The sequence below is a fragment of the Saccharothrix sabaoui genome, from assembly GCF_051756985.1.
GTDB lineage: Bacteria > Actinomycetota > Actinomycetes > Mycobacteriales > Pseudonocardiaceae > Actinosynnema.
The window spans coordinates 1-99,361 of record NZ_JBPKJK010000010.1 but is presented as its reverse complement, the minus strand read 5'-3'; the positions used below and the strand labels follow the sequence as shown (position 1 = coordinate 99,361).

At 75.2% G+C, this 99,361-nt stretch carries 76 protein-coding genes and 1 pseudogene; 32 read left to right on the top strand and 45 right to left on the bottom strand.

The features are described 5' to 3' along the window. The 8 genes from ACR807_RS05300 to ACR807_RS05265 all read right to left on the bottom strand — a co-directional run. Window positions 1–427: glycosyltransferase (locus ACR807_RS05300; protein WP_438920062.1), on the bottom strand; the 427-nt coding region annotated here is incomplete at its 3' end. Between the two features lie 11 nt (window positions 428–438). Next, window positions 439–1,836, bottom strand: coding sequence for an oligosaccharide flippase family protein (locus ACR807_RS05295; RefSeq protein WP_438920061.1), 1,398 nt, complete (start codon window positions 1,834–1,836; stop codon window positions 439–441). Next, window positions 1,833–3,080 carry a glycosyltransferase 87 family protein gene (locus ACR807_RS05290; protein WP_438920060.1) on the bottom strand — a complete coding sequence of 416 codons (1,248 nt, stop codon included), beginning with the start codon at window positions 3,078–3,080 and terminating at the stop codon, window positions 1,833–1,835. Before ACR807_RS05290 ends, ACR807_RS05295 begins: the two co-directional genes overlap by 4 nt. After that, window positions 3,077–3,937, bottom strand: a complete 861-nt coding sequence (locus ACR807_RS05285) for a hypothetical protein (protein WP_438920059.1) — start codon at window positions 3,935–3,937, stop codon at window positions 3,077–3,079. The genes ACR807_RS05290 and ACR807_RS05285 overlap by 4 nt, the downstream gene beginning before the upstream one ends. After that, entirely contained in the window at window positions 3,934–4,983 is a 1,050-nt protein-coding gene (locus ACR807_RS05280) for a glycosyltransferase (protein WP_438920058.1), read from the bottom strand. The genes ACR807_RS05285 and ACR807_RS05280 overlap by 4 nt, the downstream gene beginning before the upstream one ends. Before the next feature lies 1 nt (window position 4,984). Continuing rightward, window positions 4,985–6,232 (bottom strand): O-antigen ligase family protein, encoded by a 1,248-nt coding sequence (locus ACR807_RS05275; RefSeq protein WP_438920057.1) that lies wholly within the window; start codon window positions 6,230–6,232, stop codon window positions 4,985–4,987. After that, on the bottom strand, window positions 6,229–7,176 hold the full coding sequence (locus tag ACR807_RS05270; RefSeq protein WP_438920056.1) for a polysaccharide deacetylase family protein: 948 nt from the start codon (window positions 7,174–7,176) through the stop codon (window positions 6,229–6,231). The genes ACR807_RS05275 and ACR807_RS05270 overlap by 4 nt, the downstream gene beginning before the upstream one ends. Beyond that, window positions 7,173–7,997: a hypothetical protein gene (locus ACR807_RS05265; protein WP_438920055.1), complete on the bottom strand. Its 825-nt coding sequence runs from the start codon at window positions 7,995–7,997 to the stop codon at window positions 7,173–7,175. The genes ACR807_RS05270 and ACR807_RS05265 overlap by 4 nt, the downstream gene beginning before the upstream one ends. Window positions 7,998–8,197: 200 nt before the next feature. Here ACR807_RS05265 and ACR807_RS05260 point away from each other — a divergent pair, with 200 nt between their 5' ends. Beyond that, window positions 8,198–8,857 (top strand): SAM-dependent methyltransferase, encoded by a 660-nt coding sequence (locus ACR807_RS05260; protein WP_438920054.1) that lies wholly within the window; start codon window positions 8,198–8,200, stop codon window positions 8,855–8,857. Here the strand turns inward: ACR807_RS05260 and ACR807_RS05255 are convergent. Then, complete coding sequence (locus ACR807_RS05255; protein ID WP_438920053.1) at window positions 8,854–9,729, bottom strand: NAD-dependent protein deacetylase; 876 nt, start codon at window positions 9,727–9,729, stop codon at window positions 8,854–8,856. The genes ACR807_RS05260 and ACR807_RS05255 overlap by 4 nt on opposite strands. Before the next feature lie 73 nt (window positions 9,730–9,802). Beyond that, window positions 9,803–12,001: a M20/M25/M40 family metallo-hydrolase gene (locus tag ACR807_RS05250; RefSeq protein WP_438920052.1), complete on the bottom strand. Its 2,199-nt coding sequence runs from the start codon at window positions 11,999–12,001 to the stop codon at window positions 9,803–9,805. A 128-nt stretch (window positions 12,002–12,129) separates the two neighbouring features. Between ACR807_RS05250 and ACR807_RS05245 the strand changes: the two genes are divergently transcribed. Together ACR807_RS05245 and ACR807_RS05240 are read left to right on the top strand one after the other, a co-directional pair. Continuing rightward, window positions 12,130–13,056 carry a helix-turn-helix domain-containing protein gene (locus ACR807_RS05245; RefSeq protein WP_438920051.1) on the top strand — a complete coding sequence of 309 codons (927 nt, stop codon included), beginning with the start codon at window positions 12,130–12,132 and terminating at the stop codon, window positions 13,054–13,056. 7 nt (window positions 13,057–13,063) lie between these two features. Continuing rightward, complete coding sequence (locus ACR807_RS05240; RefSeq protein ID WP_438920050.1) at window positions 13,064–13,855, top strand: GNAT family N-acetyltransferase; 792 nt, start codon at window positions 13,064–13,066, stop codon at window positions 13,853–13,855. Here the strand turns inward: ACR807_RS05240 and ACR807_RS05235 are convergent. Next, the gene (locus ACR807_RS05235) at window positions 13,758–15,368 is read right to left on the bottom strand and encodes a serine/threonine-protein kinase (protein ID WP_438920049.1); all 1,611 of its coding nucleotides are present in this window, start codon (window positions 15,366–15,368) and stop codon (window positions 13,758–13,760) included. The two genes, ACR807_RS05240 and ACR807_RS05235, sit on opposite strands and share 98 nt — an antisense overlap. Window positions 15,369–15,583: 215 nt before the next feature. Further along, window positions 15,584–16,903 carry a CoA transferase gene (locus ACR807_RS05230; RefSeq protein ID WP_438920048.1) on the bottom strand — a complete coding sequence of 440 codons (1,320 nt, stop codon included), beginning with the start codon at window positions 16,901–16,903 and terminating at the stop codon, window positions 15,584–15,586. A gap of 85 nt (window positions 16,904–16,988) precedes the next feature. Between ACR807_RS05230 and ACR807_RS05225 the strand changes: the two genes are divergently transcribed. The 5 genes from ACR807_RS05225 to ACR807_RS05205 are packed head-to-tail and all read left to right on the top strand — an operon-like array spanning window position 16,989 to window position 26,848. Further along, window positions 16,989–20,531: a DUF4132 domain-containing protein gene (locus ACR807_RS05225; RefSeq protein WP_438920047.1), complete on the top strand. Its 3,543-nt coding sequence runs from the start codon at window positions 16,989–16,991 to the stop codon at window positions 20,529–20,531. Between the two features lie 20 nt (window positions 20,532–20,551). Then, window positions 20,552–21,628, top strand: coding sequence for an ATP-binding protein (locus ACR807_RS05220; RefSeq protein WP_438920046.1), 1,077 nt, complete (start codon window positions 20,552–20,554; stop codon window positions 21,626–21,628). Next, window positions 21,628–23,877, top strand: a complete 2,250-nt coding sequence (locus ACR807_RS05215; protein WP_438920045.1) for a DUF5682 family protein — start codon at window positions 21,628–21,630, stop codon at window positions 23,875–23,877. Before ACR807_RS05220 ends, ACR807_RS05215 begins: the two co-directional genes overlap by 1 nt. After that, entirely contained in the window at window positions 23,874–24,977 is a 1,104-nt protein-coding gene (locus ACR807_RS05210) for a VWA domain-containing protein (RefSeq protein WP_438920044.1), read from the top strand. The genes ACR807_RS05215 and ACR807_RS05210 overlap by 4 nt, the downstream gene beginning before the upstream one ends. Beyond that, the gene (locus tag ACR807_RS05205) at window positions 24,977–26,848 is read left to right on the top strand and encodes a YehQ family protein (RefSeq protein WP_438920043.1); all 1,872 of its coding nucleotides are present in this window, start codon (window positions 24,977–24,979) and stop codon (window positions 26,846–26,848) included. The genes ACR807_RS05210 and ACR807_RS05205 overlap by 1 nt, the downstream gene beginning before the upstream one ends. Window positions 26,849–26,903: 55 nt before the next feature. On the opposite strand, the gene ACR807_RS05200 is transcribed toward ACR807_RS05205, so the two are convergent. Next, complete coding sequence (locus tag ACR807_RS05200) at window positions 26,904–27,359, bottom strand: YybH family protein (protein ID WP_438920042.1); 456 nt, start codon at window positions 27,357–27,359, stop codon at window positions 26,904–26,906. A 119-nt stretch (window positions 27,360–27,478) separates the two neighbouring features. Between ACR807_RS05200 and ACR807_RS05195 the strand changes: the two genes are divergently transcribed. Together ACR807_RS05195 and ACR807_RS05190 are read left to right on the top strand one after the other, a co-directional pair. Further along, window positions 27,479–28,129 (top strand): TetR/AcrR family transcriptional regulator, encoded by a 651-nt coding sequence (locus ACR807_RS05195; RefSeq protein WP_438920041.1) that lies wholly within the window; start codon window positions 27,479–27,481, stop codon window positions 28,127–28,129. Window positions 28,130–28,203: 74 nt separating this feature from the next. Further along, on the top strand, window positions 28,204–29,376 hold the full coding sequence (locus tag ACR807_RS05190; protein WP_438920040.1) for a cytochrome P450: 1,173 nt from the start codon (window positions 28,204–28,206) through the stop codon (window positions 29,374–29,376). Here ACR807_RS05190 and ACR807_RS05185 read toward each other — a convergent pair. Next, window positions 29,366–30,883, bottom strand: coding sequence for a glycoside hydrolase family 43 protein (locus ACR807_RS05185; RefSeq protein WP_438920039.1), 1,518 nt, complete (start codon window positions 30,881–30,883; stop codon window positions 29,366–29,368). The genes ACR807_RS05190 and ACR807_RS05185 overlap by 11 nt on opposite strands. 101 nt (window positions 30,884–30,984) lie before the next feature. Between ACR807_RS05185 and ACR807_RS05180 the strand changes: the two genes are divergently transcribed. Then, on the top strand, window positions 30,985–31,986 hold the full coding sequence (locus ACR807_RS05180; protein WP_438920038.1) for a protein kinase family protein: 1,002 nt from the start codon (window positions 30,985–30,987) through the stop codon (window positions 31,984–31,986). Between the two features lie 53 nt (window positions 31,987–32,039). Here ACR807_RS05180 and ACR807_RS05175 read toward each other — a convergent pair whose 3' ends face one another. The 7 genes from ACR807_RS05175 to ACR807_RS05145 all read right to left on the bottom strand — a co-directional run bounded on the left by ACR807_RS05175 (window position 32,040) and on the right by ACR807_RS05145 (window position 40,530). Further along, complete coding sequence (locus ACR807_RS05175; RefSeq protein WP_438920037.1) at window positions 32,040–33,044, bottom strand: sugar phosphate isomerase/epimerase family protein; 1,005 nt, start codon at window positions 33,042–33,044, stop codon at window positions 32,040–32,042. Then, entirely contained in the window at window positions 33,041–34,183 is a 1,143-nt protein-coding gene (locus ACR807_RS05170; RefSeq protein ID WP_438920036.1) for a Gfo/Idh/MocA family protein, read from the bottom strand. The genes ACR807_RS05175 and ACR807_RS05170 overlap by 4 nt, the downstream gene beginning before the upstream one ends. A 34-nt stretch (window positions 34,184–34,217) precedes the next feature. Continuing rightward, a complete protein-coding gene (locus tag ACR807_RS05165) occupies window positions 34,218–35,264 on the bottom strand; it encodes a substrate-binding domain-containing protein (RefSeq protein WP_438920035.1) in 1,047 nt (348 codons plus the stop codon). A 121-nt stretch (window positions 35,265–35,385) separates the two neighbouring features. Then, window positions 35,386–36,393: an ABC transporter permease gene (locus ACR807_RS05160; RefSeq protein WP_438920034.1), complete on the bottom strand. Its 1,008-nt coding sequence runs from the start codon at window positions 36,391–36,393 to the stop codon at window positions 35,386–35,388. Continuing rightward, window positions 36,390–37,934, bottom strand: coding sequence for a sugar ABC transporter ATP-binding protein (locus tag ACR807_RS05155; RefSeq protein WP_438920033.1), 1,545 nt, complete (start codon window positions 37,932–37,934; stop codon window positions 36,390–36,392). Before ACR807_RS05155 ends, ACR807_RS05160 begins: the two co-directional genes overlap by 4 nt. After that, window positions 37,931–39,142, bottom strand: a complete 1,212-nt coding sequence (locus ACR807_RS05150) for an ROK family protein (protein WP_438920032.1) — start codon at window positions 39,140–39,142, stop codon at window positions 37,931–37,933. Before ACR807_RS05150 ends, ACR807_RS05155 begins: the two co-directional genes overlap by 4 nt. 272 nt (window positions 39,143–39,414) lie before the next feature. Further along, window positions 39,415–40,530, bottom strand: coding sequence for an ROK family protein (locus ACR807_RS05145; protein ID WP_438920065.1), 1,116 nt, complete (start codon window positions 40,528–40,530; stop codon window positions 39,415–39,417). Window positions 40,531–40,697: 167 nt separating this feature from the next. Here ACR807_RS05145 and ACR807_RS05140 point away from each other — a divergent pair, with 167 nt between their 5' ends. Then, window positions 40,698–41,582: a phosphotransferase family protein gene (locus ACR807_RS05140; RefSeq protein WP_438920031.1), complete on the top strand. Its 885-nt coding sequence runs from the start codon at window positions 40,698–40,700 to the stop codon at window positions 41,580–41,582. A 23-nt stretch (window positions 41,583–41,605) separates the two neighbouring features. On the opposite strand, the gene ACR807_RS05135 is transcribed toward ACR807_RS05140, so the two are convergent. Next, a complete protein-coding gene (locus tag ACR807_RS05135; RefSeq protein ID WP_438920030.1) occupies window positions 41,606–44,350 on the bottom strand; it encodes an ABC transporter substrate-binding protein in 2,745 nt (914 codons plus the stop codon). 537 nt (window positions 44,351–44,887) lie between these two features. Here ACR807_RS05135 and ACR807_RS05130 point away from each other — a divergent pair. Beyond that, window positions 44,888–45,658 carry a transglycosylase SLT domain-containing protein gene (locus ACR807_RS05130; protein WP_438920029.1) on the top strand — a complete coding sequence of 257 codons (771 nt, stop codon included), beginning with the start codon at window positions 44,888–44,890 and terminating at the stop codon, window positions 45,656–45,658. Between the two features lie 36 nt (window positions 45,659–45,694). Here ACR807_RS05130 and ACR807_RS05125 read toward each other — a convergent pair whose 3' ends face one another. After that, window positions 45,695–47,098 (bottom strand): BNR repeat-containing protein, encoded by a 1,404-nt coding sequence (locus ACR807_RS05125; protein ID WP_438920028.1) that lies wholly within the window; start codon window positions 47,096–47,098, stop codon window positions 45,695–45,697. Further along, window positions 47,095–48,585, bottom strand: a complete 1,491-nt coding sequence (locus ACR807_RS05120) for a glycoside hydrolase (RefSeq protein ID WP_438920027.1) — start codon at window positions 48,583–48,585, stop codon at window positions 47,095–47,097. The genes ACR807_RS05125 and ACR807_RS05120 overlap by 4 nt, the downstream gene beginning before the upstream one ends. A gap of 116 nt (window positions 48,586–48,701) precedes the next feature. On the opposite strand from ACR807_RS05120, the gene ACR807_RS05115 reads away from it, so the two are divergent. The 3 genes from ACR807_RS05115 (at window position 48,702) to ACR807_RS05105 (ending at window position 52,384) form a co-directional block, all read left to right on the top strand. Then, complete coding sequence (locus ACR807_RS05115) at window positions 48,702–49,784, top strand: substrate-binding domain-containing protein (protein WP_438920026.1); 1,083 nt, start codon at window positions 48,702–48,704, stop codon at window positions 49,782–49,784. Window positions 49,785–49,868: 84 nt separating this feature from the next. Then, the gene (locus ACR807_RS05110; protein WP_438920025.1) at window positions 49,869–50,339 is read left to right on the top strand and encodes a (2Fe-2S)-binding protein; all 471 of its coding nucleotides are present in this window, start codon (window positions 49,869–49,871) and stop codon (window positions 50,337–50,339) included. After that, a complete protein-coding gene (locus ACR807_RS05105; RefSeq protein WP_438920024.1) occupies window positions 50,336–52,384 on the top strand; it encodes a xanthine dehydrogenase family protein molybdopterin-binding subunit in 2,049 nt (682 codons plus the stop codon). The genes ACR807_RS05110 and ACR807_RS05105 overlap by 4 nt, the downstream gene beginning before the upstream one ends. Window positions 52,385–52,541: 157 nt before the next feature. On the opposite strand, the gene ACR807_RS05100 is transcribed toward ACR807_RS05105, so the two are convergent. After that, window positions 52,542–53,054, bottom strand: a complete 513-nt coding sequence (locus ACR807_RS05100) for an SMI1/KNR4 family protein (protein ID WP_438920023.1) — start codon at window positions 53,052–53,054, stop codon at window positions 52,542–52,544. Between the two features lie 46 nt (window positions 53,055–53,100). On the opposite strand from ACR807_RS05100, the gene ACR807_RS05095 reads away from it, so the two are divergent. Further along, window positions 53,101–54,018 carry an ankyrin repeat domain-containing protein gene (locus ACR807_RS05095; RefSeq protein WP_438920022.1) on the top strand — a complete coding sequence of 306 codons (918 nt, stop codon included), beginning with the start codon at window positions 53,101–53,103 and terminating at the stop codon, window positions 54,016–54,018. On the opposite strand, the gene ACR807_RS05090 is transcribed toward ACR807_RS05095, so the two are convergent. Genes ACR807_RS05090 through ACR807_RS05075 form a run of 4 tightly spaced genes read right to left on the bottom strand, consistent with a single transcriptional unit; the run spans window position 53,963 to window position 58,632 of the window. Then, on the bottom strand, window positions 53,963–55,216 hold the full coding sequence (locus ACR807_RS05090; protein ID WP_438920021.1) for an NAD(P)/FAD-dependent oxidoreductase: 1,254 nt from the start codon (window positions 55,214–55,216) through the stop codon (window positions 53,963–53,965). The two genes, ACR807_RS05095 and ACR807_RS05090, sit on opposite strands and share 56 nt — an antisense overlap. Before the next feature lie 44 nt (window positions 55,217–55,260). Beyond that, window positions 55,261–56,868, bottom strand: coding sequence for a RecQ family ATP-dependent DNA helicase (locus tag ACR807_RS05085; RefSeq protein WP_438920020.1), 1,608 nt, complete (start codon window positions 56,866–56,868; stop codon window positions 55,261–55,263). Beyond that, window positions 56,861–58,213, bottom strand: a complete 1,353-nt coding sequence (locus ACR807_RS05080) for a M20/M25/M40 family metallo-hydrolase (RefSeq protein WP_438920019.1) — start codon at window positions 58,211–58,213, stop codon at window positions 56,861–56,863. The genes ACR807_RS05085 and ACR807_RS05080 overlap by 8 nt, the downstream gene beginning before the upstream one ends. Next, entirely contained in the window at window positions 58,210–58,632 is a 423-nt protein-coding gene (locus tag ACR807_RS05075; RefSeq protein ID WP_438920018.1) for a DUF2243 domain-containing protein, read from the bottom strand. The genes ACR807_RS05080 and ACR807_RS05075 overlap by 4 nt, the downstream gene beginning before the upstream one ends. A 241-nt stretch (window positions 58,633–58,873) precedes the next feature. Here ACR807_RS05075 and ACR807_RS05070 point away from each other — a divergent pair, with 241 nt between their 5' ends. From ACR807_RS05070 to ACR807_RS05060, 3 genes are all read left to right on the top strand, one after another. Further along, the gene (locus ACR807_RS05070; protein WP_438920064.1) at window positions 58,874–59,707 is read left to right on the top strand and encodes an alpha/beta hydrolase; all 834 of its coding nucleotides are present in this window, start codon (window positions 58,874–58,876) and stop codon (window positions 59,705–59,707) included. 87 nt (window positions 59,708–59,794) lie between these two features. Next, the gene (locus ACR807_RS05065) at window positions 59,795–61,465 is read left to right on the top strand and encodes a glycoside hydrolase family 99 protein (protein WP_438920017.1); all 1,671 of its coding nucleotides are present in this window, start codon (window positions 59,795–59,797) and stop codon (window positions 61,463–61,465) included. 49 nt (window positions 61,466–61,514) lie between these two features. Next, the gene (locus ACR807_RS05060; protein ID WP_438920016.1) at window positions 61,515–62,270 is read left to right on the top strand and encodes an SDR family NAD(P)-dependent oxidoreductase; all 756 of its coding nucleotides are present in this window, start codon (window positions 61,515–61,517) and stop codon (window positions 62,268–62,270) included. 75 nt (window positions 62,271–62,345) lie between these two features. Here ACR807_RS05060 and ACR807_RS05055 read toward each other — a convergent pair whose 3' ends face one another. Continuing rightward, window positions 62,346–63,851 (bottom strand): flavin-containing monooxygenase, encoded by a 1,506-nt coding sequence (locus ACR807_RS05055; RefSeq protein WP_438920015.1) that lies wholly within the window; start codon window positions 63,849–63,851, stop codon window positions 62,346–62,348. A gap of 9 nt (window positions 63,852–63,860) precedes the next feature. Here ACR807_RS05055 and ACR807_RS05050 point away from each other — a divergent pair, with 9 nt between their 5' ends. Next, a complete protein-coding gene (locus ACR807_RS05050) occupies window positions 63,861–64,919 on the top strand; it encodes an AraC family transcriptional regulator (protein WP_438920014.1) in 1,059 nt (352 codons plus the stop codon). A 112-nt stretch (window positions 64,920–65,031) separates the two neighbouring features. Continuing rightward, a complete protein-coding gene (locus ACR807_RS05045) occupies window positions 65,032–65,895 on the top strand; it encodes an SDR family NAD(P)-dependent oxidoreductase (protein WP_438920013.1) in 864 nt (287 codons plus the stop codon). 302 nt (window positions 65,896–66,197) lie between these two features. On the opposite strand, the pseudogene ACR807_RS05040 reads toward ACR807_RS05045, so the two are convergent. Continuing rightward, window positions 66,198–66,797: pseudogene (locus ACR807_RS05040) on the bottom strand (class I SAM-dependent methyltransferase); the annotation flags it as partial. A gap of 80 nt (window positions 66,798–66,877) precedes the next feature. Here ACR807_RS05040 and ACR807_RS05035 point away from each other — a divergent pair. Both ACR807_RS05035 and ACR807_RS05030 read left to right on the top strand, forming a co-directional pair. After that, on the top strand, window positions 66,878–68,536 hold the full coding sequence (locus ACR807_RS05035; protein ID WP_438920012.1) for a peroxidase family protein: 1,659 nt from the start codon (window positions 66,878–66,880) through the stop codon (window positions 68,534–68,536). Window positions 68,537–68,568: 32 nt separating this feature from the next. Next, on the top strand, window positions 68,569–68,979 hold the full coding sequence (locus ACR807_RS05030; protein WP_438920011.1) for a DoxX family membrane protein: 411 nt from the start codon (window positions 68,569–68,571) through the stop codon (window positions 68,977–68,979). A 48-nt stretch (window positions 68,980–69,027) separates the two neighbouring features. Here the strand turns inward: ACR807_RS05030 and ACR807_RS05025 are convergent, their stop codons facing one another. Beyond that, window positions 69,028–69,726 carry a FadR/GntR family transcriptional regulator gene (locus ACR807_RS05025; RefSeq protein WP_438920010.1) on the bottom strand — a complete coding sequence of 233 codons (699 nt, stop codon included), beginning with the start codon at window positions 69,724–69,726 and terminating at the stop codon, window positions 69,028–69,030. Window positions 69,727–69,792: 66 nt separating this feature from the next. On the opposite strand from ACR807_RS05025, the gene ACR807_RS05020 reads away from it, so the two are divergent. The 4 genes from ACR807_RS05020 (at window position 69,793) to metH (ending at window position 76,232) form a co-directional block, all read left to right on the top strand. Next, window positions 69,793–70,521, top strand: coding sequence for a (Fe-S)-binding protein (locus ACR807_RS05020; RefSeq protein ID WP_438920009.1), 729 nt, complete (start codon window positions 69,793–69,795; stop codon window positions 70,519–70,521). Further along, window positions 70,518–71,912 (top strand): lactate utilization protein B, encoded by a 1,395-nt coding sequence (locus ACR807_RS05015; protein WP_438920008.1) that lies wholly within the window; start codon window positions 70,518–70,520, stop codon window positions 71,910–71,912. Before ACR807_RS05020 ends, ACR807_RS05015 begins: the two co-directional genes overlap by 4 nt. Further along, window positions 71,909–72,544, top strand: a complete 636-nt coding sequence (locus ACR807_RS05010) for a LutC/YkgG family protein (protein WP_438920007.1) — start codon at window positions 71,909–71,911, stop codon at window positions 72,542–72,544. Before ACR807_RS05015 ends, ACR807_RS05010 begins: the two co-directional genes overlap by 4 nt. A 100-nt stretch (window positions 72,545–72,644) precedes the next feature. Next, on the top strand, window positions 72,645–76,232 hold the full coding sequence (gene metH, locus ACR807_RS05005; protein WP_438920006.1) for a methionine synthase: 3,588 nt from the start codon (window positions 72,645–72,647) through the stop codon (window positions 76,230–76,232). A gap of 574 nt (window positions 76,233–76,806) precedes the next feature. Here metH and ACR807_RS05000 read toward each other — a convergent pair. The 5 genes from ACR807_RS05000 to ACR807_RS04980 all read right to left on the bottom strand — a co-directional run bounded on the left by ACR807_RS05000 (window position 76,807) and on the right by ACR807_RS04980 (window position 84,040). Then, entirely contained in the window at window positions 76,807–79,884 is a 3,078-nt protein-coding gene (locus ACR807_RS05000; protein WP_438920005.1) for an efflux RND transporter permease subunit, read from the bottom strand. Between the two features lie 356 nt (window positions 79,885–80,240). Beyond that, the gene (locus tag ACR807_RS04995) at window positions 80,241–80,657 is read right to left on the bottom strand and encodes a hypothetical protein (RefSeq protein WP_438920004.1); all 417 of its coding nucleotides are present in this window, start codon (window positions 80,655–80,657) and stop codon (window positions 80,241–80,243) included. Then, complete coding sequence (locus tag ACR807_RS04990) at window positions 80,657–81,031, bottom strand: hypothetical protein (protein WP_438920003.1); 375 nt, start codon at window positions 81,029–81,031, stop codon at window positions 80,657–80,659. Before ACR807_RS04990 ends, ACR807_RS04995 begins: the two co-directional genes overlap by 1 nt. Before the next feature lie 46 nt (window positions 81,032–81,077). Then, the gene (locus ACR807_RS04985) at window positions 81,078–81,530 is read right to left on the bottom strand and encodes a GNAT family N-acetyltransferase (protein ID WP_438920002.1); all 453 of its coding nucleotides are present in this window, start codon (window positions 81,528–81,530) and stop codon (window positions 81,078–81,080) included. 23 nt (window positions 81,531–81,553) lie between these two features. After that, window positions 81,554–84,040, bottom strand: coding sequence for a hypothetical protein (locus tag ACR807_RS04980; RefSeq protein ID WP_438920001.1), 2,487 nt, complete (start codon window positions 84,038–84,040; stop codon window positions 81,554–81,556). A 181-nt stretch (window positions 84,041–84,221) separates the two neighbouring features. Between ACR807_RS04980 and ACR807_RS04975 the strand changes: the two genes are divergently transcribed. Further along, window positions 84,222–85,637 (top strand): aminopeptidase P family protein, encoded by a 1,416-nt coding sequence (locus ACR807_RS04975; RefSeq protein WP_438920000.1) that lies wholly within the window; start codon window positions 84,222–84,224, stop codon window positions 85,635–85,637. Between the two features lie 42 nt (window positions 85,638–85,679). Here the strand turns inward: ACR807_RS04975 and ACR807_RS04970 are convergent, their stop codons facing one another. Beyond that, complete coding sequence (locus tag ACR807_RS04970) at window positions 85,680–86,948, bottom strand: hemolysin family protein (protein ID WP_438919999.1); 1,269 nt, start codon at window positions 86,946–86,948, stop codon at window positions 85,680–85,682. A 127-nt stretch (window positions 86,949–87,075) separates the two neighbouring features. On the opposite strand from ACR807_RS04970, the gene ACR807_RS04965 reads away from it, so the two are divergent. Further along, window positions 87,076–88,026 (top strand): effector-associated domain 2-containing protein, encoded by a 951-nt coding sequence (locus tag ACR807_RS04965; RefSeq protein WP_438919998.1) that lies wholly within the window; start codon window positions 87,076–87,078, stop codon window positions 88,024–88,026. Window positions 88,027–88,061: 35 nt separating this feature from the next. On the opposite strand, the gene ACR807_RS04960 is transcribed toward ACR807_RS04965, so the two are convergent. The 5 genes from ACR807_RS04960 to ACR807_RS04940 form a co-directional block, all read right to left on the bottom strand. Continuing rightward, window positions 88,062–89,999, bottom strand: a complete 1,938-nt coding sequence (locus ACR807_RS04960) for an MDR family MFS transporter (protein WP_438920063.1) — start codon at window positions 89,997–89,999, stop codon at window positions 88,062–88,064. 141 nt (window positions 90,000–90,140) lie between these two features. Then, the gene (gene glmS, locus ACR807_RS04955; protein WP_438919997.1) at window positions 90,141–91,958 is read right to left on the bottom strand and encodes a glutamine--fructose-6-phosphate transaminase (isomerizing); all 1,818 of its coding nucleotides are present in this window, start codon (window positions 91,956–91,958) and stop codon (window positions 90,141–90,143) included. Between the two features lie 14 nt (window positions 91,959–91,972). After that, window positions 91,973–92,254 carry a hypothetical protein gene (locus ACR807_RS04950; protein ID WP_438919996.1) on the bottom strand — a complete coding sequence of 94 codons (282 nt, stop codon included), beginning with the start codon at window positions 92,252–92,254 and terminating at the stop codon, window positions 91,973–91,975. 86 nt (window positions 92,255–92,340) lie between these two features. Next, on the bottom strand, window positions 92,341–93,600 hold the full coding sequence (locus ACR807_RS04945) for a multidrug effflux MFS transporter (protein ID WP_438919995.1): 1,260 nt from the start codon (window positions 93,598–93,600) through the stop codon (window positions 92,341–92,343). A gap of 121 nt (window positions 93,601–93,721) precedes the next feature. Beyond that, window positions 93,722–95,536, bottom strand: a complete 1,815-nt coding sequence (locus ACR807_RS04940; RefSeq protein WP_438919994.1) for a DNA/RNA non-specific endonuclease — start codon at window positions 95,534–95,536, stop codon at window positions 93,722–93,724. Window positions 95,537–95,800: 264 nt separating this feature from the next. On the opposite strand from ACR807_RS04940, the gene ACR807_RS04935 reads away from it, so the two are divergent. After that, entirely contained in the window at window positions 95,801–97,021 is a 1,221-nt protein-coding gene (locus tag ACR807_RS04935) for a S8 family peptidase (protein ID WP_438919993.1), read from the top strand. 21 nt (window positions 97,022–97,042) lie between these two features. Here ACR807_RS04935 and ACR807_RS04930 read toward each other — a convergent pair whose 3' ends face one another. Both ACR807_RS04930 and ACR807_RS04925 read right to left on the bottom strand, forming a co-directional pair. After that, on the bottom strand, window positions 97,043–97,678 hold the full coding sequence (locus ACR807_RS04930) for a response regulator (protein ID WP_438919992.1): 636 nt from the start codon (window positions 97,676–97,678) through the stop codon (window positions 97,043–97,045). Beyond that, window positions 97,675–98,673: a sensor histidine kinase gene (locus ACR807_RS04925; RefSeq protein WP_438919991.1), complete on the bottom strand. Its 999-nt coding sequence runs from the start codon at window positions 98,671–98,673 to the stop codon at window positions 97,675–97,677. Before ACR807_RS04925 ends, ACR807_RS04930 begins: the two co-directional genes overlap by 4 nt. 148 nt (window positions 98,674–98,821) lie before the next feature. Between ACR807_RS04925 and ACR807_RS04920 the strand changes: the two genes are divergently transcribed. Next, window positions 98,822–99,361 (top strand): hypothetical protein (locus ACR807_RS04920; RefSeq protein ID WP_438919990.1); only part of this gene is annotated, 540 nt, incomplete at its 3' end.

The following is a 99,361-nucleotide window of genomic DNA, read 5'->3' as shown; positions in this document are numbered from 1 at the left end:
CCAGCTCGTCGTCGCTCACGCACACGAGCTGGTGCGTCCAGCGCGCCGCCCACCGCTCCCAGGCCAGCGACAGCCGCCCCACCACGCCGGTGGCGGTCTGGAACGACCACAGGTGCGGCTGGAACAGCGTCGGCCGACGCCCCCGCAGCACGAGCCGCCCGACCAGCCCGGCCTTGGAGCTGTGCAGGTGCACGACGTCGGGCCCCAGGCGGCGCAGCACCGCCCGCAGCCGCAGCCACTCGCCGGGCACGGACGGCCCGGGGTGGCGGCCCGCGCGCCACTCGTGCACCTCGACCCCGGCGGCGCGGGCGCGGTCGGCGAGCGGCCCCGGCGGGCACACCACCGCGACCGCCCAGCCCGAGCGCCGCTGCGCCACCGCCAGCTCCAGCACGACCCCGGCCACGCCCGCCGTCACGGGCTGGCTCACGTGCACGACCCTCACCGGCGCAGCACCTCCCTGTTCGCGGCCACCACGACCGCACCGCACACCACCACCAGCACCACCCCTTCGACGAGCGCGCCGGGCACCGACCCGGGCGGTCCGAACACGTCCCCCGCGGCGTGCGCGACGAGCGCGCAGCACCCGAACGCGGCCAGCACCCCGGCCGCGCCGCGCAGCACCGACCGGGTCGGCGGGGCCAGCCCGCGCCGGGCCAGGGCGCGCCACGTCACCGGCACCAGCGCCCACGCGGCCCCGGCCTGCACGGCGGCCACCGCGACCACCCCGTACCGGGTGGCCACCGCGAGGCCGGCGACGAGCACGACGAGGTGCGCCACCTCCAGCGCCAGGTAGCGGCGGGCGTGGCCGGCGGCCTTGAGCACCTGGTACCAGACGTGCAGCAGGCTGATCCCCAGGCCGTACAGGCACAGCAGGGCCAGCGGGACGGCCGCGCCCGCCCAGCGCTCGCCGAACACCACGACCCGGTCGGCGAGCACGGCGGTCACCGCGTACAGCCCGCCGGTGAGCAGGAGCACGGCGAGCGTGAACCGACCGACCACCCCGGACAGCCCGCGCCCCTCGCGCAGGTACCGCGCGCACAGCGGCAGCACGACGCCGCCGAGCACCACGGCGACCAGGACGTAGGGCACCCAGGCGATCCGGTACGCCAGCGAGTACACGCCGACCGCCTCGGCGCCCAGCACGCGGGCGACGGCCAGGTAGTCCAGGTTGATCAGCAGCACCGCCACCAGCGCGCCGGGTCCGACGACCGCGATCCACGCCAGTGCCTCCCGCGCGGCGGCGGCGTCCCACACCGGTCGCACCCGCACGCCGACGACCACGCCCAGCACGGGTTGCGCCACCGCCGTGCACAGCAGGCCGACCACGAGCGAGCACGGGCCGTTGCCGGACGCGGCGAGCACGATCGTGACGGCCGCGCCGAGCACGGCGGAGCCCGCGTCGGGCAGCAGCCGGCGGCGGAAGTCGAGGTCGCGGTGCAGCAGGCCCATCTGCACGCCCGCCACCGCCGAGAACGGCAGGCTCGGCGCGGCCAGGCGCACCAGCGGCGCGACCGGCGCGTCCAGCGCGAGGGCGATCGCGTCGGCCGCGAGCACCAGGCCCGCGGCGAGCACCAGGCCGGTGCCCGCGCTGAGCACGAGCAGCGTGCCCGCCACCCGCCGCGGGTCGCGCCCGGTGCGGCTGACCACGTCGTAGACGCCCATGGACTGCACGACCTGGCCGATGTTCACCAGCGCCACCGCGAGCGCCACCAGCCCGAGCCCCTCGGAGGTGAGGAACGCGGCGAGCACCAGCGTCACGGCCATCTGGCTGCCCTTGCCGACCAGGTTGACCAGGAACAGCCACAGCGAGCCGCGCACGGCGACGTGCCCGGTCACGTCCGCGCGGACCTCAGCGCGACCGCCACCAGCAGCGCCCAGGCCACGACCAGCGCCACGCCGTCCGCGGTCACGTCGACGCGCGCGCCGAACAGGTCGCGGACCGCCGTGCCGACGAAGTGCAGGTGCGCGAACGGCACCGCGACGGCGAGCAGCGCGAGCCCGAGCCGCCCGTCCCGCCCCCCGCCGTCCTGCTTCCGGCCGCGCCACCACACCGCGGCGACCGCCGCCGCGGCCGGCACGGCGATCAGCACGTCACCGGGCTGGTGCACCGCGCAGACCACCACGGCCAGGCAGGTGAGCAGGTCCGCGACCTCGGCCGACCCCGCGCGGTCGAGCCGCCGCACCAGCACCGCGCTCACCGCGAGCACGCCGACCAGCGCCAGGCCCTCCGCGCCCGGCGGCAGCCAGCCGGTCACCCGGTGGAGCACCGCGGCCACGTCGACGCGCTGGGCGGTCATCGAGTCCACCGCGCCGTACGAGGTGGCGCTCGCGTGGGCCAGGTTCGCCGCGAGGGCGTCCACGAAGGACGCGACGCCCTGGCGCAGGACCAGCGGCACCAGCACCACCAGCGACGCCACCGCCGCGACGGCCGTGCCGGTCACCGCCACCCGTCGCGAGCCGCGCGCGAACAGCAGCAGCGCCAGCGGCAGGCCGAACTGGGGCTTGAGCCACGCCAGGGCCAGCGCCACCGCCGCCCAGCGCGGGTGCCGGTCGCGGGCCAGCAGCGCGCCCGCCGCGCCGACCGCGATCAGCGGGTTCACCTGGCCCACGTACAGCTGCGCCTTGCCGACCTGGCTGAGCAGCAGCAGGGCCGCGACGACGGCGGTGCCCAGCGCGAGCGGCACGTGCGGGCGCAGCCGGCCCGCCGCGAGGACGGCCAGCACCAGCAGCAGCACCAGGGACGCCAGCGCGAACGCCACCGCGCCCACCCGGTAGCCGGGCAGCGCGAACGGGGCGTGCAGCAGCAGGTGGTAGGGCTGGTAGAGGTTGAAGTTCTGCCGCACCGGCCAGTGCGCGAACATCACCGCCGGGTGGTACGGGTTGCCGCCGTCGAGGAACTCGCGGACCGGGAAGTAGAGCGCGTCGCGGAAGTCCTGCATCCGCTCCTCGGGCAGGTTCGCCCGGGTCGGCACCGGCACCCGCCACGCGGGCAGCAGCGCCCGCCACGCCGCCGCCGCGCCGACGAGCGCGACGGCGGCCACGACGAGCCGGGTCCGCCGCGCGGGCGCCACCGTCGTCACGACAGCACCACCGCGACGACCGCGGCGGACGCGGGCAGCGAGCCGACCACGGCCGCCAGCTCCTCCTGCCGCCCGTCCTTCGGCGCGACCGCGACGACCGCGTCCCCGTCCGCGGGCTCGGCGGTCTTGTCGGGCAGCGCGGCGGCCAGCTCCTCGGCGCGCCCGGTCAGCCCCGGCACGACCGGCACGACGCGCGCGGGCCGGGCGGATGCGTCGCACAGCACGGTCAGCCGCTCGACCAGGTCGGGGTCGTCGTCGTCCAGGACGGTCACCGGGTGCCGCGCGCCGCCGGCGACCAGCGCGGCCCGCACCCGGTCGCGGGGCCGCGTGCGGCGCAGGTGCCCGGCGGCCCACGTGCCGAGGCCCGCGACCACGGCGGCGGCCAGGGCGAGGCCGAACGCCAGCGGCCGGTCCGGCGCGACGCGGGTGGTCTCCGGCCGGTCGAGCAGCCGCAGCCGCGCGGCCGGGGCGAGCAGGTCGGCGTCCACCACGGCCCGCGCGATCTGCGCGGCGGCCTGCGCGGCCTGCTCGGCGGTCGGCGCGCGCACGGACAGCCGGGCCAGGCCCGAGGCGGGCACCAGCTCGACCGACACGCGGCCGGCCAGCTCACCGGCCGTCGTGCCCAGGGTCTCGGCGGGGGCGCGCAGCACGGACGGGCTGCGCGCCAGCTCCACCAGCGCGGGCAGCGACAGCGCCACCACCTCGCCGAACCCGGCGGTGCCCGGTTCGGCGGCCACGGGGCCCGCGAGCAGCCCGACGCGGCTCTCGTGCTCCTCGCCGCGCACCTCGACGGCGAGCACCACGACGACGGCGACCAGCAGCGCCGCCGCGAGGCTCGTGACCAGCTGCCGCCTCACGTGCGCCCGCCCGTGACCGCGGTGCGCAGCAGCTCGTCGTAGGACCGCATGAGCAGGACCGGGTCGTGCGCCTTCCGCACGGACACGCGCCCCGCCTCGCCCAGCGCGGACCGGGCCCGCTCGTCGAACAGCAGCGAGCGCAACGCCTCCGCGGTGGCGCCCGGGTCGCGGCGCGGCACGACGACACCGCCGCCGCCGGCCAGCGCCTGGCGCACGCCGTCCACGTCGGTCGCGACCACCGGGCGGCCCGCCTCCAGCGACTCCAGCACCGCGACCGGCATCCCCTCCCAGTCGCTGGTGAGGACGGTCAGGTCGGCGGCGGCCAGCAGGTCGGGCACGTCGCAGCGGTTGCCCAGGAACACCACCCGGTCGGCGACGCCCAGGTCGGCGGCGAGCTTCTCCAGGTCGTCGCGCAGCGGGCCGTCGCCGGCCAACCACAGCACGGCGTCGCCGCCCAGCTCCGCCCACGCCTCCAGCAGCACGTCGTGCCGCTTCTGCGGGGCCAGCCGGGCCGGGCACAGCGCGACCGGCACGTCGGGGCCGACGCCGTGCACGGCGCGGACCGCGTTCCGGTCGACCCGCTCGCGCTGCGGGAACACCGCGTTCGGGATGACGACCGGGTCGGCGACGCCGGCGGCGCGCAGCCGTTCGGCGGTGGCGTCGGCGACCGCGACGACCGTGCGCGAGGTGCGGCGCAGTATGCGGGCCGCGCCCCCGTAGTCGGCCTCGGCGACGCCGTGGAACACGGTCAGCAGCGGCACCCGGCGAGGCAGCACGGCGAGCCGGGCGACGAGGCTGGCCGACACGTTGTGCGCCAGCACCACCTCGGGCCGGAAGCTGCGGACCGCGGCCTTGGCGGCCGTGGTGGCGCGCAGCACGCCGGTCGCCTTCCGCTGCGCCACCGGCACGGTGAACGTGGGCACGCCGAGCGCGCGCAACGCCTCCGCCCGGTGCCCGCCGCCGCTGGCGACGGCGGACTGCCAGCCGAACTGCCCGCCCGCGCGGGCCATCCCGGCGACCAGGGCTTCGGCGCCCCCGGTCCCCATCTCACTGATCACGTGGAGCACACGCAACGTCGCTCGTTCTCCTCAGACGCAGGTCGGCCGCGGCGACGACCGCCACCAGCGACCACAACGGCAGGTAGTACTGCTGGGACAGGAAGGTCGAGGCGACCACGACCGCGATCAGGGACGCCTGGACGGCGACGACCGGCAGCGGGTCGGCGGTGGTGCGCAGGACGCGTTCGGCGGTCACCGCGGTCAGCACGAGGAGGGCCGCGAACAGCGCGAAGCCGGGCAGCCCCAGCTCGGCGGCGACCTCCAGGTACATGTTGTGCGCGACCGGGGACTGCTCGTCGACCTCGGCGTTGTGCGAGGCCGCCGGGTAGCCGGCGCGGAACCCGCCGGGACCGACGCCGAGGCCGGGGTGCTCGGCGAGCATCCGCGCCGCGGCCTGCCAGCGCAGCTCGCGGGTGTCGACGTTGGTGCCGGCGATGTGGGTCTTCTCGCCGAGCGCCCGGTCCAGCTCGGGCCCGAAGAACAGCGCCGCGACCGCGCCGAGCGCGACCAGCGCCCCCACCGCGCCCGCGAGTGCCCTGAGCGGCAGGGCGCGCCGGGCGAGCAGCCACGCGACGGCGGCGGTGAGCGCCAGCCCCCCGCCGCGCGAGAACGTGGCCGCCGCACCGGCCGCGAGGGTGGTGGCGGCGACGGCGAGCACGGCGGTGCGCCCCCGCCCGGACCAGGCGGACCCGGCGAGCACGGCGGTGCGCCCCCGCCCGGGCCAGGCGGGGCGGCGGGACGTCCTCGCGCGCAGCGCGACCAGCAGCGGCAGGGCGGCGACCAGGAAGTAGGCCAGGTCGTTCGGGTCCTCCAGCGGCCCGGTGGCGCGGGTCTCGCCGAGCGCCAGGGTGCTGTGCAGCGCGCCCGCCGCCGCGACCACCGCGCCGCCCACCGCCGCCGCGAGCAGCGACCTGATCGGCAGCTCCCGCGCGGCCACGTCCATCAGCACGACCGTGACCAGCAGGAACGGCAGCCAGCGGAGGGCGTACTCCATCGTGTAGGCGCCCCCGGCGTGCAGCGCCGAGGAGGCGAGCAGGACCACCGCGAGCAGCCCGAGCAGGGCGTGCGCCGGGTGCGGTTCGGGCGCCCGGCGCTCCCTCACCCGCGTCACCGCCCACGTCACCACGAGCAGCGCGGGCGCCACCTTGGCCAGCTGGCCGTGCACCTGGAGCAGGTAGCCCTCCAGCGGCGCGGCGAAGACCGTCGCGCACGCGGACAGCCGCAGCGGGGAGGTCATCCGGAGCGCACCAGCAGGTCCGCGTCGCGGTCGCGCAGGCCGGGGGCGAGGCGGCGCACGTGCTCGCCGGTGCCCACGACGTCGAAGTGCGCCCGCAGCGCGCCGAGCACCCACCCCAGGAACACGACCTTCCGCGCGCCGGGCACCGCCATGCCGGGGAAGAACCCCATGCCCGGCGCCTCGGCCGCGCCCAGCACGTCCGTGGGGTGCAGCAGCAGCGACGGCTGCACGCCGCGCGCCCGGCACAGCCGCAGCGCGGTCCGGAAGTAGCCCCGGGCCAGGCGGGGCGAGACCTGGTGCAGCTGGAGCAGGTAGGAGCCGTGGATGGGCACGCGCAGCAGCGGCATCGTGGTCACCGGCAGCTCGACCAGGCCGGTGCCGACGCGCCAGCGGTAGGCGGTGTTGGGCGCGCGGACCCGGCCGAAGCCGCCGAACAGGTCCTCCGCGCCGCCGTCCGGCGCGGTGCGGTTGTGGTAGGCGCGGGCCAGCGGTCCGACCCAGGTGGGCAGGGTGCTGGCGTCGTAGCGGTAGCCGCGTTCGGCGAGCAGGGCGAGCAGGGTCGGGGTGACGCTGTAGCCGGGGCCGCGGAACCCGGTGGGGCGCGGCGCGCCGGCGGCGGTGATCGCGTCCTCGGTGCGGACCAGCTCGGCCTCCAGCTCGGCGCGGGAGTAGCGGTGCAGCCACGGCTCGTGCCCGTACGAGTGGTTGGCGACCTCGTGGCCCGCCGCGGCGATGTCGGCCACGGCGCGCGCGCCGTCCTCGCGCTCGGCGTCCGCGCCGACCACGAACACGGTGGTGGTCAGGCCGTGCTCGCCGAACACCTCCAGCAGGCGGGGCACGGCGGTGGGCAGGAAGCTCGGGCGGGCCTCCCACGCCGGGTCGCCGTGCGTCTTGAGGTACGCCCAGAGGTTGTCCAGGTCGAGGGAGACGCTGGCGGTGCTCATGCCGCCGCCCGGGCGGGTGCGCGGGCGACCCGGCCGGCCGAGCCGAGCGCGAGGACGCCGCCGACGACGAGCGCGACGCCCACCGCGACCCACCACTCGCGGCCGGGCGTGACGCGGTCGCCGAGCGCGGCGACGCCGACGACCGAGGTGATCACGACGGTGGTGGCGTCCATGGTGGCCGCGGTGGGGGTCGCCGGGCCGCGCCGCAGGCCGAGGGCCAGGTAGGACTGCCCGACCAGGGCGGCGAACGCGGTCAGCCACGCCAGCGGGTGCAGCGGGAGGTCGGTCGCGGGTTCGTCGGCGATCGTGCGGCTGGTGATGGCCACGACGGCGAACGCGAGGCCGGCCAGCGCGGCGAGCGGCACGACGCCCGTCACCCACCGCTGCACCAGGACCAGCGCGAGGAGGGGCAGGCCGAACAGGACCAGGCCGGGTCCGGTCGGCACGTCGTGCGCGGTCGACGGGGTGGCGGCGGCGACCAGCAGCACGAGCCCGGCGGCCATCACGACGAGCACGGCGACCTCGACGGGCCGCACGCGCCAGCCGAGCGCGAGGACGCCGAAGGCGGTGGCCAGCCCGACGGCGCAGGACGCCCCGGCCTGCACGAGGTACAGCGGCAGGTCGGCGCGGGCGAGGAACGCGAGCGCGAACCCGGCCACCTGGCCCGCGAAGCCGAGCAGGTAGAGCCGGTCGCGCAGGAGCCGGGCGAGCAGGCCGAGGCCGTTCGCGGTGTCGTCGGCGCGTCGGGAGGCGACGGACTGGGCGACGATGCCCAGCGCGTACATCACCGCGGACGCGGCGAGTGGGAGGTATCCGGTCACGAGCCTCTTCCCTGCACGGCGCGGGCGTGATCCCGACGACGGTGGGGCAGCGTAGAACCCGACGACCCGCGTCTCGTTCGAGCGATGGGGCGTTACCTGATCGAGGGATAACCCTGACTACGCAACGAGACCAACGGACCGTGTTGCCGAACCAGCAACTTTTGTTGTCACTCTTCCGAGGGGTCTCACACCATGGCGGTATGACCACTGCGGAACAGAACGCGGAACAGAACTGGGACGACCTCTACCGGGTGCGCGCGCAGGAGCGCGGACGGGTGTGGTCGGGCAAGCCGAACGAGCTGCTGGTGCGCGAGGTCGCCCACCTCGACCCCGGCACGGCGCTGGACCTCGGCTGCGGCGAGGGCGGCGACGCGCTGTGGCTCGCCGCGCAGGGCTGGCGGGTGACGGCGGTCGACGTGTCGGGCGTCGCGCTGGCCCGCGCCGAGGCGGCGGCGGTCGAGGCGGGCGTGGCGGACCGGGTCGAGTGGCGGCGGCACGACCTGTCGCGCACGTTCCCCGAGGGCGAGTTCGACCTGGTGTCGGCGCAGTTCCTGCACTCGGAGTGGGCGGCCGAGGGCGAGCGCGACAGCATCCTGGCGCGCGCGGCCGAAGCCGTCGCGCCGGGCGGCGTGCTGCTCGTCGTCGGGCACGCGGGCTGGCCGTCGTTCGTCACCGAACCGCCGATCGACCACCGCTTCGCGACGAACGCGGAGGTCCTGGCCCACCTGGACCTGGGCGACGACTGGGTGGTGGAGGTGGACGAGAGCGTGGAGCAGGAGGTCACGCACGGGGACCGGCACGGCACGCGCGCCGACCACGTGCTGCGGGTGCGCCGCCGGCCGGCCGCCGACCGCGGCTAGGCGCCGAGGCGCTCGACCAGGGAGGTGAGGGCGTCGCCCAGGGGCAGGTCCACGCGCGTCGTCGCGTGGGCGTCGCCCCTGGTCTCGCCCCGGTTGACGATGAGCACCGGCTTGCCGGCGCCCGCCGCGTGCCGGACGAACCGCAGACCGGACATGACGGTCAGCGACGACCCCAGCACGAGCAGGGCGTCGGCGGCGTCCACCAGCCGGTAGCACTCGTCGACGCGGGCGCGGGGCACGTTCTCGCCGAAGAACACCACGTCCGGCTTGAGCACGCCCCCGCAGTCCGCGCAGTCGACCAGCCGGAACCCGCGCACGTCGTCGTCCGCGAGGTCCACGTCGCCGTCGGGGTTGATCCCGGTCGCGGTGCCGCCGAAGTCCGGGTTGGCCGCGCGCAGCCGGCGGTCCAGCTCCTCGCGCGGGCTCGTGCGGCGGCACGACAGGCAGACGACCCGGTCGAGGCTGCCGTGCAGCTCCACCACGCCGGGCGTGCCGGCGGCCTGGTGCAGGCCGTCGACGTTCTGCGTGATGACGCCGGCCAGGTGCCCGCTGCCCACCAGGCGCGCCACGGCCCGGTGGCCGGCGTTGGGCGCGGCGCGGGCGATGGTGCGCCACCCGAGGTGGCTGCGGGCCCAGTACCGGCGCCTGCCCCCGACGCCGCCGGTGAACTCGTCGTAGGTCATCGGGGTGTGCTTGCGCAGGCTGCCCGCCGCGCCCCGGTAGTCGGGGATGCCGGACTCCGTCGACAGGCCCGCGCCGCTGAGCACCAGCGCGTTGCCCCGGCCGACGACCCGCACGACCTCGTCCAGGCTCGTGGTGCGCGGCAGCGGCGAGCCGGTGGACGTCCAGCTCAGGGTGGGCCGCGTCCTCATGCACCCCAGGTTACGTGGCCGGCCCGGGTTTCCCCGGCCGGCGACCTCGGTGCCGCCCTCCCGCCGCACCGGCCTAGAGCCGGAAGTCCGCGCGCACCAGGGCCGAGTCGAACGCGCGGTTGCCGGACTGGACGGGCATGGTGTCGCCGGGGCGCGGCCCGACCAGGGCGGCGGCCTCGGCGGGCAGGCCGGTCCGGTGGTCGACGAGGGTGACGTCGAGGGGCGCGCCCGGGTCGAGGTCGCAGGTGATGTCGCGCGGCACGGGCCCGTACAGCTCCAGGACCCGGGCGTCCAGGTCGAAGCCGCCGGTGCGGCAGCCGGTCACCGGGAGGGTGACCTGGGTGCGCCACGCCGACGGGGTCGGGGTGACCCGGAACGCGACGGTGCGCCGGTCCCCCGCCACGTCGGCGGTCAGGACGGCGGTCGGCGCGGGCAGGCCCAGGTCGGGGGCGTCGGCGCGCATCAGCTCGGTGGTGAGCGCCGGGTGCTCGTCGGTCAGCACGACCCGCTCCGGGTCGTCGCCGAGCACCCTCGACGTCCACTCGTCGGGTCGCGGGTCCGCGGACAGCCACGACGCGCCGCCCGGCGCCTGGAGGTAGATCAGCGAGTTCGGGCGCTGGTCGGCCTCGGTGAAGTCCACCCGCACCGCGCCCACCGCCACCAGGGCCAGCGCGAGCAGCGCGGTCACCGGCGCGGCGGGGCGGGGCAGGTCGGCCAGCAGCGGCAGCAGCAGGACGCCCGCCAGCAGCGCGAACGCCACGCCGGCGGCGGCCAGCGGCATGCCCAGGGCGACCAGGAGGGTGCCCACCAGCGGCGGGTGGACCGCGGCGGCGGCCAGCGGCGGCAGCACGCGCAGGCGGGGCAGCCGCAGCGCGGCCAGGCCGAGCAGCAGCGGCCACTGGAACAGGAAGCTCGCCCCCGGCACGAGCAGGGCGGACGCGACCAGCAGCACGGCCGTCAGGACCAGCGCGCCGGCCAGCAGCTCGTCCCGCGCGCAGCGCCGCAGCAGGCGCACGGCCACGAGCAGCACGGCCAGGCCGAGCAGCAGGAACCCGGCGACGAACCAGCCCCGCTCGGGCGGCTCGGACAGCGCGAGGAAGCCCAGCTCGGGCCGCGCGGCGGCGACCAGGGCCCACACCCCGAACGCCGCGCCGCCCGCGACGAGCACCGCGCCGGCCGACCCGCCGGCCGCGAGCAGCACCCGCCGCCACGCCCACCGTCCCCTGTGGACGAACAGGGTCGCGGCGAGGCCCAGCGCGGTCAGCAGCGCGAGCACCACCGCGAACCACACCGGGTAGTGCACCAGCACGCGGGAGAACAGGTCGAAGTAGACCGCCGGCGAACCGTCCACGGCCCGCAGGTCGCGCTCCCCCAGCACCCGCGCCAGGCCGAGCATCGTCTCGCCGTGGTGCTGGAGGCTGCCCCGGTCCAACCGCCCCAGGTCGTCGTGAGGCGAGTGGTAGTCGTGCACGTGCTCGATGAACGCGCTGTTCAGCCCGCGCGCACCCGCGTCGAGGAACACCGAGAAGTCGCTGTAGTTCGGCATCAGCCGGTACACCTCGTAGGCCAGCGAGTTCGCGATCGGCCGGCTCGACGCCCCGGCGAACGCCTCCACCAGCGGCCCGTTGCCGGGGCCCGTCTCGAACATCCACACCGGCCCGCCGCTGCCCCGCGCCTCCCAGTTGAGCACCGCGCCGTACTCCCCGACGCCGTGGCGCCGCACGAACGCCTCCGCGCCGAGCGTCCCCGCCTCCTCGCCGTCGGTGAACAGGAACACCACGTCGTTGCGCACCCCGGCGAACGACAGGGCGCGCAGGGTCTCCAGCATCGCCGCGACCGCCGCGCCGTCGTCGGCCGCGCCCGGACCGGTCGGCACCGAGTCGTGGTGCGCGACCAGCAGCAGCGCCTTGCCGCCGCTCAGCGCCGGGTCGGAGCCGCGCAGCCGGGCCACCACGTTGTGCGCGGTCGCCACCCGCCGCACGTCCCGCCACGGGTGGACCACCTCGTCGGACTCCTCGGTCACCTCGGCGCCCAGCTCGCGGGCCGTGCGCACGAGGTGCTCGCGGACGCGTTCGTTGTCCGCCGAACCGATCGGGTGGGGCCGCTGCGCGATCTCCCGCAGGTGCTCCTCGGCGCGGCCCGCGGCGAACGCGGCGGCGGGCGCGTCGGCCACCGGGGCGGGCGGGCGGAACGCCAGCACGGCCAGCGCGGCCACCGCGGCGAGCAGCGCGAGCAGCACCGGCGACCAGCGGGAACGGTCCTCCTCGATCATCCGGTGACCTTAAGCCGGCCGTCGTCCACAAAGCACGGGGGAACGTTCGCGGAACCGCATCCGGACGCTTCCGGCGAACCGGACCACCGCGTAACGTCAGCCGGTGGTCCGCTGACGGAGGAGGTCCGATGAACACCCCCCGGGACGGCGTCCTGTCGGAAGACCCGTTCGCGTCCGCGCTGCGCGCCGCGATCACCGCCCGCGGCCTGGGCCTGGACCGCATCCAGGAGCGGCTGAGGCACCGCGGCACCACGATCAGCGTGGCCGCGCTGAGCTACTGGCAGTCGGGTCGCCGCAGGCCGGAGCGCAGCGGCTCGCTGGTGGCGGTGCGGCACCTGGAGGAGGTGCTGGACGTGCCGCCGGGGTCGCTGACCGCGCTGCTCGGCGCGCCCCGGGCGCGCGGGCGGACCAAGCGGCCGTTCCACGGCCCGTCGCTGGAGGAGATGTGGCCGGAGAGGGCCCGGCTGGGGCCGCTGCTCTCGCGCGTCGACACCGACACCGACGAGGCGCTGACCCGCATCTCGCTGCACGTGCAGGTGGAGGTCGCGGCGGACCGGGGGCTGCGCACCGTGCGCACCCGCCAGGTGCTGCGCGCCAACCGCGACGGCGTGGACCGCTGGCTGACCGTGCAGGACACGACCCAGAACGGCCCGGCGCCGACGATCGTGCCGCTGCGGTCGTGCCGGCTGGGCAAGGTCGCGCGCGACGAGCGGACCGGGGTGGTCGCGGCGGAGCTGCTGTTCGACGGACCGCTGGCGCGCGGCGAGACGATCGTGGTCGAGCACGCCACGGAGATGGCCGGCCCGCCGTACCCGCGCGGCGACGACACGTACTGCCGCAAGTTCCGCGCGCCGATCCACGACTACGTGGTGGAGGTGCGGTTCGACCGGGCCGAGCTGCCCGTGTCGTGCCACCACTACACGACGACCCCCGACCACCCCGACCCCGACCACCACCGGCGGATGCCGGTCACGCCGGACGGCTACACGCACGCCGTGGCGCTCGGCTTCGGCCCCGGCACCTTCTGCGTGGGCTGGCGGTGGCCCGAGGGATGATCGGGTGGTGATCACCGGGCACACCGCCCGACCGCCCTCGGTCGACGACGCCGAGGCGCTGTTCGCGCTGGTCCAGGCGTACACGCGGGCCGTCGTCGGGTTCGCCGACAGCTCGCTCGACGACGTCCGCGACGAGCTGGCCGAACCCGGTTTCGTGCCCGGGCGGGACGCGCGGGTGGTGTTCGACGCGGGCGGGGCGCTCGTCGGCTACGGCATCGCCGACGCCCGCGGCGGCGGGCACGTGGACGCGCGGCGGGCCGTGCACGCGGTGTGGAACGCCTCGTTCGCCGGGCAGTCCGGGTTCGAGCCGAAGCCCTGCGACGAGTGGCGGACCGGGCCGGCGCGGAAGTCGATCTTCTCCTGGGACGACCTGTGGCTCGCCGAGCCGGTCGGGTTCCCGGAGTGCACGGACCAGTTCCTCGACCAGGGCTGCGGGTACGTGGGCCACCTGGGCGTGCCAGGGCCCGCACGGGGGCGCGGCGTGGGCCGGTACCTGCTGCGGCACGCGTTCCACCGCGACGCGGCGGCCGGTCGGGCGGGCACGCTCCTGCACGTGGACTCGGCCAACCCGACGCCCGCGCTCGGCCTGTACGGGTCCGGTCGGCATGCGCCCGGTGCTGGTGCTCGACGCGTGGCGGGCGCTGCTGCCCACCTCCTAGGAGGCGGGCGTCAGGGGGTGGCCGGGCCTTGGCGGGCCGCGCTCACCCCTGGCTGTCGATCATCCACTGGCCGTCGACCTGCACCAGCGTGTAGACGTGGTTCTCCTGCTCCTGACCGCCGCCGGGCCGGGTGTAGGTGATGGTCGCGGACACCGTGTTCGGGCCGGTCGCCTGCACGTTGCTCGCCTCGACCTCGGTGAAGTCGTTCCAGAAGTCCTCGTAGGAGGCGTAGGACAGGCCCCGGCTGGCCTTGAAGTTGTCGGTCAAGCGGGCGAAGAGGCCCTGGAGGTTGCCCGGGAGCTGGCCGTAGTAGTCGCTGATCGCCTGGTCGGGGCTGGCGGGGGTGGGCGGCGGCGCGTCGGACGTGGTGGTCGTCGCCTCGGCCTCGGTCGTGGTCGTGGTGGTGGTCGCCGTGGGTTCCCGCTGGTCGCCGGTGGTGCCCTGGGGCTGCTGCGCGGGCGGCTCCCCGGCCGGCGCGGTGGAGGAGGCGGCGGGGTCCGGCTGCGCGCCCGGCGACTCCTCGCCGTTCCGGTTGAACAGCCAGACGAGCAGCCCGGCCAGGGCCACGACCAGCACCACGGCGGCGAGCCCGAGCAGGGCCTTGCGGTTGCCGGCCTTGTCCTCGTCGCGGGGCTCGGGCCGGGCCTGCCGCGGGGGCGGGGGCGGCGGCGACTGGGGGCGGATCGGCGGGGCGGCCTGCGAAACCGGTTTCGCGGTGGTGGCGACCGGGGCGGCGGCCGGGGCCGGGGGCTGGGCGGCGGGCTCGGGCGGCGTCGGTTCCGGGTCCGGCAGGCTCGTCATGATCGCGGTCGCCGCCGGGGCCTTCTTCGTCGGCGCCGGGGTCGGCTCGCCGTCGAACCGCACCTCCTGGAGCATCCGCACGGCCTCGTCCATGGTCGGCCGGGTCGCCGGGTCCGAGTCGAGCAGGCGCATCAGCACGGGGGCCAGCGGGCCGGCGTTCGACGGCGGGGCGAACCGGCCGTCGGCGACCCGGTGCAGCAGGGCGATGGTGTTGCCGTCCAGGCCGAACGGCGGTTCGCCCTCCACCGCGGCGTACAGGGTCGCGCCGAGCGCGAACACGTCGGCGGGGAACTCGCCCTTGCCGCCGCGGGCCACCTCCGGCGACAGGTAGGCGGGCGTGCCGACGAGCATCCCGGACGCCGTCACGGTCACCTCGTCCGCCGCGCGCGAGGTGCCGAAGTCGGTGACCTTGACCGTGCCGAACTCGGTGACCAGCACGTTGCCGGGCTTGACGTCCCGGTGCACGACGCCGGCGGCGTGCGCGGCCGCCAGGCCGGACGCGAGCTGCCCGCCGATCCGCGCCACCTCCTCGGCCGGGAGCCTGCCGCGCTCGGACATCACGGTGGCCAGGCTGCGCGACGGCAGGTACTCCATGACCAGCCACGGGTGGCCGTCGTGCTCGACGACGTCGTAGAGCGCGATCACGTTGGCGTGCTGGAGGCGGGCCGCGATCCGGCCCTCGCGCACGGCGCGGTCCACCGACTCCTGGTCGAAACCGGTGCGGGCCAGCAGTTCCTTGACCGCCACGACGCGGCGCAGCCGGACGTCCTCCGCCCGCCACACCACGCCCATCCCACCCGAGCCGATCCGCTCGGTCAGCTTGTACCGACCTGCGATCGTGCGGTCCTCCACCGGTGCTCCCAACGTCGCGCGCACGTCAGCGCCGGGGGTACCCGATCAGGTGTCCCCTCGAACGTGTGTCTCAGTCGTAACACTTCCAGTAGGGGTTTGTCCGCTCACCACGCGGGAGGGGACCGCACTGATCAACACGTCGTCCGCTGGGCGCCCGACCGGCGCGTCCACACCGGAGCCGGCGGGCGCCGGGCGCGGCGGCCCGCCCCCGTCGATCACCCCTCCGCCACCCACACCGGGGCGTCGGAACCCCACCGCGTCGGACCGCGCCCCCAGGCGACCGGCGCGCCGTCGTAGCTCACCGGGCACACGGCGTGCCGCAGCGGGCCGTACGGCGACGGGGTGGTGGTCAGCCACCGCTCCGGGTCGTGGGCACCCGCGGGCGCCGGCGTCGCGCGGACCCCGTGCAGCAGCCAGGACGCCGTGCCCGCCAGCGACAGCCGCACGTGCCGCCCGCCGGGTTCGGCCAGGCCCCGCAGCACGGCGGCGGCCAGCAGGTAGCCCGTGCCGTGGTCCAGCGCCTGCGCGGGCAGCACGCCCGGCACGCCGTCCCGGCCCTCGACGGCGGCGATGCCGGTGGCGGCCTGCACGAGGCTGTCGAACCCGCGCCGCCGCCCCCACTCCCCCTCGTACCCCCAGGCCGACAGCTGGGCGACGACCAGGTCCGGCCGCCGGGCGAGCAGCGCGCCGGGCGCCAGGCCGTGCCGGTCCAGGGCGCCGGGGCGGTAGCCGGTGACCACGACGTCCGCCCGGTCCAGGAGGTCGTCGAACGACCGCCGGTCGCGCGGGTCGTCGAGGTCCAGGAGGGTCGAGCGCTTGCCCGGCCCGGTGTCCGCGTGCACGTCCTCGTCCTCGGGCAGCCCCGGGCTGTCCACCCGCAGCACGTCCGCGCCCAGGAACGCGAGCACGCGGGTGGCCACCGGGCCCGCGATGACCCTGGTCAGGTCGAGGACGCGCACGCCGGTCGCGGGCAGGTCGGCGGGCGGCAGGGCGCGGCGGTCGGCGGTCGTGCGGCGGACCTCGACGAGCGGGAGCCGGGCCGGGTCGGGGTCGGCGCGCACCGCGACGGCCAGCCCGCCGGCCGCGTGCACCCGCTCCTGGACCTCCGCCGCCGCGCGCCCGGCCAGTTCCCGGGCCAGCGCGTCGCGGTCGGCCGGCACGCCCAGGGCGCGCAGCAGCCGGTCGCGGTGGTGCGGGTAGTTGGCGTGCGTGCGCACCCAGCCGTCGGCGGTGCGCCAGAACCCCGACAGGGGCGCGAACGACGCGCCGACCCGCCCGTCGACCCGCAGGTGCCGCTCGCTGGTGAACGCCGTCGCCACCGCGCCCTCGTCCACCACCACCGGCGGCACGGGCGCGTCGTCGCGCAGCGCCTTCAACCGGGCCGCCGCCAGGGAGCAGGCGCCCACCGAGGCGCGGGCCAGGTCCCGCACCGGCAGTCGCGCGGGCAGCACGTCACCCGCCCCGAGGTAGGTCACCCGGTCCCGCCCCGGGTCGCCGCCGAGGGCCGTCCACACCGCCGCCGTGGTGTCGTCCACGACATCATCCTGCCCGGTGTGGAACGGGGATTGTCGTACCCCCGTCGTAGTGTCCACCACGACTCGATCAAGCAGGGGGTGTGACGTGCGCAGGTGGGAACTCGTCGAGGCGGGCTCGGCCAAGTTCTGGGAGGTCGGCCGCGAGGGGGCGGCGGTGACCGTCCGGTACGGGCGGTTGGGGACCGGGGGCCAGGTGAAGGAGAAGTCCTTCGGCTCCGAGGAGGCCGCCGAGGCGCACGTCGCGAAGTCGGTGCGGGAGAAGGAGAAGAAGGGCTACCGCGCGATCACCGCCGACGGGCCGTCCGGCGACGGCAGCGAAAGCAGCGGCGGCGGCGGCGACAACGGCGGCGGCGGCGGCGAACTGCCGGACGAGGACACCTTCGTCCCGCCGTCGTCGTGGTGGTCGGGCGTGCACCCCCGGCGCGACGGCCTGGTGCGGCGGCCGGCGGTCCCGGCCCCCGGGGCGGTGTCCACCGTGCGCGCCGCGCTGGCCGCGCTGCCGCCCAAGTCGCGGGCGGCGCTGGAGAACCGCGACAGCGAGCGGGAACCGGCCGACGCCGCGCTCGCCCACCTGGCCGGCGAGGCGACACCGCTGGGCGCGGGCGTGCTCGCCCGGCTGCTGATCTCCGAGGGCATCCCGCTCAAGCCCGTCGTCGGGGCGCTCGCCGACGCGTGGGTGGTCGAGCACGGCCTGCCCTTCGCGGCGCGCGCCGCGGTCGAGCTGAGCCGGGTGAAGCTGCACTGGTTGAGCGTGGGCGGTCGGGAGACGCCCCGCGCGCTCCAGTTCGAGCTGCCGCACGGCAGGTACCACGACCTCCTGCCCGGCGGTGCGGTCGGCGCGCGGGTGCGCGAGCTGATCGCCGCGGCCGAGCGGGTCGAGGACGTGGAGCAGGCGCTGGAGGGCTACCTGGCCGACCCGGTGGGCCGCTTCGCCGTCGCCTACCTCGTGCCGCACCGGCGCGACTGGGTCGAGGACGTCTGCCGGCACGTCCTCACCCGCGGCCACTCGGACGACTGGACGCGCCTGGTGCACGCGGTCGGCACCGCCGAGCAGCTGGGGCACGTCGTGGCGCGGGACTGGGCGCCCTGGCACTTCGCCAAGTCCTCGACGCTGCACACGGTGCTCGACGGCGTCGGTCCCGCCGCCGCGCCCGCGCTGGCCTCCCTGCTCGACCGCGCCTCGTCGTCCGACCAGCGCAAGCTGCTGCTGAACGCGCTGGTGCGGCTGCCCGCGGACGAGGCGTTCGGGCTGCTGCTGGCCCGGTTGTCGGCGAAGGGCGTGCAGCCCGCCGTGCAGGAGATGGCGCGGCGCTTCCCGGTGCGCGCCCTGCGGTTGCTCGCCGCGGCACCCGGGCCGGCCGCCCGCCTGCTGCTCAAGGCCCACCTCCAGCGCCACCCCGACCTGCCCGGGCGGGTCGAACTGCCGCCCGCCGCCCGCGCCGTCGTGGAGGAGCTGCGCGCCGCCTCGGCCGCCCGGCTCGACGACGCGGTCGACGGCCTGCCCGAGCTGCTCGTCCGTCCACCGTGGACGGTCAAGCGCACGCCGGTGGAGCCGGTCGTGGTCACCGGGCTCACCGCGCCGCGGTACCGCGCCGTCGAGTGGGCGCCGGGCGAGCGGGGGACGTGGTCCGCCCTCGCCGCGCCCGCCGACCTCCGGGAGCCCCAGGGCGGCTGGTCGGCGGCGGCGCGGGAGTTCGCGGGCGGCAGGCTGCGCTGGCACCTGCAGACCGGGTTCTTCCTGAAGGCGCCGGAGGACCTGGTCGCGCCGCTGGTGTCCTCGTGGCGCCCGCCGGAGTCCTGGCAGGACGACCGGGTCGCCCGGGCGCTGGTGCTGCGCTTCGGGGCCGAGGCCATCGACCCCGCGCTGCACCTCGCCTCCCACCACCCGGCGACCGCGGGTCCCCTGATCGGACCGCTCGTCTCGCCCGAGGTGGCCGAGCGGGTCGCGGACTGGGCGTCCCGGCTGAAGTCCGCTCGGGCGGGCGCGGTGGCGTGGGTGCGGCGGCACCCCGGGCACGCCGCCCGGTTCCTGCTGCCCGCCGCGGTGGGCCCGGCGGGTCCGGTCCGGCGGGCCGCCGAGGCCGTGCTGCGGCTCGTGCCCGACCACGCCCGGGAGGCGGCCCGCGAGCACGGGCCCGAGGTGGAGCGGGCGGTCGAGCGGGTGCTGGAGCTGGACCCGACGACCGCGCTGCCCGCGAAGATGCCGGTGGTCGGCGACTGGGCGGACCCGGCGCTGCTGCCGCAGGTGGTGGTGCGCGGTACCCGCCGGGCGCTGCCCGCGGAGTCCGCGAGGCACGTGCTGACCATGCTGGCGCTGTCCACACCGGACGCCCCGTACCCCGGTGTGGAGGTGGTGCGCGAGCTGTGCGAGCCGGCGTCGCTGGCCTCGTTCGGCCGCGAGCTGTTCCGGCTGTGGCAGTCCGCCGGGGCGCCGTCGAAGGACTCGTGGGTGATGAACGCCCAGGGCCTGCTCGGCGACGACGACACCGTGCGCCTGCTGACGCCGCTGATCCGGGCGTGGCCGGGCGAGGCGCAGCACCAGCGGGCGGTGGCGGGCCTCGACGTGCTGGCCGCGATCGGCACCGACCTGGCGCTGGTGTCGTTGAACGGCATCGCGCAGAAGGCGAAGTTCAAGGGCCTCAAGCAGCGGGCGCAGGAGAAGATCGCGGCCGTGGCCGCCGCGCTCGACCTGACCGCCGATCAGCTGGCCGACCGGCTCGTGCCGGACTTCGGCCTGGACGACGCGGCGACCCTGGTCGTCGACTACGGGCCGCGCCGGTTCACCGTCGGGTTCGACGAGCAGCTCAAGCCGTACGTGCTGGACGAGGGCGGCAAGCGGCGCAAGGACCTGCCCAAGCCGGGCGCGAAGGACGACCCGGAGCGGGCCGCCGCCGAGCACCGGCGGTTCGGCGCGCTGAAGAAGGACGTGCGCGGGATCGCCGCCGACCAGATCGCCCGGCTGGAGCTGGCGATGGCGGTGGGCCGCCGGTGGAGCGCCGAGGAGTTCCGCACCCTGCTCGTGGGCCACCCGCTGCTGTGGCACGTCGTGCGGCGGCTGGTGTGGGTGACCGACGGCGGCGCGGCGTTCCGGGTGGCCGAGGACCGCAGCTTCGCCGACGTCTCCGACGACGTGTTCGAGCTGCCCGACGACGCGCGGGTCGGCGTGGCGCACCCGCTGCACCTGGGCGACGGGACGGCCGCGTGGGCGGAGGTGTTCGCCGACTACGAGATCCTCCAGCCGTTCCCGCAGCTGGGCCGCCCGGTGCACGCGCTGACCGGGGCCGAGCTGCGCGCGAGCAGGCTGGAGCGCTTCGAGGGGTCCGTCGTGCCGGTGGGCCGCCTGCTGGGCCTGACCAAGCGCGGGTGGGAGCGCGGGCAGCCGCAGGACGCCGGCGTCGAGTGCTGGATCACCCGCCCGCTCGCCGACGGCGGCGCGGTCGTGGTGAACCTGGACCCCGGCATCGCGGTCGGCATCCCGCACGAGTTCCCGGAGCAGCAGCTCACCGACATCTGGGTGGCCGACGCGGCCGGCCCCGACTGGCGCCCGCGCGGCGGCCGGACGTTCGGCGAGCTGGACCCGGTGACGGCGTCCGAGGTGCTGGCCGAGTTCACCGCCCTGACGAGCTGACGCACCACCGGGAGACGACCATGACCGACCCACAGCTCCAGCGCCCGCCCGCCGAGGTGCGGTTCGCCGACGAGTTGGCCCGGCTGCGCGAGGACGACGCGGCCCCGCGCCCGCCCGGGTGGGCGCTGAGCATGGCCGCGGCGCGGCGGTTCGTCGTCGGCGACGAGCGCGCCGGCATCAGCCGGAAGTTCGTCGGCGACCCGTCGCTGATCGACCGGTCGCTGGTCACGCTGGCCACCAGCCGGGGCCTGATGCTGGTCGGCGAGCCGGGCACGGCGAAGTCGCTGCTGTCGGAGCTGATCGCGGCGGCGGTGAGCGGCGAGTCGACGCTGACCATCCAGGGCGGCGCGGCGACCACCGAGGACCAGGTCAAGTACTCGTGGAACTACGCGCTGCTGGTGTCCGAGGGGCCGTCGACGCGGTCCCTGGTGCCCGCGCCGATGCTGCGCGGCATGGCCGAGGGCAAGGTGGTGCGGTTCGAGGAGATCACCCGCTGCCCGCTGGAGGTGCAGGACAGCCTGCTGTCGCTGCTGTCCGAGCGGGTCGTCGCCGTCCCCGAGCTGCCCGGCCCGGACGGCATGGTGTTCGCCCGCGACGGGTTCACCGTGATCGCCACCGCCAACACCAGGGACCGGGGCGTCAACGAGATGAGCGCCGCGCTCAAGCGGCGGTTCAACTTCGAGACGGTGTTCCCGATCGCCGACTTCCGCACCGAGCTGGAGCTGGTCGAGCAGGAGGCGACGAGGCTGCTGGAGCGCTCCGGGGTCGGCGTGCCGCCGCGCCGCGACGTGCTGGAGGTGCTGGTGCGCACGTTCCGCGACCTGCGCGGCGCGGGACAGCAGGCGGACCGGCTGTCCACGGTGATGAGCACGGCCGAGGCGGTGTCGGTGGCGCACGCGGTCGGCCTGCGCGGCTGGTACCTGCGCGGCGAGGCCGGAACGCCCGCCGACGTGGTGGAGTGCCTGGCCGGGACCGCGGCCAAGGACAACGCGGACGACCTGGCCCGGCTGCGCCGCTACCTGGAGCAGCAGGTGCCGCGCCGCACGGGTGAGCAGTGGCAGGCCCTGCACCGGGCCCGTCACCTGCTGCCGGGCTGATGGGCGCGGTCTTCGTCGGCGTCCGGCACCACAGCCCGGCGTGCGCGCGGCTGGTGGCGTCGACGATCCGGGAGCTGCGGCCCGCGCACGTGCTCGTCGAGGGCCCGGCGGACGTGAACGACCGGCTCGACGAGCTGCTGCTCGGCCACGAGCTGCCGATCGCGATCTTCACCTACCTCGCCGACGGCGACCGGTCGCACGCGTCGTGGACACCGTTCTGCGACTACTCGCCGGAGTGGCTGGCGCTGACCACGGGCCGGGAGGTGGGCGCGCGGGTGTCGTTCATCGACCTGCCGGCGTGGCACCCGGCGTTCGCGGGGCGGGGCAACCGGTACGCCGACGCCGAGCTGCGGTACGCGGAGGTCGTCGACCGGCTGTGCCGGGAGTTCGCCGTGGACAACGTGGACGCGCTGTGGGACCACCTGGTCGAGGTCGCCGACCCCGAGGGGCTCGCGGAGCGGCTGACGGCCTACTTCGACCTGGTGCGCGGCGACGCGGGGGCGGAGCACGACGACGCGGAGCGCGAGGAGCACATGGCGGCCTGGGTGCGCGCGGCGGTGGCGGACGCCGGCGACCGGCCGGTGGTCGTGGTGACCGGCGGGTTCCACACGCCGGCGCTGCGCGCGCTGGCGGCTTCGGGCGGCACCGCGTGGCCCGGGGTGCCCGCTCCCCCGCCGGGTGCGCGCGGGGCGAGCTACCTGGTGCCGTACTCGCACCGGCGGCTGGACGCGTTCACCGGCTACCAGTCGGGGATGCCGTCGCCGGAGTACTACCACCGGCTGTGGACCGACGGCGCGGCGGGCGCGGCGACGGCGCTGGTCGAGTCGGTGGTGGCCCGGCTGCGGGCACGGCGGCAGCCGGTGTCGACGGCCGACCTGATCGCGGCCCGCGCGCAGGCCGAGGGCCTGGCCCGGTTGCGCGGCCACGAGCACCCCTCGCGGGTGGACGTGCTGGACGGCCTGGTGAGCGCGCTGGTCTCGGAGGACCTGGCGCAGCCGCCGCCGTGGTCGGTGCGCGGGCCGCTGGCGGTGGGCACCCACCCGGCGGTGGTGGAGGTGGTGGCCGCGCTGAGCGGCGACCGGGTCGGCCGCCTGCACCCGGCGACCCCGGCCCCGCCGCTGGTGGGCGACGTGGCGGCGGAGCTGACCCGGCTCGGCCTGGACGGGGCGGGCCGGGTCGACCTGGACCTCGCCGACCCGCGCGACCTGGACCGCAGCCGCACCCTGCACCGGCTGCGGGTGCTCGGCGTCCCCGGTTTCCACCGCCGGTCCGGCCCGTCCGGCGGCGCCGACCCGGTGGCCGCGGAGCGCTGGTACCTCGCGCCGGTCGACACCCGGGTGTCCGCCCTGGTCGAGGCCGCCGCGCACGGCGCGACGCTCGCGGAGGCCGCGGCCGCCGCGCTGCACGGCCGGGTGCCGCACGCGGGCGTCGCCGCGCTGGCCGGGGTGCTGTTCGACGCGGCCCTGTGCGGTGTGGGCACCCTCGCCGAGGCGGTGACCGACACCCTGACCCGCGAGGTGGCCGGGGCCGCCGACCTGGGGCCGTTGGGCGTGGTGCTGACCGACGTGCTGGGCCTGTGGCGGCACGACCGGCTGCTGGGCACGGCCGGCAGCCCCGTGCTGGGCGGCGTCCTGGACGCGGCGGTCGGCCGGGTGCTGTGGCTGGCGGAGGGCCTGCGCGGCGGCCCGGCCCCCGCCGACCCGGCCAGGCTGCGGGCGCTGGTGGGGGCGCGCGACGCCCTGGTGCACGCGGCCGGCGCGCTGGAGGTGGACCGGGCGCGGGCGGTGGCGGTGATGCGGCGGGTGGCCGCGACCGCCGGCGCGCCGCCGGACCTGCGCGGTGCGGCGTTCGGCTTCGCCTGGTCGCTGGGCGGCGCGCCGCCCGGTCACGTGGAGGTGGTGCGCGGCGTGGCGGCGCCCTCGACGCTGGGCGACTGGCTCGCGGGCCTGTTCGCCGTCGCGCGCGAGGAGGTGGTCGGCGACGAGGCCGTGGTCGGCGCGCTGGACGAGGTGGTCGGCGAACTGCCCGAAGAGGACTTCCTGGTCGCGCTCCCGGCGCTGCGCCAGGCGTTCGCGCACTTCCCGCCGGCCGAGCGGGAGTCGATCGCCGAGGTGCTGCCGGCCCGGCGCGGCGGAGCGGGGTCGGCGCGGGCGCTGGTGCGCGCGCAGGTCGACCCGCTGCTGGTCGCCGAGGCCCGCGCGCTGGAGGCGAAGGTGGACGCGGTGCTCGGGCGGGAGGGGTTGGCGTGAGCGACCTGGAGCGGTGGCGGTTGATCCTCGGCGGGGCCGCGACGCGGTCGACCGGCGAGCTGTCCGGCGACGCCGCGCGGCGGGACGCGGCGCTGGAGTGGCTCTACGGGCGCGACCCCGACCTGGCCGGGCGCGGCGTGCGCACCGGCGGCACCGGGGACTCGGTGCTCACCACCGTCGACTGGCTGGACGACGTGCACCGCCTGTTCCCCCGGGAGACCGTGGAGCGGCTGGAGCGCGACGCGGTCGAGCGGTACGACATCACCGAGGTGGTGACCGACCCGGCCGTGCTGGAGCGGATCGAGCCGAACGCGGCGCTGCTGCGCGCGGTGCTGCGGACCAAGCACCTGATGAACCCCGAGGTGCTGGCGATGGCGCGGCGCATCGTGGAGGCGGTGGTGCGCGACCTGCTGCGCAGGCTGGCCCACGAGGTGCGGCAGTCGTTCACCGGCGCCCGGTCGCGGCGGCCGAGCAACCACAGGCTGGCGCGCAACTTCGACTTCCGCGGCACGGTCCGCGCGAACCTCGCCCACTACCAACCGGAGGAGGGGCGGCTGCTGATCGAGCGGCCCCGGTTCACCTCGCGCACCCGGCGGCACGTCGACCGGTGGCAGCTGGTCCTGGTCGTGGACCAGTCCGGGTCGATGGCCGGGTCGGTGATCCACTCGGCGGTGACCGCGGCGTGCCTGTGGGGCCTGCCGGGGCTGAAGACGCACCTGGTCGCGTTCGACACGAACGTCGTCGACCTGACCTCCGACGTGACCGACCCGGTCGAGCTGCTGATGAAGGTGCAGCTGGGCGGCGGCACGGACATCGCCCGCGCGGTCGAGTACGCCGCCGGCCTGGTGGAGAACCCGCGGCGGGCGATCGTCGCGGTGGTCACCGACTTCTTCGAGGGCGGCGACGCGCAGCGCCTGGTGCGGACCGTGCGCGGCCTCGTGGAGCAGGGCACCCGGGTGCTGGGCCTGGCCGCGCTGGACGAGGACGCGAACCCGGTCTACGACCGGGACCTGGCGCAGCGGCTGGCGAACGTGGGCGCGCACGTCGGCGCGATGACGCCGGGTCAGCTGGCGGAGTTCGTCGCGGAGAGGATGGGCTGATGCGCGCCGACCTGCTCGCGCTGACCCCGGACGCGCTGGCCGCGCTGGCCAACCGCGGCCTGGTGAAGCGGGCGACCAAGGAACTGGACGCGGGCGCCGGACCGGTGCTGGGGCCCGACGGCGGCACCGTCACGGGCCGGTTCGCCGACGGCGTGGTGGTCGCGCTCCCACCCGGTGCCGGCCTCGACCGGGCGACGTGCACGTGCGGCGCGGCGGGCGTGTGCCGGCACCGGGTCGCGGTCGTGCTGGCCTACCAGCGCGAGCACGGCGGGGCGGCGTTCACCCCGTGGTCGCCCGGCGCGATCACCGACGACCGGCTGCGCGACCTGCTCGGCGAGCGGGTGCTGACCGCGGCCCGCCGCGCGCACCGCGCCGGGCTGCCCGTGCGGCTGACCCGGCCCACGGCGGCCGACCCGGTGGCGACGGCCGAGCTGCCGTCGTGCACGGTGCGGTTCCTGGTGCCCGGCGAGCTGGGGTACGTGCACACGGACGCGGCGGCGGCGACCCGCGACCAGTGGGCGGTGCTCGCGGTGTGGGCGTTCCGCGAGGCCGACGAGCGCGGGCTGACCGACGACGTGGTGCGGTTCGACGTGGGCGGCTCGGCCACGCCCACCGACGACCTGGACGCGGTGCGGGGCCTGGCCGACGCGCTGCTGCTCGACGGCGCGGCCGGCGCGGACCCGGTGTTCGGGGCCGCGCTGGAGCGGGCGCGGGCGGGCCTGGTGGCGGCCCGCCTGCACTGGCCGGCGCTGGCGGTGGACGAGCTGGCGGGCGCGCTGCGGGCGTACCGGGACCGCAGCGCGCACCACGACCCGGCGCACGTGGCCGAGCTGCTCACCGAGCTGTACGCCCGTGCCCGCGCGACCGGGCCGCGGTCGCAGGTGCTCGGCACGGAGGAGGCGGCCGAGACGCCGTTGCGGCGCGTCCGGCTGACCGCGCTGGGCTGCCGGGTGCGGGCCACCGCCGAGGACCGCACGGCCGAGGTGTTCTTCGCCGACGGCGGCACGGTCCTGGTGCTGCGGCACCGCTGGCCGGTGGGCGAGGACGAGCACCCGACGGGTCACGACCTGGCCGGGCGGCGGCTCAGCGGCGCGGCGCTGGCCGACCTGGCCGCGTCGACCGTGGTGTCGGAGTCCGCGACCCGCGGCGCGGGCAGGGTGGTGCGGGTGGGCGCGCGGGCTTCGAGCACGTCGATCACGCCCCTCGGCGGCTCCTGGGAGTCGCTGCCGGACGGGCTGGTGGTGCGCGACTTCGCCGCCGCCGGCCGCGAGCTGGACGCCCTGCCGCCCCGCGTGGTGCGCCCCCGGGTGGCCGCCGAGCTGGTCCGGGTGGTGCGGGTGGCCGAGGTGGAGCGGGTCGCCTACCACCCCGGCGCGCAACGCCTGGACGCCGTCGTCGGCGACGGTTCGGGCGCCACTGCCACGATCTCCGCCGCCCACCGCGCCCACTGCCCGGCCGCGCTCGACGCCCTGGCCGCGGCCCTGCCGGCCGCGACGCACGTCAGCGGCGAGCTGCGGCGCTCCCGGGGCGGCCTGGTGGTGGACCCGATCGCGGTGCTCACCCCGACCGGGCTGGTCGTCCCCGACCTGGCGACCGGCGCCACGCCCCTGCTCCCCGGCGACGCGCCCGCGCCCGACCCCCTGACGGCGGCGGTGGACTCGGCGCTGGGCCTGTGCGCCGAAGCCGCCCACCGCGGCCTGCGCCACCTGCCGCCCACCCTGCGCGACCGGTCCCTCGCCGCCGCCGACGCCCTGCGGCGACTGGGCCTGCGCACCGCCGCCGACCTGCTGGCCGCGTTCGCCGACGACCCGACACCGCCCACCTGGCACCGCGCCCACCTGCGCCTGCTGACGACCGCCGAGCGCCGCTGACGCCCCTGAGATCGAGTGGCCCCCGTGGCCGGGCGGGGTCGGCGGCCAGGCGGGGTCAGCGCGCGCGTTCCCAGAGCGGGAGGCGGAAGGTCGCGTAGGTGAACTTGCCGGTGATCCGCCCGTCCGCGTCGAAGTGGAAGACGTCCAGGCCGTGCCACTGCACGCGACCGCCGTGGCGGAGGCGGGCGAACCACCGCAGCGGCGGCAGCGCGCGCCGACCGCGCTCACCGGTCAGGTCGAGCCGGCACGCCCACCGGATCGTCGCCCGGCGGCGGGTCTCGTCGATCACCCGGTCGTACACGTCGAAGGTCATCGCGCCGTAGCGGCCGGCGAACTGCGGCGCGAACTCCGCCCGGATCGCCGCGGAGCCGCGCAGCTCGGGGCCGTGGCCGGGCAGGTAGCGGGCGTCCTCGGCGAAGAAGGACATGACCCGGTCGAGGTCGGGTCCGGGGTCGTTGAAGGCGGCCACGAACGAGTCGATGGTCTGGCCGAGGTCGGTGCCGGTGGTCATGGGCCTGCCGTTCGGAGCGGGGAGGGAGCCGTGCGGTCGAGTGGGGACTTTATAAGAACACCGTATCCTTAACAAGGGAACAGTGTTCCGCTAACTGTCGGGCTATGGTGGCGGCCGCCATGGAAGCGTCGTTCCAGCGGGCCAGGCGCCCGGAGCAGAAGACCCAGCGGCGCGAGGCGATCCTCGCCGCCGCCGACCGGCTCGCGCGCGACGCGGGCGTGGCCCGGGTCAGCCTGGGCGACGTCGCCTCGGCGGTCGGGCTGGCCAAGTCCAACGTCCTGCGCTACTTCGGCACGCGCGAGGAGATCTACCTGGAGCTGACCAGGCGGGAGGGCTCTGACTGGGCGACCGCCGCGGGCGAGGCGCTGCACGGGGCGAGCGGCTTCACCGGGGTGGCGACCGCGCTCGCCGACGCGTACGCCGACCGGCCGCTGTACTGCGACCTCACCACCCACACCGAGACGATGCTGGAGCACAACGTCTCGGTGGAGGTCCTGCGGGTCCACAAGCTGTGGGCCATCGACACCTACTTCACCGTCGGCCGGCGGATCGCCGCCGCCTGCCCGCAGCTGACCGACACCGACGGCGCCTCCCTGGTCATGGCCGCCGGCGCGTTCGTCGCGAAGCTGTTCCCGCTGACCCGTCCCCCGGAGGCGCTGCGGGAGCTGTACGACCGCGAACCCGAGATCGCACGGGTGTTCCCGCCGTTCCGGCCCACGCTCCGGCGCATGATCGCCGCCACCGCCGCCGGGCTGCCGACGACCCGGTGACCACGCGACGACCCACACGGCGACCACGCGGCGACGGTCGCACCGGCCCGGAACCGGCCACTAAGGTCGATCACGTGGACTACCCGTTCCCGCGCCACCCGGGTTTCGACCCGCCCGCGCCGTTCGCCGAGCTGCGCGACCGCGACCCGGCGTGCCCGGTCTCGCTGCGCCACGGCCAGCAGGCGCACCTGGTGACGAGGTACGCCGACGTGCGCGCCGTGCTGCGGGACCACGAGCGGTTCGGGTCGGACCCGAGCACGCCGGGGTTCCCGCAGCTGCGGCCGGTGGTGGACCGGAAGGCCGCGCCCGGCAGCTTCCTGGTCACCGACCCGCCCGAGCACACCCGGTACCGGCGGATGCTGACCGGCGAGTTCACCGTGCACCGCATGGAAGCCCTCTCACCGCACGTCGGGCGCATCACCCGCGAACGCCTGGACGCCCTGCGCGCGGGCCCCCGCCCGGCCGACCTGGTGACCGGCTTCGCCCTGCCCGTCCCGTCGGACGTGATCTGCCTGCTGCTCGGCGTTCCGGTGGCGGACCAGGAGTTCTTCTCCACCCGCAGCCGGGCGCACCTGAACCGGGCGCTGGACGCCGCGCAGGTGCAGGCGGCGCTCGACGAGCTGCACGCCTACCTCGCCGACCTGATCCGCGAGCGCCGCGCCGAACCGCGCGACGACCTGGTGAGCCGCCTCGTCGCCGACCCGTCGCTGACCGACGAGGAGGCCGTCGGCATGACGGTCCTGCTGCTCGTCGGCGGGCACGAGACCACCGCGAACTCGATCGCCCTGTCCGTCCTCGCGCTGCTGCGCGACCGGACCCGGTGGGACGCGCTGGTCGCCGACCCGGACCTGGTGGACCACGCGGTCGAGGAGCTGCTGCGCTACCTGAGCCCGGTGCACCAGGGCGTGGTGCGCGCCGTCCGCGCGGACGCCGAGGTCGGCGGCCGGCGGCTCGGCCCGGGCGACGGCGTGATCGCCTCGCTGTTCGCGGCGAACCGCGACCCGGCCGCGTTCCCCGACCCGGACCGCGTCGACCTGGGCCGGGAACGGGCGAAAACGCACCTGGCGTTCGGCACCGGCGCGCACCAGTGCATCGGCCACCTCCTGGCGCGGCTGGAGATGCGGGTCGCGCTGCGCGCCCTCGTCACCACCCTGCCCACCCTGCGCCTGGCCGTGCCGTTCGAGGACGTCGAGTGGAAGTTCGACGCGCCGATCTACGGCCTGCGCGCCCTGCCCGTCACCTGGTGAGCTCGCGGTACTCGACCCAGTCGAAGTCGGCGAACGCCGTGCTGTCGCGGCCGTTGGCGGTCGCGTACAGGGCCAGGTGCACGCCGGTGAAGCCGCCCGTCACCGGGGTGCTCAGCGGGCGGCCGTCGATCGGGGTGCCGAGGTCGCGCCAGTCGTCCGCTCCGGTGGCGTAGCGCGCCTGGTGGTCCTGCCCGCGCGCGTGGAAGCCCAGGCGCAGCAGCGGTCCGGTGACGGGGACCGACGCGATCAGCTCGTCGACGCCCTTCAACCGCCGCACGAGCCGCAGCTCGTCGCCGTCCCGGGTGAGCCGCAGGTGGTTGTCGTGGTTCTGGAGCACGACCAGGCCCGCCGACTCGTGCGCGGCGCGCGGGGTGAACTCCAGGGCGCACTCGAACGCGAAGTCGCGGTGCCGCTGGGGACGGCACACGAGGCTGGGCGTGGCGAGGTCGGTCACCGCCTCGGGCCGCAGCGCCAACCGCAGGTGGCCGGGGCGCTCGAACGACCAGAACGGCTCGTCGGGCGTGCGCAGCACGAACCAGGACGGGTCGAGGGGGCCGGTGTCGAAGTCGTCGCGCGCGGGGACGGCCGGCCACGGGTGCGGGTCGAGGGCGGGCGCCTCGACGGTCTCCTCCACGAGGTCGAGGACCGGCCACCCGTCCACCCAGCGCACGGGGGCGAGGAACGTCTCGCGGCCGAGGTTGTAGAAGTAGCCGCCGTAGGGGCGCATGGCGAGCAGCACGGCCCACCAGTCGCCGGCGGGCGTGGTGACGAGGTCGGCGTGGCCGGTGCCGGTGATCGGGTGGTCGCGGCCGAACTCCCGGTGGGTCAGCACGGGGTTGCGCGGGTTCCCCTCGTACGGGCCGGTGATCGACGTGGACCGGGCGGCCACCACGGCGTGGTCGACGTCGGTGCCGCCCTCGGCGCACACCAGCACGTAGTGACCGTCCACCTTGTAGAGGTGCGGCCCCTCCGCCCACACCGCGTCCGGCGTGGAGCCGCCCCAGATCACCGTCTCCGGGCCGAGTTCGCCGTCCCGCAGCTCGCGCAGCCACACCTCGGTCTGCCCGCGCCGACCCGCCGCGACCTCGCGGCAGCCGTGCAGCCACACCCGGCCGTCGTCGTCGAAGAACAGCGAGGGGTCGAAGCCGTCCACGTCGAGCCACACCGGTTCGGACCACGGTCCGGCCGGGTCGGTGGCGGTGACCAGGAAGTTGCCGCTCGGGCCGTTGCCCTCGACGAGCGTGCAGACGACGTGGAAGACGCCGCCGTGGTGGCGGATGGTCGGCGCGTAGAGGCCCTTGGAGGGGCCGATGCCGTGCAGCGGGAGCTGGGACGGGCGGTCGAGGACGTGGCCGAGGAGCCGCCACGACACCAGGTCGCGGCTGTGGTGCACCGGCAGGCCCGGGAAGTAGGCGAAGGTCGAGGTGACCAGGTAGTAGTCGTCGCCGACGCGGCAGATCGACGGGTCCGGGTGGCAGCCGGGCAGGATCGGGTTGGGGTGGCGCACCGACGGGACTCCCGAAATTTTCGCGGCAACAGCGATCATTTCGACCCTAGGTGCGCCCGCGGACCCGGTCAAGGACGCCCGGCCCCCGGGATGCTGGGACGATGACGGCCACCAGGCACGACCGCCACCGACGGCTCTCGGCGCTGCTCGCGGCGCGGGACGACACCGACCTCGCCACGCTCCTGCGCGAAGGGGGAACGGAGGTGGGCGTCGGCGGCGGCACGGCGGTGCTCGACGTCGACGGCACCCCGGTGTTCGCCAAGCGCGTCCCGCTGACCGAGCGGGAACTCGCCCACCCGCGTTCGACGGCGAACCTGTTCGACCTGCCGGTGTCCTGCCAGTACGGCGTCGTCAGCCCGGGGTTCACCGCCTGGCGCGAGCTGGCCGCGAACCGGGTGGTCACCGACGCCGTCCTCGCCGGCGCGACGGGGTCGTTCCCGCTGCTGCACCACTGGCGGGTGCTGCCGGGGCGCCCGCCCGTCGCGGCCGAGCACGCCGACGTGGGGGCGGTCGTCGCCGCGCTGGGCGGCAGCCCGGCCGTGCGCGCCCGCCTGGAGGCGCTGGCCGCCGCGCCGGCGAGCCTCGTGCTGTTCTTCGAGCACGTCCCGCACCCGGTGTCCGCCCTGCTGGACGAGGACCCGGCGGGGCGGGCCGAGGACGTCGAGCGGCAGCTGCTGCGGATCGCGGCCTTCCTGCGCGACCGGCGGCTGCTGCACATGGACGCGCACCTCGGCAACATGCGCACCGACGGCGAGCGGATCTTCCTCACCGACTTCGGCCTGGCCACCTCGCCCGACTTCGACCTGTCGGCCGCCGAACGCGACTTCGTCCGCCGCCACGCCGACCACGACACCGACTACGTCGCCGCGCGGCTGGTCAACTGGCTGGTGACCGCGGTGTGCGGTGTGGCGGCGGAGCGCGTCCCCACCGCCCGCAACGAGTACGTGCTCCGCTGCGCGACCGAGGGCGTCCCGGCCGACGTGCCACCGCACGTGGCCGCGATCCTGACCCGGCACGCCCCCGTCGCCGCGCGGGTGAACGCCTTCTACTGGCGGTTGTTCGACGGCGACGTGCACGCGGAGTACCCCGGCACCGCGCGGTGAGCCGCCGGCCGCGCCCGCCGGACCGGGCGGCGGTCCGGCGGGCGGCGGGGGGCTCAGCTCTCCGTGCTGAACGCGGCGTCGAACGAGGTCGCCGGCGGGTCGAACAGGTGCTTGCGGATGAAGCCCACCGCTTCCTCCGCGCCCCTCAGGCGGTCCATGCCGGCGTCCTCCCACTCCACCGAGATCGGACCGGTGTAGCCGATGGCGTTCAGCGCGCGGAACGACTCCTCCCACGGCACGTCGCCGTGGCCGGTCGAGACGAAGTCCCAGCCGCGGCGCGGGTCGGCCCACGCCAGGTGCGAGGACAGGCGGCCGTTGCGGCCGTCGAAGCGCTTCTTCGTGTCCTTGCAGTCGACGTGGTAGATCCGGTCGGCGAAGTCGAGGATGAAGCCGACCGGGTCGAGGTCCTGCCACACGAAGTGCGACGGGTCCCAGTTCAGGCCGAACGCGGGCCGGTTGCCGACCGCCTCCAGGGCCTTCTTCGTCGTCCAGTAGTCGTAGGCGATCTCGGACGGGTGCACCTCGTGCGCGAACCGGACGCCGACCTCGTCGAACACGTCGAGGACCGGGTTCCAGCGCGCGGCGAAGTCCTGGTAGCCCTCGTCGATCACGGACTGCGGCACGGGCGGGAACATCGCCACGTACTTCCACGTCTTCGACCCGGTGAAGCCGACCACCGTGTCGACGCCGAGGAGGGCCGCCGCGCGCGCGGTGTCGGCCATCTCCGCCGCCGCGCGCTGGCGCACGCCCTCGGGCTCGCCGTCGCCCCAGACGCGGGCGGGCAGGATGGCCTGGTGCCGGAAGTCGATCGGGTCGTCGCACACGGCCTGGCCGACGAGGTGGTTGGAGATCGTCCAGACCTCCAGCCCGTACTTCTTGAGCACCTCGCGCTTCGCGGGCACGTACCCGTCGTCGACGAGCGCCTTGTCCACCTCGAAGTGGTCGCCGGAGCAGGCGATCTCCAGCCCGTCATAGCCCCAGCCGGCGGCGAGCCGGCACACCTCCTCGAACGGCAGGTCGGCCCACTGGCCGGTGAACAGCGTGACCGGACGGCTCATCGGGTGTCTCCAATCGTGGTCCACGCGGACTCGTGCCCGGCACTGTCCTCCACCGCCGCCAGCACGCGCTGCACCCGCAGGCCGTCGGCGAAGCTGGGCGCGGGGTCGACGCCGCCGCCGATGGCGGTCAGGAAGTCGGCCACCTCGTGGGTGAACGTGTGCTCGTAGCCCAGCAGGTGCCCCGGCGGCCACCACGCCGCCACGTACGGGTGGTCGGCCTCGGTGACCAGGACGCGGCGGAACCCGGAGTCCGGGCCCTCCTCGGCCGAGAACACCGACAGCTCGTTCATCGACTCGAAGTCGAACGCCAGGCTGCCGCGCGAACCGTTGACCTCCAGCCGCATGGCGTTCTTGCGGCCCAGCGCGAACCGGGTCGCCTCGAACGTGCCGAGCGCGCCGGAGCCGAAGCGGGCCAGGAAGATCGCCGCGTCGTCCACGGTGACCTCGTCGCGCCCGCCCGCGCCGTCCGGGCGTTCCCGCACGAACGTCTCGGTCGTCGCGCTGACCCCGGTGATCAGGTCGCCGGTGACGAACTGCGCGGCGTCCACGATGTGCGCCCCGAGGTCGCCCAGCGCGCCCGAACCGGCCTTCTCCTTGCGCAGCCGCCACGTCATCGGCGACTCGGGGTCGGACAGCCAGTCCTGGAGGTACACCGCGCGCACGTGCCGCACGTCGCCGATGCGGCCCTCGGCGACCAGCCTGCGGGCCAGCGCGAGCGCCGGCACCCGCCGGTAGTTGAACGCCACCATCGAGCGAACGCCGCGGGTCGCGGCCTCCTCGGCGGCGGCGGCCATCTCCTCGGCCTCGGCCACCGAGTTGGCGAGCGGCTTCTCGCACAGCACGTGCTTGCCCGCCGCCAGCGCGGCGAGCGCGATCTCGGCGTGCGTGTCGCCCGGCGTGCAGACGTCCACCAGCTGCACGTCGTCCCGGGCGACCAGCGCGCGCCAGTCGGTCTCCGCGGCGGCCCAGCCGTACTTGTCGGCCGCCTCCTTGGTGCGCACCGCGTCACGTCCACCGAGGGCGGCGAGCCGGGGCGTGAGCGGCACGTCGAAGAACCGGTGGACGCTTCGCCAGGCGTGCGAGTGCACCGCGCCCATGAACGCGTGGCCGACCATGCCCACGCCGATCTCTTCCGTCATCAGCAGCCTTTCGAGCGAGCGGTGGTGTCCGACGTCAGGAGTCGAAGCCGACGTCCAGGTACTGGTCGACGTTCTCCTTGGTCACGACGGCGGAGTAGGTCGTGATCGAGGCGGGGATGTCGTGCTCGGCCAGGTCCCCGATGCCCTTGGTCTGCCCGAGCAGGCGGGCCAGCGCGATGCCGGAGGACGCCATCGACGGGCTGTAGAGCACGGTGGCCTTCATGACGCCGCTGTCGGCCTTGATCAGGTCCATCATGTTCCGCGAACCCGCGCCGCCGACCATGATGAACTCGGTGCGGCTCGCGCTGTCGATGGCGGCCAGCACGCCGATGCCCTGGTCGTCGTCGTGGTTCCAGAGCGCGTCGAGCTTGCTCGCCGACTGGAGCAGGTTCGCGGTCTGCTGCTCGCCGGACTCGGAGGTGAACGACGCCGAGACGCGCGGGCCGACCTTGAAGCCGGCGCGGGCCAGGGCGTCGCTGAAGCCCTTGCTGCGCTCCTGGGTCAGCGGCAGCGAGTCGATGCCCGCGACCTCGCCGATGACCGGGTTCGACACGTTCTTGGCCTTCAGCTGCGAGGCGATGAACTCGCCCGCGTTGACGCCCATGCGGTAGTTGTCGCCGCCGATCCACGTCCGGTAGGCGAGCGGGGTGTCGAAGACGCGGTCGAGGTTGATGACGGGGATGCCCGCGTCCATCGCCTGGCGGCCGGCCTCGGTGAGCGCCTTGCCGTCGAACGGCAGGATCACCAGCACATCGACCTTGTCGTTGATCAGCGTCTCGACCTGGCTGATCTGCTGGTTGACGTCGTTGGTGCCCTCGGTGGCCTTGAAGGTCACGTCGGAGAACCGGTCGGCCTGCGCCTTCGCGTTCTTCGTCATGGCCGCCATCCAGCCGTGGTCGGCGGCGGGCGCGGAGAAGCCGATGGTGACCTGCTTGCCGGGCTGGCTGTTCTCGCCCGAACTGCCCGCGACGGCGTTCGGCGCGGTGGTGCCGGTCTCGTTGGAGGTGCAGCCGGCCAGCAGCGCGGCGGTGCCGACTGCGGTGGTGCCCCACAGGAAGCGGCGGCGGTCGAGTGAAGGCATGGCGGTACTCCCGGGCGTCGTTGAACGGGTGGGGTCTCGGGGTCGTTCTCGGGCGGTGCGGTCTCGGGGAAGGTCCTCGGGGGTGGTCCTCGGGGGTGGTCCTCGGGGGCCGGTCCGGCGATCAGGTGGCGTGCGCGCGGCGGCGGGCGCTGGTGGTGCGCTGGAGGAGCACCGCGGCGATGATGATCACGCCCTTGGCGATGTTCTGGATGTCGGTGTCCAGGTTGTTCTGGGTGAAGATGTTGCCCACCACGGTGAAGATGAGGACGCCGATCAGCGTGCCGATCAGCGAGCCCCGGCCGCCGGTGAGCAGCGTGCCGCCGATGACGACCGCGGCGATGGCGTCCAGCTCGTAGAACATGCCGTTGGTGGACGCGCCGGACGTGGTGCGGGCGACGACCATCAGGGCGGCGATGCCGCAGCACAGGCCCGCGATGCCGTAGACCAGCGCGGTGTGCCGCTTGACGTCGATGCCGGCCAGGCGGGCGGCCTCGGCGTTGCCGCCCACGGCGAACGTGCGGCGGCCGAACGTGGTGCGGTTGAGCACCACCCAGCCGATCGCGAACACCGCGGCCAGCAGCCAGATCAGCACCGGGACGCCCAGGATCGCGCCCCGGAAGAAGGTGCTGAACCCGGTCTCGGTGATCACCTGCGTGCGGCGGCCGGAGAGCCGCTCGGCCAGGCCCTTCGCCGAGGCGTACATGGCGAGGGTGGCGATGAACGGCACGATCTTGCCGTAGGAGATGAGCACGCCGTTGACCAGGCCGCAGCCCAGGCCGACGAGCAGCGCGCACAGCACCATCACCACCGGGCCGTAGGACTGCGTGGCCACGGTCGTCATCCACACGCTCGACAGCGCCACGATCGACCCGACGGACAGGTCGATGCCGCCGCTGATGATCACGAACGTCATGCCGACGCTCACCACGCCGATCGCGGCGGCCAGCCGCAGCATGGTGGAGATGTTGGCCTCGGTGAGGAACGCGTCGGGCCGGGTGGCGTAGCCGACGATGCACAGCACCACCAGCACGCCCAGCAGGCCGGTGAGCCGCAGGTCCAGCGACCGCCGGCGCTTCGGCGGGTCCTGGGGCGGGGCGGATTTCGGGTCGAGGACCCGCACTTCGGTCACAGGACCTCCTCGGTCGCGGCACCCTCGACGAGGGCCCCATCGGTCAGCACGGAGCCGGCCATCACGATGTCGAGCACGGCGGACTCGGTCAGCTCGGCGGCGGGGCGGTCGGCGACGACCTCGCCGTCGCGCAGCACGAGCACCCGGTCGGCGAGGCCCAGCACCTCGGCGACCTCGCTGGAGACGAGCACCACGGCCACCCCGGACGCGGCCAGCTCGTGGATCACCCGGTACAGCTCGGCGCGCGCGCCCACGTCCACGCCGCGGGTCGGCTCGTCGAGCAGCAGCACGCGGCAGCCGCGCACGAGCCAGCGCGCCACCACCGCCTTCTGCTGGTTGCCGCCGGAGAACTCGGCGACCAGCCGCCGGGGGTCGGCGGGCCGCAGGTCGAGGCGCTCCAGGGTGGCGCGGGAGTCGCGCAGCTCCCGGGCCCGGTCGACGAACCCGGCCCGGCTGTAGGCGGGCAGGCTCGACAGCGTCACGTTGTGCGCCACCGACAGGTCCAGCAGCAGGGCCTGGGCCTTGCGCTCCTCCGGGGCCAGGCCGATGCCCGCCTTGACGGCGGCGGGCACGCTGCCCGTGCGGACGGGCGTCCCGTCGACCCGCACCGTGCCCGCGTCGGGCTTGCGCGCGCCGAACACGGTCTCCAGGATCTCGCTGCGCCCCGCGCCCACCAGGCCGGCGATGCCCAGCACCTCGCCCGCGTGCACGCGGAACGTGACGTCGTGGAACTCGCCCGCCCGGCTGAGCCCCTCCACGACCAGCACCTCGCGGCTCGTGTCCACGGTGGACGCGTCGCGGTGCGGGAAGACCGTCTCGACCTTGCGGCCGGACATCAGGTCGACCAGCTCGGCGGTGGGCGTGGCGGCGGGCAGGTTCGCGGCGACCGTGCGGCCGTCCTTGAGGACGGTCACGCGGTTGCCGATGCGGCGGATCTCCTCCAGCCGGTGCGAGATGTAGAGGACTGCGACGCCGTCGCGGGTCAGCTCGGCGACGATGCGGAACAGGTTGTCCACCTCGTCGGCGGCCAGCGCGGCGGTCGGCTCGTCCATCACGATGAGCCGCGCGTCGTGCGCCAGGGCGCGGGCCATGGACACCAGCTGCTGCCCGGCGGCCGACAGCAGGCCCACCTCGCGGTCCGGGTCGATCTCGGGGTGGCCGAGGCGGGCCATCAGGGCGGCGGCGGCCTTCTTCGCCGCGCCGGTGCGGTTGAACCCGAACCGGCGGGGCTCGTGGCCGAGGAAGACGTTCTCCGCCACCGAGATCCCCGGCACCAGGTCCAGCTCCTGGTACATGGTGGCCACGCCCAGGCGCAGCGCGGCCACCGGCGACGGCAGCGACGCGGGCCGCCCGCGCCAGGTGATCTCGCCCTCGTCGGGCTGGTGGGCGCCGGCGAGGACCTTGATCAGGGTGGACTTGCCCGCGCCGTTCTGGCCGAGCAGGCAGTGCACCTCGCCCTCGGCGACCTCCAGGTCCACGCCGTCCAGGGCCCGCACACCGGGGAAGCTCTTGCCGATGCCCGTCATCCTGAGCAGGGTCATGCCGGGGTTCCTTCCTTCACGGGCGTGGCGGCTCTCGCCGGCACGGCGGGCTTCGCGGGCGCCTTCACCGGCACGACGGTCGGGTCGTCCAGCACGCGGCGCAGCGCGGCCAGGGCGGCGCCCCGCCCGCCGGCGGTGAACCCGAGGGTGGAGGCGGTGATCGCGGTGCCCTCCTGCTGCTGCGGCGCCACCAGCCAGTCCTGGAGCGCGGCGAAGTAGCCGCCCAGCACGACGCGCGTCGGGTTGAGCAGGCTCGTGACGATCGACAGCCCGGTGGCGAGGGCGGCGGCCGTGCGGTGCAGGGCGTCGAGGGTGCGCGGTTCGCCGCGCTCGGCCCGGCCGCGCAGGATCGTCATGCGCTCGCCCGGCGCGAGGTGCGGGTTGTGCACCTGGTCGTGGCGGGGCGCGGCGGCGTGCAGGAACGCGTCCAGGCCGACCTGCGTCTCCCAGCAGCCGCGCCTGCCGCAGGCGCACGGCGCGCCGAGCGGGTCGAGCACCATGTGCCCGACGTCGCCCGCGCGGTTCGCCGCGCCGCGCAGCAGCCGACCGCCCGCGATGACGCCCGCCTGCACGTCCCGGCCGCCGCCGAGGTAGACCAGGTCGTCCACCGGGTCGGCGTCGTGCTCGGCGCCCGCCGCGAGGTTGGCCTCGGTGTCGACGGCCAGCCGGCTCAGCGGCAGGCCGGTGCGGGCGGCGAGCCCGTCGGCGACGGCCACGCCGCGCCAGCGCAGCCGCGTCGCCGTGGCGGTGCCGGTCGCGGTGTCGACCCGGCCCGGGACGGCCACCGCGACGCCCGCCCACCCGGCGCCGGCGACGTCGCGCAGGGCGGTGCGGGTCAGGTCGGCGAGCCGGTCGAGCACGTGCTCGGGCGACGAGGTGTCGCAGGTCGTCCGGTGGCGCAGGTGGACCTCGCCGGTCAGGTCGGTGACGGTCGCGCCGAGCTGCCCCGGGTGGACGTCGAGCCCGATGCCGCACACCGCGCCGGGGCGCAGCTGCACGAGCTGCCCGGGGCGGCCCTGGGTGGTCGTGGTGCCGGCGGTCTCGGTGAGGCCGCGCTGCCCCAGCTCGGTCAGCAGCGGGGACACGGTCGCCTTGGAAAGACCCGATCTCGCCGCGAGCTGGGCGCGGGACAGCGGCCCGCAGGCCCGGAGCGTGCGCAGGAGGAGGGCGAGGTTCGCCTCGCGCCTTGCCTCAGACTGCGCGTGCATCGGGTCTCCGACTTCGTGGGGGAGGTCGATCGAAGGAGGTGGTCCAGCTCACGTTCCGGCGCGAGTTGCGGCGAATCCTGACAGCGAACCGGGCATGCTGACAAGAACTTCCGACCACTTTTGTCGATTCGTTGCAAAAGTCGGTACGGAACCAACAGAAGAGGCACGCGGCAGCACGCACCGTTACATGGGAGCGCTCTCGCACCGTTCGCGCATGTCGAGGCAGTCCGTCGTCACGAGGCGGACGACAGACATCGGATCTCTGGGGGGGATCAGCCCGCCGGGGAGAAGGCGCGGTCCGTGGCCGACCAGGCGGCGCCGGTCACGCCGGCCAGCTCACCCAGCTCGGACAGCACGATCGGCAGGTTGCCGGTCGCCAGGGGCAGCGAGCGGCGGTAGACGGCGCTGCGGACCTCCGCGAGCAGCGAGTGGCCCAGGCGCGACACGCCGCCGCCGATGACCACCATGCCGGGGTTGAGGAAGCTGACCAGGGACGCGACCACGTGGCCGAGGCGGCGCCCGCCCTCGCGGACCAGGTTCGCCGCCGCGAAGTCACCGGCCGAGGCGGCGGCGCCCACGTCCTCGGCGGTCAGCGCGCCCTTGTCGTGCAGGGCGCCCGCCAGCGCCACCGACCGGCCGCTGCGCGCCAGCGTCGTGGCGTCCCGGGCCAGCGCCGCGCCGCCGAAGTACGCCTCCAGGCACCCGACCTCGCCGCACGCGCACGCCGGCCCGAAGTCGTCGAGCCTGATGTGCCCGATGTCGCCCGCCGTCCCGGCCACGCCCCGGTACACCTTGCCGCCCAGCACGATGCCGCAGCCGATGCCGGTGCCGACCTTGACGAAGATGAGGTCCTCCAGCGACCGGGCCACGCCCGCGTGCCGCTCGCCCAGGGCCATCGCGTTGACGTCGTTGTCCACCGTCACCGGGCAGCCCCAGCGGCCGGCCAGCTCGTCGCGCACCGGGTAGCGGTCCCAGCCGGGCATGATCGGCGGCGCGACCGGCATGCCGTCGCGGAAGCTCACCGGTCCCGGCAGGCCGATGCCCGCGCCGATGAGGGTGCCGGCCGCCTTGGCGTAGACGACGTCGGCCAGCTCCGCGACGCGGCTGAGCACCTGGGCCGGGCCGCCGCGCACGTCGCACTCCTCGCTGCGGCTCTCCAGCACCTCGCACCGGCCGTCGGTCACCGCGACCGTCACCGACGTCGCGCCCACGTCCACGCCCAGCACGCGCAGGTCGTCGGCCAGGTGCACGAGCGTCGAGCGCCGCCCGCCCCGGCTCGCCGCCGGACCGCCGATCTGCACCAGCCCGACGTCCACCAGGCGCGCCAGCTCGGCGGTCAGCTTGGCCCGGGGCAGCTCCAGCCGCTCCCCCAGCGCCACGCGCGACATCGCGCCCTCGTCGCGGAGCAGCCCGAGCAGCTCCGACTGCCTGCCCGAGACCACCCGCGGCTGCTGGCCGCTGCCCGTCGCGCTCACGGCACCAATCTACGGCGGACGGCGGGCGGGGCGACAATTCCGCTCGCCCGCGGCACGACGGGTCGACTACGGTCCGGCCCGTGCTCCCACCACTGGCGGACCTGCTGCCGGCGGGTTCGGTCGTCACGGCGGTCGTGCCGCGCACCGGCGGGCGGTCCGGCGCGGTGCACGAGGTGCGCCTCCTCGGCGCCGAGCCCTTGATCGTCAAGCGCTACGACGAGCGGTGGCGCTGGAAGCAGGCCAAGGAGGCGCACGTGTACCGGCTGCTGGCCGAGCACGGCGTCGGTCCGGTACCGCGGGTGGTGCGCGTGGACGCCGAGCGGGCGGTGACCGTGCTGACGATGCTGCCCGGCAAGCCGCTGTCCGAGGCCGGTCTCGCGCCCGGCGCGGCGGAGGGGGCGTACCGGCGGGTGGGGCGGCTGCTCGCCGCCGTGCACCGGATCGCGCTGCCCGCGTACGGCTACCTCACCACCCGGATCGTCGACCCGGTGCCCGACAACACCTCCTGCATGCGGCGGCGGTTCGCCGAGAAGCTGGCCGAGTTCGCGGCACTGGGCGGCCCGGCCGGCCTGCACGACGCGGTACGCCGCAGAGTCGCCTCGCGGGAAGGGCTGTTCGCCTCGTGCGCCGGGGCGGTGCTGTGCCACGGCGACCTGCACGAGGGCAACGTCCTGGTCGACGACGGGGGCGTCGTCACCGGGGTGGTCGACGTCGAGAACGCGATCGCCGCGGACCCCCTGCTCGACGTGGCGAAGACGCTCCAGTACGACCTGGACCGGTCACCGACGAAGCGGGCCGCCCTGCTGGAGGGGTACGGGCCGCTCCCGGCCGACGGGGAGGCCCGGGTCGAGCTGTACCGGCTCTACCACGCGCTCGAACTGTGGGACTGGTTCGCCTCCACCGGCGAGACCGGGCCGCTGGCGTCGATCGCCGACGACATCGGGGACCTGGCCGCCCCCGGCTGACCCGGCCACGCCCGGAACACGGCCTAGCGGTCACCGTCCGGGCACCACGCGGCCCGCCGCACGTCCACGTCCTTGCGCTCGGCGTACCGCCCGCACGAGGCGACCACCACGGGCGGCGCGCCGCCGGCCACGCGGAGCACCGCCAGGAACTTGTCCGCGGGCACCTGGCCGCCGCCGAAGTCGAGCACGCCGCTCTCGCCCGACAGCGCCCGGTCGCCGCCGATGTCGCCGATCTCCTTCCACACGTGCCCCGGCGACACCGGGATCGGGCCGAGCTGCGTCATCGCGTGCGCGAACAGGTAGAGGGCGTCGTAGGTGAGCGCCGCGTGGCCGTCCAGCGACGGGTTCGAGTCGCCCGCGCACTCCTCCTCGAACACCCTGCGCAGCGTCTGCTGCATGGCGGTCGCGGCGACGCAGCCCGGCGACCCGATCGCGAACGACACGTAGTCGTAGGGGATCTCGGGGTGCTGGTTGCGCAACGTCGCGTCGGCGGCGTACCGGGCGACGTCGTCGCCCGCCAGCAGCACCGGCGGCCGGTCCTTGCAGCCCGCGCTCACCCCGTCCATCAACCGGCCGAAGTCCACCGGGCGGCCCGCGAAGAACACCACCTCGTCCTCGGCCACCCCGCACAGCTGCTGCCCGAGCCGCCGGGCGTCCGGGCCCTGGTTGCCGTCCGCGGTCCGGTACGGCTCCTCCCGGACCCGGTCGCCCTGCTCGCCGAACCGGCGCACCAGGTCCCCGCGCAGGTTGGCCGCGTAGGAGTCGTCCTCGTCGTTGGAGTGCACGACGACCACGCCCCGCTTGTCCGGGTAGGCGTCGCGCACGTACCGCGCGATGATCCGCGCCTGCCGGTCGTTGTTCGGCGACACCTGGAAGTACATCCGGGACGCGGTGGGCATCTCGTCGTCGGACAGGGTGGCCGCGACCACCGGCAGGCCGACCTCGCCGAGCGCGGTGACCGTCTCCCGGGTCGTCCTGCGGCTCAGCGCCAGGCCGAGCACGCCGACGATGCTCTTGTCGCGCTCCAGCATCGACCGCAGCGTCCCGGCGAGCGCGGGACCGTGCTGCATGGACGCGCCCGCGTTGCCCAGCAGCACGCGCACCAGCGGCTCGTCGGGGCCGGTGCGCTCCAGCAGCTGCGCCTGCCGCGCCGCCACGCCCATCAGCCGGGCCGTGTTGCTGGCCAGGGCGTCGCGGGCGGTGCTCATCGCGGAGACGTACACGACGGTCGCGTACGGCCTCCCCGGGGCGCGCCGGTGCTCCTCCGCGACCTTGGCGTTCTGCTCCACGAGCCGCCGCTGCGCCTTGTCGAAGCGCGCCTTGTCGGTGTCGTCGCCCGGCCCGAACAGCGGCAGCAGGCCGGTGGTGACGCCCACGCAGTCGTCGCCGATCCGCTCCAGGGTGTGCGCGTCGGGGTTGTCCCGCTCCAGGCCGCAGTGCTGGTGCCGCCACCGGTCGTCCGCCTCGACGATCCCGCTCACCTGCCGGTAGCCGACCGCGCCCACGGAGGCGAGCAGCAGCACGACGACCACCGCGAGCACCGACGTGCGCGACCACACCGGGGCCGGGCGCACGGACAGCGTGGCCGTCGGCGGCACGTCGCCCGGCACGATCGGCACCGGCGGCACCCGCAGGGGCAGGAACCAGGCCGTGGGCCGGCGGGCGCGGCTGTCGGTGGCGAGCTTGCGCGCCCACGTCTCGTAGGCGTGGCTCGCCTGGCCGACCGGGGTCGGCTCGCGCTCGGCGGCGTTCTCCGCGTCCGGCGGCACCTTCTCGCTGCCGCTGATGATGACGAGCGGGTCGAACGCGCCGGTGTCGTTGCGGACGTCGTTGATGAGCTTGAGCAGGGCGTAGCCGCCGTTGTCGCGGCGGATGCCGTCGAGCAGCACCACCGGGTACACCGTGCGGCGGGCCGAGCGGATGCGCCACAGCGACCGCCGGTAGGCGCGGCGCACGTCCTCCAGGAACGCGTTGACGAGCAGCTTGGCCAGCTGCCCGGTGTCCTCGCGCGGTTCGGCGCTGCGGCCGGGCACCAGGCCGGAGGTGAGGCGCTCGGCGAACCCGATGAACGTGCCCGGGTCGTGCGGCGCGAGGTAGGGCTGGCGCAGCAGCCACCGGTACTCGCTGCCCGGCACGACGCCGCGCAGCTTCGCCCGGAACAGGAACGACGGCACGAGCCGCAGCACGAGGCGCACCCACCAGGGCGCGGTCTCGGTGGCGCTGTCCAGCACGTCGCGCGGCATCAGGTCGTCACCGCTGCGCCGCCGCAGGTCGCGTTCGCGCAGCCGGGTGAGCAGGGTGGCCGCCGACTCCGGGTCCGCGCCGTCCACGCGCTGGTTCATCAGCCAGTAGACGAGTTCGAAGCGGCGGAACTCGTGGCGGCCGTAGCGGCCGTTGACGCCGGAGGACAGCTCGCGCGCCACGGACACCAGCACGGAGCCCACGGCCTCCAGGGTCCTGGCCTCGGACCGGTCGACGGGCGGCTCGCCGCCGGGCGCCGCGTCGGGGAACCGGTGCAGCGCGTGCGGCACCCGGCCGGGGTGCGCGCCGCGCAGGTGGGCGCGCAGGGCGCCCAGCAGGCCGGCCGACCCGGGGTCGCGGACCAGGCACACCAGCGGGATGCCCCGGTCGCCGCCCGCCCGCGCGCCCGCCCGGCGGCCGGGCAGCTCCCCGAACCGGGGGCGCTCGGTGAGGTCCTGCAACAGCTTCACCAGCTCGTCCACGACCTCGACGGACGACGATCGCTCCTCTGCCCCCTGAACGGTCACCGCGCTCCTCGCCCCCGCGCCCCTCCCGGTCCGGCACCGGGGGTTCGACTGTAGGGGGACCGGGGGTGGCGGGCCCCCGGTTCGCGCGGTGCACGCCCACGTCACCGCACTAATGCGGTCGTGCGGGGGCGGCACCCGGCATGATCGGGAAGGTGTCGGGCGTCACACGCAACCCCCGAACGGGGCAGGACGTCTTCGACTGTGCCCCCCGCTCGTCACACTCCCGGTGGTCTTCCACCTTTAACACCACCCCTTCAGGACACCGTGTGGCCGTCAATGCGACACACGGTAATGAAGGCTGCCGGAAAACGTGATGAGCGTCACCCAGGGGGTCCTTCATCTTGCCCACGCAAATCACCAGCGGTTACGTTTCCGGCCGCAGATCACGGTTCCATCACCGAACGGACACGGCGCGGGTCCCCCGAACCGCTCGTGACCACCTGGTTCCCCCGCCGGGTCCGGTGACGGGATTCCCCGACGCAGGAGGCTGCACCGTTGGCTCGGCACGCTCGACCGAAGAACGCCCCCGGGCGTCCCATGTTCCAGGTACCCCCGCCGCCCCCCGGCTACCAGGGCGCGCACCGCGCTGAGGCGGAGCGGGTCATCCCGAAGCGCCTCGCCGGCGTCGCGGTGGCCGTGGGCATCGTCTCCGGCGCCGGAGCGGCGGCCCACGCGGTCACCACCGGCACGTTCGACCCCGTCGCGGGCGGCGCGGACCTGGGCGGCGTCCCCGACCAGGCGCAGCAGCTCACGTACACCGGCAAGGCCGCCACCGTCCACGCGATCGACCTCGGCTCGGAGACCGCCCGGATCGTCCGCCAGGACTACCTGACCGCGCTGAACACGTTCAACCGGGCCAGCGGCGTCGCGCAGGACGGCTGGGCCGCCCGCCAGGCCGCCGAGGAGCAGGCCCGCAAGGACGCGATCGAGGCCGCCAAGCCGCCGAAGCAGCGCCAGGTCGAGGGCTGGATCAAGGAGGCCATCGGCATCCTCGCCGCCAACGGCACCGCGATCGACGAGAGCAGCCTCGACGAGATCTACACGATCATCATCAAGGAGTCGAACGGCAACCCCAACGCCGTCAACACCTGGGACTCCAACGCGATGCGCGGCACGCCGTCCAAGGGCCTGATGCAGTGCATCGACCCCACGTTCCAGAGCTACAAGCTCGCGGGCCACGACGACATCTACGACCCGGTCGCCAACATCATCGCGGGCGTCCGCTACACCTACGACCGCTACGGCGGCTTCCACAACCACCCGGGCCTGGTCTCCATCGCCTCGGGCAACGGCTACCTGGGCTACTGAGGACCGGAACCCGGCCCGGCCGGGACGCCTCCGGGCTCACCCGAGCCTGAAGTCGGCGACGCGGATCGCCGACGGGGTCGTACCGCTGGAGCGCTGCTGGTACTGCACCGACAGCACGCCGTCCGCGGCGAGCCGGGAGACGTCCACGTTCACCTCGCCGAACGCGTTCATCGACGGCCGGTCGAACACCAGGGTCCAGTCGGTCCAGCCACTGGCCCGGCTCGCCGACACGATCCGGCCGCGCGGCATCACCAGGTAGGCGTTGTCGGCCCGGTCGAACACGAGCTTCGTGCGCTGGGTGCTGCCCGGCGCCACGGGGACCTCCCGCTTGACCCACGCCCCGCTCGCGCGGGTGAGGTGGAAGGTGCGGCCGTACTGGGCGCGCTGCCGGGCGTAGTCCGACACGCACCGGGTGAACCGGCCGGGCACGTAGCTGATCACCACGTGCGGCGCGCCGGTCGAGTCGGCGGCCTGCCCCTCCTGGTTCATCAGGCCGTGGTCCGGGTCGAGCGGGTCGGCCACCAGGCCGGGCGAGCTGACGGACACGCGGGTGCCGCCGGTGGTGCCGACGACCGTGCCGGCCGCGTTGCGCCACGTCCGGCCCCGGTCGTCGCTGTAGGCGTAGCCCGTGTCGTGGTTGGTCAGGCCGCCGGGGCTGCACAGCACCCCGGCGTTGCCCTCGCGCCAGGTGAACGCCGCGTGCAGCCGGCCGCGCCGGTCGTAGGTCAGGCCGTGCAGGTACGCGTTGCGGGTCGTGGACACCACGCCGTTCGGGCCGGTGTAGCTCCCGGTCGCGGACGTCCACGCGCCGAGCTTCCGCCACTCGCCGCCGGTGTACTCGGCCAGCTCGCCCACGCCGTCGCCCGAGCGACCCGTGCGGTAGCCGAACTGGAGCGCGCCCTCCGGCGTGACCACGAACTGCGGGTAGGTCATGGCGCCGAGCTCCTGGGTGCCGAGCGTGCGCCGCACCGCGCCGAACACCGACGCCGACCAGCGGTGCTCGGCCGGCCGCGTGACCAGGCCGGTGACCGAGCGGGTGTAGAACAGCCGCGTGTCGTGGGTGTCCATGGCGACGTGCAGCGTGCCGTCCTGGGGCGAGACGCCCAGCGAGATCACGTTGTGCGAGTCGTTCGTCGTCAGCTGGTGCGGCAGCACGGCCGTCTCCCACGCGCCGCCGAGCGCGCGCCGGGCGACGACGGCGTGCCGGCTGGAGGTGTACCAGGCGGCGTACTGGTGGCCCGCGTGCGTGACCAGCGCGTCCTGGAACGCGTTGTTGTTGACCAGGCCGTCGTAGGACACGAAGTACAGCGCCGAGGCGTCGAGCAGGGTGTCGGACAGCAGGGTCACGCCGGGCGCCGCGTGCGCCGCGGGCGCGTGGACGAAGGAGGTGGTCAGCGCCAGCGCCGCCGCGAGGGCCGCCGCGCGCGTCACGCGCGTCACGCGACCACCCCGTCCACCTGGATCGTCTGCACGGCGCCGGCGGCGAACGCCAGCCGCACCCGCTTGCCCGTCACGGCCACGTCGCGACGCCGGGCGTACCGGTCGCCGGGGCCGGAGGTGAGCGTGGACCAGCGGGTGGCGGTGCCGTCGGGCACGGTCGCCAGCCGGCTCAGGTCGAACGTCAGGGTCTGCGCGGCCCCGGTGTTGGCGGCCACGATCACCAGCCGCCGCGCGGCGGCGTCGTGGGCGGCCACCGCCAGCTCGCTGCCCGTCTCCAGGACCCGCATCCCCGGCCGGACGTGCCGGGTGAACTGGGCCAGCACGTAGTACTTGGTCTCCACCGCGCCCGCGCGCAGCGTGCTCCCGTCGTACTTGATCGCGCCCCACCCGGCGGTGGGGTCCATGACCTGCCAGTAGCACCACGCGGTCGGCTTGAGCCAGCGGAAGTCGAGCAGCAGGCAGCGGGCCGTCTGGAGGCCGGTGCCGTCGCCGTCTCCGTGCTCGGAGTTCCACAGCGCCTTGCCCGACGCGCGCACGTCGTCGCCCAGCAGGTCGCGCCGCCCGCCCGTGCCCTGGTAGCCGTGCACGTTCACCTGGCGCACCAACGCCTTGGTGGCGCCGTCGAAGCCGTTCCACGTCGTGCGGGCGAGGTCGTAGCCGGTCTCGTCGGACGCGGAGATCCCCGTCCCGGTCAGGCCCTGCCGGTCCAGCTCGGTGCGCAGGTGGGCCAGCACGCCGCGCTGGGTGGCGGCGCCGATGTGGCAGCCCTCCTGGGTGCCGTTGGCGTGCCAGTAGGCGGAGGACGGCTCGTTGAACGGGTCCACGGTGCGGAAGTCCACGCCCCACTGGTCGCGGGCCCGGCGCGCGGTGACGGCGAGGTGGTGGGCGTGCTGGCGGTGGTTCCACGGCTGGAGGTTGTCGTCGGCGGCGTTCGCCGCGCCGGACGGGTTGTGGTTGAGGCACATCCACCACATCGGCGAGTTCGCGAACAGCTCGCTCACCGCACCGCGCCGGGTGGCCTTGACGAGTGCCGCGCGCTGCTTGGCGTCCGCGGCCCAGTTCCACGCCGAGGAGTTCGGGTCCTCGTCGGTCCAGTCCTGCCAGAAGCCCTCGACCTGCTTGAAGCGCGGGATGTTCGGCGAGGCGACCATGCGCTCGGAGCCGACCGCGTTCCAGCTCGACGCGCCGAGGTTGTAGCGGGCGATGGTCAGGCCGAGGCCGGGCAGCGACGCGCCGTCGTAGGTGACGTCCCCGGTGGTGAAGAACAGGTCGGCGAAGTCGTCCCGGTCGCCGAACGCGGTGGCCCACCAGGCGAGCGAGGTGCCCCAGCCCTCCCACGTGCCCTGGCCGGTCGGGGTGACGCCGATGGTGGCGTCGGCGTGCGCGGTCCCGGTGAGCCCGGTCCCGGCGAGCCCCGCCCCGGTGACCCCGACCCCCGCGACGGCGGCTCCCGCCGCGCCGAGCAGCGCCCTGCGAGTGACGACCACTGCGACCTCCTCGTCGCCGATCCCCTGCTGGAGAGGTGTGGACCCACTCCAGACCGTGGCACACTCGAAGGTCAACGAAACGAACAGGAACGATCAAAGTCGATCGGAACCGACACATGCGGTTGGCGGCGCAACGGCATGAACTGATCCTGGCGGCGGTCCGCGAGCACGGCGTGGTCCGGCTCGCGGACCTGGTGGAGCAACTGGGCGTGACGGCGGTGACGGTGCGCCGGGACGTGACGGCGCTGGCCGACCGGGGCCTGGTGGCCCGCGTGCACGGCGGCATCACGACGCCCCGCCACGGCGAGCAGCCGCCGCGGCCGGTGCCCGTCGCGCACGTCCTGGTCGGCATGGTCGCGCCGTCGGCGGAGTACTACTGGCCCGCCGTCATCCAGGGCGCGCAGGCCGCCGTGACCGCCGCCGGGGGACGGCTCGCGCTGCGCGCGTCGCGCTACGACGCGGCCGAGGACCGGCGGCAGGTGGCGGCACTGCTGGACCGGGGCGTGCAGGCGCTGCTGGTCGCGCCGAGCACCGGCGGGCCGGCCGGGCTCGACCTGCTGCGCCGGCTGGGCGGGCTGAGCGTGCCGGTGGTGCTGGTCGAACGCGTGCCGCCGCCCGAGCTGCCCACCATCGGCCTGGACGCCGCCGTCACCGACCACGCGCTGGGCGCGGGCCTGGCCGTGCGGCACCTGGCCGCGCTCGGGCACCGGGCGGTCGGCCTGGTGGTGTCGCGGCCGAGCCCGCACCACGACGCGATCCGCGCCGGCTGGCGGTCGGCGGTGACCGCGCTGGACCTGTCCCCCGACGTGCCGGCGCTCGACGTGCCGACGTACGGGTCGGCGCAGTGGGCGGCGGTGTGCGACGACGTGCTGGACCGGTGCGCCCGCTCGGGCGTGCGGGCGCTGCTGGTGCACGCCGACCGCGAGGCCATCGGGCTGGTGGACCGGGCCCGCGACCGCGGCCTGGACGTGCCGGGCGGGCTGGCCGTGGTGTCCTACGACGACGAGGTGGCCGCCGCGTCCGACCCGCCGTTGACCGCCGTCCGGCCGCAGAAGCACCGGCTGGGCGCGCTGGCGGCGCAGTTGGCGCTCGCCAGGGTGGCCGACCCGCTGGACCGGCCGGTGCACCGGGTGTCGCTGTGGCCGAGCCTGGTGGTGCGGGAGTCGTGCGGCGCGGGCCTCCGGCGGGTTCCGCAATAATTTCGTTCAGCTTGCTGAACAAATCGTTGTGCTCACGCCCCCGCCCCGCCACGATGGGGTGAACGACGAGGCGAGGGGGGCACCGTGGCCCGGTACCGGTTGCACGTCAACGGCGAACCGCGGGAGGTGGACGTCCCCGCGGACACGCCGCTGCTGTGGGTGCTGCGCGAGCAGCTGGGCGTGCTCGGCCCGAAGTACGGGTGCGGCGTCGGCGCGTGCGGCGCGTGCACCTCCCTGCTCGACGGCCGGGCGGCGCGGCCGTGCGTGACACCGGTCGACGAGGCGCGGGGCAAGCGGATCACCACCGTCGAGGGGCTGTCCGAGGACGGCGACCACCCGGTGCAGCGGGCCTGGCTGGAGCTGGACGTCGCGCAGTGCGGCTACTGCCAGCCGGGGCAGATCATGTCGACCGTGGCGCTGCTGTCCCGCGACCCCGACCCGGACGACGCCGCGATCGACGAGGCGTTGCGCGACAACGTGTGCCGCTGCGGCACCTACTCGCGCATCCGCGCGGCCGTGAAGCTGGCGGCCCGGATCGAGCGGAGTGGGCGATGATCACCCGGCGGGCGTTCCTGGGCGGCGTGCTCGTGGTGTCCGCGCCGGTCTCCCTGGTGGGGACGACGAGCACGGCGGCAGCGGGCACGGCTGCGGCGGAGACGGCTGCGGCGGGCACGGACTTCACCCCCAACGTGTTCGTGCGGCTGGACCAGCGCGGCCGGATCACCGCGACCGTCCCGAAACCCGACTCCGGTCAGGGCGTGCGCACGCTGGTCGCGCTGCTGGTGGCCGAGGAGCTGGCCGTGGGCCCCGACGACGTCCGGGTCGAGCAGGCCCCCGGCGACACCGCCCGCTACGGCCCGCAGTTCGTCGGCAACTCGTTCTCCGCCCGCTCGCTGCACGAGCCGATGCGCACCGCCGCCGCCACCTCGCGGTGCCTGCTGGTGGCCGCCGCCGCGCGGCGCTGGGGCGTGCCGGTCGCCGAGTGCTCGGCGCGCGACGGCGTGGTCCGCCACCGGCGGCGGTCGCTGCGGTACGCGGAGCTGGTGGCGGACGCGGCGGCGCTCGACCCGGCCACCGTGCCGGTGGTGCTGACGCCGCGGGAGGAGTGGCGCGTGCTCGGCCGGACGCGCTCGGGTCGCGTGGACGCGAAGGACGTCGTCACCGGCCGGGCCCGGTACGGCATCGACACCCGGCCGCCGGGGACGCTGGTCGCCGTCGTGCTGCGCCCGCCGTGGATCGGCGCGCTGGTCGACACCGTGGACGACGCCGCCGCGCGCGCCCTGCCCGGCGTGGTCGCGGTGACGCCGCTGGACCCCGCGACGTCCGGCCAGGGCGGGGTGGCGGTGATCGCGCGGACCACGCCGGAGGCGCTCAAGGGCCGTGACGCGCTGCGCGTGACGTGGCGCGGCGGCACGCCCGCCGCCGACAGCCGGGTGTGGCTCGACGAGCTGACCGCGGCGCTGCCCCCGGCGCCCGCCGCGCCCGGACCCGTGGCCTACGAGGCGACCTACCGGCTGCCGCTGCTCGCGCACGCGCCCATGGAACCGATGAACGCCACCGCGCACGTGACCGCCGACGGCATCTCGGTGTGGGCGCCGGTCCAGGACCCGGGCGGCCTGCGCACGCAGCTGGCCCGCCAGTTCGGCCTGGACGCGGCGGCCGTGCGGGTCGGGACGGCGCTCGCCGGCGGCGCGTTCGGGCGGCGCAGCGAACCGGACCCGGTGCTGGAGGCCATCGCGTGCTCGCGGGTGGCCGGGGCACCGGTGAGCGTGCTGTGGACCCGCGAGGACGACGTGCGGCACGACTCGTACCGGCCCATGTCGGTGCACCGGCTGGCCGCCGTCGTCGACGCGGACGGCGTGCCGACGTGGCGCTCGCACGGCATGTCGACCTGGGGCCTGACCGTGCTGCCGTTCTTCACGCCGGAGCTGATCGAGCAGAGCGGCAACCGGTTCCCGTACTCGGTGCCGGGGCAGGTGGACGTGGTCTCGCGGACCGCGCCGCTGCGCACCGGCTTCTGGCGGGCCGTGTACGCCGGGCACTTCCAGTACGTCGAGGAGGTGTTCCTCGACGCCCTCGGGCGGCGCGCCGGCCTGGACCAGGTGGAGCTGCGCCGCCGCCTGCTGCCCGCCGACTCGCGGCTGCGGCGGGCGCTGGACGCGGCGGTCGCGCGGGCCGGCGCGGTACCGGCGGGCCTGACCCGCGGCGTGGCGTGCCACGACGACTACGGCTCGGTGATCGCGGTCGTCGCGGACGCCGAGGGCGACCGGGTCCGCCGCGTGACGGCCGCGGTCGACGTGGGGCCGGTGCTGCACCCGTCGGGCGTGCGGGCGCAGGTGGAGGGCGGGGTGCTGGACGCCGTGTCCACCGTGTTCGGCGCGCAGGTCACCGTGCGGGACGGCCGGGTCGCGCAGACCTCGTTCCGCGACTACGCGTGGGCGCGCATCGACCGGGCGCCGGAGGTCGACGTCGTGCTCGTGCCGTCGGACGCGCCCGTCGGCGGTCTGGGCGAGCTGGCGTTCCCGGCCGCCGCGGCGGCCGTCGCCGTCGCGTCCGGGCGCACGGTCACCGGGATGCCGGTCACCGCCGAGGTCGGCTGAACGGTCACCGCCGAGGTCGGCGGCACAGGAGGCGCGGCGTGCTGGAGCTGCTCGACGAAAGGTCACGCGCCCGGCCCCGCACCTCCGGAGTCGGGGCGGGAACCGCGCCGGGACGGCGGTTCCCGGCCACCGGTCGCGGTGCGGCCCCCCGCGCGCGTCAGTAGCGGCAGAGGGCCAGGAAGTCCTTCTCGAAGTCGGGGAACTCCGCGCGCACGGCCGTGAGCACGTCCTCGGCCGTGCGCTCCCGGCCCGGCGCGAACTCCTCCGCCACCGCGCGCAGCGCCGCGTCGGGTTCGGACCCGCCCGCGCCGTGCTCGACCGCCTCCACCGGCCCCACGCCGTCGGCGAGCAGCCACAGGAAGTCGCCGAGGTCCTTGGCCACCACGCCGACCGCGCCCTCGGAACCGAAGAACACCACCGGCTGCTCCTCCAGCGGCGCGCCCGGCCGCACCAGCCACAGCGCCGCGAGACCGCCCGTGCCGTCCTGGGCGAACACCCGGTACGGCTCGCCGTCCAGCTCCGCGTTCCCCGTCCAGGACCGGACCCAGCCCGTCGTCTCGTCGGCGGGCATGAAGTCCTGGTACGGCTCGTAGTCGACCCCGTCGTCGTAGTCGAAGTCGTGGCCCGCGAGGGCGTGCAGCGCGGGCGGGAAGGCGCGGTCACCGGACATGGCGCGCACGCTACCGTGGCGGTCCGACACCGGAGGGGGAGACACGGTGACCTGGACCGACGCCACGTGGGGCGTGTGGGGTGACCACGACAGGGTGCTGGCGCAGCTGGCGGCGGGCGCGGACCCGAACTCGGCGCACGGCACCAGCCCGCTGCACGCCGCCGCGCAACGGGGTTCGCGCGAGGTGGTCGCCGAACTGGCGTCCCGCGTGGACGACGTGGACGCGCCGCACGAGGGCCGCACCGCGCTGTGGCTCGCGGTGTACGAGGACCGCGCCGACAACGCGGAGGCCCTGCTGGCGGCGGGCGCCGACCCGTGGCTGCCGATGATGGCCGGGTGGTCGCCGGGCAGGCTCGGCCTCGCCGGTCCGCTCGCCCCGCTGTTCGCGGGCGGCCCCGGCGCGCTGTCGCCCGAGGAGGAGGCGCAGGCGGCGGAGGCCGCGCGCCTGAGGGCCGCGTTCGCCGACCAGGAGCGGGGCGGCGAGGGGGCGAGCGTCCTGGCCGTGGCGGGCGTGGACGCGGCGGGGGCCGCGCGCCGGCTGGGCGCCGTGCCCACCGAGGTCGACGACCCGGAGGACCCGGAGTGGGAGGACGACGTCGTGGGCGTGACGGACGTGCCGGGCGGGTGCGTGCTGCTCCAGCCGTGGGGGTACGCGGTGCAGGTGCCGGGCCTGGTGCGGGCGGTCGCCGCCGGGACCGACGCCTACGGCGTCTACGCCAACCCCAAGAGCGGCAACCAGGGCATCGCGGTGCGCGGCGGCGAGGTCGTCGGTTCGGACCTGCACCCGGGCGGCGAGCCGTTCGAGCGGGACCCGGCCGACCAGGTGCTGCTGTCCTACCTGCACCGGTACGACGCGGACGCCTTCGCGTGCGGTTACGCGGGGGTGCGCCCGACCGACGCGCGCCCGGTCACCGGCCCGCCGGACGCGTGGCTGCGCCTGCCGCGACGGGACTGGCGGAGCTGACCCCCAGGTCCGCCAGCACGGCGCGGGCCGCGCGGCGGCCGGACACCAGCGCGCCCTGGATCGAGCCGGTGTCGCGGTGGTCGCCGCACACGTACCGGCGGGGCGCCAGGCGGACCGGCTTGCGCAGCGGGTGCGGCGCGGGCGCGGCGGGCAGGGCGTGCGGCACGTCGTACCGCGCGAGCACCTCCCACCCGCCGACGGGCGTGCCGTAGAGCACGCCGAGGTGCGCCCGGACCTCCGCCTCGGTCGCGTCGGTCAGCACGGACGCCTGCACGAGCGGCGCGTCCGGCGAGTAGGCGCGCGAGACCTCGGACAGCACGGCGGTGTTGACGACCGGGCCGCCCGGGTCGCCGTCCACGACCAGCGTGGGGTCGCGCAGCGGCGAGGCGGGCGGCCGGAAGTACCACGTCGTCACGCCGTGCCAGTCCGGCGCGCCCAGGCCGGGCCACAGCCGGTCGGCGGTGGTGCCGTCGGTGGCGAGGACGACGTGGTCGGCGGCGAGCCGCTCCCCGCCGGCCAGCTCCACGCCGTCCGGCCGCACCGCCACCACCGGCGCGCCGAGCCGCACGTCGAGGCCGCGCGCCAGCAGCCGGGGCAGCTCGCCCATGCCGAGCGCGGGCAGCGCCGCGCCGCCGCGCGCGAAGCTGCGCCACACCAGGTGGAAGAACCGCGAGGACGTGGTCAGCCGGTCCTCCAGGAACACGCCCGCCAGGAACGGCCGCAGCACGGTGTCCACGGCGTCGTCGGACAGCCACCGGCGCAGCTCCTCGCGGGTGGTGCGGTCGGGCGCGGACGTGATCGCGCCCGCCGGGCCGGCCAGGTCCCGCAGCGAGATCCCGGCCAGCGCGACCAGGTCGCGCAGGCCGAGCACGTGCTGCCCCAGCGCGCCGCGGATCGCGTGCAGCCCGTCGCGCGGGTCGGCCAGCAGGGCGCGCCGGCCGCCGCGGTGGACGAACGCGCCGGGCCGGAAGTGGCGCAGGTCCAGCGCGTCGAGGTCGACATCGGCCAGCGCGGGGTAGGCGGGCAGCAGGATCTGGAAGCCGCGGTCGAACCGCACCCCGTCCACGACGTCGGTGCGCACCCGGCCGCCGACGTCGTCGGCCGCGTCGAGCACCACCACCCCGACCCCGGCGGCGGACAGCACCCGTGCCGCGTTCAGCCCGGCCAACCCCGCCCCGACGACCACCGCTTCGACCACGGTTCGACGCTAGTGCGGCGCACCGGCCCCCGCACGACGGGTGGTCAGCCCGGGTGCCTGCCGAGCAGGTCCGCCGCGTGCACCGCCTCCAGCGACAGCGTCTTGTACCCGACCTCGCCGAACAGCACGGTCACCCGGTCGGTCTCGCTGTGCACCACCGTGCCCTCGCCCCACTCGGCGTGGTGCACGCGGGACTGGGCCGGGTACTCGGGGTTGAGCGACACCCCGGTGCCCGCGTCGCCGCTCCGGCAGGTGTCGCAGTTGCCGCAGGCCCGTTCCAGCACCTCGCCGAAGTACCCGAGCAGGTGCTGCCGCCGGCACGCCCTGGTCTCGGCGTACGCCCGCAGCACCTCGATGCGGGACTTGTCGAGCCGCTGGAGCCGCTCCGCCTCCGCCGCGGCCAGGTCGGCGGCGCGCGCCGGGTCCTCGACGAGCCGGAACCGGCCCTTCGCGGCGGTGACCGCGCCGGTGGTCTCCAGCAGGTTCACCCAGGAGGTGACCCGCTGCCGCGACGTCCCCGACTCGCGGGCGAGTTCGGTGACGCGCAGCCCGGGGTGCTCCCCGATGAACGCGGCCAGCCGGGCGAGGCCGTCGCGGTCGACGCGCCGGGACTGGAGGAACCGCTGGAGCCCCAGGTCCTGCGGCCGGTAGAACAGCACGGCCCGCGCCGGGTCGCCGTCGCGGCCCGCCCGCCCGATCTCCTGGTAGTAGGCGTCGAGCGAGCCGGGCGCGGAGGCGTGCGCGACGAACCGCACGTCCGGCTTGTCGATGCCCATGCCGAACGCGGAGGTCGCCGCCACCACGTCGACCCGGCCGGTCATGAACGCGTCCTGCACTCGGTCGCGGTCGGCGGCCTTCATGCCCGCGTGGAACGGCTCGGCCCGCACGCCCTTGGCGGACAGCTCCTCCGCGTACCGGGCGGCGTCCTTGCGGGTCGCCACGTACACCAGGCCGGGCCCCGGCTCCTCGACCACCCAGTCGCGCACCGCGCGCCGCTTCTCGTCGTCGGAGTGGTGCAGCCGCACGTCGAGCGACAGGTTCGGCCGGTCGAAGCCGAGCGTCACCACGGCCGGGTCGCGCATGGCGAGGTGCTCGACGACGTCCTCGCGCACGGCGGGCCCGGCGGTGGCGGTGAGGGCGAGCACGGGCGGGCGGCCGAGGCGTTCGGCGGCGGAGGCCAGGCGCAGGTAGTCGGGCCGGAAGTCGTGGCCCCACGCGGACACGCAGTGCGCCTCGTCCACGACGAGCAGCGCGGGCCGACCGAGGCGCTCCACCACCTCGGGGTTGGCCAGCTGCTCCGGCGACACGAACAGGTACCGGGCCCCGCCGGACGCCACGGCGTCCCACGCGGCGGCGTTGTCCACTTCGGACTGTCCCGAGTTGACCAGCACCGCGGGCGGCGCGCCGCTGTCGCGCAGCGCGGCGACCTGGTCGCGCTGGAGGGCGATCAGCGGCGACACGACGACCACCAGGCCGTCCAGCAGCACGCCCGGCACCTGGTAGACGGCGGACTTCCCGGCCCCGGTGGGCAGCACCACGACCACGTCGCGCCCGGCCATGACGTGCGTCATCGCGTCCAGCTGCTCGTCGCGCAACGACGACCAGCCGAACACCTCGGACGCGGTCTCCCGCAACCGCGCGCGGTCACCCACGGGCCAGCCCCTCCCAGAAGCGCGCCAGCACCGCCGCACCGGCGAGCAGCACGTCCACCCGGGCGCGTTCGTCGGCGGAGTGCCAGCGGTCCTCGGGCAGCCCGGTGCCGAAGAACACCAGGGGCGCGCCCAGCCGCTCGGCGATCCGGTGCGCCGGGCCGCCGCCCGCGTTGCCCATGACCCCGACCGGCCGCCCGAACTCCTCGCCCACGGCGTCCACCAGCACGCGCAGGGCGGGCAGGTCGTCGGGCGTGCGGTACGGCTCCTGCGCCGTGTCCCCGCTGAGCGCCACCTCGTGCTCGTAGGGCGGGGCCACCGTGTCGGCGAGCCACCGCTCCAGCAGTTTCCCGATCTCCTCGGTGCTCTGGTCGGCGACCGTGCGGATGCTCAGGTCGGCGCTCGCGACGGTCGGGATCGTGGCGCGCGGCGGGCCGTCGACGTCCCCGGCGCGCAGCGACAGCACCTCCAGCGTCGGCCGCGCCCACAGGGACTCCGGCGCGCTGTAGCCGGGTTCGGCGACAATGGCGCGGGTCCCGGTGCGCTCCACCCAGTCGTCCTCGTCGAACGGCAGGTCGGCGTAGGCGGCCCTGGTCGCCGCGGCCGGTTCGCGCACCCGGTCGTGGAAGCCGGGCAGCGCGACCCGGCCCTCGTCGTCGTGCAGCAGCGCGAGGACGCGGCACAGCTCGTGCACGGGGTTGGGCGAGGTGCCGGAGACCGCGCCGCTGTGCACGTCGCGCGCCGGGCCGCGGACCTCCAGGTGCGCCAACGTCGTCCCGAGCACGCTGGTGCACACGGCCGGGTGGTCGGCGTGCAGCAGCAGGGTGTCGGTGTACACGACCAGGTCGGCGGCCAGGCGCGGGTCGCCCAGCAGGTCGGGCAGGTGCGCGGAGCCGGTCTCCTCCTCGCCCTCGACGAGGACGACGAGGTTCACCGCGGGCGCCTCCCGGTCGCGCAGGTGCGCCCGCAGGCCCCACAGGTGGCTCAGCACCTGGCCCTTCGCGTCGGACGCGCCCCGGGCGTGCACGGCGCCGTCGCGCACGACGGGGTCGAACGGCGGCGTCTCCCAGGGCGCGTCACCGGGCGGGCGCACGTCGTGGTGGCTGTAGACCAGCACGGTCGGCGCGCCGGGTGCGGCGCACCAGCGGGCGAACACCGCGTCCGCCGGCCACAGCTCGACCTCGGGGAAGCCGACCGACCGCAGCGCGTCGGCCAGCCAGTGGGCGGAGCGGCGCACGTCGTCGGCGTGCTCGGGCACGCCCGCGACGGACGGCACCCGGCACCACGCGACCAGCTCGTCCACGAACCGGTCGCGGTGGGCGTCGAGGAAACCCCGGACCTCGTTCACCGGCGCACCCGTGCCTTCCCGATCGCCACCCCGACCGCGACCAGCACCGCGCCCAGCACGAGGAAGCCCAGGTCGTAGGCCAGCTCGTGCGGACCGTGCCGGACGTGGTGCACGCCCAGCACGAGGTGGTCGACGACGCCCTCCACGAGGTTGAACACGCCCCAGCCGGCCAGCACCCCGCCCCACAGCACGCGGGCGGGCCGCGGCCCCGAGCGGTTGAGCAGCGCCACGCCGGCCAGCACGAGCAGCAGGCACAGCAGGTGGAACAGGCCGTCGCCGATCATGTTCGCGTGCGGGTCGTCCGGGTACCAGCCGGACAGCATGTGGTGCCAGCCCAGGAGCTGGTGGATCACGATCCCGTCGATGAAGCCGCCGATGCCCAGCCCCAGCACCAGCGACGCCCGGTCCACCCTCGTCATGGGGCCGGGTTAGCCCGCGACGGACGGGTCAAACGCGGGCGGAACCCACCAGGGCGGTCACGGCAGGGTGCCACTGGCGGCCGGCGGGGCCGGCGTGCGCCTGCCGCACGTGCCGCCGTGCCGCCGCTCGGCCAGGTCGGTGATCGCGGCGGACGCGGCCGGCGGGGCGGTGGTGGTCGGCGGCGTCCTGCTCCCCCGGCGTCCTGCTCACGCGGCGACCGGGTCGTGCCAGGATCAGGACATGAGCACCACTCTCGTCTTCGTGCCCGGCTCCAACAGCAACTCCTTCTCCTACGCGCCGCTGCTGCGCGAGCTGGCCCTGCTCGGCGTGCGCGCCCTCGCCGTGGACCTGCCGGGGCACGGGTACGCGGCCACCGTCCCCGCCGCCTACCAGGCGCAGGACCCGGAGGGCCTGGCCACCGCGCCCACCGGCCTGGCCGGGGTGTCGCACGAGGACAACGTGGCGCACGTGGTCGAGGTGGTGCGGCGGGCCGCCGGGCACGGGCCGGTGGTGCTGGTCGGCCACAGCCGGGGCGGGTTCACCGTCACGTCGGTGGCGAACCGGGTGCCGGAGCTGCTGTCCCGGGTCGTCTACGTGTCGGCGTGGTGCTGCGTGGACCTCTCCCCCGCCGAGTACGCGGCACAGCCCGAGTACGCGTCGAGCGCGCTGCACGACACCGCGGGCGTGCTGGCGGCCGCCCCGGCGGCGCTGGGCGCGCTGCGGCTGAACTGGCGCACGTCCGACCCGGCGCTGCTGGCCGCGCTCACCACCGCGCTGCACGCCGACGGCACGGAGTCGGAGGTGCTGGTCAGCCTCGGGCTGCTCGAACCGGACGAGGGCCTGGACGTCGGCGCCGACCGGGTGGACGCGGCGACCTGGGGCCGGGTGCCGCACACCTACGTGCGCCTGGCCCGTGACCGCTCGATCCCGGTGGCGTTGCAGGACCGGTTCGTCCGCGAGGCCGACGCGCTGACCCCGGGCAACCCGTTCGACGTGCGCACGCTCGACAGCAGCCACGTGGGCTTCCTGATCCACCCGGAGGAGGCCGCCGGCCTGTTCGCCGACCTGGCCTGATCCCGGGAATCCCGGTTTGTCAGTTTCTTGCGCGTCGCTGCTCACTTCTTGCATCCTGAGGTCGTCCCTCCAACGAAGGAGTGCGCGGTGTCCCTGTCACGCAGGACGTTCCTCGGGTCGGCCCTCGCCGCCTCGACCATCGGTGCCGCCTCGGCCACCTCCCCCGCCCTCGCGGCCAGTCCGCCCGGTGACGTCGTCGGCAAGGTCACCGTCGGCTACCAGGGGTGGTTCGCCGCCAAGGGCGACGGCTCGCCGCTGGACGGCTGGTGGCACTGGAGCGACGACTGGGGGCAGCCGCCGTCGCCGTCGAACCACGCGCTGACGGCGTGGCCGGACATGACCGACTACGAGCGCGAGTACACCACCGCGTTCGGGACGCTCGGCGACGGCAGCCCGGCGACGGTGTTCTCCAACCACGACTACCAGGCGGTGGACGTGCACTTCCGCTGGATGCGCGAGTACGGCTGCGACACCGCCGCGCTCCAGCGGTTCAACCCGACCGGCGGCGAGGGGCCGATCCGCGACGCGGTCACCGCGCACGTCCGGCGCGCGGCCGAGGCGCACGGCGTGAAGTTCTACATCATGTACGACGTCACCGACTGGGCGAACATGCAGTCGGAGATCAAGGCCGACTGGCTGGGCAAGATGAAGGCGCACACCTCGTCCCCGGTGTACGCCCGGCAGAACGGCAAGCCGGTGGTGTGCGTCTGGGGCTTCGGCTTCAACGACCCGGGCCGCCCGTTCACCCCGCAGCAGTGCCAGGACGTGGTCGACTGGTTCAAGGGCCAGGGCGTCTACCTGATCGGCGGCGTGCCGACGCACTGGCGGCGCGAGGTCGAGGACTCCCGGCCGGGGTTCGCGAACGTGTACCGCAGCTTCCACATGCTCTCGCCGTGGATGGTGGGCCGGATCGGGAACGTCGCGGACGCGGACCACTTCCACGCCAACGTCAACGGCCCCGACCAGGCCGAGTGCACCCGCCTCGGCATCGACTACCAGCCGTGCGTGCTGCCCGGCGACCTGTCGCGGCGGCACCGGGCGCACGGCGACTTCATGTGGCGGCAGTTCTACAACGCGGTCCGCTTGGGCGTGCAGGGCGTCTACATCTCGATGTTCGACGAGTACAACGAGGCCAACCAGATCGCCAAGACACCGGAGACGCAGGCGGGCATCCCGGTCGGCTCCGGCTTCCTGGCCCTGGACGAGGACGGCACGCGCTGCTCGTCGGACTACTACCTGCGGCTCACCGGCGACGGCGGGAGGATGCTCAAGGGCCTCATCCCGCTGACCGCCGTGCGGCCGACGAAACCGGTGCCCGACACCGGCCCGCCCCCCGTCGACCGCGACCTCGCGGCCGGGCGGCCGACCGCGCAGAGCAGCCAGACCCAGGGCTACGGCAGCCACCTCTCGGTGGACGGCGACCCGCACACCTACTGGGAGAGCGCCAACAACGCGTTCCCGCAGTGGGTGCAGGTGGACCTGGGCTCGACGGCCTCGCCGAAGCGGATCGGGCTGGGCCTGCCGCCGAACCCGGCGTGGGGCGGGCGCACGCAGACCGTCGCGGTGGAGGTCAGCGCGAACGGGTCGACCTTCACCACGCTCGTGGGCGCGACCGGGTACGCGTTCGACCCGGCGACCGGGAACGCGGTGACGGTCGCGCTGCCGGCGGGCGCGCAGGCGAGGTACGTGCGGCTGCGGTTCACCGGCAACACCGGGTGGCCGGCGGGTCAGCTGTCCCGGTTCCAGGTGTTCGGTTGAGCGGTGCTCCCGGACGCTGTGGGAGCGCTCCCGGGGTAGGCTCCGCCGCATGGTGAGCGTGTTCGTGACGGGGTCGTCGGACGGTATCGGGCAGGAGACGGCGGCGACGCTCGTGGCCCTCGGGCACCGGGTGGTGCTGCACGCGCGGAACGACGAGCGGGCCGAGCAGGCGATGGCCGCCGTCCCCGGCGCCGACGGCGTCCTCGTCGGCGACCTCGCGTCGCTGGCCGGGACCCGCGCCCTGGCGACCGCCGCCGCCGCCCCCTTCGACGTGGTCGTCCACAACGCGGGGCTCGGCGGTGGCCTGCCGTCCAGGGTCGTCACCGAGGACGGCCTCGAACTGCTGTTCCAGGTCAACGTGCTGGCGCCGTACCTGCTGACGGCCCTGATGCCCAGGCCGGGGCGGCTGGTCTACCTGACGTCCGGCCTGGAGGCCCAGGGCGTCGCCGACCTGACCGACCTCCAGCACGAGCGCGGCCCGTGGGACGGGATGCAGGCGTACTCGGACTCGAAGCTGCTCGACGTGGTGCTGGCGTTCGCGGTGGCCCGGCGCTGGCCGGACGTGCCGAGCAACGCGGTCGACCCGGGCTGGATCAAGACCAAGCTGGGCGGTCCGGGCGCGACCGACGAGCTGCCCAGGGGGGCGGAGACCCAGGTGTGGCTCGCGACCACCGACGCGCCGGTGACCGGGCGCTACCTCAAGTGGCGCGAGGAGCTGCGCGCCAACCCGGCCGCCTACGACGAGGCGGTCCAGGACGGCCTGCTCGCGGCGTGCGCGGAGCTGACCGGCGTCACCCTGCCCTGAGGCGGCACCGACCCCGGGGCGCACCGGTCGACCCGCACCGGTCGACCCGCGCCGGGGACGCGCCGGCCGAGCGCGTCACCGCCCCGGCAGGACCGGTGCCCCCGCGCGGTCGGGGCGGTCGGCGGGCGTGCCGACCAGGTCGCGACCGAGGTCGCCGCGCAGCGTGGCCACCGCGTCCAGCACGTAGTTCTGCCGCACCCGCCACGGCCCGGTGTGCCCCTGGCGCGGAAACGCGTGGACGGCCCGCTGCACGTACCCCGACGCGAGGTCCAGCAGCGGTCGCCGCTCCAGCGCGCGCCCGGGCGTCGGGACCACCGCCGCGTAGCCGTTCCGGTCCATGAACCGGAGCACGCGGCACACCAGGCGCGAGGTGAGGTCGGCCCGCAGCGTCCACGACGCGTTGGTGTAGCCGACGCACACGGCGAAGTTCGGCAGGTTCGTGACCATCGCGCCGCGCCACAGGAACTGGTCGGGCAGCGGGACCGCGCGGCCGTCCACCGACGGCTCGATCCCGCCGAACGCGAGCAGCCGCAGGCCGGTCGCGGTCACCACGACGTCGGCCTCCAGCACCCGCCCGGACCTCAGCCGCACGCCCTCGGGCACGAAGGTGTCGACGTGGTCCGTCACGACCGACGCGCGGCCCGCCGTGACGGCGGTGAACAGGTCGGCGTCGGGGATCGCGCACAGGCGCTGGTCCCACGGGTCGTACGTGGGCGTGAAGTGCTCGCGCACCGCCTCGGCGTCGCCGAGGACCTTCGTGGACAGTCCGGTGAGCACCTTGCGCGCGACCTTCGGGAAGCGGCGGCAGAACTGGTAGAACGCCAGGCCGAACGTGATGTTCTTGGCCCGCACCACCCGGTGCGCCACGCCCGCGGGCAGCAGCGCGCGCACCTTGTCGGCGATCTTGTCGCTGCCCGGCACGGGGCTGATCCAGGTGGGCGAGCGCTGGAGCATGGTGACGTGCGCGGCGGTCCGGGCCATCGACGGCACCAGCGTCACCGCCGTCGCGCCGCTGCCGATCACCACGACCCGCTTGCCCGCGTGGTCGAGGTCCCCGGGCCAGAACTGGGGGTGCACCACCCGCCCGGTGTAGTCCTCGACGCCGGGGAACACCGGGTCGTGGCCCCGGTCGTAGTCGTAGTAGCCCGCGCACGCGTAGAGGAAGCCGCACGTCATCGTGCTCTCGACGACCTCGCCGTCCGGCCCGCGCCGGCGCAGGGTCAGCGTCCACCGGTCGGTCGCGGTGGAGAAGTCCGCCGCCACCACCTTCGTGCCGTAGCGGACCAGGCGGTCGATGCCGTGCTCGGCGGCCGTCTCCCGCACGTAGCGCAGGATCGACGGGCCGTCCGCGATCGACTTCGCCTCGCGCCACGGCCGGAACGGATAGCCGAGCGTGAACATGTCCGAGTCCGACCGGACGCCCGGGTAGCGGAAGAGGTCCCAGGTGCCGCCCATGGCGTCGCGCGCCTCGACGACCGCGACGGACTTGTCCGGGCACTCCGTGCGCAGCCGGTAGGCCGCGCCGACGCCGGACAGTCCGGCGCCGACGATCACGACGTCGAGGTGCTCGGGAGCGGTCATGGTCCCAGTGTGCTGGAGGCCGTACCCGCCGACTTGACCGGGGGCGACAAGTATTTGACCCTGGACGACATGTCGGTGATCCGCTCCGCGGGCCTGCGCGGCTTCCGCGCGACCGTGGCCGAGCTGGGCGGCCGGGCCGAGGACTACGCCCGCGCGGCCGGGTTGCCGACGGCCGCGCTGGACGTGGACGACCTGCTGGTGTCCGACCGCGTGGTGGCCGACGTGCTGGAGGTTGCGGCGGCCGAGCTGCGGTGCCCCGACCTGGGGCTGCGGGTGGCCGCCCGGCAGGACTTCGGCATGCTCGGCCCGCTCGCGCTGGCCATCCGCCACTCCCCCACCGTCGCCGACGCGCTGGAGTGCACCTCGCGCTACCTGTTCGTGCACGCGAGGTCGCTGAGCCTCGCGCTGGTGGACGACCCGTACGGCGCGCCGGACCTGGTCGCGCTGCGCTACGGCCTGCCGCCGGGCCTGCCGGTGTCCGTGCAGGCGACCGACCTGGGCCTGGGCTTCCTGCACCGCTCGATCCGGTACCTGCTGGGCGACCGCTACCGCCTGCGCGGCGTGGAGCTGCCCTACCCGCCGGTCGCACCCCTGGCCGCGTACGAGGAGTTCTTCGGCGCGACCGTCCACACCGGACGGGAGGCGCCGATGCTCCGGATGCCCCGGGCGCTGACCCGCGAACCCCTGGCGGGCGGCGACGAGCGCGTGTGGCGCCTGGCGCTGGCGTTCCTCGCCGAGCAGGCGCCGGGCGACCACGGCACGGCGTCGAGGGTGCGCGGCGTGCTGACCCGGTCGCTGGGCACGGTCCCGCCGGAGATCACCGCCGTGGCCCGCCTGCTGGCCCTGCACCCGCGCACCCTGCAACGCCGCCTGGCCGCCGAGGGCACCACGTTCCACCGGGTGCTCGACGAGGTGCGCCGGGACGCCGCCAAGCGCTACCTGACCACGACCGACGTCCCCCTGGGCCAGGTGGCGGCCATGCTGGGCCTGTCGGAGCAGTCGGCCCTGACCCGCTGCTGCCGCCGCTGGTTCGGCGCCACCCCCACCGCCGTCCGCCGCGGCGGGTGACCTGCCGCGGCGTCCTCGTGTCGCGCCGGGTCAAGTTCCTGTCGCGCCCGGTCAAGTCAGGCCCTTCCCCCACCCGGCAGACTGGACGCCCAGACCCGTTCGAGGAGGCCGCATGTCCAAGCTCCCCCGGTTCGCGTTCCGCGGTGGCACGGCCGTCGTCACCGGCGCGGCGAGCGGCATGGGCGAGCAGGTGGCGTACGGCCTCGCCCGGCGCGGCTGCCACCTGGTGCTGCTCGACCGGGACGCGGAAAGGCTGGGGGCCGTGGCGTCCCGCATCACCGGCGTCGACGTCGACACCCTCGTGGTCGACCTGGCGGACGTCGACGCGCTCGACGGCGTCGCCGCGAAGGTCGTCGCCGACCACCCGCGGATCACGCTGCTGGTCAACAACGCGGGCGTCGCGCTCGGCGGCACGTTCGACCAGGTCTCCGCCGAGGAGTTCGACTGGGTGCTGGCCGTCAACCTGCGGGCCCCGGTGGCGCTGACCCGGCTGCTGCTGCCGACCCTGCTGGCCTCGCCGGGCAGCCACGTCGTCAACGTCTCCAGCCTGTTCGGCCTCATCGGCCCGCCCGGCCAGACCGCCTACTCCACCAGCAAGTTCGCCCTGCGCGGGTTCAGCGAGTCGCTCCGCCACGAGCTGGCCGACCGGGGCGTCGGCGTGACCTGCGTGCACCCCGGCGGCATCCGGACGCGGATCGCCGAGACCGCGCGCGTCGCCGCCGCCGCGAGCGAGGCCGACGCCGAGGCGGGCAAGGAGGGGTTCGCCAAGCTCCTCACCTACCCGGCGGACAAGGCCGCCGAGCAGATCCTGGCGGGCGTCGAGAAGCGCCGGGGCCGCGTGCTCATCGCCTGGACGGCGGTCGTCCCCGACCTGCTGGCCAGGCTGTTCCCCACCTCGTACATGGCCGTGATGAACCGCCTGAGCCCGTCCACGGCCCGCAACGCCCAGCGCCGCGCCACCCCCGCCGAACGGTAGCGCCACCACGGGTCCGCCCACCCCGGCGCGGTCACGGTGAACAGCACGTACCCGCAGCTCAACGCCCGGCGGCCGGGGTGGGCCGCGACCCACGCGTCCACCACGTCCGCCGGGAACTCGATCCGCAGCACCGCCTCCAACTCGGCGGCGTCGCGGCACCGCCACGAGGACATCACCGCGGTCCGCTCGGCGCCCCGCACCTGCCACCACGCGTCCGTCGTCTCCGCCGCGCCCTGCGCCGACGACCACGGCGACGCCCCGGGCAACCCGGCGAACTCCCCCTCGCGCCAGTCGTTGTCGATCACCACCAGCCGCCCGCCCGGCCGCAGCACCCGCAGCACCTCCCGCAACCCGCCCGAGCAGTCGGGCGGGAAGAAGTACGCGAACCGCGCGTGCACCACGTCCACGCTCGCGTCGGCCAACGGGATGTGCTCCGCCGACCCGGCCGGCACCGCCCCCGCCGGCACCCCCTCCCGCACCCGGGCCCGCGCCAGCAGGCCGGGGTCCGGCTCGACCCCGACCACCCGCCCCGCGTCGGCGTACCGCGGCAACCAGAACCCGGTGCCGCAGCCCAGGTCGAGCAGCGTGCACCCGGCCAGTCGGCCCGCTCGCGCAACGCGGCCCACAGCACCCCGTCGGGGTCGATCGCCTCGTTCTCGCGTTCTTACACGTCCGGGTGGTCGGCGATGTTGGGCGCGCGGTGGAAGTCGGGGAACACCGGGCACACGGTGGACCGCGCACCGGCGGGACCCGTCCCAGGTGAACGCGCCACCGCCTCGGGTGGGTGGATTCACAGGTCCTCTCAGGAACACCGGTGAGCTGGGGGTTGCCACGCCACCTGGACTAGGCCATCCGGGGTATTGCCCGAAGGGCGCGTATTCGACGCCCGCCGGCTGGTACATGTGTAGTACGAGGCGGCCACAGGGGGTGCGCCCGCCTCGCCCCCGGCTGCGGCCGGGCATCTCATGATCCGGGGGGATCAATGAAAAAGCACGGCACCGACAGCTTCTTCGTCGTCGGCGAGGGAGTGCTGGAGTTCGACCGCGGCGGCGAGGCGCGGACGCGCCGACCGAGCACGGTCGAGGAGCTGCGCCGGTTCCGGTTCTCGCGACTGGGCCCGACCGGGACGCAGCTGGACGAGGGGACCAGGACGGCCCTGGCCCAGGCGATGACGGACGCGGCGGCGGTCCAGCGGGACTCGGCGAACCCGCCGATCCCGGCGGGCTTCACCTACCTGGGCCAGTTCGTCGACCACGACCTGACCATGGACCGCAGCGAGTCGCAGCTCGGCGAGGACGTGAACCTCGACGAGCTGGTGCAGGGCCGTTCACCGGCGCTGGACCTCGACTCGCTCTACGGCCGCGGCCCGGAGGACCGCACCGACCGTGCCTTCTACGCCGCAGACCGGGTGAAGCTGAAGGTCGGCACGACCTCGCCCGCGGCGGCGAGCGGGCCGCTCAGCCAGGCGATGGAGGGCTTCGACCTGCCGCGGTTGGGCCAGACCGGCCTGACCGAGGAGGACCGCAGGCGCCCGTTGATCCCGGACGAGCGCAACGACGAGAACCTGGCCGTCGCCCAGACGCACCTGGCGTTCATCAGGTTCCACAACCGGGTCGTCGACGAGCTGGCGCTGCGCGGCCTGACCGGGCGGCGGCTGTTCGAGGCGGCGCGCGAGCAGGTGGTGCGGCACTACCAGTGGGTGCTGCGCCACGACTTCCTGCCGCGCGTGGTGGACCCGGCGATCGTGGACGACGTGTTCACCAACGGCAGGCGCTTCTTCGAGGCGCCCCGCCGGGGGCGACCGCCGGTGGGCCTGCACCCGACGATGCCGCTGGAGTTCTCGGTGGCCGCGTACCGGTTGGGGCACAGCATGATCCGGGCCTCGTACGAGTGGAACCGGGTGTTCAACACGCCGAACGGGATCGCGGGGACGCTGTTCCTGCTGTTCGTGTTCAGCGGGACGTCCGGCAACTTCGACCCGGGCTCGGCGCTGCCGGACCTGGACGACCCGAACCACGAGAGCGTCGACGCGCTGCCCACCAACTGGATCGCCGACTTCCGCCGGCTGTACGACTTCGCCGAGGCCGACCGGCCGGACCTCGCGCCGCCCGTCGACGGCGGCAACGTGACCAAGCGGCTCGACTCGCTGCTGGTGGACCCGCTCAGGCAGTTGCCGGCGGGCACCTTCGACGGGCGCGGCACGGTGGTCACGGAGATCCAGCGCAACCTCGCCTTCCGCAACCTGACCCGGGCGAACATGGTCCGGCTCGCGAGCGGGCAGCAGATGGCGGAGTTCCTGGAGGTGGAACCGCTGACGGCCGAGCAGGTCCTGGTCGGCGACGGCGGCGCGAGCCTGGAGTCGCTGACCGACGAGCAGAAGGCCGCGGTGACCGCCGCGACCCCGCTGTGGTTCTACGTCCTGCGCGAGGCCGAGTTCACCGGCGGCCGGCTCGGGGCGGTCGGCGGCCGGATCGTCGCGGAGGTGTTCCACCGAGCGATGGAGGGCAGCCGGACGTCCATCGTGCGCGAGCCGTCGTGGCGGCCCACGCTCGGTCCGGACCGGCGGACGTTCCGGATGGTCGACCTGCTCCTCTTCGCGTTCGAGGGCAAGGCCGACCTGCTCAACCCGCTGGGCGACTGACCGTGCCGGCCCGCTTGGGGGAGCGGACCGGGGTGGGCGGGAAGCTCGACCGCTGGGCGGCGCCCGCGCTGCGGGTGTCGATCGCCGTCGTGTTCGTCTGGTTCGGAGTGCTCAAGGTGACCGGTGACTCGCCGGTCGCGGAGCTGGTCGGGGCCGCCGTGCCGTGGGTGGACCGGGGTGTCCTGGTGCCCGCGCTGGGGTGGTTCGAGGTCGTGCTGGGTGTGGCGTTGCTGCTCGGGCGGCTGCCGCGGCTGACGCTGGTCGTCGTGGCGGTCCACCTGGCGGGGACCTTCGTGGTCTTCGTCCGGGCGCCGGCCCTCGTGGTGATCGGGGGCAACCCGCTGCTGCTGACCGCGAACGGCGAGTTCGTGCTGAAGAACGTGGTGCTCATCTGCGCCGCCCTGGTGCTGCTCGGGAGGGCGTCGGGGCGCGGGGAGGGCTGACCGCGCGCCCCGGTCCCCGGTCCTCCCGGGGACCGGGGACCGGGCCCGTCACCCGCCGGTGTGGCGGGCCCACTCGCGGTGGAAGCCGCGGACGTGCCGGGTCACCCTGGTCGCCGCCAGTTCCGGGTCCCCGGAGCGCACGGCGCGCAGGATGGCCCGGTGCTCGCGGCGCAGGCGGACGGCCGTGCGCGACCAGTCGGGCAGTTCCCGCACGGCGTCGAGCACGGCCTGCTGGATCGCGTCGCGCAGGCCGGCCATCACGGCGGTGTTGACCGCGTTGCCCGCGGCGGCGGTGAGGGCCACGTGGAAGTCGGCGTCGAGCCGGTGGAACGCGTCGGCGTCCAGGTCGGGGTCGTCCATGCGGTCCAGCAGGGCGGCGGCGCGGAGCAGGTCGGGGTGGTCCGGGTTGGCGGCGGCGGAGCGCACCGAGTGGCTCTCGATCATGACCCGGGTGTCCACCAGGTCGCCCATCGGCAGCCGCCGGGTCGCCAGGTGCAGGCGCAGGGCCGCGCCGAGGCCGCCCGCCGGGTCGGCGATGACGGTGGTGCCCGCGTCCGGTCCCGAGCCGACGCCGCTGCGCACCACGCCCAGGGCCTGCAGCACGCGGATCGCCTCGCGCACGGTGGCGCGGCTGACGCCCAGCTCCTCGGCGAGCCTGCGTTCGGCGGGCAGCTGCTCCCCCACGCCGAGCCTGCCCGCGGTCAGCTCCGACTCCACGTGCCGCAGCACCGCGCCGTATCCGGACACCTCGCGCCTCCTGTGGCCTGACCACAGCCCTGGTGTGGTCTGACCACAGAGTCTAAGCTCACCGGCGTGAGAGTCGCGCTGTTCGTCACGTGCCTGGTCGACGGGCTGTTCCCGGACGTCGGCAAGGCCACCGTCCGGCTGCTGGAACGGCTCGGCCACGAGGTGGTCGTCCCGCCGGCGCAGACGTGCTGCGGCCAGATGCACGTCAACACCGGCTACCCGGGCCAGGCGCTGCCGGTCATCCGCAACCACGTCAGGGCGTTCGAGGACGCCGAGGTGGTCGTCACGCCGTCCGGCTCGTGCGCGGGCTCGATCCGCCACCAGCACGCCGACGTGGCCCGCGGGCAGGGCGACCGGGGGTTGGCCGAGGCGGCGGAGGCGACCGCGGGGCGCACGTACGAGCTGTCGGAGTTCCTGGTCGACGTGCTCGGCCTCACCGACGTGGGCGCGTACTTCCCGCACCGCGTCACCTACCACCCCACGTGCCACTCGCTGCGCGTGCTCGAGGTCGGTGACCGGCCGCTGCGGCTGCTGCGCGCCGTGGAGGGCATCGACCTGGTCGAGCTGCCCTCCGCCGAGACGTGCTGCGGGTTCGGCGGCACGTTCGCGGTGAAGAACGCCGACACGTCCACCGCCATGCTCGCGGACAAGATGAGCAACGTCATCGGCACGCGGGCGGGCGTGCTCACGGCGGGCGACGCGTCGTGCCTGATGCACATCGGCGGCGGCCTGAGCAGGCTGCGCAGCGGCGTCCGCCCCCTGCACCTGGCGCAGGTCCTGGAGCACACGCGATGACCTTCCTCGGCATGCCCGCCGGCCGCGGCAACCTGAGCGGCGCCCCGTTCCCGGGTGCGGCGCGCACCGCGTTGGGCGACGCCCAGCTGCGCCGCAACCTGGCCAAGGCGACCACCACGATCCGGGCCAAGCGCGCGGGCGTCGTGGCCGAGCTGCCCGACTGGGCGGAGCTGCGCGCGGCCGGCGCGGCGATCAAGGACGACGTGCTGGCCAACCTCGACGAGTACCTGGTCCGGTTCGAGGAGGCGCTGACCGCGCGCGGCACGACCGTGCACTGGGCGCGCGACGCCGACGAGGCCAACCGGATCGTCACCGACCTGGTCCTCGCCACCGGCACGAGCGAGGTGATCAAGGTCAAGTCGATGGCCACCGCCGAGATCGGCCTCAACGAGGCGCTGGAGGCGGTCGGCGTGCACGCCGTGGAGACCGACCTGGCCGAGCTGATCGTGCAGCTCGGGAACGACCGGCCGAGCCACATCCTGGTGCCCGCCATCCACCTCGGCCGGGCCGAGATCCGGGAGGTGTTCCGGCAGCACATGCCCGGCGTCGACCCGGACCTCACCGCCGACCCGCGCGCGCTCGCCGAGGCCGCCCGCGAGCACCTGCGGCGGAAGTTCCTCACCGTCGACGTGGCGATCTCGGGCGCGAACTTCGGCATCGCCGACACCGGCTCGCTGGTCGTGGTCGAGTCCGAGGGCAACGGCCGGATGTGCCTCACGCTGCCGCGCACGCTGATCAGCGTGGTCGGCATCGAGAAGATGCTGCCGTCATGGCGCGACCTGGAGGTGTTCCTCCAGCTGCTGCCCCGCTCGTCCACCGGCGAGCGGATGAACCCCTACACGTCCGTGTGGACCGGCCCCACCGAGGGCCAGACCAGCCACGTCGTGCTGGTCGACAACGGCCGCACCGCCACCCTCGCCGACCCGGACGGGCGAGCCGCGCTGCGCTGCATCCGCTGCTCGGCGTGCCTGAACTCGTGCCCGGTCTACGAGCGCACCGGCGGCCACGCGTACGGCTCGACCTACCCGGGTCCGATCGGCGCGGTGCTGTCGCCGCAGCTCACGGGCGTGCTGGAGAACCCGACGCTGCCGTTCGCGTCCTCGCTGTGCGGGGTCTGCTACGACGTGTGCCCGGTCGCGATCGACATCCCGTCGATGCTGGTGCACCTGCGCGGCCGGGTGACCGCGGCCAAGCGCGCCACGCCCGAGTCGACCGCCATGCGCGCCCTGTCCTGGGTCATGTCCGACGCGCGCCGCTGGCGCAGGTTCACCCGGTTGGGCAAGTTCGGCCGGTTGGCGAGCAGGCACGTGCCGCTGCCCGGCTGGTCGGTGGCCCGGGACGTGCCGCAGCCGCCGCAGGAGACGTTCCGCGACTGGTGGGAGAACCGATGAGCGCCCGTGACGAGGTCCTCGCCCGCGTGCGCCGGGCCAAGGGCCCCGGTCAGGCCCCTCCGGTCCCGCGCGACTACCGCGCGGCCGGCACCCGGGTCGCCGACCTGGACCTGTTCGCCGAACGCCTGCGCGACTACCGGGCGCAGGTCCGCGTGGTGCCCGCCGACCGGGTCGCCGAGGCCGTCGCCGAGGCCCTGCGCGACCGGGGCGCGCGGACCGTCGTCGCCGCGCCGGGCGTCCCCCCGGAGTGGGCGCCCGGGGCGACCCGGACCCCCGTGGGCGTCGACGAGCTCGACCGCGCCGACGCCGTGGTCACCGGCTGCCGGGTGGCCGTCGCCGAGACCGGCACGATCGTGCTCGACCACGACGCGCCCGACCAGGGGCCGCGCGCGCTGACCCTGGTGCCCGACTACCACCTGGTGGTGGTGCGGGAGGAGCAGGTCGTGGCCGGTGTCCCGGACGCCGTGGCCCGGCTGGCGGGCGTGCGCACGCAGACCTGGATCAGCGGCCCGTCCGCGACCAGCGACATCGAGCTGGAACGCGTCGAGGGCGTGCACGGGCCGCGCACCCTGGAGGTCGTGATCGCCTCCCACATCATGGGCGGAACTGACCAGAACGGCGTTGTTCGGTAGCATCGCCGTGCCGGCCGAGAGGCGCTGCAACGGGCGAGGGCCCGCCACGCTCGGCCACCTGACCACCACAAGGGCGCCTCCCCACGACGGGAGGCTGCGCGTGTCGGAAAACGCCCTGCGTGAACTGCTCGACCAGCGCGTCGCCGTGTTGGACGGCGCGTGGGGGACGATGCTGCAAGCCGCGGGCCTCAGCCCGGCCGACTACCGCGGCGACCTGCTCACCGACCACTCGCACGACGTCACCGGCGACCCGGACCTGCTCAACCTGACCCGACCGGACGTCATCCTCGACGTGCACCGCCAGTACCTGGCGGCGGGCGCGGACATCACCACCACCAACACGTTCACCGCGACGTCCATCGCCCAGGCCGACTACGGCCTGGAAGGGCTCGTGCGCGAGATGAACGTGCGCGGCGCGCAGCTCGCCCGCCAGGCCGCCGACGAGGTGGGCGGCCGGTTCGTGGCCGGCTCGGTCGGCCCGCTCAACGTGACGCTGTCGCTGTCGCCGCGGGTGGAGGACCCGGCGTACCGGACGGTGACGTTCGACCGGGTGCAGGCCGCGTACGAGGAGCAGATCAGCGCGCTCGCCGAGGGCGGCGTGGACCTGCTGCTCATCGAGACGATCTTCGACACGCTCAACGCCAAGGCCGCCGTCGCCGCCGCGCGCGAGGTCGCGCCGCACCTGCCGCTGTGGATCTCGGTCACCATCGTCGACCTGAGCGGCCGCACGCTGTCCGGCCAGACCGTCGAGGCGTTCTGGAACTCCATCGCCCACGCCGAGCCGCTCGTGGTGGGCGTGAACTGCTCGCTCGGCGCGGCCGAGATGCGGCCCCACGTGCAGGACCTGGCGCGCCTCGCGAACACCTACACCGCCAGCCACCCCAACGCGGGCCTGCCCAACGCGTTCGGCGGCTACGACCAGACGCCCGAGGAGACCGCCGAGCTGCTGCGCGGGTTCGCCGAGGAGGGCGTGGTCAACGTCGTCGGCGGCTGCTGCGGCACCACGCCCGCGCACATCGCGAAGGTGGCGGCGGCGGTCCGGGGCATGGAGCCGCGCACCCTCGCCCGGGTGCCCGACCGCACCCGGTTCAGCGGCCTGGAGCCGTTCGAGATCGGCCCGGACACCGGGTTCGTCATGATCGGCGAGCGCACCAACGTGACCGGCTCGGCGAAGTTCCGCCGGCTGATCGAGGGCGAGGACTTCCAGGGCGCGGTGGACGTGGCGCTGGACCAGGTGCGCGGCGGCGCGAACCTGCTCGACGTCAACATGGACGCCGACCTGCTCGACAGCGAGCGGGCGATGACCACGTTCCTCAACCTGATCGCCACCGAGCCCGAGATCGCCCGCGTGCCGATCATGGTGGACAGCTCGCGCTGGACCGTGCTCGAAGCGGGCCTGAAGTGCGTGCAGGGCAAGGGCGTCGTCAACTCCATCAGCCTCAAGGAGGGCGAGGAGGAGTTCCTGGCCCACGCCCGGCGCGTGCGCGACTTCGGCGCGGGCGTCGTGGTGATGGCGTTCGACGAGAAGGGCCAGGCCGACACCACCGAGCGCAAGGTCCAGATCTGCGGGCGCGCCTACGACCTGCTGGTGAACGAGGTCGGCTTCCCCGCCGAGGACATCATCTTCGACCCGAACGTGCTGGCCGTCGCCACCGGCATCGCCGAGCACAACGGGTACGCCAAGGCGTTCCTCGACGCCATCCCGCTGATCAAGGAGCGCTGCCCGGGCGTCCGGATCAGCGGCGGCATCTCGAACCTGTCGTTCTCGTTCCGCGGCAACGACACCGTGCGCGAGGCCATGCACTCGGCGTTCCTCTACCACGGCGTGCGGCAAGGCCTGGACATGGGCATCGTCAACGCGGGCCAGCTCGCCGTCTACCAGGACATCCCCGCCGACCTGCTGGAACTGGTGGAGGACGTGCTGTTCGACCGCCGCGAGGACGCCACCGACCGGCTGGTGGCGTTCGCCGAGACGGTGGCCGCCAAGGGCAAGAGGCGGGTCGTCGACCTGGCGTGGCGCGAGGGCACCGTGGCGCAGCGGCTGGAGCACGCGCTGGTGCACGGCATCGTCGACCACGTCGTCGAGGACACCGAGGAGGCCCGGCTCCAGGCGAAGCGCCCCCTCGACGTCATCGAGGGCCCGCTGATGGACGGCATGAAGGTCGTCGGTGACCTGTTCGGCTCGGGCAAGATGTTCCTGCCGCAGGTGGTGAAGTCGGCGCGCGTGATGAAGCGGGCCGTGGCGCACCTGGAACCGTTCATGGACGCCGAGAAGGAGCTGTCCGGCAGCACGCGCGGCAACGGCAAGGTCGTGCTGGCCACCGTGAAGGGCGACGTGCACGACATCGGCAAGAACATCGTCGGCGTCGTGCTGGGCTGCAACAACTACGACGTGGTCGACCTGGGCGTGATGGTGCCCGCGGCGAAGATCCTGGACACCGCGGTCGCCGAGGGCGCGGACGTGGTCGGCCTGTCCGGCCTGATCACGCCGTCGCTGGACGAGATGGTGTCGGTGGCGACCGAGATGCAGCGGCGCGGCCTGAAGCTGCCGCTGCTCATCGGCGGCGCGACGACGTCCCGGCAGCACACCGCGGTGCGCATCGCGCCCGCCTACGACCAGCCCACGCTGCACGTGCTGGACGCGTCGCGGGTGGCCGGCGTGGTGTCCGCGCTGCTGGACCGCGACCGGGCCGAGGAGCTGGCCGAGGCGACGGCGGTCGACCAGCAGCGGCTGCGCGAGGAGCACGAGAACCGGCTGAGCGTGCCGCTGCTGCCCCTCGCGGAGGCGCGCGCGAACCCCGAGGTCGTGTCGTTCGACGACCTGCCCGTGCCCGCGTTCACCGGCGTAAAGGTCGTCTCGCCGCCGCTGGCCGAGCTGCGGGCGATGATCGACTGGACGTTCTTCTTCCTGGCCTGGGAGCTGAAGGGCAAGTACCCGCGCATCCTGCAGACCAACCCGGCCGCGCAGGAGCTGTTCGACGACGCGAACGCGATGCTCGACGAGATCGTCGCGGACGGTTCGCTGACGCCGCGGGGCGTGTACGGCTTCTTCCCCGCGCACAGCGAGGGCGACGACATCGTGGCGGGCACGTGCCGGTTCCCGATGCTGCGCCAGCAGACGCAGAAGCCGACCGGGCGGCCGAACCGCTGCCTGGCCGACTACGTGGCGCCGGCCGGGGACCACATGGGTGGTTTCGCGGTGGCGATCCACGGCGCCGAGGAGCTGTCCGCGCGGTACGAGGCCGAGCAGGACGACTACCGGTCGATCATGGTGAAGGCGCTGGCCGACCGGCTGGCCGAGGCGTTCGCCGAGCACGTCCACCTCCAGGTGAGGCGGGACTGGTTCGAGCCCGACGCCGAGCCGGCGCTGGAGGACCTGCACGCCGAGCGGTTCCGCGGCATCCGGCCCGCGCTGGGGTACCCGGCGAGCCCGGACCACAGCGAGAAGGGCGACCTGTTCGCGCTGCTGGGGGCGGAGGAGGTCGGCATGGCGCTGACCGACTCGTTCGCCATGACGCCGGCGGCGAGCGTGAGCGGCCTGATCTTCGCGCACCCGGCGTCGCGGTACTTCACGGTGGGCCGGATCGGGTTGGACCAGGTCGAGGACTACGCGGCGCGGCGGTGCGTGCCGGTGGCGGAGGTCGAGCGCTGGCTCCGGCCGAACCTGGCCTACGAGCCGGAGGTCTGAGCGAGGAGCGGGGCGAGGTGGGAGGTCGGGGACACGATCGGGTGATCATCGAGGCGAACATGTACGGAAACGCCGTTACGCCACTCGGTGAGACATGAGGAACCCAGCCGCACGCCGGCCGACCCCACCAGCCGCCCGCCAGCTGACCCGCCCCAGCCGGCCCGACCCACCGGCCGCCCCCGGCAGACCCGACCCCGCCGCTCCGGCCCTCGCTGCCCCGCCCCCGCACACGCCCCCGCCCCCGCACACGCGCCGGACTCCCGCGCCGGCACACGCGCCGCCGCCCCCTCGCGCTCCGGCCCGCCCCGCTCCCCTGCCCGCCACACCTCGCGCCCCATCCCGCTCCGCACCCCGCGCCACGCCGCGCCCGCCACACCCGGCCCTGCGCCCACGCCGCGCCCGTCCTCACGCCGCGCGCGGCGGCCAACCACCATGCTGGCCGCCAACCACCAGCCACGAACCGCCGGTCGCGCGTTGGGCGCGCGCCGGCCACCGCCGTCCCCATCGACGCGACGACGCCCCCACCAGGGCGAACCCGGGTGGGGGCGTCGGTTAATGTCACACGATCAGGTGGTTACACCGACACGGGTTCGCGTTCGTCCGCCGGACGCCCCGCCCGCTTGGCCGCACGCCGCTCCTTGCGGCCCTCGACCATCGAGTACAGCGTCGGCACGAGCACCAGCGTCAGCAGCGTGGACGAGATCAGCCCGCCGATCACCACGATCGCCAGCGGCTTGCCGATGAACGCTCCCTCGCCCGTGATGCCCAGCGCCATCGGCAGCAGGGCGAAGATCGTCGCCGCCGCGGTCATCAGGATGGGCCGCAACCGCCGCCGACCGCCCTCGACCACGGCCTCGCGCACCGGCATCCCCTCCCGCCGGTACTGGTTGACCAGGTCGATCAGCACGATCGCGTTCGTCACCACGATCCCGACGAGCATCAGCATGCCGATCAGGGCGGGCAGCCCCAGCGGCGTGCCGGTGAGCAGCAGCAGGCCGATGGCGCCGGTCGCCGCGAACGGGATCGACACCAGCAGGATGAGCGGCTGCACGAGGCTGCGGAACGTCGCCACCATGATCAGGAACACGATCGCGATGGCCGCGAGCATCGCGAGCCCCAGGTCGGCGAACGTCTCCGCCTGGTCCGCGCTCACGCCGCCGATCGAGTACGCCGCGCCGGCCGCCAGGTCGAGCCCGTCGAGCCGCGACGTCAGGTCCGCGGTGACCGCGCCCAGGTCCGAGCCGGTCGCCTTGGCCGACACGGTGGTGCTGCGCGCGCCGTCGGTGCGGCGGACCTGGACCGGGCCGTCCACGACCTCCACGGCCGCGACCTGGCCGAGCGTCACGCCGCCGGGCAGCGGCAGGGCGCGCAGCGCGGCCACGTCGCCGGGCGCGGTGCCGGTGCGCAGCACGACCTGCTGCGGCGCGCCGTCGATCGGCAGCTGGGTGACCGGCACGCCGCGCAGCGCCTGCGCCGCGAACTGGCCGACGGCCTGGCTGCTCAGCCCGCGCGCCGACGCGGCCGCCCGGTCCACGGTGACCTGCACGCGGGGCGCGCTCACGCCGAGGTCGTTGGTGACCTCGCCGACGCCGGGCACGCCGGTCACGGCCTGCTGCACCTGGTCGGCCGCCGCGCGCAGCGACGCCTCGTCGGGCGCGGTGACCAGCACGTCGATGCTGTCCGAGCCGAACCCGGACGCCGCCGCGCCGAACGCCACCTCACCGGTGCCCTCGACGCCGCGCAGCCGCTCGGTGAGCCGCTCCTGCAACGCCTCCAGGTCGGTGCCCTCGCGCACGGTGGCGCGCAGCGAGGTGTCGCCGCTGCCGCCGAACCCGAACGCGGCCAGGCGGTTGTCCGTGCCGATGGTGACCTGGTAGGTCTCGATCTCGTCGGTCTCGGCGAACACGGCCTCGACCTTGCGGGCGGCTTCGTCGCGGGTGGCGAGGCCGGTGCCGGGCGGCAGCTTCTGCGAGCCCTGGAGCGCGGTGCCGCCGGACTGGTCGATGAAGTTGGTCTCCAGGGACCCGGCGAGGCCGAGCGTGCCGCCGAAGATGAACAGCGCGACGAGCAGCGTCGCCCAGCGGCGGGTGGTGGCGAACCGCAGCACGGGCACGTAGGCGCGTTGCAGCGGGCTGCGCTTCTCCTTCTCCAGCACGGCCTGGAGCTCGCGCTCGGCGGCCTCCGGGTCGGTCGGCGCGGCCGGGCGCTTGAGGAACCAGAACGCGAGCACCGGCACGATCGTGAGCGACACGAGCAGGGACGCCAGCAGCGCGACGGTGACCGTGATGGAGAACGGCCCGAACAGCTCGCCCGCGATGCCGCCGACGAACGCGATCGGCAGGAACACGGCGACGGTGGTCAGCGTGGACGCGGTCACCGCGCCCGCCACCTCGCGCACGCCGTCGAGCACGGCGCGCTGCTTGTCCTCGCCGTACCCGAGGTGCCGCTTGATGTTCTCCAGCACCACGATCGAGTCGTCCACCACCCGGCCGACCGCGATGGTGAGCGCGCCGAGGGTGAGCAGGTTGAGCGACAGGTCGCCGGTGTAGAGGGCGATGAGCGCGACCACGACGGACAGCGGGATGGACACCGCGGTCACCAGCGTGGAGCGCAGGGACATCAGGAACAGCAGGATGACGAGCACGGCGAACAGCAGGCCGAGCAGGCCCTCGGTGGTCAGGCCGCTGATGGCCTTCTCGACCTCGGGTCCCTGGTCGAACGCGACGGTCAGCGTGGAGCCGGCGGCCTCGCCGAGTTCGCCGAGCCGGTCGCGCACGGCGTTGGAGATCTCGACGGCGTTGCCGTCGGCGGTCATGGTGACGCTGATGCCGAGCGTGTCCTGCCCGTCGGTGCGGTTGAGCACGCTCGCGGGCTGGGGGGCGGACTCGACGGTGGCGACGTCGCCGAGGCGCACCGGCCCGACGGGCAGGGCGCGCAGGTCGTCGACGGTGCCGACGGGGCTGCCGACCTGCACGGTCAGCGTCTTGTCGGCGTCGGGCACGGTGCCGGCGGGCACGACGGCGCCCGCCGCGGTGAGGGCGGCGGTCAGCGCCTGCGGGTCGACGCGGGCCGCGGCGAGGCGGGCGTAGTCGACGGTGACGGTGACGGCGCGCTCGCGCTCGCCGCTGACGGTCGCCTCGCGGACGCCCGCGAGCGCCTCCAGCTCGGGCACGACCTCGGCGCGCAGCCGGGCGGCGGTGGCGATGTCGTCGTCACCGGAGGTCGCGGCGAGCGCGATCACCGGGATGTCGTCGGTGCCGCCCTGCGCCACGGTCGGCTCGACGCCCTCGGGCAGGCGCGGCTGGAGCCGGTTCACGGCCTGCTGCACCTGCGACACGGCGGCGTCCAGGTCGGTGCCGTAGACGAACATGACCTGGACGGTCGTGGAGCTCTCGGAGGAGCGGGCGAGGACCTGCTCGACGCCGTCGACGCCGCGCACGGCGGACTGGATCGGCTCGGCGACCTGGCTGTCCACGAGGTCCGGCGACGCGCCGGGGTACTGGGCGATGACCACCGCGGCGGGCAGCTCGATGGACGGGAACAGCTGCTGCTTGATGGAGGGCAGCGTCAGCACGCCGAAGCCGAGGACGACGAGGCTGAGCAGCCCGACGAGACCTCGGTTGGCCAGGCTCAGGCGAGCCAGCACGGACATCTTCAGGCATCTCCTTGGTGGGCGGGCCGGTTCGGCGCGACGGCGCGCGGGCCCGCGGGCGGATGGGCGAACGCTCGCACACCCCACCTGAGAACGGGCTCAGACATGGGTTGGTTGCCGCGACCCCGTCCAGTGTCGTGACCTGCGGTTACGCCCGCACCGGAACGGTTCGCGCGGACAGGTGATCTTCCTCACCGAAGAGTGAGGCCGGGGGACCCCTCCCCCGGCCTCCGCGTCCACGACGGCGTGCCCTGCCGGGACACCCGAAGGTTGTGGTGCCACCGCGGACGGCTGACGGGCACCGCACCGTGGCCGCCGCCGATCAATTACCCCACACCGGCCGCGGCGGGTTCAGCTCACCCCCTGCGGGAGTCCGCACCGGTGCGGTCGGTGCGCCTGAGCCACAGCAGGCCGAGCACGGGCAGGACGAGCGGCACGAACCCGTACCCCGCGCCGAAGTGCGACCACACCGTGGCGTCGGGGAAGGCGGCCGGGAACACCAGGCTCGCCGCGCCGACCAGCACGACCCCGGCCAGCTCCGCGGCGCACGCGAGGTAGGCGACCCGGCGCGGCGCGACCCCGGCGAGCGCCAGCGCGGCCACGACGTACACGACGGCCGCGAGCGCCGACAGCAGGTAGGCCAGCGGCGCCTGGTCGAACCGGGTGGCCAGCTGCACGCCGGAGCGCGCCGCGGCGGCGATGGCGAAGACCCCGTACACCGCGATCAGCATCCGCCCCGGCCCGGACCGGGTGGTCTCCGCGAGGGACCCCATCAGGCGCCCCACACCTGGTTGGCGCGCAGGACCATCGCGGGCACGCTGAACAGCGCGACGGCCAGCACGCCCGCGCCCCACCGCGAGCGCTCGGCGAGCGACCAGAACGCCCCGAGCGGCAGGATGAGGACCGCGGTGAGCAGGTAGCCGATGAACGTGGGCGTGTCGATCTCCCGGTCCAGGCCGATCGCCCGCACCACGCCGGCGACGAACTGCACGAGCAGGCCGGCCTCCAGCAGCACCACGACCCCGGCGAGCCCGAGGGTGGCCTTGGTGGCGAGCGTGATGGGCTTGTCGGCGACGACGAGCACGAGCGACCACGTGCCCGCGACGAGGCCGAGGACCGTGAGGGCGGTGGAGAGGGCTTGGATCATCCGGACTTCCCGTGAGCACGACGACTACCGCGCAACGTACTCCGCGTCACGACAGGGCCTGCTTGAAGCCCTCGTGCGAGGCGGTGAACCCGAGCCGCTCGTAGAAGCGGTGGGCGTCGGCGCGGGACTTGTCGGAGGTCAGCTGCACCACCGAGCAGCCCCGGTCGCGGGCCTCCGCCACGGCCCACCGCACCAGCAGCTCGCCCAGCCCCCGCCGGCGCGCGGCGGAGGCGACGCGGACGCCCTCGACCTGGGCCCGCGTCGCGGCCCGCCGGGACAGGCCGCGCAGCACGGTGAGCTGGAGCGTGCCGACCACCTGGCCGTCGTCCTCGGCCACCACCAGCACCTCGTGCGCGGCGGCGTCGAGCAGGGCGAACGCGTCGAGGTAGGGGGTGAGGTCGGCGGGGTCCTCGCGCCGGGCGCCCAGCGGGTCGTCGGCGAGCAGGGCGACGATCGACGGGACGTCCTCGGCGGTGGCGCGGCGGATGATCGCGGTCATCCGCCCATCACACCGCACCGCCGTCACGGGCCGGTGGTGACCCGGGCGAACTCGGCGTCCGCCACCGCGGCGGCGACCCGGGCCACGACCTCGTCGAACACCGGGTCGCGGTAGTAGTCGCTGTGCCCGCGCATGGGCGAGGCCACCACGTCCGGGTCCGGGTCGAGGAACTCGGGGTCGCGCAGCCGCACGTCGTTGCCGCACTTCACGCCCCACAGCTTGGGCCCGGCGCGCAGCGGCTCGTCGTCGCCCTCGGGCCACACCTGCACGGGGCCGCCGAGCGGGTCGGTGAGCCGGTGCACGTTCCACCACCGGTCGCCCAGCTCCTCGTGCAGGCTCGCCAGCCGGGCGTGGCCCAGGTACTGCGGGAACAGCCGCGAGTACGCCCACTGGAGCTGCGAGCCGTAGGTGACCAGGCCGACCCGGTCCAGGGCGCGGCGCGCGTCGGCCTGCCGGACGTAGCGCTCGCCGTCGGCCGGGTCGGGCCGCTCGGCCTCGCGGCGCAGCAGGGACAGCGCGGCGAAGCACACGACGCTGCCCTGGCTGTGCCCGGACAGCACGACCGCGGCCACGTCGTGGTGCACGGCCAGCCGCACGGCGCGGGAGGTCAGCTCGATCGTGGCGCGCCCGCCGTAGGGCGGCGGGCAGGTGGGGTGCGCCGAGCGCGGCCAGAACGCCACCAGGTCCCACACGACGCCGACGACGGTGCGCATCCGGCCGCTCTGCCACGTCCGCACGCCCAGCAGCAGCAGGAGCAGCACCAGGCCGGACACGACGAGGCTGCCCAGCACGCCCAGCTCCTCGGCGGGGCGGGTGGTCAGCCAGGCGGCCAGGCCGGGCGGCGGCGCGGCGCGCCAGTCGGGGTGCGCGAGCCGGGCGAGCGCGATCCCGCCCGCCACCACCACGAGCACGCCGCCGAGCACGGCGGGCGCGCCCAGCAGCCAGTGGTACCGGTACTTCGCCGCCGCGACCCGCCTGCCGAGGGCCACCTTGCCCAGGCCCGGCCGGTCCGGGCGGCCCGGGTAGTCGAGCAGCACGCTCTCCCGCACCGCCGCGCCCACCGGGTGCCGCACCCACGACACCAGGCCGATCGCGTACAGCACCCCGGCCGCGGTGACCGCCGTCCAGGACGCCCGGTCCGGGGCGGGCGCCCAGCGCAGCACCACGCCCGTCGCCGCCGCCAGCGACCCGGCGGCCAGCAGCAGGGCGGTGGACGCCTGCCGCACCACCGCCGCCGCCACCGGCGGCACGACCAGCGCGAACGCGATGGCCAGCGCGCCCCACAGGCCCGCGCCGACCAGGTGGCTGGTGCTGAGCACCGGACCGGGCCGCCCGGCGGGCGCGGGGTCGCCGACCCAGTCCACGACCCGGTAGGCGAGCCCGCCGCTGAACCCGACCGCGAGCGTCGTCGCGACCGCCGCGACGACCACCGCGCCGTAGCCGTGCCACAGGGGCCGGAACCGGGCGTCCACCGCCATCAGGGCGCGGCCGTGCGCGCCGTGCCGCAGCCGCGCGCACGCCCCGAGCAGCACGACCAGCAGCAGCATCGCGAGCGCCGCCAGCACGTTCGTGACCGCCTCGAACCCGGCGAGCGGGACCACCGCGCCGGTCTCGCCGGTCGGCTGCCGCCACAGGAACCCGGTCGCCAGGCCGGCCGCGAGCAGCAGGTACGCCACCGACGCCCACTTCAGCGCCCGCGAGTTCACCGCCCGCCGGTCCGGGGACAGCGCCACGCAGCCCACCGCCCACGCCAGCACGCCGCCGCCGAGCCCGGTCACCGACCACGACAGCGCGCCGTCGGGCAGGGCGGTGCGCAGCGCGCCCGCGTACAGCACGCCCACGACGGCGCACGCGGCGGCGACGTGCGCGTCCCGCAGCACGGGCGTGCGCGGCGAGGTGTGCCAGAACGCGTAGTCGCCCAGGCTGCCCGCGCGCGTCTCCCACCGGTGGTGCGTGCCGCGCGGCTCGTAGAGGAACGTCTGCCGGCCGAACCACCACAGCACGCCGATCACCAGCACCGGCGGGACCATGCCGACCAGCAGCATCGCCCCGAACGGCCAGCCGTCGAAGAAGCCCAGCCACGGGTTGGCCGCCCGGCACGCCGCCGCCGCGGCGCACTGCCGCACCAGCAGCTCCAGCGACACGTACGCGGTGGTCGTGACGAACATGCAGGTCAGGACGAGGCCGAGGAGCCGCAGGACGGCCTCGGCGAACCGGCCGGGGCCCAGCAGCGCGTACCGGGCGAGGTTGAGGATCGCGAACGGCACGAGCAGCAGCCACAGCGCGCGGCTCGCCCCGCCGGAGGTGAACCGGCCCCAGTGGAACGCCTCGACCACCCGTTCCCGCACCGGGTCCTCGCCCGGCAGGGTGCACGCGGGTTTCGCGGCGCGCAGGAAGCGGGCCACGTCGTCACCGGCCACGGCCGTGGGGAACGGGTCGCCCAGCACGTGCTCCGGAGGGGTGCCGGACACGCCGTGCACCCTCAGCTCGACCACATCCTCAGCACGCACGCGATCACCTTCCGCTACCGGTTGGTGCCTGATGCCTACCGGATCGCCCGCCCCGGGGAGGCCGTTTCGGGGATCGGGGCACCCGGCCGGGGCAACGCGCCACCTCGACGGGCATCCTGGGTGACGCGCCCGGCCGCCGATCGCGGTCGGTCCCGACCCCCGACCCGAAAGGCTGCCCACGGTGACCAAACCCGCCCGCCGCGACCCGAGCAAGCTCGTCGACGCCTCCGGTTTCCGGCGGTTCGTCCAGCACGGCTGGGGCCCGGCCGACCGCGCCGCCCGGGTCGCGCCCGGTGCCGCCGAGGCCGCCGCCGCGCACCGCGCCCGGCTCAGCGCCGCACTGCCGGGGGCCCGCGTCGCGGTCGCCGCCGGGTGGGCCCCGGTGCGGTCCAACGACACCGACTTCGGCTTCCGGCCCGACAGCGACTTCTCCTGGCTGACCGGCTGCTCCGCCGAGGGCGCCGTGCTGGTCATGAGCCCGGTGGCCGGTGGCCACGACGCGGAGCTGTTCCTGCGCCCGCCGGCCGGTCCCGAGGAGCCGGACTTCTTCGCCAACGCCCGCGACGGCGAGCTGTGGATCGGCCCGGTGCCGGGCCTCGCCGAGTGGTCCGAGGCCCTCGGGGTGCGCTGCCGCCCGCTGCACGAGCTGCCGTCGGCGCTGCGCGGCAGGCTGCCCGCCGTGCACGCGACCGCGGGCGTCGACCCGCTGCTGGACGCGCTCGCGGGCGCCGACCACACCGCCGGGCTGCGCACCACGCTGGCCGAGCTGCGCCGGATCAAGGACGACTGGGAGGTCGGCCAGCTCCAGGCGGCCGTGGACGCCACGGTGCTGGGTTTCGCCGACGTCGCCGCCGAGCTCCAGACCGCGGTGAAGGGCGGCGGCGAGCGCTGGTTGCAGGGCACGTTCGACCGGCGCGCCCGCACCGCGGGCAACGGTCCCGGCTACGCCTCGATCGTGGCCGCCGGGCCGCACGCGCCGGTGCTGCACTGGGTGCGCAACGACGGCCCCGTGCCCGAGGACGCCGTGCTGCTGCTCGACGCGGGCGTGGAGCTGGACACCCTCTACACCGCCGACATCACCCGCACCCTGCCGGTGTCCGGGGCGTACAGCCCGGCGCAGCGGCAGGTGCACGAGCTGATCGAGCGGGCGTCCGCGGCGGCGCTGGCGGTGGTGCGGCCGGGCGCGGAGTACCGGGCGTTCCACCGCGAGGCCATGCGGGTGCTCGCGGAGGGCCTGCACGACTGGGGCCTGCTGCCGGTGTCGGTGGACGAGGCGCTCGACCCGGACGGCCAGCACCACCGCCGCTACATCGCGTGCGGCGTCGGCCACTTCCTCGGCCTGGACGTGCACGACTGCGCCAACTCGCGCGCCGAGGCGTACCACGACGGCGACCTGGAGGTCGGCATGGCGCTGGCCGTGGAGCCGGGCCTGTACTTCCACCCGAACGACGAGACCGTGCCGCCGGAGCTGCGCGGCATCGGCGTGCGGCTGGAGGAGAACGTCGTGGTGACCGGCGACGGCCACCGGCTGCTGTCGGCGGCGCTGCCGTCGGGCGCGGACGCCCTGGAGGCGTGGGTGGCCGCCGCCGGGCGGTGACACCGGGTCGGCCCGCCCGCGCACCGGCGGGCGGGCCGGCGCTCACCGCTGCCCGCGCAACCTCACCCGGGTGATCGCGTGGTGCTCCACGCCCAGCACCTCGATGCCCCAGCCCGACACGGTGACCCGGTCGCCGGGCCGCTCCGGGATGCGCCCGAGCAGCACGAGCACCAGGCCGGCGATCGTGGCGTAGTCGCCCTCCGGCGCGTCGGGCAGCTCGACGCCCAGGTCGACCAGGTCGTGCACGGGGAACGTGCCGGGCAGCACCATCGACCCGTCCGCGCCGTTGCGCACGGCCATCAGGTCGCGGTCGGTCTCGTCGAGGATCTCGCCGACGATCTCCTCCAGCAGGTCCTCCAGCGTGACGATGCCGTCGACCGCGCCGTGCTCGTCCACGACCAGCGCCATCTGCTCGCGCTCGGCCTTGAAGCGGCGCAGCGCGTCGGCGACCTTCACCGAGTCGGGGAACACCAGCGGCTGCCGGGCCACGTCGACCAGCGCCGCGCCCTCGTCGAGCAGGTCGCGCAGGTGCACCAGGCCCACCACGTCGTCCAGGTGCCCGCCGCGCGCGACGGGTGCCCGCGAGTGCCCCGAGGAGGCCAGCTCGGCCCGCGCGGTGGGCACGTCCCACGCGGCGTCCAGGGTGACCACCGCCCGGCGCGGCACGAGCACCTCGCGCAGCCGCCGGTCGTTGATCTCCAGCGCGCCGGTGATGATCATCCGCTGCTCGGCGTTCAGGCCGCGCTGCGCCGACACCAGCTCGCGCAGCTCCTCCGACGACATCTGCTCGGACTCGGCGTCGGGCTTGCCGCCGAACAGGCGCACGACGACGTCCGTGGACGTGCTCAGCGCCCACACCACCGGCCGCGAGACCGTCGACAGCAGGTCCAGCGGCCGGGCCACGAGCAGCGCCCAGCGCAGGGCGTACTGCATGGCCAGCCGCTTGGGCGCCAGCTCGCCGAACACCAGGGTGAGGAACGTCAGCACGATCGTGACCAGGGCGATGGCCACCGCGTTCGCCGCGTCGCCGAGGAACGACAGCAGCGGCGTGATCGGCCGGGCCAGCGACACCGCCGCGGTCGCCGAGGCGAGGAACCCGGCGAGGGTGATGCCGATCTGGATGGTCGCGAGGAACCGGTTGGGGTCGCGGGCCAGCCGCACCAGCGTGCGCCCCGACCTGCCGCCCTCGCGCTCCAGCGCCCGCAGCTGTCCCTCGCGCAACGAGATCAGCGCCATCTCCGAGCCGGAGAACAGCGCGTTGAGCAGCACCAGGACCGCGACCAGCGCGATCGTGAATCCGTACCCGTCCACATCCCCTCCGTACCCCGGGCGACCAGGGGCGCAACGCTACCGGCGCGTTGCTCTTTCCGAGTGGCGCGACGGCCCGACCGGCCCCGACCGGCCCCGTCCTGGGCTACAACCATGACGGGGAGGTCACATGGGGTCGGACGCGCTCCACCGGTGCTTCGTGGTCGTGGACGTCGAGGGGTACGGGGACCCGGCGCGCACGTCACCGCACCGCACCGCCGCGCGCGAGGGCATGTACCGGGTGCTGATGACGGCCTTCGCCGAGTGCGGCCTGCCGTGGGACGACAAGTCGGTCGACGACGCGGGCGACGCCGTGCTCGTGCTGCTGCCCGGTGAGGTGCCCAAGAGCCACCTGGTCGAGCAGCTGCCGGAACGCGTGGCCGCGAACCTGCGCCGGCACAACCACGTCCACTCGCACGAGGCGCACCTGCGGATGCGGATGGCCGTGCACGCGGGCGAGGTCCACTACGACGACCGGGGCCGCACCAGCGCGGAGATGATCTTCACCTACCGCATCGTGGACGCGCCGTCCGCCAAGCGGGCGCTGGCGGGCTCGACGGCCACGCTGGCGCTGGTGGTGTCCGACCACTTCTACCGCTCCGTCGTCCGGCACGAGCCGGCCGCCCGACCGGGTGACTTCGCCCAGGTGGGGGTCGCCGTCAAGGAGGTGGACGCGCTCGTCTGGCTGCGCCTGGTCGACGGCCACCCGCTCGACGCCGGCGCCACCGGCCCCTCCCGCGCCCGCCCCGCCGCCCCGACCGGGCGTCCCCTCGTCCCCGACCGGCTCAGCGCCGCGGAGATGGGCCGGATCGTGGACGTCCTGCTGGGCACGCCGGGGTTCCGGACCCCGGCGGAACGCGACCTGCTGATGTCGTTCCTGCCGTTCGCGGGCGCGATCAACCGCCACCCGGCGAACCGGACCGACGTGATGAGCATCGTGCTGACCAGCCAGGACTACCCGAACGGGGTGGAGCGGCTGGTCGAGTGCGCGCGCATGTTCGCCGAGGGCTCCACGGCGATGGCCGAGCTGGAGACGCTCGTGGCGGACCACCGGCCGGGCCTGGACCGCCCCCTGGGCTAGCCCGGCCCGGGAACAGCCGGGCCCGGGGCGCGGGGTCAGACGGGTGCGGCGTGGCGGCCGGTGGCCAGGGAGCGGCCGGTGGTGGACAGTTCGGCGGCCACCCGGTCGACGGCGGCGGCGAACTCCGGGTCGTCGCAGTTCCAGTCGGCGAGCCGGGACAGCAGCCAGCGGCGCCAGGAGGCGACCAGCTCGGCGAACACGGCGGTGCCGCCGGCGGTGAAGCGGTACTGGTCGGCGGTCTCGACCAGGTAGCCGCGGGTCTGGAGCTGGCGGGCCACCGGTTCGAAGACGCCCGGCGGGACCTTCGTGTCGGCGGCGAGCCGGTCGAGGGTGGCGGCCCCGTGCTCGACGCTCTGCCGGAACACCCGGACCATCAGCCACGCCTGGGCGTGCGTGAGGGGCACGCCCGAGGCGGCGAGGACGTCCGGGGTGGGGTCGCGGCGCTCGCGGCTGACCACGAGGGCGACGAGCTTGTCCAGCTCGTGCCCGGAGTCCCACGTGCGGGGCTCGGCGAAGTTGTCGCCCACGGCGGTCGCGGAGGCCCGCGCGGTGTCGCGCAGGGGCACCTCGCGCAGGAACAGCGCGACCAGGAACGCGACGGCGGCGACCGGCGCGGCGGACAGGAACACGGTGTGCAGGGTGTCGCTGTACGCCTGGACGATCGGCGCCTTCAGCTCCGGCGGCAGGGCGTGCAGGGCCTTCACGTCGGACGCGGCGCGCGGGTCGACGCCGGGCGGGATCGCGGCGGCCAGGTTGTCCGGCAGGTTCGAGGCGTAGACCGTGCCGAAGACCGCCACGCCGAACGAGCTGCCCAGGGTGCGCAGGAAGCTCACGCCGGACGTGGCCACGCCCAGGTCCTCGTAGTTGGTGGTGCTCTGCACCACGACCATCGTGACGGGCATGCACATGCCCACGCCCAGGCCGAGCACGAGCATGAACACCGACGCCTGCCAGAACGGCGTCGACGGCCGCAGCTGGGCCAGCAGCAGCATGCCGCCGACCATCATGACGCTGCCGAACAGCGGGAACACCCGGTAGCGCCCGGTCTTGGAGATGACCGTGCCGGTGGTGACGGAGGCGAACAGCAGGCCCGCGACCAGCGGCAGCATCTCCAGGCCGGACTGCGTGGCGGACACGCCGTGCACGTACTGGAGGTAGGTGGGCAGGAACGTGACGCCGCCGAGCATCGCGAACCCGACGACGAAGCTGAGCACCACGCACACGGTGAACGTGCGGTCGCGGAAGAGCCGGATGGGCAGCACGGGTTCGGCGGCGCGGTTCTCCACCAGCACGAACGCCACCAGCGCGACGACCGAGCCGACGACCATCCACAGGATCGTCGGCGACGACCACGGGTACTCCACGCCGCCCCAGCTGGTGACGAGCGTGAGGCCGGTGGCGGCGAGGCCGATGAGCAGGATGCCGAGGTAGTCGATGCGCGGCCTGGTCGCCGCGCGCACCCCCGGCAGCGCGAACGCGCCCACCGCGAGCACCACGACGCCGAGCGGCAGGTTGACGTAGAACGCCCACCGCCACGACAGGTGGTCCACGAACAGGCCGCCGAGCAGCGGGCCGACCACGGTGGCCACGCCGAACACCGCGCCGATGAACCCCTGGTACTTGCCGCGCTCGGACAGCGGCACGACGTCCGCGATCACCGCCGCCGAGGTGACCATCAGCCCGCCCGCGCCGAGGCCCTGCACGGCGCGGGCCAGGATCAGCCACGTCATCGAGTCGGCCCAGCCGCACAGGAACGAGCCGGCCATGAACAGCACGACGCTCGCCAGGAACGCCCGCTTGCGGCCGAACAGGTCGCCGAACTTGCCGATCAGCGCCGTCATGATCGTCTCGGCGAGCAGGTAGGAGGTGACCACCCAGGACAGGTGGCCGCCGCCGCCGAGGTCGCCGACGATCGTCGGCAGCGCCGTCGCCACGATCGTCTGGTCGAGCGCGGCGAGCAACATCCCCAGCATGATCACCGCGACGACGGCGTTGCGCGCGCCGCGCCCGACCTCGACCCGTTCGGCCACTGTGGACACCTCCGCGGTGGACGATAGGACGATCGACGTCCCTTCGCCGCCGCAGACACCGTCGGGTGAACCCCGGGCGCGGGGTCACTCCACGGTGACGCTCTTGGCGAGGTTGCGCGGGCGGTCGACGTCGCGGCCCAGCGAGCGCGCCAGGTGGTAGGCGAAGAGCTGGAGCGGCACCGAGAGGGTGATGGGGGTCAGGGCGTCGTGCGCGCGGGGCACCCGGATCACGTCGGTGGCCAGGCCCGGCGGCAGGTCGGCGTCGGTGACCGCGATGACGGGGCCGCCGCGCGCCTTGATCTCCTCGATCGTGGCGGTGTTCTTGGCCAGCAGCTCGTCGTCGGGCACCAGCACGACGGTCGGCATGGACGGGTTGATCAGCGCCAGCGGCCCGTGCTTCAGCTCGGACGCCTGGTACGCCTCGGCGTGCACGTAGGAGATCTCCTTGAGCTTCTGCGCGCCCTCGCGGGCCACCGGCCAGCCGCGCACGCGGCCGACGAAGAACATGTGCTCGGCCCCCGCGTACTTGCGCGCCACCTCGGCGATCCGGTCCTCCTCGGCGAGGACTTGCGCGATCGTGTGCGGCAGTTCGCCCAACCCGGTGACGACCCGGCGTCCCTCGGTGATGGACAGGTCGCGCACGCGGCCGAGGTCGAGGGCGAGCATCGCCAGCGCGACGGCCATGGTGGTGAACGACTTGGTGGCCGCCACCGACACCTCGGGCCCGGCGTGCAGGAAGATCCCGTGCCCGCACTCGCGGGCGATGGTGCTGCCGACCGCGTTGACCACGCCGATGACGTGGCCGCCCTTGCGCTTGAGCTCCTGCACGGCGGCCAGCGTGTCCAGCGTCTCGCCCGACTGGCTGATGGCGACGTAGAGGGTGTCGGGGTCCACGACCGGGTTGCGGTAGCGGAACTCGGAGGCGGGCTCGGCGTCGGCGGGGATGCGCGCCAGCTCCTCGACCAGCTGCGCGCCGACCTGCCCCGCGTAGTACGCCGACCCGCAGCCGAGCAGCTTGACCCGGCGGATGCGCTGGTAGTCCTGCGGGGTGAGGCCCACGCCGTCCAGGCGGGCCGAGGAGAACCGGTGGTCCAGCCGGCCGCGCAGGCAGCGGTCCACCGCGTCGGGCTGCTCCCGCATCTCCTTGTACATGAAGTCCGGGTGCTCGCCCAGCTCGTACTCGGCGGTCGGCACGTCGATCGCGGTGGGCGTGCGGGTGGTGGTGGCGCGGGCGTCCATGGTGGACGTCCGGTAGCCGTCGGCGGTGACGGTGGCGATCTCGTCGTCGTCGAGGTAGATGACCTGCTGGGTGAAGCGGACCAGGGCGGTGACGTCCGAGGCGATCAGCATCTCCTGCTCGCCGACGCCGAGGACGACGGGGCTGCCGCGCCGGGCGGCGACCAGCTCGCCGGGCCGGTCGGCGTCCATCACGATCACCCCGTACGTGCCCTCGACCTGCGCCAGCGCCTCGCGCACGGCGTCTTCGAGGGTCGCGGCGGAGCTGCGCGCGACCAGGTGGGCGAGCACCTCGCTGTCGGTGTCCGAGGCGAGGTCCACGCCCTCGGCGCGCAAGCGGTTGCGCAGCTGGTCGGAGTTCTCGAACACGCCGTTGTGCACGATCGCCACGCGCCGCCCGGCGTCCACGTGCGGGTGGGCGTTGCGGTCGTTGGGCTCACCGTGCGTGGCCCAGCGGGTGTGCGCGATGCCCGACGGCCCGCCGGTGCCCGCGGGCACGGCCCGGCGCAGGTCGCCCACGCGGCCGGCGGTCTTGACGACCTGGAGCTCCTCCCCCGCGACCGCGATGCCCGCCGAGTCGTACCCCCGGTACTCCAACCGGTGCAGCCCTTCCAGCAGCACCGGCACCGCGTCCCGCGACCCCACGTACCCGACGATCCCGCACATCGCTGTCGACCCCTCTAGCCGTAGACGATCCGGCGGAGCTGGCGCTCGGACAGCGGCGGCGCGGCCACCGGCCGCACGTCCAGCTCCTCGCGCAACAACGCCCAGATCCTCGCGTTGGCCACCCCGTCCCGGCGGAGTTCGGCGTGCCTGCGCAGCACGTACTCCTCCGCCGTCTCCACGAAGTAGCCCATGACGTCGGACACGACCCGTCGCGCGAGCGCGGCGGGCAGCCCGGTCGTGCGGACCACGTGCCGCAGCAGTTCGGCGGGCACCTCGTCCTCCACGGCGTCCAGCATGGCGACAGCCAACCACCGCGCCAAACCCCGTGCCCGATTTCGGGCACGAGGTTCCGGGTGCGCGGGAGAGGGGTCCGCCCGGCGGGTCAGGCGTGCGCCGGCACCCGCCGCCGCAGCATCGTCGCCCCCAGGGCGACCCAGGCGACCAGCACGCCGCCGGTCATGGTCAGCGCCATCGCCAGGCCGTCGTTGCCCAGCAGGCCGACGACCGGCGCGATCAGCGCGCCGATGCCGAACTGCGCGGCGCCCAGCAGCGCGGCGGCGGTGCCGGCCGCCTCGCCGTGGCGGGACAGCGCCAGCGCGGGCGCGTTGGGCAGGACGAGGCCCACCCCGGCGAGCAGGAGCAGCAGCGGCACGAGGAAGCCGATCAGCCCGCCGAACCCGGATGCCGTGGCCGCGATGAGCACCACGCCGAAGACCAGCGCGCCCGCCAGCGCGCCGAACACGATCCGGCGCTCCGACCAGCGGTTGAGCAGCACCACGTTCGCCTGCGACGCCCCGATCAGCGCCACCGCGCCGATCGCGAACACCAGGCCGAACTCCTGCTGGTCCAGCCCGTAGGTGTCCTGGAGCACGAACGAGGAACCCGAGACGTACGAGAACAGGGCCGACATGCCGAGCGCGGCGACCAGGACCAGCACGACGAACTGCCGGTCGGCCAGCAGCTCACCGTAGGTCCGCAGCACCGGCCGGAACGAGCTCGTCCGGCGCCTCTCCGGCGGCAGCGTCTCCTTCAGCAGGAAGATCGCGACCAGCATCGACGCCACGCCGAGCGCCGCGAGCACGGCGAACACGCCGCGCCACGAGCCGGTCAGCAGCACGGCCGCGCCGACCGACGGCGCGAGGATGGGCGCGGCGCCCATCACGAGCATCAGCCGGGACATGATCGTCGCGGCGGCGCGACCGGTGAACAGGTCGCGCACCACGGCCATGGCGACCACCATGGCGGCGGCCGCGCCGACCCCCTGCAGGGTGCGCAGCAGGCCGAGGACGACGACGTTCGGCGCGATCAGGCACAGGGCGGACGCGACGACGTGCACGGCCGTGCCGGCGATCAGCGGCAGCCGCCGGCCGAAGGAGTCGGAGAGCGGGCCGATGACCAGCTGCCCCAGGCCGAGGCCGACGAGCGTGCCGGTGAGCGTCAGCTGCACCGCGGACTCGGACGCGCCGAGGTCGGCGCCCAGCTCCGGCAGCGCGGGCAGGTACATGTCGATCGTGAAGGGACCGAGGGCGATGAGCGCGCCCAGGACGAGGATGACCCGGACCCGGGCGGCCCCGGTCGGCGGTCCGGCCACCTGCCCCGGGGCGTCCGGCGTGGATGGACTGCGCAGAGTGGCCTCTTCCATAACCGGTGCGAACACCCCCCGGTGCCGGCCTTGTTCCGGTCGGCCGACTTCCGTGATCCTCGACACGGGTCCGCGCCGCCGCCCGCCGGGGGTCCCGGGCACCGCCGGTCGTGCGGCCCGGTCACCAGCGGATGTCCTCCAGCGCGTCCAGCGGCGCCCGCCGGTCGAGGGACTCGGGGGCCGTGAAGGTGTCGGCGGCGGTCAGCGCGGCCGGGAACGCGAGGCCGCACCGCCGCTCCACCTCGCCCACCGCCACCTGGAACACGCGGAACTCGTCGAGCTCCAGCGACTCCAGCCGGTCGAGGTTCTGGGTCAGCACGAACGCCCGCGCCCGGAGCACCCCGCCGGCGGCGAACGCGATGACCTTCCAGTACTCGCGGGGCAGGGCGACGCCGCGGAACACCCGGTCGTCGTCCTGGAACACCGGGCCGCCGTAGACGCTGACGCGGAGGTCGTCGACGTCCGCGTCGGCCAGCACGGCGTCCTCCAGCCGCCCCCACAGCCCCTGCCTCATGCTCTGGTTGAAGTCGTCCACCTGCGGCGTGATGTTGGTGAAGAAGAACGAGTCTACGTTGGCCCGCTCCGCGCCCGGCCCCCACAGCAGGTCGGCGCGGCGCGCGAGGTGACCGCGGTCGAGCCGGTTGCCCCGGTACAGCTCGTCGCCGACCTGGTGCTCGGCCGGGACGCGCGGGTCGAGCACGAACGGGATGCCGGCGCGGTCGACCGACCGCAGGTCGCCGCCGTCGACGTTCCACGCCACCCAGCGGGCGAAGCGCCGCGACTTCGACTGGGCCAGCGAGAAGTGGGTGTAGTGCAGGACGGGTGAGCCGTCCAGCTCGACGGCGTCCGCGCGCGCCCCCTCGTCCAGGACGGGCAGGCCGACGGGCTGCCCGAGGAAGTGCTCGTCGAAGCCGGTCCGCACGGCGGGCCTCTTCGGCGGCGTGAGCGAGATGCCCAGCTTCTCGAACACCGACTGCGGCAGGCACGCCAGCGCGTGCTCGTCCGCGCTGGCGCCCGCCTCGCCCGCGAAGTGCAGGCCGGCCATGGTCCTGCCGACCCGGCCGTTGGACGACTTGAACAGCCACACCGCGCCGGAGTCGCCGCCCTTGCTGATCTCGCCGTCGGGCGCGGGCCGCTTCGGGTCGGGGCCGATCTCGAAGCCGCCGATGTCGCGCGGGCCGACCCCCGGGCCGTAGTCGATCTTGACCAGCACGTCGACGCGCCGGACCACGCCGTGCGTCACGCCGGTCGTGCGCCCGCTCTTGACGACCTTGTCGCCCAGCTCCGGCTCGCCCAGCTTCTCCACGACCACGCCGAGGCCGGTGACCTCCGCGGTGAACCGCCGGTCCTCGATCGTGGCGACGGCGCAGTCGCCGGCCGCGCCCAGGTGCGAGCGGACGAGCCTGCCGAGCCGGTTGCGGTCGGTGCGGTTGTCGTCGTGCACGCCCGGCTGGACCACGTCGTCGCCCAGCGCGCCGGTCGGTCCGTGCAGGACGTGCCAGTTGCTCAGCACGTACGGCGTGCCGTCCACCCGGTCGTGCACGACGCAGCCGAAGGTGCCCGCGGACACCCGCACGTGGCCCAGGCTGACGCCCGGCGCGACCGGGTCGACGCGGGTCTTGCGGACGTCGGCCGCGGCCTCCTCGACCACGCGGAAGTCGGCCCGGTAGTCGCGCTGGAGCACGTCGGTGGGCACGGTGACGCCGTCGACGACGACCGAGTCGGGCAGCGGCGCGGTGCCCAGCGCCGCCAGCGCCTCGGGATCGGCCTTCTGCCGGACGGTGAACTGCACGGCGACCTCGTCGGTGACGCGCCCGCCGGCGACCTTGTGGCCGATGCCGATGGACGACACGTTCGGGTCGCGCAGGAAGTCGGCGCCCCTGGTGCGCACGAACTGCCGCAACGACTCCCGCGAACCGCTCTTCTCCTTGGCCACGATCGCATCCCCCTGGTGTGCGCGCGTCGGTGGCCTTGCTGTCGACGTCCCCCGATCCGGTGTTAGCGCCACCCCGTTCCGTTCACCCGTTCGCCCTAATGTCGGCGACCGAACGCAGGACGCCTCACACCGACGACTGAAAGATCGATCCCCGGTGGCGTACCGCTGAACTCTGATCGGACCTGTCGGTGATCGCCGTCGCGTGCTGTTGTTCAAGGACCCCGACGTCGGCACCGGGCCGACTCCCCGCACGCTGGAGGAACCGTGAGGATCAGGCACGCGGCGGTGGCCGCGTCACTCTTGGCCGGACTGGTCGCGGCGCCCGCGCACGCCGCGCCCGAGGGGGTCGTGCTCGACAGCGGGCACCCCGCGGCCGTCGCGGGCAGCTACGTCGTGGTGCTCAAGGACCGGGCCGACCTGGCCGCCGCGCGCACCGCGATCAAGGGCGTCACGCACACCTACACCTCGGCCCTGGCCGGGTTCGCCGTGCGCACCGGCGCCGCCGCGGCCCGCCGGCTCGCCGCCGACCCGCGCGTGGCGTACGTGGCGCAGGACCTGGTCGTGGGCCTGCCCGAGGGCGACACCGCGACCCCCGCCGCCCCGCCGGGACCGTCGGCGCGGGTGCTCGGCCTCCAGCCGTCGCCGCCGTCCTGGGGCCTGGACCGGGTCGACCAGCGCTCCCTGCCGCTGGACTCGAAGTACTTCCACCCGAACGCGGCGGGCGGCGTGCGCGCCTACGTCGTCGGCACCGGCATCCGCTACACGCACCAGGAGTTCGAGGGCCGCGCCGTCCCGGGCTACGACCCGGTCGGCGGCGTCACCCCGCCCGGCAACGACTGCAACGGCCACGGCACGCACATGGCGGGCACCGTCGGCGGCGAGACCACCGGCGTGGCCAAGGACGTGACGCTGGTGTCCGTGCGGGTGCTCAACTGCCAGGGCTCCGGCACCTACTCGCAGATCATCGCGGGCGTCGACTGGCTGACCCAGGACGCGGCGGCGAGCGGGCAGCGGGCGGTCGCGCTCATGACGCTCGGCGGCGGCACGAACCTGCCGCTGAACAACGCCATCACCAACTCCATCAACGCGAACGTGCACTACTCGGTGGTGTCCGGCGCGTCGAACGCCGACGCCTGCAACTACTCCCCCGGCTCGGTGCCGCTCGCGACCACCGTCGGCGCGACCGACGCCAACGACGCCAAAGCCGGCTTTTCCAATTACGGCCCGTGCATCGACGTGTGGGCGCCGGGCGTGAACATCACCTCGGCGTGGGGCACCACCGACACCGCCTACTCGACGATCAGCGGCTCCACCGCCTCCGCGCACGCGGCGGGCGTGGCGGCGCTGTGGCGGAAGCGGTTCCCGGCCGACTCGGCCGTCCAGGTGGCGGCGGCGCTGACCGCCAACGCCACGCCGGGCGTGGTCGTCAACCCCGGCGCGGGCTCGCCGAACCTGCTGCTGTTCTCGGCGATGATCCCGGTGTGACCGCCGCCCGCGACCGCGGCGTCACCCGATGCCGCGGTCGCGGGCGTACACGGCGGCCTGCGTGCGGTCGCGCAGGCCGAGCCGGGTGAGGATGCGCGAGACGTGGTTCTTCACCGTGCCCTCGCCCAGGTGCAGGCGGCGGGCGATCTCGCGGTTAGTGGAGCCGGCGGCGACGAGCCGCAGCACCTCCACCTCGCGGTCGGTGAGGCCGTGCGGCGCGACCCCGCCGGGCGTGACCGGCGTCAACGCGCTCGCCAGGCGCGCCGCCGCGGCCGGGTCCACCTGCACGACCCCGGAGTGCGCGAGCCGCACGGCCGCCGCCAGCTCCGCGGCGGGCCGGTCCTTGAGCAGGTAGCCGCTCGCCCCGGCGCGCAGCGCCCGCACCACGTACTCCTCGTCGTCGAACGTGGTCAGCAGGACCACCTTCGCCGCCAGCCCCCGGTCGCGCAGGGCGGTGAGCGCGTCGATGCCGTCCAGCCCCGGCATCCGGATGTCCATCAGCACCACGTCCGGGTGCTGCTCGGCGACGAGGTCGACGGCCGCCCGGCCGTCACCGGCCGTGCCGACGACGTCGATGCCGGGTTGGAGGCCGAGCAGGGCCGCGATGCCCTCCCGGACGAGCTGCTGGTCGTCCACCACGACGACGCGCACGGTCACGCCGCCCTCCTCGGCACCACGACGGTGAGCCGGGTCCCGGCCGCGCCGCGCACGTCGACCGAACCGCCCACCTGCGCCACCCGTTCCCGCAGGCCGCGCAGCCCGAACCCCTCGTCGCCCCCGGCGCCGGGGCCGCCGTCCGCGACGACCAGCTCCGCGGCCTCCGCCCCGCAGTGGACCGTCACCACGACGTCGCGGCCCGCCGCGTGCCGCAGGGCGTTGGTGACGCCCTCCTGCGCGGCGCGGTAGAGCGCGAGCAGGGTCGTGGTCGCGTAGCGGCTCTCGTCCCCCGTGCAGTCGACCACCACGTCCAGGCCGCGGGCGAGCCGTTGCAGCGACTCGGCCAACCGGAAGGGCTCCCGCAGCGCCCGCACCGAGAGCCGCACGTCCTCCAGCGCCCGCTTCGCCGACTCCCGGGCGTCCGAGACGGCCCGGTCGGCCGAGGCGGGGTCGACGCCCCGGAACGCCTCGGCCCGCTCCAGCAGCACCGCCACCGCCGTCAGGTGGTGCCCCACCCCGTCGTGCAGGTCCCGCGCCACCCGCACCCTCTCGGCCGCCGCCGACAGCTCCGCCATGGCCACCGCCAGCACCACCCCGATGCCGAACATCAGCAGGTCCGACACGTGCTCCGCGGACCGCTCCCAGCCGGGCGCGGTCACCTGGAACGCCACCACCATCACCGCCGCGCACCCGACGCCCACCACCACCGAACCCCTGCGGCCGAACGCGAAGTACGCCCCGAACGGCAGCAGCACGAACAGCACCCGCGCCATCCCCGACCCGTCGGCCCACGTCACCAGCACGACCAGCGCGGCCTGCGCCGCCAGCACCGCCCACGCCGGCAGGCGGCGCGCGGACCCGACCGCCACCAGCGCCGCCAGCCCGAGCGCGAACGGCACCCACCGGGTCACCCCGAACCCGGCCACCCCGGCGTACCCGCCGGCCACCAGCACGACCCCGCACAGCAGGGGCGACAACCACGACACAGGGCGCACGACAGCAGGCTACGGCCCGGCGCGCCCTCGCCGGGCGGTCGCGGAGCGGTGGGCCGGCGGACCGGGGACCGGCACGTGCCGATCGGCACCCCCGGGCCGGCCGGTCGGCACTGACCGCGCGCCCGGTGGCGTCCCTAGCGTCCACGACATGGACTTCTTGGCGCGGTTCGGCGCGGTGTGCGGGGTGGTGGCCGGGGTGCTCATCGGGGTGCCCGGGGCGGTGGAGGGGGTGACCGGGGAGACGGCGGCGACGAGCCTGCTGATCGGGCTGTCGCCGGCGCTCGCGGTGCCACTGCTGACCGCGCTGCACCTGGCGCAGCCCCGCACGCGGCTCGGGGACGCGGGCTACGCGGTGAACCTCGTCGGGCTCGGGCTGTTCGGGGCGGCGGCGTACTCGCTGAACGTCGTGCTGTTCTTCCTCGACGTGCCGCCCGCCGCGCCGACCAGGGCCGTGCTGACCGCGAGCGCGCTGGTGTTCGCGGTGGGCTCGGCGCTGTTCGGGGCGGCGATGATCAGGGCGCGGGTCCACCCGCCGGTGCCGTCGTGGGCCTACGCGGTCGGGCTGCCGGTGTTCACGTTCGCCACGCGGTTGCCGGACTCGCCGCTGACGAGCGCGCTGCACGTGGTGGCCGGCGGCGCGCTGGCGTGGCTCGCGGTCTCGGTCCACCCGGCGGTCGCGAGGACGACC

Bases quoted from the DNA above. Each gene is read 5' to 3' on its own strand.
- ACR807_RS05280 (WP_438920058.1), bottom strand. From the start codon at position 4,983: ATGGGGACCGGGGGCGCCGAAGCCCTGGTCGCCGGGATGGCCCGCGCG.
- ACR807_RS05275 (WP_438920057.1), bottom strand. From the start codon at position 6,232: ATGACCTCCCCGCTGCGGCTGTCCGCGTGCGCGACGGTCTTCGCCGCG.
- ACR807_RS05270 (WP_438920056.1), bottom strand. From the start codon at position 7,176: ATGAGCACCGCCAGCGTCTCCCTCGACCTGGACAACCTCTGGGCGTAC.
- ACR807_RS05260 (WP_438920054.1), top strand. From the start codon at position 8,198: ATGACCACTGCGGAACAGAACGCGGAACAGAACTGGGACGACCTCTAC.
- ACR807_RS05255 (WP_438920053.1), bottom strand. From the start codon at position 9,729: ATGAGGACGCGGCCCACCCTGAGCTGGACGTCCACCGGCTCGCCGCTG.
- ACR807_RS05250 (WP_438920052.1), bottom strand. From the start codon at position 12,001: ATGATCGAGGAGGACCGTTCCCGCTGGTCGCCGGTGCTGCTCGCGCTG.
- ACR807_RS05245 (WP_438920051.1), top strand. From the start codon at position 12,130: ATGAACACCCCCCGGGACGGCGTCCTGTCGGAAGACCCGTTCGCGTCC.
- ACR807_RS05220 (WP_438920046.1), top strand. From the start codon at position 20,552: ATGACCGACCCACAGCTCCAGCGCCCGCCCGCCGAGGTGCGGTTCGCC.
- ACR807_RS05215 (WP_438920045.1), top strand. From the start codon at position 21,628: ATGGGCGCGGTCTTCGTCGGCGTCCGGCACCACAGCCCGGCGTGCGCG.
- ACR807_RS05205 (WP_438920043.1), top strand. From the start codon at position 24,977: ATGCGCGCCGACCTGCTCGCGCTGACCCCGGACGCGCTGGCCGCGCTG.
- ACR807_RS05200 (WP_438920042.1), bottom strand. From the start codon at position 27,359: ATGACCACCGGCACCGACCTCGGCCAGACCATCGACTCGTTCGTGGCC.
- ACR807_RS05195 (WP_438920041.1), top strand. From the start codon at position 27,479: ATGGAAGCGTCGTTCCAGCGGGCCAGGCGCCCGGAGCAGAAGACCCAG.
- ACR807_RS05180 (WP_438920038.1), top strand. From the start codon at position 30,985: ATGACGGCCACCAGGCACGACCGCCACCGACGGCTCTCGGCGCTGCTC.
- ACR807_RS05175 (WP_438920037.1), bottom strand. From the start codon at position 33,044: ATGAGCCGTCCGGTCACGCTGTTCACCGGCCAGTGGGCCGACCTGCCG.
- ACR807_RS05170 (WP_438920036.1), bottom strand. From the start codon at position 34,183: ATGACGGAAGAGATCGGCGTGGGCATGGTCGGCCACGCGTTCATGGGC.
- ACR807_RS05165 (WP_438920035.1), bottom strand. From the start codon at position 35,264: ATGCCTTCACTCGACCGCCGCCGCTTCCTGTGGGGCACCACCGCAGTC.
- ACR807_RS05155 (WP_438920033.1), bottom strand. From the start codon at position 37,934: ATGACCCTGCTCAGGATGACGGGCATCGGCAAGAGCTTCCCCGGTGTG.
- ACR807_RS05150 (WP_438920032.1), bottom strand. From the start codon at position 39,142: ATGCACGCGCAGTCTGAGGCAAGGCGCGAGGCGAACCTCGCCCTCCTC.
- ACR807_RS05145 (WP_438920065.1), bottom strand. From the start codon at position 40,530: ATGTCGCGCGTGGCGCTGGGGGAGCGGCTGGAGCTGCCCCGGGCCAAG.
- ACR807_RS05130 (WP_438920029.1), top strand. From the start codon at position 44,888: ATGTTCCAGGTACCCCCGCCGCCCCCCGGCTACCAGGGCGCGCACCGC.
- ACR807_RS05115 (WP_438920026.1), top strand. From the start codon at position 48,702: ATGCGGTTGGCGGCGCAACGGCATGAACTGATCCTGGCGGCGGTCCGC.
- ACR807_RS05105 (WP_438920024.1), top strand. From the start codon at position 50,336: ATGATCACCCGGCGGGCGTTCCTGGGCGGCGTGCTCGTGGTGTCCGCG.
- ACR807_RS05100 (WP_438920023.1), bottom strand. From the start codon at position 53,054: ATGTCCGGTGACCGCGCCTTCCCGCCCGCGCTGCACGCCCTCGCGGGC.
- ACR807_RS05075 (WP_438920018.1), bottom strand. From the start codon at position 58,632: ATGACGAGGGTGGACCGGGCGTCGCTGGTGCTGGGGCTGGGCATCGGC.
- ACR807_RS05070 (WP_438920064.1), top strand. From the start codon at position 58,874: ATGAGCACCACTCTCGTCTTCGTGCCCGGCTCCAACAGCAACTCCTTC.
- ACR807_RS05060 (WP_438920016.1), top strand. From the start codon at position 61,515: ATGGTGAGCGTGTTCGTGACGGGGTCGTCGGACGGTATCGGGCAGGAG.
- ACR807_RS05055 (WP_438920015.1), bottom strand. From the start codon at position 63,851: ATGACCGCTCCCGAGCACCTCGACGTCGTGATCGTCGGCGCCGGACTG.
- ACR807_RS05045 (WP_438920013.1), top strand. From the start codon at position 65,032: ATGTCCAAGCTCCCCCGGTTCGCGTTCCGCGGTGGCACGGCCGTCGTC.
- ACR807_RS05035 (WP_438920012.1), top strand. From the start codon at position 66,878: ATGAAAAAGCACGGCACCGACAGCTTCTTCGTCGTCGGCGAGGGAGTG.
- ACR807_RS05015 (WP_438920008.1), top strand. From the start codon at position 70,518: ATGACCTTCCTCGGCATGCCCGCCGGCCGCGGCAACCTGAGCGGCGCC.
- ACR807_RS05010 (WP_438920007.1), top strand. From the start codon at position 71,909: ATGAGCGCCCGTGACGAGGTCCTCGCCCGCGTGCGCCGGGCCAAGGGC.
- ACR807_RS05000 (WP_438920005.1), bottom strand. From the start codon at position 79,884: ATGTCCGTGCTGGCTCGCCTGAGCCTGGCCAACCGAGGTCTCGTCGGG.
- ACR807_RS04995 (WP_438920004.1), bottom strand. From the start codon at position 80,657: ATGGGGTCCCTCGCGGAGACCACCCGGTCCGGGCCGGGGCGGATGCTG.
- ACR807_RS04990 (WP_438920003.1), bottom strand. From the start codon at position 81,031: ATGATCCAAGCCCTCTCCACCGCCCTCACGGTCCTCGGCCTCGTCGCG.
- ACR807_RS04985 (WP_438920002.1), bottom strand. From the start codon at position 81,530: ATGACCGCGATCATCCGCCGCGCCACCGCCGAGGACGTCCCGTCGATC.
- ACR807_RS04965 (WP_438919998.1), top strand. From the start codon at position 87,076: ATGGGGTCGGACGCGCTCCACCGGTGCTTCGTGGTCGTGGACGTCGAG.
- ACR807_RS04960 (WP_438920063.1), bottom strand. From the start codon at position 89,999: ATGCTGGGGATGTTGCTCGCCGCGCTCGACCAGACGATCGTGGCGACG.
- glmS (WP_438919997.1), bottom strand. From the start codon at position 91,958: ATGTGCGGGATCGTCGGGTACGTGGGGTCGCGGGACGCGGTGCCGGTG.
- ACR807_RS04950 (WP_438919996.1), bottom strand. From the start codon at position 92,254: ATGCTGGACGCCGTGGAGGACGAGGTGCCCGCCGAACTGCTGCGGCAC.
- ACR807_RS04945 (WP_438919995.1), bottom strand. From the start codon at position 93,600: ATGGAAGAGGCCACTCTGCGCAGTCCATCCACGCCGGACGCCCCGGGG.